Source organism: Rhizobium vallis, assembly GCF_003985155.1.
Classification (GTDB): domain Bacteria; phylum Pseudomonadota; class Alphaproteobacteria; order Rhizobiales; family Rhizobiaceae; genus Rhizobium; species Rhizobium vallis.
In genome coordinates this window covers 501,275-612,444 of the sequence record NZ_ML133688.1, presented here as the reverse complement: position 1 = coordinate 612,444, position 111,170 = coordinate 501,275, and the positions used below count along the sequence as shown (strand labels likewise).

Below are 111,170 nucleotides of genomic sequence, written 5' to 3'. Positions count from 1 at the left end.
ATATATATCGCATCCGATTAAATCGCAAGCTTTAGACGTCGATTTCTGCGTGAAGGAAGGTGCGGCGTGTCCAATCGGACGCGCGACGCTTCACCGAATTTTTGCGCCACCCACGAGCGGATAGAGTAAGCCGCAGCCGATCCAATCCAGCCGACTGATGGGCCTCCCAGAAGCGCCGGCGGCCGCCAATTGCTACTTTTGAATGCAGCAGAAAAGATGACACTTTTGAAGCTCATTTCCGACACTTTCCCGATCAAAGCTCCGCCTCATCGAGAGCTTGGGAGGTGTGATGTCGGGCATTCTTATCGCTACCTTGTTGGCAACGGTTTCAGCAAAGGTTCCCGCCGGATTTTCGAGTGGTGACCTGCTATATTCTGATTGCAGCGGCTCCCGGCAATTGGTTGTCGGCTACGTTGCCGGTTGGTTGGATAAATGGAACCGGGACGACTATCTTGCCCGGCGTATTTTCAACGAAGCGGTGCCCAGGCCGAAGGCGATGGTGAACTCGGCTTATTTTGGCAATTCCATCGGCGTAAACCTGTGCGTCCCGATTGGAACCACCGCGGCGGCGATCGGCAATACGCTGTGTACATTCCTGGAAGAAAATCCCGGCATACGCGACGCCAGCGGCGACGATCTGATGACCACTTTGATCGCCTATAAATACCGTTGCCCCGTGCCGTAAGGAGCCGCAAACTCGCGCCGGAGATGGGCGGTTCCGAGATGATGTCATCGATCAAGCCGATTTTCCCGGGCCCATGCTTTCGACCTCTCAATAGTCTCTCAACACGTGAGGAAACCAGATCATGATGATGAACAGACGGGCTTTCTCGGCCGCCCTCGTTGCCGGCGCGGCCGCCACTCTTCTCTCCAGCCGCGGCATGGCCGCGACATCAGCACCCGTTAAGGCACGCAATATCGTGCTGGCGCACGGGCTGTTTGCCGACGGCTCCTGCTGGAGCGAGGTGATCACGCGTCTGCAGGCGGCAGGGCTCAACGCGACTGCAGTGCAGAACCCGCTGACGACGCTGCCGGAGGCCGTTGCTGCCGTTACGCGCGTGCTTGACCGTCAGGACGGACCGACCGTGCTGGTCGGGCATTCCTTTTCCGGAATGCTCGTCACCGAGGCCGGCGTGCATCCTAATGTTTCGGCGCTCGTCTATGTCGCGGCGCGGGCGCCGGATGCGGGCGAGGATTATACCGCGCTCGCCAAGACTTATCCCACACCGCCGGCCTCTGCCGGCATCGTCTTCGACGGCGATGAGGGACGCTTGAGCGAAGCCGCTTTCCTCAGAGATTTCGCCGGCGACCTGCCGGAAGCCAAAGCCAAGGTGCTCTACGCCGTCCAGCAGCCGTTCCAGAAGGCGCTGCTATCAGGCAAGACGACGCAGGCCGCCTGGCGCTCCAAGCCGAGCTGGTATGCCGTTTCGACCGAAGATCGGACGATCGATCCCGATCTCGAACGCTTCATGGCCAAGCGCATGGGCGCAAAAACCATCGAGGTGAAGGCCAGCCACCTCTCGCTGATCTCCCATCCCGACGAGATCACCCGGCTGATCCTGGAGGCGGCGGGGCAGAATACGGACTGACCCCGGGGGACGGCGACGCGGCGATGAACTTCGCCGGCTTGCTTTCATGACGGACTGCCGACCATGGCCGCGTGGATGCTCGGGTCGAGCCCGAGCAGGACAGAGGGTGGGGTGGCTGGTGCGGCAGGATGAGCTGCTGAAGGCACGGTCTCGCCGCCGACGCAGGCAGAACCTTGCGTCGCGGGCGTTTTCACGGGACAAGCTTTGGATGAGCATTCCCAAGACACATCCTTTCAACTTCGACCCGACCTACGGCATGCGGCTCGAAGAGCTTCTGGCGATCGAACCGCCGGAAGAGCCGGCGGGCTTCGATGCGTTCTGGGAGGCGCGGTATCTGAAGGCGCTGGCGGTTGATCCGCGGCCGGTGATCTCGCTCAGCAAACTCAACCATCCCGACTGGCATGTGCTCGACCTCGTCTATCTCTCGACCGGTGCGTTCAAGATCGGGGGCTGGCTGCTGCTGCCGCGCGAGGGGCAAGTGAAGCGAGGGCTCGTCGTCGGGCATGGGTATGGCGGGCGGGATCAGCCTGACTTCAATCTGCCAGTCGAGGAAACGGCAGTGCTTTTTCCGTGCTGCCGGGGGCTATCGCTGAGCAGACATCCGCCGATCTCAGAGAATCCGTCCTGGCATGTGCTGCACGATATCGACAAGCCCGGCTCCTATATCATCGGCGGCTGCGTCGAGGATATCTGGCTCGCCGTTTCGACGCTTGTCGCGCTCTATCCCTGGCTCTCAGGCCATATCGGCTATAGCGGCATCAGCTTCGGCGGCGGCGTCGGGGCGATGGCGATCGCTTACGACCCGCGCATCGATCGCGGCCATCTGGCGCTGCCGAGCTTCGGCCACCAGCCGCTCAGGCTGAAGTTGCCGACCGTCGGCAGCGCGCAAGCCGTGCAGGAATATCAGGCGAAACATGGAAACGTGCTGGAGACGCTGCGCTTCTACGATGCGGCGACCGCGGCGACGCGGATCGATGTGCCGATGCTGACGGCGGTTGCGCTGTTCGATCCTTCGGTGGCGCCGCCCTGCCAGTTCGCTGTCGCAAATGCGATACGGAAATATAATGAAATCTTCATCCTGGATGCCGGTCATTTCGATTACCCTGGAAGTGCTGAGCAAGAGGCGGTTCTCCGCGACAAGATCGGACAGTTCTTCAGGGTGTCATGAACCGCGAATATCTGAGCTGGTATAGCCAGCGGCTGCATCGAGACATGGAGTTGCTGGTGTTCGGCCATGCCGGCGCCAAGGTTCTGGTCTTTCCGACGCGGGAAGGGCGCTTTTTCGAATATGAACAGCTCGGCCTGGTCGCGAGCCTTAGCGACAAACTGCAGGCCGGTCACATCCAGCTCTATTGCATCGAAGGCCTGGCCGCCGACAGTTTCTACGGTTTCCACCATCATCCTGCCGAGCGCATCCGCCGGCATGCGGCCCTCGAGGATTATATCCTCCACGAAGTGCTGCCTTTGATGGCGGCGAAGAACCCGCATGATTGCACCATGGTGCATGGCTGCAGCCTCGGCGCCTTCCAGGCGGCAAGCCTGTTCTTTCGCCATCCGCATCTCTTCCGCAAGCTCGTCGCCTTTTCCGGCCGCTACGACCTGACGATGAAGGTGGAATCCTTCGGCGACCTGTTTGACGGCTATTACGACGACAGCGTCTATTTCCACACGCCGACGCATTTCCTGCCCGGTCTCGGCTCCGACTGGCGTGTCGACAGCCTGCGCGAGCGCGAGATCGTCCTGACCATCGGTGATGCCGACCCTTTCCTCGACAACAACCGCTATCTCAGCCGGCTGCTCGGCGAAAAGAATATTCGCCACCAGCTGCATGTCTGGGACGGCCGCGCCCACCGCCCCGGCGCCTGGCGCAAGATGGCGCCGCTCTATATTTGATGTGAGAAGGCGGTCACGGCCAGCGCAAAGCGGCCGTCGCTACCGGCGCGTCCCAGAGCGTGATCTCCTCGTCGGTCAGCAAGGCGAGGGTGATGGACAGTCCCTGCATGTCGAGCGAGGTGACATAGGTTCCGACAAGAGAGCGCTCGATCGGGATGGCTTTCCCCTCGATGAAACGGCGGGCGCCGCTATATGCGAGGTAGAGTTCGGCGGGCGGCGTGCCGCCGAGGCCGTTGACGAAGAGCAGCGCCCGGGCGCCCGGCGTCACTGCGATGTCGGCGATGATGGTCTCGCAGAGACGCATGATGATGGCGTCGGCAGCGGCGAAGGGCTGCCTGGCATGACCGGGCTCGCCATGGATTCCGACGCCCATTTCCATCTCGTCGGGTCCGAGCGCAAACGTCGTGCGCTCGGTCTGCGGCACCGTCACGCCGTTCAGCGCGACCCCCATCGAGCGGATGCGGGTGTTCAGCCCCTCGCCAAGCTGCTTCAATTCGGCGAGCGGCATGCCGCGTTCGGCCGCGGCACCCAGGATCTTTTCGATGATCAGTGTTCCAGCGACACCGCGCCGGCCGCGGCCTTCGCCTGTTCTCGACGTCTCGATATCGTCGCTGACGACGATCATGTCGAGGCTGTGGCGGTCACCGGCCATCTCGATCGCCATTTCGAAATTCATCAGGTCGCCATCATAATTCTTGACCACGAGCAGGCAGCCGGCGCCGGTATCGGCCTCCTCGATGGCGGCCATGATCTGGCTCGGCGTCGGCGAGGTGAAGATATGGCCGACGCAGGCGGCATCGAGCATGCCCTGTCCGACGAAGCCGATATGCATCGGCTCGTGGCCGGCGCCGCCGCCTGATATCAGCGCCACCTTGCCTGATGTCAGATGGCGGCGGCGGATGCATTTGCGCTCGGCCCCGAACACCACGAAGGCCTCATGGGCGCGCACAAAGCCTTCGACGCTTTCGGCGACCATGGTTTCCGCGGTGTTCATGAACTTCTTCATCAAGCCCCTCCCAAGGCCAAAAACATTACGTTACGTCAGCCCGCTCACTCTTCACTGCTCGCTTGCCCCTGATATCGCGACGATCTTCTGCACCAGATCGGAGATCGCCTCTTCCAGGAGGCGGTTTTTCCGGTCGTCGCCGAAGTCGGGCACCATCAGCGACAGGTGCCGCAATTTCTCGGAATGGCCGAGATCCGGCAGCTTGCCGGGATGGGCGGCCTGATAGGCTTCGAGAAAGCGTTCCTCCTCAGTGGCGCTAAAATGGCAGACGCGCACGATCGTCGCTAGATGGCGCGCCGGCAGCGGCGTCGCATAGGTCGGACTGGTGATCTGGGTGACGAAGCTGCGGTGCTTGCCGAGCGCCGTCGCCAGACGCTGGCGCGTGCCGGACGGCCTATTGTCGATGATCTGCGCCAGAATGGACTTGTAGGCGATTATGGCGTCTTCGGTGTCTTCGCGCGCCATCCTACTCTCCGGCTGCCCTTGTGCCATCGGCGTTGAGGCCGACCATCGCCGATCTTATCGCGGGACGGCGGGCCGGCGCCACGGAAAAATGCCGGAGGCCGGCGGCAAGCAGCCCCGGGAGATAGCGGGGATCGCCGGCCATGTCGCCGCAGATGCTGACCGGTTTGCCGCCGGCAAGTTTTACCGCCTGCTCAATCAGCCGGAGCACGGCGGGTGCTGCCTTGCCGGCATCGGCCTCGTTGCCGTCACGGGTGGAGGCGGCAAGATATTGCGTGAGGTCGTTGGTGCCGAAGGAGAAGAAGGCCGCCGATCCGAAGGTATCGAGCATCAATGCGGCAGATGGCACTTCCACCATCATGCCGATCGGCGGCATGCGGTGCTGCAAGGCGCGGCGGCCGAGCTTTTCGGCCTCTTCGCGGAACAGTTCGCGCATCCTGTCGACCTCGTCGGGAAAGGTCACCATCGGCAGCATCACCGAGAGCTTGCCGAAAACGGCGGCGCGCAACAGGGCGCGGGCCTGAACGCGGGCGATTTCCGGCCGGGCAAGCAGCAGCCGGATGCCGCGCAGGCCAGGTTCGAGGGCCGGCAGGTCTTCGAGGCCGGCGAGCGGCTTGTCGCCGCCGATATCCAGCATTCTTATGATCACCGGCTTATCGCCCGCCTGCTCCAGCACGCGGCGATAGATCGCCAGCTGCCGTTCCTCATTGGCGGCGTCGGCGATCGAGGTGACTGAAAATTCCGAGCGCATCAGGCCGACGCCCGCCGTTGCCGGATCGAGCTCATCGATCTCGGCGGCATCGTTGATGTTGATGGAGATCAGGATCGGTACGCCGTCCGCCGTGCGCAACTCGCCGCTTTCAGTCTTGATGTCGCCAGCTGGTGCTGGCGGCGGGATCAGCATGCCACCCGCCTTGAGGATGACGGCGCCGGCGTCGCCGTCGACGCCGACGGGATCGCCGTCAGTGGCTGAAAAACGGCCTGTGGCGACCACCATCGGCACGGATTTCGCCCGGGCGAGCAGAGCGACGTGGCCGGCGGTGCTGCCCGCAAACAGCGCGATACCGCCGCCCTTCGACCAGTCATGAGCGAGGAAGCGGCTCGGCTCCATGTCCTTGCCGACGAAGACCGAGCCGGGCGGGAAATCGGCGACCGGGGTGCCGGCGAGCGCGCCGAGCACGCGGTTCTTGATGTCGAGAATGTCGATGGCTCGCGCCCGCATCTGTTCCTCGTCGGCCGCTTCGAGTTCGTCGACATAGGCGTCGAGCGTGGCGACCCAAGCGAAGACGACATTCTCGTCGGCTTGCATGCGCGCGCCTGTTGCTTCCGCGATCGTCGGATCGCGGAGCACCTCGATCTGGAAGTCGATGATATCGCGGCTTTCGGCATCGGCGCCCTCGGCGAGGCGCTCGAGTTCGCCGATCGAGATATCGATCGCCTTCTCAAGCGCGCCGTAGCCGCCGGCGGTTCCGGGCGCGGAAGCAGCCTTCGGCTCCTCCGCGAGGAAGGCCGGGCCGGATGCGATGCCCGGGGATGCGCTCTTTGCTTTCAGCCTAAGCGGTTCTGCCATGTTTCTTTTCCTCATCGAAGTTGCGCTCGATGAGTTCCTTGAGGGCGCGGATCGCCTCTTCGGCGAGAATGCCGTCTGCCCGTATTCTGAGGATCGACCCTTTGCGGATTCTGGCGCCCATGATCTTGATGATGCTCTTGCCGTTCAGCCAGACGTCGCTGCCGTTGACGGCGACCTCGATCGAACAGGGGAAAGACTTGGCAAGCCGCGTGAAGGTGACGGAGGGGCGGGCATGCAGCCCGACGCCGTGCTTGACTTCCACCTCCGTCTGGCAATTCACGTGCAAAGGATCAGGCTCCTGTTTTTCAATACGCAATCTGCTCGTCATCAGGGGGATAGTTCCTCGGCTGTGGCGACGACCTTGGCCAATGATGCGCCCCCCGACGCTTCGGCGGCGGCGATGACAGCGCCTTCGACGAGCGGGGCGTTGCAGATGGAGACGAGGGCCGACCGGGGAAGGCCCAGCATTTCGATCGCCATCTCGCTGTTGGTCTCGGCGCCACCGAGATCGACGAAGACGGCGACGCCGGCATCGGACCAGGCGGCCTCGATCGCCTTCAGGATACCGCCGGCATCGGTGCCGAGCTCGCCATGGACGTTGCCGCCCGACCAGGCGAGCGGCACGCAATCGCCGACCATCTGCCGCACCATGTCGGCGATGCCCCTTGCCACCAGTGGCGAGTGGGAGACGATCACGATACCCACGTTTGCGGTCTTTCCATTCATGCCGGTCCTTTCATTCATTGGGGGCGGCGCTCCCCGAGATAGCGGCAGATCGCCGTTGTCAGCAGCGCGCAGCTCGACGCGCCGGGATCGACATGGCCGATCGAGCGGTCGCCGAGATAGGCGGCGCGCCCGCGCATCGCCTTCATCGCGGCGGTCCTGTCAGCCGAACGTTCGGCCTTGCGGGCGACGTCGCCGAGCGGAGACCGCTTCGCCAGCGCGGCATGGACGGGATAGAGCACGTCGAGCAGCGTCTTGTCGCCGGCGTGCGACCGCCCGCGTTTTGCCACTGCGTCGATCGCCTGTTTCAGCACGAGGGAAAAATCGGCCTTCTCCTCGCTTTTGCGAAGCTCGCGGCCGATCTCGATCAGCAGCGTGCCGTAGAGCGGGCCAGCCGCGCCCCCGACATTCATCACCAGCGTCAGGCCGATCTTTTCCACGGCGTCGGGGAAGGGCAGGCTGGACAGGCTCTCGCCCTCGGCGCTCACCGCCTCGCAGCCGCGCCGCATATTGGTTCCGTGATCGCCATCGCCGATGGCGCGATCGAGTGCGCAGAGGTGATCGGCGTTTTCCGCGATCGTCGCGCGGCACACCTCGATCAATCCCGCCACAAGCACCGGTTCCGCCTGCACTGCCATCCTCCCTGTCGCCCGTCTCCCGCGGGCTTTCGAACTTTACTCGGTCAGGCGAGGCTTGCCGCCACGCCGAACGCGCCGGCAACCGCGACCGCGCCGGGATCGGCGACACCCACTAGGTCCCTTTCGCCGACATAGGAAGCGCGTCCGGCTCTCGCCTTCGTCATCGTCTTCGTCGACTCCGCACCTGATGCCGCTGCCCTTGCCGCGGCAGCGATATCGCCTGACGCGAGCGCCTGCAGGGCAGGCGACAGCGCATCGACCATCGTCCGGTCGCCGACTCCTGCTCCTCCATAGAACGTCATCCTGTCGAGCCCGGCAAGGAGAGCCGCTGATATATCGGCTTTATCGGCCATCGCCTTGGCTGCGGCGGTGAAGAAGATCGATAGCAGCACGCCGCTCGATCCGCCCATGCTGGTGCCGAGGATATCGCCGAGCGAGGCAAGCGTTGCCGCCGGCTTATCGAGCGGCAGCATGTCCAAGCGGGCAAGCACGCTGCGGGCGCCTGTGGCCACCGTCGAGCCGGTATCGCCATCGCCGACGCGGCCGTCCAGCCGGTTGAGTTCGTTTTCTTGCGAGATCAGATGCTCGCAGAGCGCCGTGATGAGGCGACGGTTGCGGCTGTTCTCACCCGCCACGGCTGAACCGTTCAAGCCGGCTGATGTTCTCGGTGCCGCGACGATGCTGATCTCGTGGCGTTCGGCGGCCGGCATCCAGGCATGCGGTTCGACCGCTGCTGTCAGCGCCGCCTCGCGCGCGCCATCCAACCGGATCAGCGACAGCGAGAAGCCGTTCATGTTGAGCGCGGTCATCATCGGCGCCGGGCCGACGATCAGCCTGACGTGGCGGCCAAGCGGCGAGGACAGCACTGTCTTGGCGATGACGGTCATTTCGAGCGGCGGCACGGCGCCGAGATTGTTGATGAGGAGGGCGTGGCTTGCGCCTTCGCGCAAGGCCGGGGTCAGGCGCGCCGCCATGGTGGCGACGATATCGGCGACCGGCTGCAGTGCGATGCGCTCGGCGCCGGGTTCGCCATGGATGCCGAGGCCGAGTTCGCCTTCATCAGCGCCGAGGCGATCCTCATGCGCCTGTCCGGGCACGCTGCAGGTGGAGAGCGACATGCCGAGCGAGACGATATCGCCGGCCGCCGCCGCGGCATGAGCCGCGACCGTCTTCAGGTCCTCGCCCCTTTCGGCGTGATAGCCCGCGATCTTGTGGACGAATAGGGTGCCGGCGACGCCGCGCGGCTGGTTGATGCCCGGGATGGCGATGTCATCGGCGACGATGACCATTTCGACGTCGAAACCCTCGGCGCGTGCCTTTTCGGCGGCGAGGCCGAAATTCAGGCGATCGCCGGTATAATTCTTGACGATGAGCAGGGCGCCCTTCGGACCGGTGACGGCGCGGATCGCCGTCAGCACCGCATCGACGCTCGGCGACGCGAAGATCTCGCCGGAGACGGCTGCCGTCAGCATGCCCTTACCGACGAAGCCGGCATGGGACGGTTCATGGCCGGCACCGCCGCCCGAGATGATCGCCACCTCAGACTTGTCCCAGTCCGCGCGCAGGATCACCTTGATGTCGGGAAAGCTGTCGAGACGGGCAAGACGGCCGCTGCTCGTCGTCAGAAGCAGGCCGTCCAGAGCTTCGGTGACGATGGTTTCCCTGCGGTTGAAGAAGTGTTTCATCGATTGAGACCCGTCCGTTTGTTTTTCATGCCATCATCATTTTGTTTGCCGGTCACGACAGGCGCTGTCCAGCCGCATCGAAATAAAGCGGATCGCGCAGCGTCAGGCTGATCCGGTCGCCCGGCGCGATCGCAAGATATGGATCCGCGAGTGTGACGAGCTTGTGATTGCCCGCCCTGATATGCAGATGGTTCTGGTCGCCGAGATGCTCGATCCAGTCGACCTCGGCATTGGCATCCTTGCCGACGACGATATCGAGATGTTCGGTGCGCGCGCCGACTGTTTTGGTCCCCGAAGGCGGACGGCCGCCCGGTAGCAGGTCCGCCGGCAGGAGGTTGATGTGCGGCTGGCCGAGGCGGGCGGCGACATGCAGGTTGGCGGGATTGCCGTAGATTTCTCGCGGCGTTCCCACCTGCATCAGCCGGCCCTCGGCGACGATGCCGATGCGATCTGCCATGGTCATGGCTTCCACCTGGTCGTGGGTGACGTAGAGCAGCGTCGAGCCGAGTTCCTTCTGGATGCGCTTCAGCTCAAGGCGCAGTTCGGCGCGCAGCTTGGCGTCGAGCGAGGACAGCGGTTCGTCCATCAGATAGATCGCTGGCCGGCGCACCAGCGCCCGACCGATGGCGACACGCTGCATCTCACCGCCGGAAAGCCTGGTCGAGCGGTTTTCCAACTTGTGCTCGATGCGGACCATGCGCGCGACTTCGTGCACGCGCCGGTCGATCTCTTCCGCGCTCAGCTTGCGCACCGGCGCCTTCAGCGGGAAGGCGAGGTTCTCGTAAACAGTCATGTGCGGATAGAGCGAATATTGCTGGAAGACGAAGGCGACGTCACGCCCGGCCGGCGCTTCGGCCGCGACATTGCGGCCGCCGATCTCGATGCGGCCGTTGTCGGGCCTCTCCAGCCCGGCGATCAGCCTGAGCGTCGTGGTCTTGCCGGCACCTGTGGGACCGAGCAGCACGACGAACTCGCCATCGCGGATAAAAAGATCGAGCTCATCAAGAGCCTGGGTGTCGCCGAAGCGCTTGCTGAGATTTCTGAGGACGACATCAGCCATGCCGGGTCTCCTGATAGAGCTGGGATGGCACCGCGCGGCCCGACGTGCAGTCGAAGAGCGCGAGTTTCGCCGGGTTGAATTCGAGGCCGACCTTTTCGCCGATCCGGAAGCTGCGATTGGCGGGAACGCGGGCCTTGATCAGGCCGCCCGGGGTTTCCACAGCGACGACCTGGTTGGTGCCGAGATATTCGCTGCCGTAGACCGCGCCACGAAGGGGCGAGGCGTCACTGAAGCGGATATGCTCGGGCCTGACACCAAGCGCCAGTTCGCTTTCGGCCATGTCCTGATGGATCTCGGGAACGGCGACATCGATGCCGTCGAGCAGGATGGATGTGTCGCCACACTTCAGGCCCGAGGTGAAGCGCATGAAGTTCATCGGCGGCGAGCCGATGAAATCGGCGACATACATGGTCGCCGGCTTGGCATAGATCTCCTGCGGCGTGCCGAACTGCTCGATGACGCCGTGGTTCATGACGGCGATCTTGTCGGCCATCGCCATCGCCTCATGCTGGTCGTGGGTGACGTAGACGGTGGTGGCATGGATGCGATTGTGCAGTTCGCGCAGCTCATGGACCATGATTTCGCGGAACTCGGCGTCGAGCGTGCCGAGCGGCTCGTCCATCAGGAAGCATTTCGGGCGGCGGACGATGGCGCGGCCGAGCGCCACGCGCTGACGGTCGCCGCCGGCAAGGCCGGAGACCGAGCGGTTGAGAATATGATCGATCTGCAGCAGGCGGGCGGTCTCTTCGACGCGCTGACGGATCTCGGCCTTGGGCATGCCCTGCGACAGCAGCGGGAAGCCGATGTTCTTGCGCACATTCATATGCGGGTAGAGCGCAAAGAGCTGGAAGACAAAGGCAATGTCGCGGGCGCTGGCGCGGTTGAAGGTGACGTCCTCGCCGTCGAGATAGATCTTGCCGCTCGACGGCAGTTCGAGGCCGGCGATCATGCGAAGCGTCGTCGTCTTGCCGCAGCCAGAGGGCCCGAGCAGCGCCAGGAACTCGCCGTCATGGACGGTGAAGCTCGAATCCTGAACGGCGACGAAGCTGCCGAATTCCTTGCAGAGATTTTCGATCCGGATGTCCGCCATGGTTCACTCCGGGAATTTCGAAACGATGATGAACATGACGGTGCCCATGAGCAGGGTGACCAGCGAATAGGTGTAGAGCACCAGCAGGAAGGGCTGGAACAGCATCAGGAAGCCGAGCCCGATCAGCACGGTGGCGATATTCTCCATCGGGCCGCGGCGCAGGAAGAACGGCCGTTTCGGGCGGGCAGGGGTGCGGGTGCGTGTTTCGATCAGGTGGCTCATTTGCGGACGGCTCCGAAGGTGATGCCGCGCAGCAGCTGCTTGCGCAGGAGAATGGTGAAGACGAGGATCGGGATCAGGAAGATCGTTGTGCCTGCGGCAACTGCCGGCCAGTCCTGGCCGCCTTCGCCGATGATCGTCGGGATGAAGGGCGGGGCAGTCTGGGCCTCGCCCGAGGTCAGAAGGGCGGCGAAGGCATATTCGTTCCAGGCGAAGATCAGGCAGAAGATCGCGGTCGCGGCAATGCCGGTGGTCGCCTGCGGCAGTACGACCTTGCGGAAGGCCTGCAGCCTCGTATAGCCGTCGATCATCGCCGCTTCCTCGTATTCGCGCGGGATCTCGTCGATGAAGCCCTTGAGCAGCCAGACGGCGAGCGAGACGTTGACGGCGGTATAGAGCAGGATCATGCCGAGCGCCGTGTCCGACAGGCCGAGCTCGCGATACATCAGGTAGATCGGGATGGCGACGGCGATCGGCGGCATCATGCGCGTCGACAGGATGAAGAACAGCAGGTCGTCGGCGAGCGGCACCTTGAAGCGGGAGAAGCCGTAGGCGGCGAGCGTGCCGAGGAAGACCGCTAGGAAGGTGGAGCCGAAGGCGATGACCAGCGAATTGACGAAGCGAGGCACGAAGTTCGACGGGCCTGCGATCACCATGTTGCGCTTGCGGGTCACCTCATCGCAGGTGCCGACCGGCGCCGGCAGCGAGGCGATATAATCGGGTGTCTGCCGGGTGCGCGTGGTGAAGAGATTGCAATAGCCTTCGAGCGACGGGGTGAAGACGATCTTCGGGGGATAGCTGATCGAATCCGGCGGCGATTTGATGCTGGTCAGGAAGATCCAGACGAGCGGGATGAGCGTGATCAGCGCGTAGAGGACGACGATCGTGCCGGCGATGCGCTTGCTGTTGAGGCTCGGCTCGACGACCGAATGGGCTGTATTGGCGGCGCTCATCGTTGCTTCACCTTGTTCAATGCCTTGACGTAGATGTTGGCGAGGCCGAACACCGCGACGAAGAGGACGATGGCGAAAGCCGAGGCCCGGCCGGTCGCCCAGCTTTCGAAGGCGGCGCGCTTCAGCGTGATCGAGGCGACCTCGGTGACCGAGCCCGGTCCGCCGCCGGTCAGCAGCGTCACCATGTCGAACATCTTGAAATTCTCGATGCCGCGGAAAAGCACGGCGAGCATGATGAAGGGCAGGGCCATCGGCACGGTGATCGACCAGAACTGCCGCCAGGGCGATGCACGATCGACCTCGGCCGCCTCGTAGATATAGTCGGGGATCGAGCGCAGGCCGGCGAGGCAGATCAGCATCACATACGGCGTCCACATCCAGGTATCGACGATGATGATCGCCCAGGGCGCCAGCGAAACATTGCCGAGCATCTGGATATCCGATGTCGGAATGCCCGAGACCAGCGACACGGCATAGGCGAAGAGGCCGATCTGCGGCTCGTAGAGAAAGCGCCAGAAGTTGCCGACCACGGCGGGCGACAGCATCATCGGGATCAGGATGATCGTCGTCCAGAAGGCATGGCCGCGAAACTTGCGGTCGATCAGGTAGGCCAGCGTGAAGCCGATCACCGTCTGCAGCAGGATCGTCCAGAAGACGAAATGTGCGGTGGTCTGCATCGCCTGCCAGATATCGGGATCGTTGAGAACACGCTCGTAATTTCCAAGGCCGACGCCCTGGACCGGCGCATTCGGCCGGTTGGCACGGTAATTGGTGAAGGAGAGATAGACCGCCCAGATGAGCGGGAAGATGTTGATCGCCAGGAGCAGAGTGATGGCAGGCGCGATGAACAGCCAGGCGATCGCCCTGTCGGAGAGGCCGCGGACGTGCCGGGCGAACGATGCCGGTGTCGCCCTTGCTGTCGCGTCGGCCGCTTTCTCGACGATGGAGGAATGGGAAATGGTCAAGTTTTCACCCGGTCTTTTAGGATATGAAAGATCCGGCGGCCCGGCTCGTCTGCCGATCCGGGCCGCCATCCCAGCGAGGATGGCGCGCAGAGGGATGCCGCCAGCCCCTTTAGGCATTAGATTTTGCCGTCGTCCTTGAAGACCTCGCTCCAGTCTTTCACCAGGCCGTCGAGCGCTTCCTTGGCGGTGCCGTTGCCGGCGACGACGTAGTTATGGACGCGCTTCTGCATGGCCTGCAGCAGCGAGGCGTAACTTGGCTCCGCCCAGAAGTCCTTGACGATCGCCATGGAGTCCAGGAAGGCCTGGGCATAGGGCTGGCTCTTGGCGAAATCCGGCGCGTTGACGACCGAATTCAGGCAGGAGAAGCCGCCGAGTTCCCACCACTTGGCCTGCACGTCGGGCTGTGCGAACCATTTGATGTATTGCAGGGCGGCGTCGCGCTTGTCGGAGTAGGAGACCACCGAGATGCCCTGGCCGCCGAGCTGGGCGAAATGCGCCTTTTCAGCAGGATTGGGGAAGAAGCCGATCCTGTCGCCGCCGACCTTCTCGTCCTTGTAGAGGCCGGGCCAGGTGAAGGCGAAGTTCATCTGCATGGCGACCTGGCCGGATTTGAAGGCGTCGGCAGATTCGACCATGTAGACGTTGGAGCTGCCGGGCGGTGTGCAGCAATCGTAGAGCGACTTGTAGAATTCGAGACCCTTGACTGCGTCGGCCGAGTTGACGAAGCCTTCCATGTCGTAAGGCTTCTTCGGGTTCTCGTACTGGAAGCCCCAGTCGTAGAGCACGTTGGTCACGCCCATCGTGATGCCTTCGGAGCCGCGCTCGGTATAGATCGAGGCGCCATAGACGGTCTTGCCGTCGATCTCACGCTTCTGGAAGAACTCGGCGATCTGCTTCAGCTCGTCATAAGTCTTCGGGGCTGCGAGATCATGGCCGTATTTTGCCTTGAATTCCTTCTGGAGTTCCGGCTTTTCGAACCAGTCCTTGCGATAAGTCCAGCCGACGACGTCGCCCATGGCAGGCAGCGCCCAATAGTTCGGCGTGTTCTTCGGCCATTCCGAGTAGCCGACGACCGTCGCCGGCACGAAGTCATCCATCTTGATGCCTTCCTTGTCGAAGAAGTCGTTCAGCTTGACGTAGTGGCCGTTCTCGGCCGAGCCGCCGATCCACTGGCTGTCGCCGATGATGAGATCGCAAAGCTTGCCATGCGAATTCAGCTCGTTGAGGAAGCGGTCGGCATAACTCGTCCAGGGAACGAACTCGAACTTCATCTGCGTGCCTGTCTTGGCCGTGAAATCCTTCGACAGCTCGACAAGCGCATTCGCAGGGTCCCATGCGGCCCAGCACAGCGTAAGTTCATCGGCTTTGGCGAGATTGGGCAATGCCGACGACATGACGAACGCCGCGGCCAGCCCCAAAAGGGCTTTCGATGTTTTCTGCATAAGTTCCTCCCAGAACCAATGCCGGCTCCCCGCCGGCGTCGCATGTTCACCCGTTTCAGAGAATGCTCACATGAACTCCTCAATCATCATGTTTAGCAATATGTTTAGTGATAGTCTTTTTTATAAACATTTCAAGCCGCAATCGTTGCTGCAGTGCACAGCGCTGCGCCGATCGGCGGTAGCGGGTCCGGCCCAATCTTTTTTGGCAAATCCGGGAAATTTCTGCCGCAGGCGTACCAATGGGACGAAATCTGGCCTCGCTGCGGGAGGGCTCGCAGGATATGGACCTCGACGCCGCTCCTGTTTTCCCGGGAGGGTTCAAACTTGGCCTCGCTTCGGCGGGGCTTTTTCTTTTGGCCGACCGCCGGCCGCATCGGGAATCTTTCGTCCGACTGCAAGATTTAGCCTTTCCGGCCTGATGCAACGGGCGTATTCAGCCAATGCGCGTCGTTCGCGCGCTTCCCGCGGCAGATCCTCCGATCGGCTCCTTCCCGTTTCCCTGCCGCGCCGACAATTCGCATTGTGAGATCGATGACCACGGCAGAGACGAGCGAGAACGGGCAAGAGGCGGCGAGCGGCCGCCAGGCGAAGATCGTCGCGCTGGTCGTTGCCGTCTCCTTCTTCATGCAGATCCTCGACGGCACGATCGTCGCCACCTCGCTGCCGCAGATGGCGGCGAGCTTCAACGTGCAGCCGGTATCGATGAGCATCGGCATCACCGTCTACATGCTGACGATGGCCGCCTTCATTCCGCTGTCGGGCTGGCTCGGCGACCGGTTCGGAGCGCGGCGCGTCTTCCTGACGTCGATCGGCGTCTTCACGATCGCCTCGCTGTTCTGCGGTCTGTCAGGCAGCCTCACGGAATTCGTGCTGTGGCGTGCGCTGCAGGGGGCGGGCAGCGCGCTGATGACGCCGGTCGGGCGCATCATCGTGCTGAAGAATGCCCGCAAGTCCGAACTCGTCCAGGCGATCGCGCTGATCACATGGCCGGCGCTGACGGCGCCCGTGATCGGCCCGGTGCTCGGCGGCTTCATCACCACCTATGCCAGCTGGCACTGGAACTTCCTGATCAACATCCCGATCGGCATCCTCGGCATGGGACTGGTGCTGCGCTTCGTGCCCGAGCAGCGCGAGTCCGATCCCGGCCGGCTGGATATTCTCGGTTTCATCCTGAGTGCGGCAGGGCTGACCGTCCTGCTTGCTGCCCTGGAACTTTCGGTCAAATGGGATGGCGGACTTCTTCCCGTCATGGCGATGCTGGCGGCGGGCATCGTGCTCTCCTTCCTGGCGACGCGGCATTTCCTTGCCGTCGACAATCCGCTGCTCGATCTCTCCGCCTTCCGCGTCCAGACCTTCTCGATGTCGACGCTCTCGGCGGGCACCGCCTGCCGGACGGCGATCAATGCGACGCCGTTCCTGCTGCCTCTGCTGTTCCAGCTCGGCTTCGGGCTGAGCTCGATTGCCGCCGGCACCTATCTGCTTGTCTATTTCCTCGGCAATCTCGGCATGAAGACGGTGACGACGCCGCTCTTGCGCTTCTTCGGCTTCCGCACGGTGCTGGTGCTGAACGGGCTGATCGCCGCATTTTCGATCGTCGCCTGCGGTTTCCTTTCGTCCGACACACCGCAGTTTTTCATCCATGCGCTGCTTTTTCTCGCCGGCCTGTCGCGGTCGATGGAATTCACGGCGCTGAATACGCTCGCCTTCGCCGATATCGGCCCGGCGCAGCGAAGCTCTGCCTCGACGCTGTCGAGCATGCTCCAGCAGGTGTCGATGCTGCTCGGCGTCGCGGTGGCGGCGGCCGTGCTCAATATCTCCTCGGCGATGAGGGGCGCCGACAATCCCGTTCTCGCGGATTTCCGCTGGGCCTTCGTCGTGGTCGGCGCAATCGGCGTCGCCTCGTCTTTGCGCTTCCTGCAATTGCCGGCGGAAGCGGGTGCTGAAGTCTCCGGCCACGGGAAGTTCCGCCGGAATTAGTTCGGCCCGGCGAACCAATCGGGCGCTTCGCCTGCGGCCTGCGATGAGGGGGAGAAGCGCTGTTTACGTCAGGCGGCCAATGCAATACCACATTGCCATGCGGACGACTCGGACGCTTGCGGGCGGTCGTCAAGAGAACGCCGGGAGAGGGAATGAGCGATTCTAACGTCGATGCGGACGGCCTGATCCACATCCTCTATATCGACGACGACGAGGGGCTGGCCCTGCTGATGCAGAGGAACCTCGGCCGGCGCGGCTTTTCGGTGGAGTGGGCTGAGAATGGCGCTGCCGGGCTTGCGCGGCTCGCCGAAGGCGGCATCGACGCCGTCGTGCTCGATCATCTGCTCACCGGCGAGACCGGCCTCGATATCCTGCCCTGCATCATTGATATGCCGGACCATCCGCCTGTCATCTACGCCACCGGCTCGGACGATACCGGCATTGCGGTCGCGGCGCTCAAGGCCGGGGCCGACGACTACATGCTCAAAGGGATCTCGGCCGACTATTTCGACCTGCTTGCCGCCGCCCTCGAACAGGCGCTGGAGCGGGCGCGTTTCCGCCGCGAGACGGCGCAGGCGCAAGAGGTGATCCGCCAGCAGCGCGACCTCGCCGAAATGCTGCTTGCTGAAGTCAATCACCGCATCGCCAACAGCCTCGGCCTCGTCGGCGCGCTGATCCGCATGCAGTCGTCGATGACCAAGGATCAGGTGGCGATCGACGCCCTGCATGAGACCCAGATGCGCATCAACGCCATCGCCAGCGTCCACCGCCGCCTCTACACCAACCGGCAGGTCGGCTCGGTGCAGGTCGACGAATACCTCGACAGCCTGCTCACCGAACTCGAAGCCTCGATGCGCGACGACAAGCGGCCTCACCGCATCGTGTTGACCGCCAAGCCGGTCAATCTGGCTACCGACAAGGTGATCACGCTCGGGCTTATCGTCAGCGAACTCGTCACCAACGCTTTCAAATATGCCTATCCCGAAGGGGTTCCGGGCGAGATCCGTGTCTTCGTCGACCAGACGGACGAGGCCCTGCGCGTCATTGTCGAAGATGACGGCGCCGGTTTCGACGAATCGAGCCCTGTCAGGGGAACCGGGCTCGGAACGCGTATTTTGACGGCGATGGCTGCAAGCCTGAAATCGGATTTCGCTTACGATCCCGGCCATGACGGGACGAGGGCGACGCTGGTGTTTTCGTTGCACGAGGGGAAGTAGTGTGAACGGGGAGTGATGAGGGGTATGCCGAGCGGCCCCCTCATCCGCCCTACGGGCACCTTCTCCCCGAGGGGAGAAGGGGGAATCGAGACGTCGCGGCGAATCTCTTCTCCCCAGCGGGGAGAAGGTGCCGGCAGGCGGATGAGGGGGCTTCGGTCACGGTGTTATCCTTTTTACTACAATAATTTACTGCAGTCGCATCATCAAACCTGACGCCAGGGAAGGAAAACATGACCACGATCCGCACACCTCGTGAAGTCTATGATTTCTGGTTCGTCCGATGCGGCCGGGAGCTGTGGTTTCGGCCGCCGCCGGAACTCGATGTCGAGATCCGCGAGGGCTTTCGCGACACGCATCTGGCGCTTGCCGCAGGTGTCGGCGACGAATGGCGGGCTGATCCCGTGTGCCGGCTGGCGGCGGTCATCGTGCTCGATCAGTTCCCGCGCAATATCTACCGCGGCACGGCGCTTGCCGTTGCGACCGACGGGCTGGCGCTTCGGGAAGCCAAGCTGGCTCTTGCATCGGGCGCGGACCAAGCAGTTGAGCCGGCATGCCGCACCTTCTTCTATCTGCCTTTCGAACATGCCGAGAACCTCGGCGAGCAGGACCGTTCGGTTGAATTGTTCACGGCCCTCGGCGACGAGGAATATCTCGATTATGCGTTCCGCCATCGCGAGGTGATTGCCGCCTACGGCCGGTTTCCGCATCGCAACGCCATGCTCGGACGCGAGTCGACGGCGGCGGAGCGCGACTATCTCTCCAGGCCCGGCGCCGGTTTCTGAGGGCTTCCCATGCATCTCGATCGAAAGCGTGCCGTGGTTTTGAGAGACATGGAACAAGTGCGATGCGAGTGCGATGCGAGGCGCTTTAAGGACTTTCCGCCTTTGTGTCGCCTTTCTTTGCTACGAAAAGCTGGCATTCTAACCACACGACAACCTTTCCGGAGGCGCTTTTGCGGCTGAGGTCCATCCTGCTTCGCACCATTCTGCTCGTGACGCTGGCGCTCGGGGCCACGCCCTACGAGAGTGCCTTCGCGCAGGAACAGCAAACGCAGGCGGCAGCGCCGGCGCCCGTTGCCGAAACACCTTTCGATCAGGCCGCGAAGGAGATCGACAAGGCGAAGGGCCAGCTGACTGCGCTTCAAGACAGCGTCAAGGGGAATGCCGACAATGACGATGCGCTGGTCGGGCTTGCGACCAAGGCGGACGAGCTCAGCCGCGCGGTCATCACCATATCGGTCAATCTGAGGCCACGTTTCGACCAGATCAAGAATCGGCTTGCGGAAATCGGCGATGCGCCGAAGGAGGGGCAGCCGCCCGAGGCGAAGATCGTCACGGACGAGCGCAATGCTCTGGCTGCCGAGCGCGCGCAGATCAACGCGGTGACCGGCGACGCCGAAAACCTGTCGATCGCGGTGACGAAGCTCCTCAACGAGATTATCGAGATGCGGCGGCAGCTTTTTGCCGACACGCTTTTCAAGCGTACCGAGATTTCCGTCTCGGTGCTTGACGATGCCGCCAGCGCCTTCGTGCACGAGGCCGGCGAATTCTCGCAGGCTTTGTCGGGCTGGGCCTCTTTCGTTTGGAAGTTCAAGCGGTTCCCGCTGTTTGCCGCGATCTTCCTGTCGCTTGCCTCGGCGCTCATCCTGCTGTCGGGCAGCTACCGGCTGTTCGGCTCCTATCTGCGCCGGGACGAGGCGATCGAGAACCCGTCCTATATCGGCAGGCTGTCGATCGCCTTCTGGTCGACGCTGATCCGCACGCTGGCACTTTCGGTCCTGCTCGTCACGTCCTTCTTCTTCCTCAACAGTTTCAATGTGCTGAGGCCCGACATCGCGCCCGTCATCGGTGCGCTGTTCGCAACGATCGGGCTCGTCTATTTCGTCGGACGCTTCGTCAACGCCATCTTCGCGCCGCGCGAACCGCGCTGGCGGCTGGTGCACCTTTCCAATATCGGCGCGCGCTCGATCGGCTATTGTCTGCTGGCGATGGCCGTCATCAACGGGCTCGATTATTTCTTCGGCTCGATCGGCGAAGCGATGGGCTCGCCGCTGGTGTTGACGGTGGTCAGAAGCCTGATCGCCGCGCTGATTATCGGCATGATCCTGATTGTGGCTTCCTTCGGCAAGCCGATGCTGGCGAAGAACGGCGATCCCGATGCGCCGGGCCGGCATTGGCCGCGCGGCATGGCGATCATCCTGCGCGTCGTCGGCGCCGGCCTCATCGTCTCGGCGCTCGCGGGATATGTGGGGCTGGCGCGCTTCGTCGCCACGCAGCTGATCATCACAGGCGCAGTCGTCGCCACCATGTATGTCGGCCTGCTCTCCGGCAAGGCGATATCGCGGCAGGAAAGCTTCGGCGATACCTTCTTCGCGCGCTTCCTGACGCGCCGCTTCAATCTGGGGCCGGTGGCAATCGACCAGGCGGGCCTGCTCGTCGGCCTCGCCATCTATGCGGTGGCGCTTCTCGTCGGCATCCCGCTGATCCTGCTGCTCTGGGGCTTCCATGTGCAGGACCTGCAGCTCATCGCCTACCGGCTGTTCACCGAGGTCAGGCTCGGCGGCATCAGCATCTCGCTGCTCGGCATCTGCACCGGCATCCTGCTGTTTGCCGGCGTCTACCTCTTGACGCGCTGGCTGCAGCGCTGGCTCGACGGCAATGTGATGGCGCGAAGCCATGTCGATCTCGGCGTGCGCAATTCGGTCAAGACGGGTATCGGCTATCTCGGCGTCGGCATCGCGGCGATTATCGGCGTTTCGGCCGCCGGCATCGACCTGTCGAGCTTCGCGCTCGTCGCCTCGGCACTGTCGGTCGGCATCGGTTTCGGCCTGCAGAACATCGTTTCCAACTTCGTCTCCGGCCTGATCCTGCTCGTCGAGCGGCCGTTCAAGGTCGGCGACCACGTCGTCTCGGGCACGGCCGAAGGCATCGTCAAGCGCATCTCGGTGCGCGCCACCGAGATCGAGACCTTCCGCAAACAGTCGATCATCGTGCCGAATTCGGAGCTGATCAACGGCCTCGTCGGCAACTGGACGCACCGCAACAGGATCGGTCGTTCGGAAATCCCGGTTTCGGTTGCCTACAACGCCGATCCGCAGCAGGTGATGGACATCCTGCTGGAATTGACGGCGAAGATTCCGCTCGTCATGCGCAACCCGGAGCCGCATGTCGAATTCCTGCGCTTCGGCCCTTATTCGCTGGATTTCGAACTGCGCTTCTTCCTCGCCGACATGGGCGATGGCATGACGGTGCGCAACAATCTGAGGATCGAGATCCTCAAACGCTTCAAGGCCGAGGGCATCGAGATCCCGCTGCCACAGACCGATCTTACCATCCATCGGGACGCACGTCCGGCGCTTGCCGATGCGGGCAGGGATCGTCCGGACGGCCACGAAATTCCAGGGGATAAGCCCATGGAGGAGGAAGAGCGGCCGGTGCGGCAATTGCGCGGGCGGACGGCGGACGGCAATCTGAAGAGCTGAACGGGTCATTCAGCCATCATTCACGGGTGTGCGTGCATGATCCCTTCCATCGGGATCGCTGCCGGGGGGCAGCACCGACCGTTCGAGGGGAGGGCGCGCCAGCGCCGCCGCACATGATGGCAAGATTTGCCGCCGTTCTGCTTGTCCCGCTGCTTGCCGCGCCCGCGGCCCAGGCGGCATCCGTCACCAACACCGATCCGGCAGCCGTCGTGCTCGTCATCACCGAGAGCGGTCAGCGCGTCGAGGTCGTGGTCGATGCCGGCGCTTCGGAAAGCCTCTGCCCTTCCGGCTGCTTCATGACGACGCCCGACGGCGACCGCATCGGGCTTGATGGCGGCGAGACGATCGACATCGTCAAGGGCTCGGCCGTCGTCAAGTAACGCTTGCTGCGATGACCGCGCTCAGGCTTCTCCTGCGTTGGCAATAATTTCCGGCCGGCCGACCGGGCGCGTCAGCCGCATAATGGCGAGGAAGGCGGCAACGGCTGCGGTGCCGAGCAGGGCTGCGACACCTAGCGACCACGACACGCCGATCGTTCCCATCATGAAGGCGAGCGCAAAAGGCGCCGTCGACGAGACGACGAGGCGGATCGACAGCACCTGTCCCTGCCGCCGGCCATAACCTTCGCTGCCGAAGAGCGCCAGGGGCAAGGTGCCTTGCACGATGCTGCTGAGGCCCGAACCGAGGCCGAAGACGACGGCAAAGACCAGTGCGCCCGGCACCGAGGGTGCGGTTACGACGAGCAAGACGAGAGCCACCGGCAACAGCACGGCGGAAATCAGGGCGAGCGTCAGCTGCGGCAGGCGGCCGCCGAAGACCATGTTGATGAAGCGGCTCAGCACCTGCGACGGGCCGAAGAGCGTGCCGACCATCACCGCCATGGCGCCGAGGCCGAGGGCCGACATGACGGGCACCATATGGACCAGAAGCGCGGCGTTGACGAAGCTTTCCAGCGCAAAGCCCGCGACCATCAAGATGAAGGCGGGCGTTCGGATCGACGCGGGGATGCTCGGCTCGATGCGCCTTGCCGCGCCGCTCGCTTCGCGCTTGCCGATATCGCCGGTGCCGCGCGCCAGCCAGGCATGAATGGGAAGGCAGACCGCAAGGTTGAGGGCGGCGAAGACGAGATAGACGTTCTGCCAGGAGAGCTGCGCATGCAGCGCCGTTGTGATCGGCCAGAAAATGGTCGAGGCGAAGCCGGCGATCAGGGTCAGGTAGGTGATGCTGCGCTGGGCGACCCTTGGCCTGATCTGGACGAGCAAGGCGAAGGCGGCGGCATATTGCACGAGGTTCGAGGCCGTCTCGATGGCGATCAGCGCCGTGACGAAAGCGATTTTTCCCGGCGCGAAGGCGCAAGCGGCAAGGGCAGCGGCGGCAATTGCCGAACCGCATGTCATGACGCGGCCGGCGCCGAACCGATCGATCCATCGGCCCATCAAAGGCGCCGCTAGGCCGCCGATCAGAAGCGCGGCCGAGAGCGTGCTGAAGATCCACTCCGTCGACCAGTCGAAGCTCCTGGCCATATCAGGCGCCAGAATACTGAAGCTGTAATAGAGCGTCCCATAGCCGATGATCTGTGTGAGACCGAGCGCGGCGATGGCCGCTACCGGTGGCCTTTCGGCGCTGTTCGTCGTCATAGGGATTTGAGGCTCACGCGCTGTTCGAGCTTTTCGGCTTCTTCTTTCCGTTCGCTATAGCGGTCGGTCAGGTAGTTCGAGGCGTCGCGGGTCAGTAGCGTGAACTTCACCAGCTCCTCGCAGACGTCGACCACGCGATCGTAGTAAGAGGAGGGCTTCATCCGGCCATTCGCGTCGAATTCCTGAAACGCTTTGGCGACGGAGGACTGATTGGGGATGGTGATCATTCGCATCCAGCGGCCAAGGATACGGAGCTGGCTCACGGCATTGAAAGACTGGGAGCCGCCAGAGACCTGCATCACCGCCAGTGTCTTGCCCTGCGTCGGCCTGATCGAGCCGACCGACAACGGAATCCAGTCAATCTGCGCTTTCAAGATACCGCTCATCGCGCCATGACGTTCAGGGCTGACCCACACCTGGCCTTCCGACCAAGCCGACAAATCACGCAGTTCCTGAACCTTTGGGTGGCTCGCTGGTTCAGCGTCTGGCAGCGGCAGACCTTCCGGATTGAAGATCCGCACCTCGCAGCCCAGATATTCGAGCAGCCGCCCGGCCTCCTGCGCGAGCAGGCGGCTGTAGGACACCACTCGCAAAGAGCCGTAAAGGATCAGGATGCGTGGCTTGTGCGCGGAGAATGCCGGCCTGAGTGCATCCATATCCGGTTGCGGCAGAAGTATCGGGGATGCTGCGGGCAGATCAGACAATGCGCTTGCCCTCGGCATCGAGCACTTTCTCGCCATCTTCCTTGGTGAAGGCGCCCTTATGGGTTTCCGGCAGGATATCGAGCACGACTTCGGAAGGCCGAGCAAGGCGCGTGCCGATCGGCGTGATGACGAACGGGCGATTGATCAGGATCGGGTCTTTCAACATTGCATCGAGCAGTTTCTCGTCAGTAAGATCGGGGTTGTCGAGGCCGAGCTCCGCATAGGGGGTGCCCTTTTCGCGGATCGCCTCGCGAACGCTTAAGCCCGCATCCGCAATCATCTTGATGAGCTGTTGGCGCGACGGCGGGTTTTTCAGATATTCGATCACGTTGGGCTCAATACCGGTGTTCTGGATCATCGCCAGCGTGTTGCGCGAGGTGCCGCATTCCGGGTTGTGATAGATCGTAACAGCTGTTGTCATGAGGCGGATTCCGTTTTGGTGAGGGTTTCAGGATTGCGGGATTCCATCAGCAACCATCCGGTGAGCATCAGTGCCAGCAACGCGCCAAGGACTTCAGCAACGATAAAACCGGGTAGGTCGATCGGGCGAATGCCGGAAAACGTGTGCGTCAGCGATCGGGCAATTGCGACCGCCGGATTGGCAAACGACGTTGAAGCGGTGAACCAGTAGGCGGCGGTAATATAAAGGCCGACCAGCCATGCCACGGCATCGGCGCGAAACCTGATGCCGGCTAAGATGACGAAGACGAGGCCGAAGGTTGCCGTCACTTCGGAGAGCCATTGCGCGCCGCCGGTGCGCACGGTTTCCGAGGCCTGCAGCAAGGGAAGGGCGAACATGGCATGGGCGAGCATCGTTCCGGCAATGCCGCCGACGATCTGCGCGGCGGTATAGGCTGGAACGGCCGAGGCCGGCAATTCGCGCCGAAGCGCAAAAACCAGCGACACCACCGGATTGAAATGCGCGCCTGAAATCGGCCCCAAGATGGTGATGAGGACGACAAGCATCGCACCCGTTGCCAGCGTGTTGCCGAGCAGCGCAACCGCCGTATCACTCGTCAGGTTATCCGCCATGATTCCCGATCCGACGACGGTTGCCACCAGCAACAGCGTGCCCAGAGCTTCGGCGGCAAGTCGTCGAGACAGCGGAAACACTGGCGCGCTCATGCCGGCAGGCTCCGGACCATCAAGGCGGCGGACGCCGGACACAGGCTTGCGGCCTGGCGCGTCGTCAGGATGGCGGTGGGCGCTTCATCGCGGGCGATCGGAAGAAAACCGAGCGATTGGAAGAAGGGCGCGGCCGTTTCCGTCAGCACATAGGCAGCAGTCGCACCTTTCCTATGGGCCTGATCGAGCAAGCCAAGGGTGATCGCGCGGCCGAAGCCAAGGCCTTGCTGATCGGGCAGCACGACAATGGAACGCAGGAGCGCGACCTCGCCATGGAGTTCCAGCCCGCCGAAGCCGATCGTCCGGCTGTCACGCGAAAACCGGTAGAAGCTTCGGCCGGCGTCTGTGAGGTCATCCACCGGAAGCCCGGCGCCTGCGAGCGCGCCGCGAAGACTGTCGTCGCGCCCCTCCAAGACCTGCTGGTTCAAATCGAAACCCATCAGCCGGCCGCCGTCGGTTTTGCGGTCGTGCCTTCCATGGCGCCGATCTGGTGGAGGTGCTGTTCCAGCGCCAGCTTGTCGATCGACGACAGCGGCAGGCTGAGGAAGGCCACGATCCGGTTCTTGAGGAAGCGTGCGGCCTGCGCGAAGGCGCGGCCCTTCTCGACTTCGCTGCCTTCGACTGCGGCCGGATCCTCGACGCCCCAATGGGCAGTCATCGGATGGCCGATCCAGACCGGGCAGGCTTCGCCATGGGCGGTGTCGCAGACGGTGAAGATGAAGTCCATCTCCGGTGCCCCAGCTACGACGAATTCGTCCCAGCTCTTCGAGCGGAAGCCGGTGGTGGGATAACCCAGGGCCGCAAGCTCTTTCAGCGCCAGAGGATTGACCTCGCCCCTCGGCTGGCTGCCGGCCGAATAGGCCTTGAACCGGCCCTTGCCTTCGGTCTCCAGGATGGATTCCGCCAGGATCGAACGGGAAGAATTGGCGGTGCAAAGAAAGAGCACATTGTAAACGCGGTTTGTGGTCATTGCAGTTCCCCCTTGGTTGCAGGTGTACAGCATGCGGCAACGGCGGCAGCCGGAGCGCAGATCTCCGGATTTCCGCCGCAGCAATCCTCCATCAGAAAACGGATCAGGCCGCCGAGGGCCTCGTAATTGGCGGTGTAGATGATCGAGCGGGACTCCCGCTGCTGGGCAATCAGACCAGAGCGCTCGAGTTCCTTCAGGTGGAAGGAGACATTGGACGGCGAGACCTCTGCCTTTTCAGCGATGGCGCCCGCCGCCATTCCATCTGGCCCCGATACGACAAGCATGCGGATGATGTGCAGACGCGTTTCCTGCGAAAGCGCGCTGAAGGCGGCGAGGGCTTGACGTTGATCCATATTTCAATAATCCTTGAATCATTGAAACGAGGATTAGCTGATATGAACGTCATCGACAACAGCAAAATTCAGGAAACCGACATTGATCTCGGCCTGCTGCTCAGCGTGCTTGCCGGCGCCAAGGATTCTCCCCTGATTTTCTATTATGACGGCCAGCCGGTGAAGCCGGGCTATCATATCACCGAGGTCAAGGCGGGCCAATTCTCAGCCCTCGATTGCGGTGCCAATCCGGAAGACTGGACGGAGATCTTCATCCAGCTCTGGGATATCGAGGAGGGCGACCGCACCCATATGCCGTCGGGCAAGTTTTACTCCATCATCCGCAAGGTGACGGAGCATTTGCAACTCGACGGCTCGGCCAAGCTTACCTTCGAAGTCAGCGACGGCGTCCGGCCGATGCAGCTCTATTGTGCCGCGACGCCGGTTCTCAGTGCCGGCGCCGTGCATGTCGAGCTGTCGCCGCGGCCGGCAAGCTGCAAGCCGCGCGATCGCTGGCTGGCCGAGGAAAACAAGAAGGCCGCGGCTTGCTGCGGACCGGCTGTGGCGGGAAGTCGCTGCTGCGCCTAGAAAGCCTGGCCTCATGCAAGCCGAGGCGTTGCCCATTGAGTCAGGCAGGCATCGGTGCTCGGGCGTCCCACCATTTGAGCACCCGCATCGCCTTGAGCGTGATCCACCGTGATGGCTTGCCCGGCCCGTCGTCGATTTCGAACCACACCCGGCCTTCGGTGCTCCAATCGAGCGGCCAGGTGCCGTCCGCCGAGCGTCGGGAACGGAGATAATCGATCGCCTCGCCAAGGCGCGGGTCGGGATCGGCGCCAGTCAGAATAGCGCTCGCGCGGAAATAATCGAGCGCGCGCAGGATGTCGTAGCGCCAGCGGTTGGGGTGGAGGAAGCGCAGGAATTGTTCGTCGGCCGGCTCGCCGGTGCCGAGGCGGCGGAAGAGGTTGCGCTCCAGCAGGAATTCCTCGCCCGTGGCGCGCGCCTGCCGTGATGCGGGCGTGCCGCCGATCGCCTTCTCGTATTCCAGCAGCCCTTCCAGCACATTGATGGTGCTGGCGAAGGAGGAGCGGACGGAGCCATTGATCCGCTCGCAGTTCCAGCCGCCGTCCTCGAGGCGCTCGCCGATCAGCCGGTCGACGATTGCGGAGACGTCGATGCCGAAATAGGCGCCGTCGGCGACGGTGCGGCCATTGATGCATTCCTCGATTTCGCCTTGCCAGTAGGGCTGGCCGCCTTCTTCCCAGCGCGAATTGACGCCGATCAGTTCGACAGTACGCTTTGCTCGCGCGCATGACGGGTCGAGACCGAACTCACGGAGTTGCGAAAGGCAGAAGGTCGTGGCCGTCCATGGCTGGCCGTGCTCGTGCCACTCCTCGGGGCCGAAGCCGGCCGGCAGAAAGGCGCCGCCCGCCCATTGCCCATCCCGGTCCTGAAAGGAGAGCAGTTTCGCGCCCCAGCCCTCGGTCTCCACCCTGGCCCGCTCGGCCAACCATAGCGACTGCGGCGCGTCGGTCAGGTCGCGCATCGCCTGCCAGCGGATCGCGGGATCGGAATCGAGGAGCCATTCGATCACCGGATCGGATTGGGTCATTGGAGGACCTGTCGGCTGGTCGGGAGCGATGCTCGTTTATAATCGCTTCGGGTGAGCCCTGCCAGCCGGTGAGACTGTGGAAGCCTATCGCGCTTCGCGCCCGATTTCTTAATCATATCTGCAAGAAATCGGAGGCGGCCCCATCGGGCAGCTTCTTCGTTTCATATCCAGGGGCGCTGATTAATAATTATTCAAATCAATTGATGTACCGATTTGATCCGGGGACAGATTTACATCGAAGGTTTGCTTATGGCGTTTCTAGGTATTTCAGGGATGCAATATTCCGGGGAAATGTTTGCCGGCGCGCGCATTATTGTCGCGGAAGATTCCAACGTATTCACGTCGATGATCAGCAAACGCCTCAAGGAGCTGTTCGACATCGACGTCGAGATCTGCCGCAGCTTCGAGGAACTGCAGCTTTCCTACGACAAGTCTTCCGATCCGATCACGCTGGCGATCTCGAACATCAACCTGCCCGGCGCCGAAAACGGCGAAGCGCTCGAATATCTGGTCGATCTCTCGATACCCACCATTGTCTTCACCGGCACCTTCCATGAAGGCATGCGCGACAAGCTGATGGCCAAGGATATCGTCGATTATATCCTCAAGGACAATATCTTCGCCGTCGATCTTCTGGCGGAATCGATCTGCCGGTTCCTGACCAATCATCGCCATCACGTGCTGATCGTCGACGACAGCGCCACAGCGCGCGCGCTGCTGTCGAGCCGGCTGAAACGCTATAATTTCCGCGTCAGCACCGCCGAGAATGGCGCCAAGGCGCTGGAGATCCTGAAGGCCAACCGTGATATCGGCCTGATGATCACCGACTACAACATGCCCGATATTGACGGCTTCGAGCTGACGCGGCGCATCCGCTCCAATATCGGCTCGCACGAGCTGCGCATCATCGGCGTTTCCTCCTCCTCGAACCGGCTGCTTTCGGCGCGGTTCCTGAAGGCCGGCGGCAATGATTTCATGCTGCGCCCCTTCATCGACGAGGAATTCTACTGCCGCGTCAACCAGAACCTCGACACGCTCCTGCAGATCCAATCGATGCGCAAGGAGCGGGCGGTTGCCTGACGGCGGCTCCAGTATCCGGAACAAGAGAGGCCCCGACGTGACGGTCGGGGGCCGACGTCAGATTTCTGCAATTACAAGTGTTGACGCCATTTGTCCCCTTCACGCGCGCAAGTGTCTCGGTTATCGTCCGCCCCGCCGGGTAAGGGGCCGAGTCGAGCCCCGCGCGCGCATGGGGGAGTAGCGTCGTGGCTTTTCAAGCGGATTTTCACCGGGATGGTATCGGGCTGCGCTCTGGCGGGCTCAAGATACTTCTGGTTGAAGATTCCCGCATGTTTTCCGCCGTGCTCTGTCACCGGTTCCAGACTGAGCTTGGTCTTGCCGTCAAATCCTGCTCCTCATTGAAGGCCCTGCGCAAGGAACTCGCCGATGACGGTCACGGCTACACCATGGCCGTCGTCGATCTCAATCTGCCGGATTCGCCCTATGGCGAGGCGCTCGACTGCACGATCGAGCACGATATCCCGGCAATCGTCTTCACCGCGACATTCGATCTCAACACGCGCAACAGGATCATGGAGCGCAATGTCATCGATTACGTGCTGAAGGACAACGAATTCGCGCTCGACAATCTGGTCGCGACCGTCCGCCGCGCGATCTCCAACCGCAAGACGCGGGTGCTCGTCGTCGATGACGTCGTCTCGGCCCGCCAGGTTCTCGTCGATCTCCTGAAGGCGCAGCAATATCTCGTCGTCGAGGCGAATTCCGGGCTCGAGGCCCTGGCGGCGCTCGAAGCCTACAGCGATATCGAGCTCGTCGTCACCGACCATCATATGCCCGACATGAGCGGCTACGAGCTGACCCGGCGCATTCGCCATCGCTTCGGTTCGGACAGGCTGCGCGTCATCGGCGTTTCCTCTTCCAACGACCGCATGCTTTCCGCGAGCTTCCTCAAGGCCGGTGCCAGCGATTTCGTCTATCGGCCGTTCGTCGCCGAGGAGCTGCAATGCCGCATCGCCAACAATGCCGAGACGCTGGCGCAGATGCGCCAGCTCAGGGCGGCTGCGGCCTGCGATTACCTCACAGGCCTCTACAACCGCCGCTATTTCTACGACAACGGCCCGAAGCTGGTGAACGAGTGCCTGCGGCTGAAAACACCGAGTTCGGTGGCCATTCTCGATATCGATCATTTCAAGCGGCTGAACGATACCTTTGGCCACGAGATCGGCGACAAGGTGCTGAAAGCTGTCGCAAACAGGCTGTTCACGATCTTCGACGGCAGCGACAATCTTCTGTCGCGCCTTGGCGGTGAGGAATTCGCCATCCTCTTCCCGCAGATGGATTCAGCTGCCGCCACCAAGCTTTGCGACGAGATCCGCTCGGATATTTCACGGCTGAAGGTGACGGCCGACGACGAGGAACTCGGCGTCACGATCTCGATCGGCATCGCCGAGATCGGCGGCTACGAAACCTTCGAGAACTATCTCAACGCCGCCGACCAGTTCCTCTACATGGCCAAGCACCGCGGCCGCAACCAGGTCTATTCCGACGCCAGAATGACGGAGGAGGCGGCGCAGTAAGTGCGTTTCGCCTTGCTTATGCCTACAGCCGCCATTGTCTGGCGTCATCCTCGGCCTTGTGTCGAGGATCTGCTGCGTATCAACAGACGAAACGGCAGTAGATGCTCGGGACAGGCCCGAGCATGACGGAGGAGAGGTCATCAGACCTCAAAAGGCGGCCGGGCGAACCGCCTCTCTCATTTTCTTCAGCCGTCGTTATCTCAAGCAGCCACGGCCTGCTGCCTTGCCGTCGCCATGGTCATCTTGCGCTCGGCGCGTTCCTGCTGCGGCGAGCGGTGGTAGAGTTCGCGATAACACTTGGAGAAATGCGAGGCCGAGACGAAACCGCAGGCGACGGCGACTTCGACGACGGGCATGGAGGACTGCACCAGCAGGTGGCGGGCGCGGTCGAGGCGGATTTCCAGATAGTAGCGGGCCGGCGAGCGGCCCATCTCCTGCCGGAACAGCCGCTCGATCTGGCGACGGGAGAGGCCGGCGCCGTCGGCGATCTCGATCAGCGACAGCGGCTCGGCGAGATTGCCTTCCATCAGCTCGATGATCGACAGCACCTTGGCGTTCTGCACGCCGAGGCGGGCGCGCAACGGCAGGCGCTGGCGGTCGTGCGGGTTGCGCACGCGGTCGGTCAGGTGCTGCTCGCAGATGCGGTTGACCAGGCTTTCGCCGAAATCCTCGCCGATCAGGTTCAGCATCATGTCGAGCGAAGCGGTGCCGCCGGCGCAGGTATAGAGATTGCCGTCGACCTCATAGAGATCGGCATAGACTTCGGCCTGCGGAAAGGCTTCGGAAAAGCCCGGCAGGTTCTCCCAATGGATGGCGCAGCGCTTGCCGTTCAGCAGACCGGCCTGGGCCAGGACATGTGCGCCCGTACAGAGGCTGCCGACGGCAACGCCGCGATTGTAGCATTCACGCAGCCAGGCATTGACCGACTTGTTGTTGAACTCTTCGATATCGATGCCGGAACAGACGAGCACCATGCCCGGCCGGTTTTCGCCGCCGAGATGGCGGCGCTCCTCGGCGAGCGAGGAATTCGCCTCGATGCCGATGCCGCAGGAAGAATAGACCTTGTCCCCGTCGACGGAGGCGAGCCGCCAGGTATAGGCCTGGTAGCCGAGCATGCGGTTGGCGATGCGCAAGGTGTCCACGGCCGCCGAAAAGGGCAGCATGGTGAATTGCGGTACCATAAAGAAGACCAGTGAACGCTTCTTGATCTGCATCCTGTTCATAGCGAAATCCATGCTCGAGGGACGATGACATATTCGTCGCGCGGAATGCGTCGCGCGGATGTCCTAAAAGCGACACTGGCATGGATAAATGCGGCCGGGAAGAGCAAATATGCGACATTGACCGCGATTTGACTGGTCAAGCGGTCGTCAAGCCGGGGGCGGGGAAGAGAACAGGCTTACAGGCAGGCTCAAAAACGGCGTGGAAGCCGACATTCCGGGGACGAAAAAGGGCGGCGTACACGAGGCAGGCGCCGCCCTCATCTTAAGAGGAATGTCGCATTCATTATATGGTTCGGCATTACATGGTCTGGTGTTTGCTGTCGTCCGTGCTCGGCCAGCCGATGTCCTTGCGGATGTCGAAGGGCATAGCTTCGATTTCGCGGGCAGTGCGCCAGCGCGTCCAGGCGAGCACGAGCTTGTGGGCATAATCTGCCAGATCGAAGCGGCCTCTGCCGGAGGTGAAGGTCTTGCCGGCACCCCGATAAATAAGCGTGGTCATTTTCCGGTTCCTTTCCTAGGGTCCAGGGACATGGTGTTCGATGGGAGGTTCGTCCATGTCCATGATGCTAATATGGGCTTGAGGAACTCATCATTCAAACGAATAGAGTTTATGGATAACATCAATAGGATTGAATGATCGCGGGAGGGCGACCGATGGACCGACTTGATGCGATGCGGGTCTTGCTTGCCGTGGTCGATGCGGGCAGCATTTCTGCCGGCAGCCGAAAGCTCAATGCGCCATTGCCTAGCGTCAGCCGCAAGGTAGCAGATCTCGAGCGCCATCTCGGCGCGAGCCTGATCGTGCGAACGAGCCGGAACCTGCAGCTGACCGATGCCGGTCGCGAATATGTCGACGCCGCCAGGAGGATCATTTCTGATATAGAGGAGGCCGAACGGCGGGTTTCCGGAGAGTATCAGACACCGCGAGGCCTCCTCACCATCACCATGCCGGTGGAATACGGCAACCGTCATGTCCTGCCGATCGCGCTCGGCTTCATGGAGAAGTATCCGGAGGTGTCGCTGAACCTTCTGTCGTCGGACCGTTCGGTCCATCTCCTCAGCGAACAGGTCGATATTGCGATCCGTCTCGGGGATCTGGCCGACAGCTCCCTTTATGCCGTCAAGGCCGGAGAGTTCCGGCTTCTCACCTGCGCCAGTCCCGCCTACCTTGAACAGCATGGAGTGCCGAAACATCCACGCGATCTGCCCAAGCACGACGGCATCATTTTCAACAGCAGGACGTTCTTTTGGACTTTCGACATGGATGGGCAGCGGGTCGAAGTCCTTCCCAGGACGAGGCTGGAGGTCAACACCGCAGCGAACTGTGTTGCAGCGGCGCTGAGCGGGGCTGGAATCGCCCGGCTGTTCGATTATCAGATTCAGGAGCACCTTGCGTCCGGGCAACTCGTTCCGGTTCTGGAAGAGTATGAAGGCGCCTCGCGTCCGATCCACATGGTCTATTCCAGGCAGGGGCCGCTCGCCCTGAAAGTGAGATCCTTCATCGATTGGGCATTGCCGCGGCTTCGGGAGAGCAGCGGCAACTCGTTTCCGATCGGCGACCAGGTTTCGCCTTCATCTCGCTGATGCAAGGACCTCTTCGATGGTTCGTTCCGGATATTGCAGATGCGGATAGTGGCCCGCGCCGGCGACGACATCGAGCGTCACGTCCAAGCGCTCGGCAAGTTCGGCGCCCATTTTCTTGTCGATATAGAGGTCCTTCTCGCCCCAGGCGACCTTGACCGGCGTCTTGAGCCTGCCGAGGTTGGCCTCGAAGAAATCCTGGTCCCGGGTAAAGCTGGAATAATAGTGGTAGAAGGCGTCGGCCGAGGTCAACTCGCCGTGACCCCAGCTCTGGTTCATGTCTTCCTGCACGTCAGCGGGAAGATCGAACTGCTCCTCGTTCGACAGTCCGCGCCTGTAGGTATTTGCAAGGATTTCGCTGCTGGTCTTGTTCATGTAGGCGCGGGTCTGGGAAGCTGACGGCTCGCTCTTCAGGGCCTGCAGGCTCTCATACATGTAGTTCGGCCGGTTGAAGGGTGCGAAGTCGCCAACGACGATATTCCTGGCGATATCAGGCTCGTCGATGGCCGCGAGCAGTGCGGGAAGAGAGCCGATATCGGTGGCATAGATCGTCAGCTTCGAGCGATCGATGCTCGCCTCGGCGATATAGGCCTTCAGCACCCTGGCATAGTCTGCCGGCGCATAGCCGAACTTTTCGACCGAGGGGCGCGATGACTGTCCGTAGCCCGGCCAGTCGAAGGCGTGGACGTCGTAGTCGCCGGCGAGGCTCCTGGCGATATTTTTCCAGACGAACAGCGTTTCCGGAAAGCCGTGGAGGAAGAGCACGGTTCCCTTCGGGTCCTCAGCGTGAAGGACCATCCTTCTCAGGGTGACATCCTTGTCGATCGTGACGAATCCGATGTCCGCGTCCTTGTTCTTCTGCGCCGGCGCGGCATGGCCGAGCGTCGCCGATGTGCCGAACACGGCGGTTGCCAGAAGACTTGCGATTGATCCTTTCAGCATGGGATGCTCCTTTGGTCGAGTTCTCGCGACTTGGCGTCGTTGGCTGTGAAGATCGGGTAAAGCCGTGTGGTCCGGTAGCTCGAGAAAGTGAGAGGTAGCCTCTCGGATCAGGTCGGGCATCGCGCGCCGAAATGAGAGGATGACTCTCAGTTTCGCCAAGTATCGATGAAGCCGGCCAGGGGCTAGGTTCTCCACGCTCACGACAATGGCGAGATCGCGGAACTGGTGAGCTATCTTGCGGAGAGGATGCAGTCATGACCAAGCAGCAATCCAGGGAAGCAATGCAGTTGTCGCGTCGATCACTGCTGTTTGGCAGCGCCGGAGTAGCCTTGTCGGCCGCCGCCCTCCCGAATGTCGCCCTCGCAGCGGAGGTCGCTACCCCGGCGCTTGGCGCTGACGTGCGGCCGTTCAAGACCGAGGTGCCGCAGGCCGCGCTTGACGATCTTCGCCGCCGGCTCATTGCGACCCGATGGCCGGAAGGTCAGACGGTCGCGGACAGATCTCAGGGGGTGCAGCCCGAGAAGCTGCGCGCGCTGGTCGACTATTGGCAGACCGCCTACGACTGGCGCCGGGCCGAAGCAAAGCTCAATGCCTATCCGCAATTCCTGACGGAGATCGACGGCCTCGACATTCACTTCATCCACATCAGATCGACGAACGAACGCGCGTTGCCCCTGATCATGACCCACGGGTGGCCGGGCTCCGTTTTCGAACTTCTGGATGTCATCGGGCCGCTCACCGATCCCGTCGCGCATGGCGGCAAGGCGGAGGATGCGTTTCATCTGGTCATTCCCTCGATCCCCGGCTTCGGCTTTTCGGGAAAACCGACGGAGAAAGGATGGGATCCGCAGCGTATAGCGGCAGCCTGGGACACGCTGATGAAACGTCTCGGCTATCTCAGCTACGTGTCCCAGGGCGGGGATTGGGGAGCGATCATCAGCGATGCGCTCGGACGGCAGGCGCCAGAGGGTCTGCTCGGCATTCACGTCAACCGGGTCGAACGCGCCACGACCTTTCCACCTGATGCAGCCAAGGCGCTGATGAGCGGTGACGCCGCTCCGGAAACCCTGTCGGTGGACGAGAAGGTCATATTCAACGAGGCTCGCGACTTTCTGAACAACGGGTTCGGTTATGCAGCGATCATGAGCACGCGGCCGGAGACGGTGGGATATGGCCTGGCGGATTCCCCGGTCGGTCTCGGGGCCTGGCTCTACGACAAGATCGCCGACTGGGTGTTCACGCGCGGCGACCCGGAGAGCGCCCTCGGCCGGGACGCGCTTCTAGACAACATCACGTTCTACTGGCTGACCAACACAGGCCCTTCCAGCGGAAAGATCTATTGGGAAAATGCCGCGGGAATGGCGAAGCTTTCTCCCGTCAGGGTGCCGGTCGCCGTCACCGTCTTTCCCGGCGAAGTCTATAAGCCTCCGAAGAAGTGGCTGGCAAAAGCCTATCCTGACCTCGTCTACTACAATCAGGTAGAGAAGGGCGGGCACTTTGCGGCCTGGGAGGAGCCGGAACTCTTCAGTCAGGAAGTGAGGGCGGCGTTCAGAGGGCTCAGGAGCTGATCGTCTCGCGCGAGCGGATTTCGCCGGAACAATTTTGTCTGTGACAAACGGCTTGGAACCAACTTCGCTCCCCGTCGTTGCGGCCTGGTAACTGCCAGTGATGCAAAGGAGGAAACGATGATTTCCGTAGACCAGATTCGCGAACATATGGAAGTCCTGACCGCCGACGGCACCCATGTCGGGACCGTCGACCATCTCGACGGCCCTACCCGTATCAAGCTGACCAAGACCGATTCCGAGGACGGCAAGCATCACCTGATCCCGCTCGACTGGGTCGATCACGTCGACGCTCACGTTCATCTGACGAAGAACGCCAGGGATGTCCGCAGCCAGTGGGCCACCATCAACTGACGAGCGCGCGGCTGCGGCTTCAGCCGCAGCCTCTCGCCGTATGGTGTCCAGGGTAGGGGGATCAGGAAGTAGGAGAGGTGAAAGCATCCTCGTTCCGGTCAGAAGGAGACCGATATGCCAGCCAAATCCAAGGCCCAGCAGAAGGCGGCAGGAGCCGCACTTTCAGCCAAGCGCGGCGAGACGCCCAAGAAGGAACTCAAGGGCGCCTCGAAGCAGATGGTCGAATCCATGAGCGAAAAGCAGCTCGAGGAATTTGCGTCGACGAAAAGAAAAGGCAAGCCCGAGCACGTCTCGAAATAGGTGCTGTCCGGTTCAGTTCGTCGTCGAATGCATTGAGAAATGGGCGATCTCGTGCGCCTCGCAAACGGCGGTCAGGATGGCGCGGGCGGATGCGTCCGGATCCTTTGCCAGCCAGCGCAATTCGAATGTCGCGCCGATGCGGCCGTCTTCGGTCGGTCCCAGCGAGACCAGCAGTGCGCTGCATTCAAGAGGTCCCAGCACATCCGACAGATCGGGAATATCGGAACTCGAGCCGTAGACGACGAGCGTCGCCTTCCGTTCGCAGCGCAGCCATGTATCCAGATGCTTCATCGGCTTCAGGACGATGAAGGCAACCACCGTCGCCACCGTCCCCGTCACGATCTGCCCGCCGCCGAAGCAGAGGCCGACGACCGTCATGAACCAGAGGGTCGCTGCTGTGGTGACGCCGGTCATCATGTCGCCGCGCCTCAGGAGCGCGCCGCCGCCGATGAAGCCGACGCCCGTGAGAACGCCGAGCGGAAAGCGCAGCACGTCCATCTGCGAGAAGAAGCCGGGTGTCTTTCCGTAGACCGACAGAAGGAGGTTTGCCTGGATCATCGCCAGGCAGGCAGCAAGCGCCACCAGGATCGTGGTGCGGAAGCCTGCCGAGTGGCCGCCGCGCTCGCGGTCGAGGCCGATCAGGCCGCCGGCGACCACCGTCAGCGCGATCCGCAGGGCGATCTCCCACCAGCTCGGCTCCAGCGGCATGGCATCCGTCAGGAGCGAAGACATGTTTCAATCCTGATGGTGTTGCCTTTCCCTAGCTGCTGGCCGGGCATTCGGTCCTCCTGCGCTACGGTGCCTCTGGAGGAGATAAACGCCATGTGCGACAGGACGTTCCAGGCAGCCTGCAGCCATGGGGCCGTGACCGCTCAGAGCCGTCGCCCACACCGCAAATTGGCGGTTCGTCCGCAGCCGGTGTATGGATGGTTCCAAACTTGGGCACTCGCCCGTTAGAAATAAGCGCATGGCGCCTGAAATGGAGTTCTGAGATTGGCTGTCGCCTTCACCAAGGAAGAGAGTTTCGAAACTGCTTCGGAAACGCTGCTGCCGGACCGGCCGGTCTCGCCGCATCCGAACCTCGTCACGGAGGCCGGGTTGAAGGCCCTGGAGCTGCAGTTCCGCGAGGCGCGCGAGGCCCATGATGCCACGAACGGCATCGAAGACGTGAACGAACGGCGCCGGCAGGCGGCCACTCCCTTGCGCGACCTGCGCTACCTCCAGGCAAGACTGGGCACCGCCCAGCTGATGCCTGACCCGGCGTCGGCGGATGTCGTGGCCTTCGGCAACACGGTGACCTTCCGCCGCGACGACGGGCGTGTTCAGACCTATCGCATCGTCGGGGAGGACGAAGCCGATCCCAAGGCCGGATCGATTTCCTACGTTTCCCCGGTGGCGCGGCTGCTGATGGGCAAGGCCGTCGGCGACGTGGTGGAGACGGGCGGCCAGGAGCTGGAGATCACGGCTATTGCGTAGGATACGATAGAGGCGTCAAGCGCATGGTTTCGGCACAAAATGATGATGGTTGGAATTGGTACTGGCGCGGCTGCCCCGGGTAAGGATATGCAGAAGTTCCAATATCAACGAGAACTTGCATGCTCTCCAAGACATCCGATGCGCCCGGGAAGACGGATTACCCGCCGGGAACCCATGTTCTGCTCGATTTCTGGGGTGCGCGAGGATTGGATGACGCGGGTTTCATCGAGGCGGCGATGCGCGGCGCTGCCGAGGCCTGCGGTGCTACGGTCCTGGAAACGCGGCTGCACCAGTTCGGCGCCGGCGGCGGTATTACCGGCGTCGCCCTGCTGGCCGAATCGCATATCAGCATCCACACATGGCCCGAGACGGATTATGCCGCACTGGATATCTTTCTCTGTGGCGCTTGCCGGGCGGAAGACGCGATCGAACCGCTGAAGACCAGCTTCATGCCGTCTGACGCAACGGTCACGAGGGTGGAGCGCGGTCGTCGATACTGATTTTTACATGTGGAAGTTGCGCTTTTACTATTGAAGCCATGTCGCGGAAACAATACAGGTCTTCATCTCTCCTTTATTAACTCCCGCAGGACGCTGACATGGATTTTCGAGGACTTGCGGTGGACGATATTGTCCGGGCGCCAGCCTTCATTCTCCTCTACCTCATCCTCATCCTGGTCGCCAAATGGTGCAAGGGTTTGGCAGTCTCCTACAGACTCAACGAGGAGCTGGCAGAAAACGACAATCTCGCCGTCGGGCTTTCCATGTCGGGCTATTATCTGGCGACGGCGGCCATCTATGTCGCGGCTCTCTACGGACCGACCAGGGGCCTCGTTCACGATCTTATCACCGTCGGCGGCTATTCGCTGCTCGGCATCGGCCTGCTTAATCTGGCGCGCTGGTTCAGCGATCGGGCGGTGCTGCGCAAGTTCGACGACACCCAGCAGCTGGTAAACGAGAAGAATGTCGGCGTCGGGGCGGTGCATTGCGGCGCCTATATTGCAACCGGCCTGGTGATAGCAGGCTCGATTGCGGGCGAGGGCGGCGGCCTGCTGTCGGTCATCGTCTTCTTCGTGCTCGGCCAATTGTCGCTGTTGTTATTCGCGCTCATCTACGAGCGGCTCCTGCCTTATGACATTCACGAAGCGCTGCTCGGCAGGAACGTCGCGAGCGGCGTTGCTTTCGCCGGTCATCTCGTGGCGCTCGCGATCATCATCATGAACGCGTCTGCCGGAAACTTCGTCGACTGGGGAAAAGACCTGACCGAATTCCTCATCGCCGACATCGTCGCCTTCATCTTCCTGCCGATCCTGCGGCTGGTGATGGACCGGATGACCATTCCCGGCAAATCGCTCGGCCGCGAGATCCAGTTGGACGCCAATGTCGGGGCAGCCCTGCTGGAAGCGACGACGGCCATATGCTTTGCCGTCATCCTTGCTTTCCTGATTTGAAGGCGGCGTCGTGCGGACGAATTTTTCACGCAAATACCAACCAGAATTTCGGTTGCTGCCTGCTGAGGACGATGAGATTCATCTCGGTTATCTCGCAGCGGTTTTCATCTTCTTCGGCGTGCTCAGCCTGATTACCGCCTGGAAGCTAAGTGAACCCGTGGCAACGCTTCATAACGGCGCAGTGTCGTTTCGTCCTCAGCCCATTGCCGAAGAAGTGGAGCCGCTCGAAGCCGGAGAGGAATATGCCGCCAAGAACTACGCCCTGATCGGACCCTTCACGATCGACAGGCCCGGTCAGGTTCTCAAAGTGGAGATGAGCATCGCCCAGCCTGCTCTCAACGCGTGGTGCTTTGTCGAGGGCGAGTTGCTGGATGAGGAACAGGATTACCTGCTTTCATTCGGCCAGGAGCTCTGGCACGAGAAAGGAAGGGACGACGAGGGCCTCTGGGATGAGACAGAGAAGAGCTCAGAGATGAAGCTCACAATTCCTCAGCGCGGCAAATACTACTTCAATATCAAAACCCAAGGTAATTTTCGGCCTGACCAGATTTTCGTGACACTCACTCTGCCCTATGCGAGCAGCATACCTCACACGATCTTCGGCATCTTGACCTTGCTGATCGGCGTCGCTTTGGAAAAAATCAGGCGCATGAGGAAAAGTTCATGAATGCGAGAACTCGAAATGCGCTCTGCATCGTGACTGCTGCGCTGGCATTCCTCTATGTCATGCTCTTCTACATGGCGCTTCACGGCTACGGCTATGCCGGTCACGGCGGTTTTCATGTGCCGGCCTCGTCCTGGTATTCCAGCCAGGTCGAAGTCTACCAGGAGCGCAGCAACCGCTCAGGCAGCCCCGGCGGCTCGAACCTGCTCGGCGGCGGCCCGGAAAGCGGCAAGTGAAGGCGATGTCCGAAGAGGCGATCCAACAGCCCGCAAACGGCAACCGCAGACAGGTCGCGGCGCTCATCTTTTCAGCCTTCGTCTCTGGTCTGTGCTCGATCATTTACGAGCTTCTGATCGCGACCACCGCCTCGTATTTCCTGGGCGACAGCGTCAAGTTCTTCTCGCTGACCATCGGGATTTACATGGCGTCGATGGGGGTCGGGACCTATCTCTCGAAATTCATCGACCGGGAAATCCTGGCGCGCTTCGTCGCGATCGAGCTGGCGCTGGCGGCGCTTGGCGGCCTCAGCATCCCGATCCTCTATTTCGCCTATGCCTGGACGGGCTTGTTCATCCACGCCTACCTGTTCCTGACCATCGGCATCGGCATGCTGATCGGCCTTGAGATCCCGTTCCTGACGCGGCTGATGGATCGCTACAACCCGCTCAAGGTCAATATCGCCAACATCCTGTCGTTCGATTATTTCGGGGCGCTGGTGGCAACCATCGCCTTTCCGTTCCTCCTGCTTCCCGTCTTCGGGGTCTATCAGTCGTCTCTGCTGTTCGGCTTCGCCAATATGTCGATCGGTTTTGTGATGCTGCGCGTCTTCGGGGTGGAAATCGGAGGCAGCGTGGGCAGGCTGATGCGGCTGACGATCGTGCTTACCGGCTTGCTCGCCGCGATGATCCTGTTGTCGCATTATTTTCTCAAGCATTGGGATCAGGCGCTCTACGAGGACAGGATCGTCCATGCGGAGCAGACGCGGTTCCAGCGGATCGTGCTGACGCGTGATCGGGACGACCTTCGCCTGTATCTCGACGGCAATCTGCAATTCTCCTCGGTCGATGAATATCGCTACCATGAGGCGCTGGTGCACGTGCCGGTCTCGTTGAACCATGCCGTGCCTCAGCGGGTGCTTCTGCTCGGCGCCGGTGATGGCATGGCCGCCCGCGAGCTGCTGAAATATCCCGATCTCAAGGAGATCGTACTGGTCGATCTCGACCCGCGCATGATCGCGCTCGCCGAAAACAATCCCTATGTGAGCGCCCTCAACGGCAACAGCCTCCGCGCGTCGAAAGTGAAGATCGTCCTTGCCGACGCTTTCGGCTTTCTGCAGGAGAATACCGAGCCTTTCGACATGGTGATCGCCGACCTGCCGGATCCCAACAACAATGCTCTCGCAAGGCTTTATTCGAAGCAGTTCTATCAGCTGGTGCGGCGTAACCTTACGGGAGGCGGCTTGTTCGTCACGCAGGCGACCAGCCCATATTATGCGCCGCGTGCCTTCTGGAGCATCGCGGAGACGGTGAGGGCGGGAGGCTTTGCCAATATCTACCCCTACCACGTCAACGTGCCGTCCTTCGGGGAGTGGGGATTCGTGCTCGCAAGCGACGCCAAGCTGAACATGGCAAAGCCCGAACTCGCCGTGGAAACGCGTTTCCTGCAGGCCGACAGCCTGATCAAACATTTCCAGTTCGACAAGGACATCGCCGCCGAGAATGTCAGCGTCAGCACGCTCGATCGGCCCGTAATCCTCGATTATTATCTTGCCGGCTGGGAGCACTACCGCTGACGAGATTTCACTTCGTCGGCTTTTCGCTCATCCGGATCACACTGCATTCTTGCATGAGGCGTCAGAGACGGTGCTTGGCCACCGTGACGACTTCGCGTGTCAGGTCCGCCAGGCGGTCGGCGGCGAGGCGGTTTATCTGCCAGTAGAGGGGCACGTCGAGCGGCGTGTCCGGCACCAGCTCGACCAGCCGTCCGGAGGCGAGATGCTCGCGGGTCAGCTGGATCGGGTTCATTCCCCAGCACATGCCCGAAAGGCTCGCCTCGACGAAACTTTGCGGCGACGGCAGCCAGTGGGTGGGATAATCGAGATCCCGTCCGAACGTCCGGCGTATCCAGTCGCTCTGCAGCCTGTCCTTCTGATTGAAGGTCAGGGCCGGGGCGTTGCGGATCGCCTCTGCTGTCGCGCCCTCAGGAAAGTGGCGCGCGATGAATTCGGGGGTTGCGGTGGCGTGGTAGCGCAAGGTGCCGAGCGCAAAGCGCCGGCATCCGCGGATCGGCTTTTCCAGGCTGGTGACGGCGGCGATCACGCGTCCGCGCTGCAGCCATTCGGCGGTATGGTCCTGGTCGTCGACGGCGACGTTCAGGAGATAGGAGGAGTTCTTTGCGAAATTCGACATGGCCTCGACGAACCATGTCCCGAGGCTGTCGGCGTTGGTCGCGATCTGGAGCGTCACCCTTTGGCGTGGCTCATCGGGATCGATGAGAGCCGGCAGCTGCCCGAAGAGTTCGGCTTCGAGCATGCCGACATTCTCCATATGCCGGCAGAGCCAGTCTCCCTTTTCGGTTGGTGTGCAGGGGCTGCCTCTGACGATGAGAACAACGCCGAGGCGCTCTTCGAGCTGCTTGACGCGCTGTGAAACGGCGGAGGGTGTCACATTCAGAACGGTCGCAGCGCGTTCGAAGCTCCCCGTCTGGACGACAGTCGCAACGGCGCGCAGGGCAGGGTAGTCGAGCATGATTAGTTTCGCTTAATTCGCATAAGTCAGATTAACTAGTCTAATTCAAGCGGCGGCGATATGGCAATCACTCCAGAAGTGAGAGGCGGTCGCCGAAGAGATGAGTTTTTCGATTTACATCACAGGCCTGATGATGGGACTCAGCCTGATTGTCGCGATCGGCGCACAGAACGCCTTCATTCTTCGCCAGGGCCTGCGCAACGAACATGTCTTTGCCGTCTGCCTCGCCTGCGCGCTCTCCGACGCGGCGCTGATCCTGCTCGGCGTGACCAGCCTCCAGCAGATCGCCAGGCTGCTGCCCTGGCTCGATCCCGTCATGCGCTATGGAGGCGCGGTGTTTCTGGCCTGGTACGGGGCCAAGAGCCTCTATTCCGCCTTGCGGTCGTCCGCTACGCTGACGGCTGCGGAAGCCAAAACGACAAGCTTTCGGCAGACGCTTGCGACCTGCCTTGCACTCACCTGGCTCAATCCGCATGTCTATCTTGATACGGTCGTGCTGCTCGGCACGATTTCGACGCGCTATCCCGGACAGCAGGCCTCCTTTGCGGCGGGAGCGATGACCGGTTCCTTCCTGTTCTTCTTTTCTCTCGGCTACGGCGCAACGCGGCTACGGCCGATCTTCTCGAGGCCTTCAGCCTGGCGGATGCTGGAAACGCTGGTGGCTTTGACCATGTGGATCATCGCGTTCAAGCTCGTGGGTGGAATGTGAGCGACGGAGAAGTGCTGTCGCGTCGATAAGGGTGTTTCCCAATCTGCCGCGCCGGGCGCGCGGCATATGTTCTTCGAGCTCGCATCGCCCGCATTATGTCACGCTGACATCAGCCAGCAGATGCGGGGGAAAGCGCTTTATTTGCCGCAGCGCCTCTTCGTAATTGGCATGCCGGCGCCGGCGCGACTTGAATGCGGAAAGCGCTTGTATGATATTCCGGATGGTTGCTTGGGACATATCGGGCCTCCTTTGCTTGCATCAGCTTCCGATACCGAAAAGATGGGCCCGGATTGACATTCAATCAAACAAAATGATATGCGGTTATAAATCAGAAAAATTGAAAGATGCGACGATGAGCCTACCCTTTCGCCGTCCCATTCCTTTGCTTGACAACGATGTGCTGCGCACCTTCGTCGCCATCGCCGAGACAGGCAATTTTTCCACTGCCGCCGAAGCGGTCTTCCGCACGCCGTCGGCGGTTTCCATGCAGATCAAGAAGCTCGAGGAGCAACTCGGCGCGACGCTGTTTTTGCGCGACGCGCGCTCGGTGTCGCTGACGCGCCATGGCGAGATGCTGCTCTCCTATGCCCGCAATATCCTGGCCCTGTCGAATGAGGCGGTGTCGCGCTTCATCATGCCGGAACTAACAGGCGTCGTGCGGCTCGGCGCGCCGGAAGATATCGGCGAGCGGCTGCTGCCGAGAATTCTGAAGAGTTTTGCCGAAAGCTATCCCGGCATCATGGTCGACGTGACGATCGATATGAGCGTCGGCTTGAAGAAGCGCATGGAGGAGCAGCGGCTCGACCTGGCGCTGATCAACTGTGCGACGCGGCCGTTCCCGACGGGCGGCGAGGTGGTGTTCCGCGAGCGGCTGGTCTGGGCCGGCGCCCGGTGCGGATCGGCGCATCGCCGCGATCCCCTGCCGATCTCGATCTGGGAGGACGGCTGCATCTGGCGCCAGGAGGCGCTCGCGCAGCTCGAGCGCAACAAGCGGCCTTATCGCGTCGCCTATCTCAGCGGCCACACGATGGCGCAGCGCGCCGCCGTGCTCTCCGACCTCGCCATCGCGCCGCTGCCGCTCTCCTATGTCAGCGAGGACATGACGATCCTCGGCCTGCAGGAAGGGCTGCCCGAACTCGGTGCTTTCGACATCCGCCTGCTGACCGCCTCGCAAATGTCGGGGCCGATCGAGACGGTGGCCGACAGCATCCGCGGCGCCTTTGCCGAGCGAGCGAAGGCGGTCGCTGCCTGAGGCGCCGACACCGAAACAGCGTCGCTTGGCCAGTGAACTTTTTGGCTCGTTGTGCGTTATTGGCGCGGACGGCAATTATCGCCGTTCGGGGTTGATTTCAAACAAGGATATTCGAAATGACGACAACGGCCAAAATTGCCGCAGCCTTCATGGTTCTTCTTGCTCTTTCCTCCTGCGGCAACACGATCCGCGGCGTGGGAAAGGATACGGCGAATGCCGTCAACGCCACCCAGGATGCCGGCCGCTCCGTGAGCCACGCCGCTAAGAAGTGAGCGGGCGCCAGGCTTGCCGGGCTGAGCTGGATCTTGATTGGCCGGACTACCCTGTCGGGTAGCCGGGCCGGACCACCTATCGGGTGGCTGGGGGATATGCTTTTTCGAGGCCGCCGGATCGGCTGAGGCCAGTCCGGAAGGCTTGGTATGCGGGATGCTGGCCGGAACGCGCGGTTTCCATCAGCCGGATCTGCAGCCGGTCAGGCGCCTCGGTCCCGAGCCACATTCCGAGATTTTCCAGCTTCAGCGAATTCAGGAAACGCGATTGCGCGGCAAGATCGAGATGGCGGCGCAGGCCGTCGAGCAGATTGTCGTCCTGGGCGGCGTTCTCCATGAGCAGCGCCAGATAGGACTTGTCGGCATCGGTAAGCGCGGCAAGCTTTTCCGCAACGGTATCGCGGTCGGGAAAGGGAACGTTGCCAGTCATCTCGAATCGTCCGGTCGTTGATCGTGTTCCTGCGGTTATAAGCTCGCTTTCACCTTTTCGGCTACATCGGCCGGCACCCATTTCGTCCACAGGCTCTCGTAGTTGCGCAGGAAATAGATCGCGGCATCCTCGTTGCTTTCGCGGTTTTCGTCCTGCCAGGCGAGCACCTGGTTGATCGTCCCGTTGTCCCATTTGCGGGTCTTGAGATAGGCGGTGACAGGGCCGTCGCGGCTGGCGAAGGACCTCGTCATCAGCGTGAAGGCGCGCGAAACCGGGTACGAATTGACCGCAGGCCGGGGGCAATCGGCAACCGAGGTGCAGCGGTCCCATTCGGCCTTGTCGTGGCCGACGCCGAAGCTCAGCCGCGTCATGTCGTATTTGCCGAGGATGGCGGTCGGCGCCCAGTAATAGCCGAGCCAGCCGACCTTGCTGTCGAAGGCGCGGGCGATCGACGCGTCGAGCCCTTTCGCGCTGCCGGTGTCGACCAGTTCGAAGCCGTTTCTTTTGCCCCCGAGCGCCTTGAACAGGTTGGTGGTGGAAATCCGGCAGCTCCAGTCGGGCGGGCAATTGTAGACGGCGCCCTTCGACGGATCGTCTTCGGCGGGGAAGAGTTCGGGATGTCGCAGCGCATCCTCGACGGAGCGAATGTCGGGATTGGCATCGGCGATGAATTTCGGGATCCACCAGCCCTCGATGGCGCCGTCGGCAAGGATCTCGGCGCCCTGTTCCAACCGGCCGGCTTTGACGGCCTGATCGAGCAGCGCCCTGACGGAATTGATCCAGTATTCCGAGGCGATGTCGGGGGTGCCTTTCTCGTTCATCGAGGCGAATGTCGGAAGCGTGTCGCCGTCGACGATGGTGACGGAACAGCCATAGCCGTTTTCCAGGATGATCTTGTCGAAGTTCGCCGCGATGCCGGCCGACGCCCATTTCATCTCGGCGATCGAAATCTCGCCGCACTCGGCGGCCCCGGCCGGCGCGGTTACGGTCAAAAGAGCCGCGGCAAAGACGGCTGAAATCAGAAGCGTCTTCATCGTCATTCCCCGAATTTTTTTGTCTTAGGTCAGTCGTGCAGCCGGGTCTCGAAATCCGTTATTCCCTGCGGTTCCGGCGGTTCGTCGCAGGCCATGTTCAGCAATGGCGTATTTTGCGAAGAGCCTACCCGTTCGGCCGCAGAAATCAACTGTCTTCTGCTCATGGTTGCGTCTCTAAATTATTGAATTCGAATAATTTATGTCGGCGTGACTGATGTCACGGCAGCGGGCAGGAATACCCGTTGCTCGCGATATCAGGCGGGCCTTCGGCAGAAATTTCGCCGGGAATATCAAAAAAAGCCGAAATTAACATTTGCGTAAGCCTTCAATAACGATCCGGTAAGAATGTGCCGTTATCAGTGGGTTCGCAGCGGGAACGACCGTTGCTTCTCCGGTTCAGGTAGTGCGTACCGGAGAAAGCGAGCTTCGCCGTGTAGAGGGTGAAGACGCCAGAGTTTTCGGCAAACCGCGCAGAGCCAAGGCCATGCGCGGTTTTCGCGTTTTCAGCCGGTGCCTGAGATGAACCAAGCCTTGACCCGGGCCAAGTCTTGACCCGGTATTGCCGCCCATTGTAGGCCTCGCCCAAGGAAAGGCGGCTGCCAATGGCAAGAGCGATCATGCTGCAGGGAACCGGCTCGGATGTCGGCAAGACGGTGCTGGTGGCCGGCCTCTGCCGGCTGGCGGCCAATCGGGGGCTCACCGTTCGGCCGTTCAAGCCGCAGAACATGTCCAACAATGCGGCGGTCGCCGATGACGGCGGCGAGATCGGCCGGGCGCAGTGGCTGCAGTCGCTGGCGGCACGCACGCCATCCTCGGTGCACATGAATCCGGTGCTCTTGAAGCCGCAATCGGAAAACGGCAGCCAGATCATCGTGCAGGGCAGGGTGTTCGGCCAGGCCAAGGGGCGGGATTACCAGCGGCTGAAGCCGCAACTGCTCGGCGCCGTGCTCGAGAGCTTCGAAAAAGTGGCCGACGGCGCCGATCTCGTTATCGTCGAGGGCGCGGGATCGCCGGCCGAGATCAATCTGAGAGCCGGCGATATCGCCAACATGGGCTTTGCGACCCGGGCCGGCGTGCCCGTCGTGCTCGTCGGCGATATCGACCGGGGTGGCGTCATCGCTTCGCTGGTCGGTACTCATGCGATCCTCGGCGAGGACGACCGGGCAATGATTACCGGCTATATCATCAACAAGTTCCGCGGCGACGTCTCGCTGTTTGACGACGGCATCCGCGCCATTGAAGGCTTCACCGGCTGGCCGTGCTTCGGCGTCGTGCCGTGGCTATCAGGGGCCGCGCGCCTGCCGGCCGAAGATTCGGTCGTGCTCGAACGGCTGGCGAAGGGCGGGGCCGGCGCGCTGAAGATCGCCGTGCCGGTGCTGTCGCGCATCGCCAATTTCGACGATCTCGATCCGCTGCGGGCCGAGCCGGATGTCGAGCTCACCTTCGTGCGATCGGGAGAGCGATTGCCTGCCGATGCGGGCCTCGTGATTCTTCCCGGCTCGAAATCGACGATATCGGATCTTGCCGATTTCAGGGCCGCAGGCTGGGACCGCGATCTTCAAATGCATGTCAGGCGTGGCGGTCGGGTGATCGGCATTTGCGGCGGCTATCAGATGCTCGGCCGCAAGGTGCATGACCCGCTCGGCATCGAGGGCGGCACCACCGAAACACCGGGGCTCGGGCTTCTCGACATCGAAACCGAGATGGCGCCCGAGAAGACCGTCCGCAACAGCGAGGCCCGCTCGACCGAATTCGACGTGGCGCTTGCCGGCTACCAGATCCATCTCGGCATCACCCGCGGCCCCGATTGCACCAGGCCTTCGGCAACCATCGACGGCGCGCCCGACGGGGCGCTGTCGGCGGACGGCCGGATCATGGGCACCTACCTGCACGGGCTTTTCGGCAGCGACGCCTATCGCGCCCGGCTGCTTCAAAGCTTTGGCCTGTCGGGCGAGCAGAGGAATTACCGCGATAGCGTCGAACAGGCCCTCGATGAGGTTGCCGGTGAACTGGAGCGTCATCTCGATCCGCGCTGGCTGGCGGGGTTGCTTGGCTAAGCCGCCTGTGTCGAGGGCAGGGCTGCCAGATGCCTAACCCCTCGTTCATCAGGTCAGTTCAATCGCAGACGGTATTGCTTGGCTTAGCTGGTGGTTGAGATTCCTGTACGGCTACCTATGCCATGAGTGGATTCTTCCGCCCGGCTCGCCCTCCGTCATGCTCGGGCTTGACCCGAGCATCTACATCGGTTCCATCGGTAGCGGCGGCGTGGATCCTCGGGTCAAGCCCGAGGATGACGGAGAGTGGGGTTGGCTTCTTGCCAGTTCGTCCAGCCTACGAGACGCCTTATCCACGTGAAAATCCGCGTTCGTCCTCTCCACTCTTGCTAAATTAGTTGACTGAGTCCATTAATTTCGCGGACGATCGACTTGGCTGGAGCGATAAAACAATGGGTGTGCTCGATAGATTTTCACTGGACGGTCAGGTGGCGCTGGTGACCGGCGGCGGCCGTGGTCTCGGCTTCGAGATGGCACGCGCCCTGGCCGAAGCCGGCGCGCATGTCATAGTCACCGGACGCACGGCGGCGACGTTGGAAGGCGCCGTAAGAACCATCCGTGCTGCGGGCGGCACGGCGGAGGCGGTCGCGTTCGACATCGCCGATCGCGAAGCCCAGCGTGCCGTGATGGCCGACATCGACAAGATCCACGGCCGTCTCGATATCCTGATCAACAATGTCGGCGTCCGCGACAGGCGGCCTCTGGCGGAATTCGACGATGACGCCATCATCGAGCTGCTGCGCACCGATCTGGCCGCGGCGATGACGCTTTCGCGGGATGCGGCCGTGCTGATGAAACGGCGCAGTCACGGCCGCCTGATCGCGGTGACTTCGATCAGCGGCCATGTCGCGATGCCCGGCGACTGCGTCTATCCGGCAGCCAAGCAGGGCTTGACCGGCCTGATGCGCGGCATGGCGGTCGAATTCGGTCCGTATGGCATCACCAGTAACGCGATTGCGCCTGGCTGGTTCGCCACCGAGACCAACGCTGCGATGGCTGAGAACGAGGAGTTGATGCCCTTCGTGCGCCAGCGCATTCCGGTCCAACGCTGGGGGCGCCCTGATGAGATCGCCGGCGCGGCGCTGTTTCTGGCAAGTCCTGCCGCCTCCTTCGTCAACGGCCACGTGCTGACCGTCGACGGCGGAATGATGGTCAGGATGTGAGCGACTGGTGATCGCAGGCGGAAGGACATTTCGCTAAGCGCTGCGGAGACTGAGGCAATTTGTCATCCGTGATCCCGGCGCTGTTTGCCCTCGAATTCGCATCTCACCTTTTTCCGCCTTTGCGTCATCCGGACGCTCCGTTCCGCGTTCGCTAGTTCCTCAAATGTTTCTCTATGAGGAGAAACCGGAGATGGCACAGCCGACGACGGTCCCAGGTTCTGTCACGTGGTCAATCGATATGCGCACCGACGCCAGCGGACACTCGGATCCTGTTATCCAAGCGCACATTGCGGTGCCGAAGCGCCACCTCACTGCAGTGCTGACACTGGAACGGAATGCAGATACCTCCGCTTCCGCAAGCCACCTCATTGAATTGTCGTTTAAGATCGCGCCAGGATTTAAGGGAGGTGGAATTTACAGTCTCCAGTCCATGTCAATGAAGGCGACGGAAAGCGATCGTGGTGACATCTTGATAGCCGTACCCGCCAAGGTCACGGACAATCTTTACATGCTGGCGCTCAATGATCTGCCTGAGGCTCGTGCCAGGAACCTCGAACTGCTTGAACGCCAATGGATCGATTTGCCGATTTTCTATCAGGACGGCAAACGGGCACTGCTGACGCTTGAGAAGGGCGCCGCTGGTGAACGTGTGTTCAATCAGGCCATCCATACTTGGGCGGCAAATGATCTTGCCGGGACTGCACAATAAGAAGATGTCGGTGTCAATCTGGTCTACGAACTGCTGCCGGCCTTGGCCTGACATGCAATCATTGAACAATGGGATGAAAAGCCATGCTGATTGTCTTTGGCGGCTTGCCGGGTAGCGGAAAAACGACTGTTGCCCGCGCGCTCGCGAGGCGGCTGGGAGCGGTGTATGTGAGGGTCGACACGATCGAGCAGGCGATCAGGGTGTCGAACGATTCCTCAGAGGACGTTGGCCCCGCGGGCTATGTCGTCGCATATGGGGTTGCGGAAGATAATCTCACTCTCGGCAGGCTGGTGATCGCAGACTCGGTCAATCCCTTGACGATAACCCGCGATGCCTGGCTGGCGGTCGCGGCACGCTCAAAGGTGCGTGTGGCCGAGGTAGAGGTGATCTGTTCCAACAAGATCGAACATCGCCGCCGCGTCGAGACGCGGAAAACCGATGTCGAGGGCCTCGTCAAACCGACGTGGCAAGAAGTCGTCGAGCGAGCCTATGACGATTGGGGGCAGAGGCCTGTTATCGTCGATACGGCTGCAAAGGATGTGCAGGAAATCGTCGACGCGCTGATTGTAGAGCTGAGGATCGATCGGCCGCATCCGGTTTAAGTCGGTTCCTTTATGAAAAGGCAATATCGGCGGCGGGACGGACAGCCACGGTTGCCTTGCCAGCGTCGAAACCATCGAGCGTTTCATTGTGGTGGGCGATGATTTCGGAGAAGGTCAGGTTCGCCGTATCGCCAGTCATGTGGCCATCGGCAATCAGTGTCACATCATAGCCGAGCGAAACGGCACGTCTGACCGTCGTGTCGACGCAGAATTGCGACATGCAGCCACCGATGACGAGGTGATTGACCGAGCGTTCGGAGAGCCCTTGGCCCAGGTCGGTCTCGAAGAAGGAGTCGGCGCTTTTCTTGCGTATGACGACCTCGCCCTCTTTCGGCGCAATCTCCTTTCGTAGCGCCCATCCCGGCGTACCGACGGCCAATCGGTGGCCGCTATCGCCGTCATGCTGCACCAGCACGACAGGCACGCCTGCCTGTCTTGCGCTTTCCTGCAGCGATGCAAGCCGAGCGACGGTCTCGTCGAGCGCGGAATCGACCTGCGGCTGGCGATTTTGGGTGGCCTTCCCAGAGAGAATTGCATTCTGCACGTCGATGATGAGAAGAGCCTTGGTCATTTCCGACACCGTAAGATTGAGGTGGTTCTCGGTTCCACGTGCTCGGCGAACGAAAGCCGCTCGCCTTGTGAGGGAGCGGCTTGAAATTCGTTAGTCCAACTCGTCAACCAGCTCGATGGTTGCAAGCAGGCTCAGCTGAGCCTGCCTGCTGCATGGGCGAGCATGGTGTAGACCTTGCCCGTATCCGAAGTGAGGTAGGACTGCGTCACCGTCCGGTTCGGGTCGGTGCGGGCGACGTCGGCGAGCAGCTTTTCGAAATCACCGATATAGCGGTCGACGGCGGTGCGGAACTCCGGCTCGCGGTCGTATTTGCGCTTGATCTCGTCGAAGGTCTGCTGGCCCTTCAGCGTGTAGAGGCGACGGGTGAAGACGTCGCGCTCGCCGCGCTGGTAACGCCGCCAGAGGTCGACCGAGGCATCGTGATCGATGGCGCGAGCAATATCGACCGAGAGCGAGTTCAGCGATTCCACGACGTGGCGCGGATTGCGGGCGTCGCTGCTGCGTGCGGCGGGCGCCGCCGTTTCAGCCGGCCGGGCCGGAGCACGGGCGGGCGCCTCCTCTGAGGCCTCCTCACGCGATGCGCCGCGCAAGAGATCGCTGATCCAGCCACCGCTTTCCGGATGGGCCGGCTCCTGGCGGCTTGCCTCCTGGCGAGCGGGCGCAGGCTGCGGGGCGGGGCGCGGGGGAGCGGCAGCCGGTGCTGACGGCGCGATCGTTCCGCGCAGGCCCGTTGCTTCGATCGGCGGGCGGGCGGGCTGCTGTGGCTGGGCTGCGACCGGCTGGGCGGGACGCGGGGCCGGCTGGGCCTGGGCGAGCGAGCGTGCTGCGGGTTCGGAGATCTCGAGCTGTTGGCTGGTGCGGCCGACGAGCTGGGAGATATCCTGCAGCGCCTTGATCTGCTCGGCGACCGCCCGGCGCATGGCCGAGGCGCTTTCCTTGGCTTCCTCGGGAAGGTCGAAGGCGCCGCGTTTCAGTTCGGCGCGGGTGGCGTCGAGTTCGTTGCGGATATCGGCGGCGGAGCGGCGGATGTCCTCGGTGGCGCCCGAGAAGCGGCCGACGGCATCCTCAACCGCCTCGCGCAGCGCTTCGCGCATGTGCTGGGCGGCGCCGTCCGAGGCACGGCCGGCTTCACCAAGCATGCGCTCGACGTCCGACAGCGAAGCGGTGAGGCCGCCGCGGATGCGGGTGGAGAGATCGCCGGAGCGGCGTTCGACATTGGCGAAGGTTCCGTCGATCGTCGTATTGGCTTCGTCACCGGCGCGGGTGATCGCCTCGCGCATCGTCTCTGCCGCTTCCTGGGCGCGCTTCTCCGTTTCGGTGAGAATGCGGCCGATATCGGCGAAGGAGGACTGCACGCCCTGGCGCAGATTGCCGGTGACCTGGTTGGAGCGTTGCTCCGCCCGCTCGAATACCGTCTCGATCATGCTGCCAAGGCCCTGCATGGTCCTTTCGATCTCGGCGGAGCGCTGGACGAGGCCGACCGAAAGCGTCTGCAGCGCGCTCTCGCGCTCCTCGAGCGTCGAGGCGAGATTGGACTGGGCGGCGCCGAGAAGCTGCGAGGCCTGGGTCAGCACCTTGGAGTGTTCGTCGAAGCGGCCGATGATACCGCCGACCTGGGACAGCGTCTGGCCCGAAATGTCGGAGAGGCGGTCGACCTTGCCTTCGAGAAGTCTTGTTGAGGCCGAGACCATTTCGGCGGCCTTGGTGGCGGAGTCGGCAAAGCGCGTGGTGGTGTCGCCGAGGCGGCCATCGACGCTTGCCAGCTGCTCGGCGGCGCGATTCATCATCATCGCCATCGCCGCACTGCTTTCCGACATACGCTCGACGAGGCCGTTGACGTTGGCAACCAGGCTGTTTTCGATGGCGCTGACGGCGTTGGCGACATTTTCGGTGCGGGCGGCAACGGCGCTGGCAAGCGCTTCGTTTTCGGCACGCAGACGGTCGGCGCTGAGGTTGGCGGCTGCGGTGATGCGGGCAGCAGCCTGTTCGCCGGCATCGGTGTAGCGGTCGATGATCGGGCGGGCGGTCTCGTCGAGGATGCGCGTCAGTTCGACAGAGCGGCCCGACAGCATCGAGTTGAGGTCGCGGGTGCGCTCTTCGAGGGTCGAGCGGATCGAATTGCCGCGCGCTTCGAGCGCCCGGTCGATCTCGGAGAAGGTCGTATCGATCTCGCGGGCACGCTCTTCGAGATTGGAGCGGATAGCGCTGCTGCGGGCTTCGAGCGCCCTGTCGACATCAGCCATGGTGGCGGAAATCTCGCTACCAGCGCCCGACAGCGTCGAGCGGATGGCGTTGCCCCGCGTTTCCAGCGACTGGCCGGCATCCGACAGTGCCTTGGAGATGGCATTGACTTGGGTGCCGACGATGGTTTCGGCCTCGGCGACCTTGTTGACGATGGCGTTGCCGGCTTCGGAGAAGGTCTGCGCGACGGCAGCGGCTTGGCTTGCCAGGCGGTTCTGCGCTTCGGCCACCCGGGTGACGATCTGCGAGGAGCGCTCATCCATGGTGCGGGTGAACTCGTCGCTTTTCGTATTGAGATCCTCGGCGAATTGCTGGCCGGTCTTGCCAAGCAGTTCGGTGGTCCTCGTCGCTTCGCCTTCCATTCCCTGGGCGGCTTCGGCGACCGCGCTGCGCAGTGTCGAGGCGAGACCGGCGGCCTTGCCTTCGATGGTGCGGTTGACGGCATCGAGGCCGACGGTCAAGGCACGGTCCATGGTGGAGAGACGTTCCTCGATGCGGGCATTGCCGCGATCGAGGGTTTCGCCGAGATTTGCCGTGCGGTCTTCGATGGCGCCCGTCAGCGTGGTGGAGCGGCTGTCCAGCGTTTCGGCCAGATTGGCGGTGCGGCTGTCGATCGCCTGGGTGAGGGTCGCCGAACTGCCTTCGAGCGTGGCCGAGATGCGCCGGGTGGCGTCGTCGCTGAGCGCGCCGAGACGCGAGATGCCGTCGGAAAGCACGCCGGAGATCTGACCTCCCACCGCTTCGACCTTTTCGGCAACGCCGCCGACGCCGTCGCGGATGCGGTTCTCGATCGCCGCAAGGCCGGATTCCACCCTCGACCCTGTCTCTTCAAAACGGCCGGTCAGGCTTTCCACAGATTGGTCGAGATGGGCGGAGAAGTTCTGGGCGGAGGTCGAGATCGCACTTGCCGCCTCCTGGAAGCGGCCGGCGATCTGGCCGGCGCCCGCATGCATGCGGTCTTCCAAAGTCTGCGCGCCGGCATCGATGGCCTGGCGAATCGCTGCCTCGCGTTCCTCCAGCGACATCTCGAGCATGCTGACGCTGGTCGCTACCGAGGTGCCGATGCTGGTCGCCTGCTCGGAGAGCGTATCGCTGATCAGCGCATGGGCCTGGTTCAACGACAGGTCGATGGCGTTGGTACGCTCCTCAAGCGTCGTGAGGATGCGCTCATGGGCGGAGGCAAGCCCGCCCTCGATGCGTGTCGCGGCCTCGTCGGCAAGGCCTCCGAGCCGCGCATGGGCATCGGTCAGGCGGCCTTCGATGCGGCCGGTCAAGCCGCCAACGATATCCTCGAAGCGGGCGCTGCCGGCATCGAGAGCGCCGGCGAGAGATGCGCTGTGTTCGGAGAGCGCATTTTCGAGCCGCTGCTGGTTGTCGGTATAGGCGTTGCGGATCGCGTCAGTCTTGTCGGCGAAGGCGCCGGCGACGCGCGTCTCAGCGTTGGCGACGGCTTCCATCATGGCGTTGCTACGGGCTTCCAAAGCGCTGTCAAAGCGGCTCTGGTTGTCGTCGAGCGAAATGGCGAGCGCCATCGTCTTCTCGTCGAGCGCATCGGTGAGGCGGTCGTGGCTTGCCGCAACGGCGCCGACGATCGCGGCGGTGCGGTGTCCCAGCGCTTCTTCGAGGCGGGTCTGGCCTTCGTTCAGCGACGCGGCGAGCGCGTTCGCCTTCTGGTCAAGCACGCCGTTCAGGCGTTCATGTGTGCCGGAGACGGCGTTGGTGATCGCATCGGCGCCTGTTGTCAGCGTCTCCTCGAGACGGCTCTGGCTTTCGTTCAGCGAAATGGCAAGCGCCATCGCCCGATCGTCGAGTGTTTCGGACAGGCGGTCATGGGTGGCTGAGACGGCGCTGAGGAAGGACTCCGAGCGGGTCTCCAGCGTGTCCTGGAGCCGGGTCTGACCCTCATTCAGCGAGGCGGCGAGCGCCGACGCCTTCGTGTCCAGCGTTTCCGAGAGGCGGTCGTGCGTGCCGGAGACGGCCTTAAGGAAGGCTTCGGAGCGGGATTCCAGCGTGTCTTCGATCCGCGACTGGCTCTCATTAAGCGAGATGGCAAGCGCCATCGCCTTCTCGTCCAGCGTCTCGGATAGGCGTTCGTGTGTGCCGGAGACCGCATTCAGCAGGGCGGCGGAACGGGTTTCCAGCGTATCTTCGAGGCGCGCCTGGCTCTCGCTCAGGGAATTGGCGATCGCCATCGCCTTTTCGTCGAGCGTTTCGGCAAGACGGTCGCGCGTGCCGGAGACGGTGTTCAGCAGCGCTTCGGCGCGTGTTCCGAGCGCGTCCTCGATGCGGGCGTGACGTTCGTTGAGCGAGCTCGTAAGGGCGGCAGCCTTGCTGTCCAGCGTTTCCGACAGACGTTCATGGGTGCTGGAGACGGCGTTGAGGAAGGCCGCGGAGCGGGTCTCGAGCGTATCCTCGATGCGGCTCTGATTTTCGTTCAAGGAGATGGCGAGCGCCATCGCCTTCTCGTCCAGCGTCTCGGAGAGCTGGTCATGCGTGCCGGAGACGGCGCTCAGCAGCGCCGCGGATCGGCTTTCCAGCGTATCCTCGATGCGGGCCTGGCTCTCGGTGAGCGAAATGGCAAGCGCCATCGCCTTTTCATCAAGCGTTTCGGCAAGACGGTCATGGGTACCCGACACAGCATTGATGATGGCGTCGGAGCGGGTTGCCAGCGCTTCCTCGAAGCGGCCGTGATGGGTGGTCAGCGCATCAATGAGCGCGCCGCCGCGCTCTGCCATCACGCTGTCGATGCGGTTATGCGCAGTGCCGACTGCCTCGGTGATTTCGGCTGCACGTGCTGCAAGGACGCTGCTCAAGTCCTCGGCGCGGCCGCCGAATGCCGACGTAACCTGCTCGGTCCCGGCGGCAACGGCGCTCGTCAGATCGGTCGTGGTGGTGCGCAGTGTGTCGCGGAACTCGGCCGAGCGAGCCTGAAGATTGTTCTGCAGCTCGGAGCTGCCCGAGGCTAGCGCCAACGAGATGTCGGATGTGGCGCTTTGCAGCGCCGAGGTCAGTTCGCCGGTGCGGCTGGTGAGGGCGGTGGTGATTTCTTCCGACCGGACACTGAGCGTGCTTTCCAACACTTCGTGGCTGGTGGCAAGCGCGGTCGCCAGCGTCAGCGAGTGGTCGGTCATCGACGAGCCGAGACGGTCGATGCCGGAGCTCAGAATGCCGTCGATCGAATCCGAGCCGCCGGTCAGCGTCTCGTTGATGCGGGCCAGGCTTTCCATCAGCTTGGTATCGAGCGAGCCGGTGCGCTTGTCGAAGGCGCTGGTGAATTCGGCGACGCGTTCGTCGAAGGTGGTCGACAGCTGGGCGACGGTCGTCTGCAGCCGTTCCTCGAAGAAGCCGGAGCGGACGTCGAGATCCATGACGGCGTCATCGGCGGTGGTCTGCAGGCTCTGGCTGAAGCTTGCGCCCTTTTCGTCGAGCGCGCTGTTGAGCTTCGAGAGCACGTCGTCGAGCGTCCCGCTGATCGTGCGCCCGCCCGATGTCAGGCTCTCGTTGATCTCGCGGGTGCGGGCGATCAGGATCTCATTGAGCTGATGCGTGCGCTCGTTCAGCGCCGCGTTCAGCTTCTCGGTGCTGGTGTCCATGGTCGAGGCGCGCGTCTCGAACTGGCTGAGCAGCCTTTCGCCATGTTCGTTGAGGTTGACCGAGAGCGCTTCGAGGCGGTTGTCAAATTCGGTGGCAAGCGCAAAACCGGATGCGTTCAGCGTCTGCAGCAGGCTGTCGGTCTTTGCCGCGAGCAGGCTGCCCATGGACTGCAGGGCGCTGTCCGATTTTTCCAGGATCGTCGCCGCGCGGGTGTCTATCAGCGAGGCGAAGGCTTCGCCTGATGTCGCGAGCCGCACCGCGATCTCTTCGGTCGCAAGCGACAGCTCTTCCTTCAACTGGTCGTGGACGCTGCCGATCGAGGTGCGGATGCGGTCGGCATGATTGACGATCGCCTCGCGCTCGGAGCCAAGTTCGTGGACGAGGCCGCGTACGCGCAGCTCGTTGTCGGCATAAGAGCGTTCAAGCGCGTTGACCTCGGAATGGACGAGCGTTTCCAGCTCGGAGGCGCGTGCGATGGTACGCTCGATGCCTTCGTTCATCGCCGAGACTTCGCGGCGTACGGCCTGGCCAACGGTCATGATGCGCTCGGAAGCGATGGTTTCCGGCTCCGCCAGGCGCAATGCCACCTCCGCCATGGAGCGGGCGGCGTTGCGCATGTCCTGGGCACGGGAGATCATGATGGCGAAGGCGTAGAACATCATTACGGGAATGATGATGCCGACGAGGCCGGCGATGACGCCGGGCAGGGCGACGAGATCGGCGACCGATCGGATCTGCCAGATCTGCGGTGAATAAAGCAGCGACATCAGGCCGAGACCGGCCATGACCCACAGGACGGAGAACAAGGTGGCGGTGCGCATCGCCGAGCGGCTGGAGCCGCCGTCGAAGGATTTCAGGATAGAGGCGGGCGTATTGCGGCTGGCATCGTTGGCCGGCGCGAAGGCCGGAGCCCTGGAAGCCTGCTCGCCGGAGGCATTGCGGCGGTTGCGGCGCTGCGCTTCTTCCTGGGCCTGCTGATTACGCGCATTCGATGGGTCAGACACATTAGCCTCCGGGGCCTCAGGCGCGCTGCCGCGGCGAGACGGCGCGTTTTCCTTGCCGAAGTCGATCTGGAGCGCTTCGTCCAATGCCTTGAACGCCTTGTCCTCGATCGACTCATTATATTTGTTGTTCGCCATTCGTATGCCTCGTTACTGTCAGCCAGTCGAGCAACGCACCCAGGGGCTTTCGCCTCACCCGGGACAACTTTGCCGTTCCAGCCCTCCATCCCAACGACGGACGGATAAGCATGTCATTTCAGAGTAGATAGCCGCTTTTTCAAACGGAAGGTATCAAAACACTACCATTATCCACTCGCTCGGCAAAGGCGCGTACCATAAACCCGCTCCACCAGTATCGTAGTGACACATCTGGGCTCTTCACACAATTAATGAAGGCTTGAGATTCACGGCTCGTTAACGTGTTGTTAACATCTTTAAATCCGAGGAGCTGCTTAAAAACCAATAATTTAGGGATATTTAACGGATGTTAACCATATGGCGAGATTTCCAGCCCCGGTGTGCCGGAATTTAACGTGATGGCCACCCTGTCGTCGCAGAACTGTTGCAAGTGCGGACGACAAGCGACGGGAGAATTGGCACATGGCAGCATTGAGCATCGTATTCGAGGCGCCGGATAATACAAAGGGACCGTGTCCCTCCAAGGTTCGGCCGATCGATCTCGTCCACCTCGCGAAGCAGACGATGGGCGACAAGACGCTGGAAATCGAAGTCCTCCAGATGTTTGCGCGCCAGGCGCGCGCGTGCCTCCAGGACATTGCGAGTGGTGAAACCACCCGTGCCGGCGCGGCCGCACACCGGCTGAAGGGGGCGGCAAGCTCGGTCGGCGCGTTTCGCGTGTCGCAGACGGCGGAAGCCATCGAGGAAAACGGCACCGATGCCGGGACGATGGCGGCGCTCGGTGCTGCCGTCATCGACGCCGAGAATTTCATCCTCAAGCTCTGCCGCGGCTGAGCCGCTTCCAAACACCGTTTAACGAGGCCCGTTGTTTCATTGCGAAACCACGGGTCTTTTTGCGACGTCCGATATGACGCTTTGAAGACGGCGGGCAAAGACCCGATCTGCGAGGCTATAGCCGATTTCCCGATGTTGACTGACGCGTCGAATTATCGGAAGAAAATCCGCCCACCCATTTGAAGACCGGAATAGTCCTGATGCCCAAACTTACCATCGTCGCCTTCGACGGCACGCGCTTCGACCTCGACGTCGACCAAGGCTCCACCGTGATGGAAAACGCCGTGCGCAATTCGGTGCCCGGTATCGAAGCCGAATGCGGCGGCGCCTGCGCCTGCGCGACCTGTCACGTCTATGTCGACGAAGAATGGACGGAGAAGGTCGGCCAGCCGGAAGCGATGGAAGAGGACATGCTCGACTTCGCGTTCGACGTGCGCCCGACCTCGCGGCTGTCCTGTCAGATCCGGATGAAGGCCGTCTATGACGGGCTCGTGGTGCACGTGCCGGAACGACAGGCCTGACGCGCGGCGATCGCTGCGCAAAATCCCAACAGCACAAAAAAGACGCCTCGCGCGCTGGTGCGAGCGAGGCGAGGCGGGCGCATTACCTACGGATGAGGGAGGAACATCCGCGGCTTCGGAACGCGCCAGGAGAACCCAACGATGAAAGTGCAGCTGCCGTACCTGAACTTTCGAATGTGTTCATATTAACGCGTTCCGGTTGAGTCTGCCAGAATGAAAAATGACCATTTATTCGCTGGGGAGGACGCAAGTTTCGCACAGGTTTCATTGTGCAGCTAAGCTTCTCCGCTCGCAGTCCGCTTGAAAAAGCCTTACTTTGCGCTGGCCCGTCCGTTGATTCGGTTGCTCAGCAATCTCAGCATACGCTTTTGGAAATTGACCGCCTCGACCCGGTCGAATCGCGCCTGCAACTGGTCGTGCTCGTCTATACCGCGAGCTGATTCGTTGGAAACGAGTTCCTGCATGGCCTCGCAGCTGCGCTGCGGCGGCAGGGCGCGGATAGCGCGCTCCATGGCGCGGGCCTGATTGCGGGCGATCTCGGCATGGCGCTCCTCGTGGCGCTTGATATCGCTCGACAGCGCATCCCAGATCATCGACAGCTCCTTGGTCGCGCCCTTGCGGCTGTTCCAGCGCGGCAGGATGATCTGGGTGTGGACTGTGACCTTGACGTTGCCGACGCGGCAGCGCCCGTCATCCTGGATATAAGTGGCTTCGCCGCCGAAGCGGATCTTGGTGGCGCCGGGATGGCGCGCCGAGGAACCGCTTGCGGTCGGACCGCGCCGGCTGAGTTCGCGGTCCAGCTCATCCGCGGTTTTGCCGCGAATGTCGAAATAGGAATAGCTTTTCGATGCGATCACTTCGGCTGCGGCCGAACCGCAGAGGGAAAGACCAATGGAAAAGACCATGGGAAGGACCATATAACGCACTGCAAGCGGCATTCTGAACGCAACCCGTGTTGAAATCGACGGGAGCTTGGGGCATAGCCACCGCAAGCGCAATATCGGATGACGGTTTTTTCGTCATCAATAGGATAAGTCTGGTGACAGGGCTCGAAGGCATTTTATGGCGCGTCGCCCATGGCCGTGAGATCGAACTCGGCCGTCGTTCGACGATCATGGCGATCATCAACGTGACGCCGGACTCCTTTTCGGACGGTGGCCGCTTCGAAACCGTCGATGCGGTCGTCGAGCATGCGCTGCAGGCGGTAAGCGAAGGTGCTGCGATTATCGACATCGGCGGCGAATCAACCCGGCCGGGCGCTGCATCCGTCAGCCCTTCCGAGGAACAGGCGCGTGTGCTGCCCGTCATCGAGGCGCTGCGTGGGCGCACCGAGGCGCTGATCTCCATCGATACCTATCGCGCCGAGACGGCGCGGCTTGCGGTCAGCGCCGGCGCCCATATCGTCAACGACGTGTTCGGGCTGCAGAAGGAGCCCGAAATCGCCAATATCGCCGCGGCGACCGGGGCGGGGCTCTGCATCATGCATACCGGCCGCGACCGGGCGAAACTTCCCGACGTGATCGCCGACCAGCTACACTTTCTCAAGAAATCGCTTGCGATCGCAGCGGCATCAGGCGTCAACGGCGACCGTATCGTGCTCGATCCGGGCTTCGGCTTTGCCAAGGAGACGGCGGAGGAAAACCTGGAGCTGATGGCGCGGTTTTCCGAACTTTCCCGCTTCGGCCTGCCGCTGCTCGCCGGCACGTCGCGCAAGCGCTTCCTCGGCACGGTGACGGGGCGCGAGGCGCCGGACCGGGACGCGGCGACGGCTGCATCAAGCGCGCTCCTCAGACTTCAGGGAGCTGCAGTTTTCCGCGTGCACAATGTCGCAATCAACAGGGATGCACTCGACGTCGCCGATGCTATGCTGAACGCGCGCCAGGAATTCGAGAGGAAGCGGCCGACATGACTACCTACACGATCACGCTGCAGAACTGCGCCTTCTTCGCGCGCCACGGCGTGCATGACGAGGAGGAGTTTCTCGGTCAGCGCTTCTTTGTCGATGCCGAACTCGATGTGGTCGCAGGCGAGGCGCTGGAAAGCGATTCGATCAACGATACCGTCAATTACGGCATCGCCTTTACCGTGATCGAGGAAATCGTCACGGGCAAACGGCGCTACCTGATCGAGGCCTTAGCGCTCGATATCGCCAAAGGCCTCTGCCAGACATTCCCGCAGGTCCGGAGGGCGAAGATCACGGTGCGCAAGCCGAATGCGCCCGTGCCCGGCGTGCTTGATTTCGTGCAGGTGAGCGTTGAGCATTTTGCCTGAGACCGCATTGCAATCGGCCACCCTTGGCCTCGGCGGCAATATCGGTGATCCCGTGCGAGCGATGGCGGCTGCGCTGCAAAGGCTGGACGCGCGGAATGACTGCCATGTCGCGGCCGTCTCACGGCTCTATCGCACGCCGCCCTGGGGCAAGACGGACCAGTCGTTCTTCTTCAACGCCTGCGCTGCCGTCGAGACCAAGCTCGATCCGGAAGCATTGCTCGATGTCTGCCTGTCTATCGAGCGCGAGATGAAACGCGAGCGCATCGAGCGCTGGGGTCCGCGCACGCTCGATATCGACGTTCTCACCTATGGCGATCTCGTTCAGGACGCGCCGCGGCTGGAATTGCCGCATCCCCGCATGACCGATCGCGGCTTCGTGCTGATGCCGCTTGCCGATATCGCAGCCGGTCTTGTCGTCAGGGGCAGGACGGTCGGCGACTGGCTTGATAATGCCGACGTGACTGGTATCGAAGTCGCTGACGAAAACCGCGACTGGTGGCAGAAGTCCTGAAACGGAAAACGGCGGGAAACCCGCCGCTTCAGGAAAATCCATCTGTATCGGTTACTATTCTATGGAGCCGACGGCCATCTCGTCGACCTGGCGGCTCAGCGTGAGGCCGATGACCGGGATCATCTGGCTTTCGACCTTGACCGAGACGGTGATGTTCATCGTCTTGTCGTCGCGCACGCGGGCGATCATTGCACCGTTCAGCTTGGCGCGGTTGATGCCGACGACGACGGTATCTTCGGTGACGGCGCCGGAGACGATGTCGAGGCCCTTGCCGGCGGCGCCATCGAGGAACTTGCCCTTGTAGGTGGAGCCGGACTGCGAGATGACCGCGGTCATCGGCTGCTTGAAGACGCCGACGCGGCAGGTGCCGTCGAGCTTGATGCCGGCGCTATTGTCGTCTGTGGGCTCACCGATCAGGTTGCAGGTGAATTTCGTGCCCTTGTATTTGCCGGCGACGATCTCGCCCGGGCCTTTCCAGGAGCCGGTGACGGATTCGAAGAAGGCCTTGTCGCGGGTCGCAGCCGTGGCTGCCGGAGCGACATCTGCGACGGGAGACAATGCCGCGGCGGCCAGGCCGCATACGAAGAGAAACTTGCGCGAATACATGGATTTTCCTTGGCAAACACCACTCACGAACTGGCTGCAAGTTTTGCCGAATAATGGTTAATCCTTCCTTTCGATCGTGCCAGAACACGAGGCGACACACGGCTTCCCAGCGGCGCAGATTTCAACAAGATACCACTATAGTATTGAATTTACTCAATATTTCATCGCTTCTCGCTAGGGAAGGCGAAAACAGCGGAATCCCTCCATTGCTTAGGGATTGTTGCTGCGCGGTGACATGGAGGGGGTGAGATCGCCGATGAAATCGCCGATTCCCGGCCGTTTCAAGGCGCGGAAGGCGAGCGGACGGCAGAGATCCATGGCCGCGATTCCGATGCGGGCAGTCATCAGGCCGTTGATGACGCCTTCGCCGAGTCGGGCCGAGAGCTTCGAGGCCAGCCCGTGGCCGAGCACCTGCTGGACCAGGCTGTCGCCGACGGCGATCGAGCCGGTGACCGCGAGATGGGCCAGCACATCGCGCAGCAAGCGGAACATGCCGAGCGTGCCGGGACGGCCGCCGTAGAGCTCGGCCATGGCGCGGATGAGGCGCACGGCCTCATAGAGTACATAGAGCAGGTCGACGACCGCGCGCGGGCTGACGGCGGTGACGATCGAGACGCGCTTGGAGGCGTTGACGATGAGCGCCCGGGCCTTGCGGTCGAGAGGCGCGAGCAGCTCACGTTCGGCCAGCGCGATCAAATGCGGGGGATCGATGACTTCGCCCTCGGTCGCCTTCAGCGTGGCGCGGCCTTTCGATGTTTCGGGATTTGCCGAGAGCAGCGCGGTGAGCTCAGCGACAACGGCGCGCGCCTTGACTGGGCGGGTTTCGAGGATCGCCGCCTCCGCTTCGGCCTTGATCTTCTGGACGGCGGCAAGGCGCATCATGCCGAAGGTTTCGCGGATGACGAGGGCAAGCACGGCGAGGATACCGACCGCCAGCACGGCAAGGGCGGCATAACCCAGCCAATCGGCGCGGGTGAAGAGATCGCGGATCAGGCTGTCGGTCCAAAGGCCGACGGCGAGTGACAGAAGGATGCCGAAGGCGCCGGCGGCGATCTTGCCGAAGGAGGTCCGCCGCCGGCGCGGCGTTGCGACCGGCACGGCGCTTAGATCCTTGTCGGGATTGAGGAAGGGATCATCCTCGTCAGGTGTGACGACGATATGTTCGGAGAAGCTTTCCGGTTTGCGCCGCATCTGCTGGTCTCCGCTGCTGTCGCGCGGCGCGGCAGCCTCGTGCTCATAGGTGAAGGCGGCGGGCGGGCGGCGCGGCGGACCGGATGGGGGCTTGCTCATGCGAGACGGTCTCCGAACAGGAACTGCATGGCGCGGTCGAGGCGGATATGCGGCACCGACAGCTTGATGCCACCGCCGGTTTCCTCCAGAAGCGGCGGACGGAACCTGACGACATTGACGTCGGGCAGGGGCTCTCCGGTCTCGCCCGAGGCGATGCGGGCAAACAGGCTTTCCGGATCCTCCGGCAGATCGCCGGGGAAGATCGCGGTTTTTCTCTGGCCGTCGAAGCGCTCGCCCCCAATGGTTTCACCCTCCATCGGCGTGCCGACGATGACCGGCAGCTCATGGCCGTTGCGCTTGACCGATGCCTCGCGGGTGGCGCGCACCGAGGCGAGCGCCATGACGTCGATGCCGGCCCCGGCCATGCCGATGCGGGCGATGGCGCGATCGACGAGGCGGCGGGTCAGTGCGTCGAGCCGGTCGTGGCTTTCATGGTGGAGATGATCCGCTTTGGTGGCGGCGACCAGCACGCGGTCGATTCGGCGGCCCAGCATGGAGGAAAGCAGCGAATTGGTGCCGGGGCGGAAACAGGCGAGCACATCGGTCAGCGCCCGCTCCAGATCCTGCACGGCTTCGGGGCCGCGATTCATCGCCTGCAGCGCGTCGACCAGCACGATCTGCCTGTCGAGCCGGGCGAAATGCTCGCGGAAGAAAGGTTTGACGACGACCGTTTTATAGGCCTCGTAGCGCCGCTCCATCATCGCCCAGAGCGAGCCGCGGCCGGAATACCCCTCCGGCGGCAAAGCCAAGGGCGCGAAGGTCAGCGCCGGCGAACCGTCGAGATCGCCGGGCAGCAGCAGCCGGCCGGGCGGCAGCGTGGAGAGCGAACGTTCGTCGGCCTTGCAGGCCTTGAGATAATTGGCAAAACCGGTGGCGAGGTCGCGAGCGACCATCTCGTCCGCGCCGGCATGAATATCGGCGGTGCGGGTGAGCGCCAGCCACTCGCGCGACAATTCGGAGCGGATGCCGGTTTCGGCAAGCGCGATCGTCTGCTCGCTGAAGGTGCGGAAGTCCTTGCCAAGGAGCGGTAGGTCGAGCAGCCATTCGCCGGGATAATCGACGATATCGATCGACAGCCGGCCGGGGGAAAACAGGCGGTTCCAGCCGCTGGCGCTCTGATAATCCAGCGTGATGCGCAGTTCGGAGATGGCGCGGGTCGAATCCGGCCAGATCCGGTCCTTCACCAGCGCGCGGATATGATCCTCGTACTGGAAGCGCGGGACGGCATCATCCGGCTGCGGCTCCAGCCGCACCGCCGAGACGCGGCCCGACTGCACCGGCTCGAACAGCGGCAGGCGGCCGCCATGCAGCAGATTATGGACCAGTGAGGAGATGAAGACTGTCTTGCCGGAGCGGGAGAGGCCGGTGACGCCGAGCCGGATGGTCGGATTGACGAGGCCGCTCGCGCGGTCGGCGAGATTATCCAACGCGATGCGGGCGTCGTCAGCAAGAGATGTCAGGCGTGGCGGCAAGGCGCGATTCCGGTTGGTGACTGCCGGCAATATAGGAAGGGGGCGCCGCCCGAAAAAGAAGCGGCGCGCTTTTGCTTGAATAACCGGATTCAGACGACCACGAAATCGGTGAGACGCCAGGTGGTGGTGGAAGCGTCGAAATCGATGACGGCAAGGCCAGCCGTCGGGAAGCCGCCGGGAAGGGCGCTCACCATGGCCTCATGGCCGATCAGTGCCTCCAGCGCCTGCTCTATGGTGGGGTTGTGGCCGACCAGCATGACGGCGGCCTCGTCCTGCGCATCGATGATCTCGAGATAATTATCAACAGTGGCGTTGTAGAGCGCGTCGACATAACGAACCTCGAGCGTCAGGCCCATCGCCCGGTACACGGCATCGGCGGTGTCGCGGCAGCGCAGCGCCGTGGAGCTGATCAGAAGATCGGGGCGGTAGCCCTTGTCGGCGGCTTTGTCGGCGATGATCTCGGCATCGCCGTAGCCCTTTTCGTTGAGCGGCCGGTCGAAATCGCGCTGTCCGGGGTCGGCCAAGGCCGCCTTGGCATGACGCAGGAGATAGATGCGATTGGGCGGAGGCAGGGGTACGGTCATGGGCAAGATCCAGGATCGGGCGGGGTCTTTTCAGTATCGGTTGCAATTCGCCGCCGTCAACCGCCAGCCGTGCCGCGATCGCCCAAAAGGTGGCCGACAACACGGCGTTTTGAAGGCGAAGCAAAAGACGGTAGCCGGAATAACGATGGGAAAATAGACCGTTAGGTGAAAACTGTGACAGATTTAAAAATCTGGTTACCTGTCGTATTTGGCTTGAACCGCGGCTAGCGCTTGGGATATACAGCCGCCCAGATGAGATGTTCTTCAGGAGAATCGCGTTGAGTGAGAAGATCGATCTTAGCAATTACGTTCCCTCGGAAGAGGAAGAGTTCATGAACGTAAACCAGCGTGCCTACTTCAGGACAAAGCTGGTCGCATGGAGAAACGATATCCTTAGAGAAGCGCGCGAGACACTCGACCATCTGGCCGAGGAAAGCGCAAACCATCCCGATCTCGCCGACCGGGCGTCATCGGAAACAGACCGGGCGATCGAACTTCGCGCCCGCGACCGGCAAAGAAAGCTGATTTCCAAGATCGACGCCGCGCTGCAGCGCATCGAAGACGGCACCTACGGTTATTGCGAGGAAACCGGCGAACCGATCGGCCTGAAGCGTCTCGACGCCCGCCCGATCGCGACGCTGTCGATCGAGGCGCAGGAGCGCCACGAACGCCGCGAAAAAGTCTATCGCGACGAATGACGGTTTTCATGCAGGCATGAGATAGATGAGGCGCCGCGATCCAGTCGCGGCGCCTTTTCGTTTACGCGGGGTCTCCTGTCGCCAGAGGTTTCCACGATTGTTGACGGTCGGCTTCCTTGGCGAGGTCAACCACAACAAGAATCCCATGCTTGATCCGTCGCCGCATGATGTCCGCGCGGCTCGAGTCGATTCGAATCATGCCGTCGTCATGGAGGCCCTGCAGCCTGGAGCGGGAAAGCTTCAGCTCGGACGCCAGCAGGCGGTCGAGGCGTGTATTGATCGGAAACGGAACCACCAGTTCGATTTCCAAACGCGTCCAGTCGGCCGTTTCGCGCTCGATCTGTTTTGCGATCTCAAAGTCCGCAAACTCGTCCACGCGCTGCGACTTGCGTCGAAGGGCCTCCAGATTGAAGGTTTCCACCCTGATCCATTCCCGATCGTTGGACTGCAGCGCGTCAAGGATCACGGGATCGATGTCGCGAACGTTCCGCCGTTCCAGGATCGGCCGGTTCCATGTCTTTTCGCAGGTCAGGCATTTGTAGATAAGCCAGGCATCCAGCTTGCGACCGTTGGCGTTGAGCCGGATCTTGTCGCTGGACTGGAAGGCTCTGAGGCCACCGCATCCGCCGCATGCAATCCAGGGCTGGGGAGGCGTCTTGGCAATAATGGTCCATCGGACCCGAAGCGTCTTGCACATATCGTCTTGGTCTTCCGTTCGGAAGTCCACCAAGATGGTGCATGAGAAAACCCTTGCGGGCGCGGTGTGGCGATGTCTTGGGCGGCTGAAGAGCTGAGGCAGCGGAGCTGCGCATGGCACAATTGAACAATGCCAAACCGGTCTCTCGCCACCACCCGATGAACATGGTCATACGCCGCCAGCACGTGGCTATGCGGCAGTACGGGTGAAACTGGAGTGAGACCGGTATTTACTTAGGCAAAGTGAACCTCAGTGCGCCAACGCTCTTCAACTCAAGGGATAGCAAACGAACGGCGCGAGAGGGAGTCCCTGATATATCCAGGGACGGAAAGCCGCGTCCCTGCGGCTTTTATGCAACTTGCGGGTGGAGGTCAGAGCGTAGCGACGAGCTAGCGCGCGCGCTCCCTTACTTGTCGCGGTTGACGCTCATTTCGCCGAAGATACGGGCGACTTCCTTTTGCAGCTCGGTATCGGCGCCGGTGATCGGCGCAAGGTCCGGATCGCGGCGCGGCAGGTTGCCGGGCTGCCCCGGCTGCGGTGTTGCTTGCCGGGGCGCCTGATTGGCCGGGGCCGCCTGCGTGGCAGTCGGGGGCACGATGCGTTCAGCTGTCAGATTGTTCGACATTTCCTGTTCCAGTACCTGCTGGAAATCAGGTCGGATCGCCGCCGATTGCGCTGCCGCATCGTCCGCGGTCGCGGCTGTGCGCATAGCCGCCGGCATGTCCTGGACGGGCGGGGCGGAGACCTCGGGCTCGATGCGCCGCTGCGGCAGCACGCGCTGGCGGGCGGCATCGAGGATTTCGGCCGCACTGGCAGCATCCCGGTACGGCGCGGGCTGCACGACTGGAGGAGCGGCGGGACGCTCCGGCGGGCGCGGCTGTGGCGGGGCGGCACGCAGCGGAATGTCGCGTTCGGCCGAAAGCGAAGCCGCCACTGGAGGTATCACGGGTTCCGCAGGAAGGGGGCTCGTCGCCACGGGCGGTGCGACGACCGGCTGGGCCAGCGGTTCAGGACGCGGGCGCGGTTCCTGCGCGGCTGGCGCGGAGAAGGAAGGTTCTGCGGCCGGCTCGACGCGGGCTGCAACCGGCGGGCGAGGCAGAGAGGCGAGCGGCGTATCCAGTCGCGCGGCGGGTGTCGAGAGCTGCTCTGGTGCTTGCGGGCGAAAGGCGCTTTCCGGCTGTTCGGCCGCCGCAGGCAGGATGCGGCTTTCGATGACGATATCCGTGGGGCCACCGATCATGACCAGGTGTTCGACGTCGTCGCGGCGCACCAGCACCAGCCGGCGGCGGGTATCGACAGCCGCCGCGTCCAGCACCTGCAGGCGGGGCTGCCGGTTGCGGCCGCCGCGCACGAAGGGCGATGGCGCGCGGTTGCGGATCACCCAGAGAACGAGGATGAGCAGGAGAAGCGCCAGGCCGACGCCACCGGCCGCAAGCAGGAAACGACCGCCGTAAGCTCCGACAACATCATCCAACATAGTCACTCACTCCATTTCACATCAGGCACATATTGACGACTTTTCCGTTCCTTAGGCAAGGGCCGCCGGTTCTGTCCAGTCACGTGTGGACGCGATTTCGTGTTGTGCCGGGCCGCGCCTGCCGGCCTTGCGCTTTTACCGGCAAATAAGGCGGACTTCAGGGCGAGATGGCGCTCTTGCCTGTGAATTCAAGCAGTCTTGCCGGCTACCGCTGTTTTTGCCGGCGTGGCAAATTGCTAAGAAGGAAGAGTGCCTGATTCCTGCTTCGTCCTCGTGTTAGGGACGAAGACGGAAGGGTTTATGTGAGGAATACATGACTAAACCGCGTCAGGCCGACGACTATAACGCCCCGCTTGTGGATCGTGGAGGGCGTTCCGGCACGGTTTTGCGCATTCTTCTGCTGGCGCTCGTGCTGATCGCGGCCGCTGGCGGCTTCGTTATCTTCAAGCGATCGCTTGATAACGAGATCGTGCTCGGCGGCCTCGGCGTTCTCGCCATGGTCGGCATCTTCTTCCTGGTGTCCTCTGTCATCGGCTTCATCGAGGTGATGCCGCAGCACCAGTCCGATAGCCTGGCGCGCGCTTTTCTCAACAGTCACCCCGACGGCACGCTGATCACCGACGAAAAGGGCCGGATCATCTATGCCAATGCCGCCTATGGCGCGCTGACCGGCGCACGCAAGGCGACCGAGGTGCAGACGCTGGAAACGCTGCTGTCTCGCCACCGCGAATCCAACGAGGCGCTCTACAGGCTGGTCAACGGCCTGCGCGAGGGCAAGGAAGGCCGCGAGGAGTTCCGTCTGCTGCGCGCCGTCGGGCCGGGCAGCAACAGCTCCGGCGCGCATTGGTACCGGCTGAAGGCACGGCTGCTGCAACAGGAAGACAATGGCGGCAAGCCGCTGCAGATCTGGCAGATCACCGACATCACCGCCGAACGCGACGATCAGGAGCGCTTTTTCAAGGAGCTGCAGAACGCGATCGACTATCTCGACCATGCGCCGGCCGGCTTCTTCTCGGCCGGCAGGAAGGGCGAAATCTTCTACCTGAATGCGACGCTTGCCGAGTGGCTCGGCCTCGACCTCACCAAATTCGTGCCGGGCTCGATGACGATCGGCGACGTCGTGGCAGGCGAAGGGCTGGCGCTGATCCAATCGGTGCAGGCCGAACCCGGCCTGAAAAAGACCGTGACGCTCGATCTCGACCTGCGCAAGACCAACGGTCAGAGCCTGCCGGTGCAGATCGTTCACAGCGTTACCTCGATGCGCGACGGCGCACCCGGCGAAAGCCGGACGATCGTGCTAGCGCGCGAAAAGAGCGACGAAAGCGACCACTCCGCGTCGGCCGCTGCGATGCGCTTCACCCGCTTCTTCAACAACACGCCGATGGCGATCGCCTCGGTCGACGGCGACGGACGCATCCTGCGCACCAATGCGCCGTTCCTGAAGCTGTTTTCGGGCGTCGTCTCGCGTGACGATCTGGAAAAGCGGCCAAGTCTTGAAACCATCGTGCAGGAGAGCGACCGGCCGCAGCTGGCCGAGGCACTGGCGGCGGCGAAAGACCGGCAGGGCGACATCGCGCCGCTCGACACCCGCACGCCCACCGACGAGGCGCGTTATTTCCGCTTCTACGTCAACGCCGTCATCGACCAGAGCGACGAGGCGCCCGAGGAAGCCGCGATCGTCTATGCCGTCGAGGTGACCGAGCAGAAGGCGCTGGAAGCGCAGATGGCGCAGACGCAGAAGATGAATGCTGTGGGAACGCTTGCCGGTGGCATCGCGCACGACTTCAACAATGTGCTGACGGCAATCCTACTTTCCTCCGACCATCTGCTGCTGCAGGCGCGCCCCTCGGATGCGAGCTTCGCCGATCTGATGGAGATCAAGCGCAACGCCAACCGCGCCGCGGTGCTGGTGCGCCAGCTGCTCGCCTTCTCGCGCAAGCAGACGATGCGGCCTTCGGTGCTGAATCTTACCGATGTCGTCGGCGACCTGCGCATGCTGGTCGACCGGCTGCTCTCCGGCACCAACGTCAAGCTCGATGTGCAATATGGCCGCGACCTGTGGCCCGTCAAAACGGACCTTTCGCAATTCGAGCAGGTGCTGATCAATCTCTGCGTCAATGCGCGCGATGCGATGCCCGACGGCGGCACACTGACGCTGCGCACCCGCAATCTGACCGCCGCCGACGTCGCCGCCTTCAACTATTCCTACATGCCGGCCGAGGACATGGTGCTGGTTGAGGTCGCCGATAACGGCACGGGCATTGCGCCCGAGATCATGGACAAGATCTTCGAGCCCTTCTTCACCACCAAGGACGTCGGCAAGGGCACCGGCCTCGGCCTTGCCATGGTTTATGGCATCGTCAAGCAGTCGGGCGGTTACATCCAGCCGGAATCTGAAGTCGGCAAGGGCACGACCTTCCGCGTCTTCCTGCCGCGCCACATTCCGGAGCCGGCGGTTGCCGCCGAGGCGGGTGCGATCGACAACGCCATTGCCGTGCAGCCCGAGGCGCCGGCGGCGCAGCAGCCGGAGGACCTGACGGGATCGGCCGTCATCCTTCTCGTCGAGGATGAGGAAGCGGTGCGCCGCGGCGGCAAGCGCATGCTGGAAACGCGCGGCTATACTGTGCACGAAGCGGGCTCGGGCGTTGAGGCGCTCGCTATTATGGAAGAGCTTGACGGCAAGGTCGACATCGTCGTTTCCGACGTCGTCATGCCCGAAATGGACGGCCCGACGCTGTTGGGCGAGCTGCGCAAGACCTATCCCGACCTGAAATTCATCTTCGTGTCGGGCTATGCCGAAGATGCCTTTGCCCGCAACCTGCCGCCGGAATCGAAATTCGGATTTTTGCCGAAGCCGTTCTCGCTGAAACAGCTGGCCGTTGTCGTCAAGGAAACGCTGGACGGGTGAGTGGATGCCTGACAGAGGGGGCTGCACGGCATAACCGGCAGCCCGTAATCCTCACTCGCCCAGGGCCACCGCGATCTCAGCCGCAAGCCGGGCATTATTCTCGACCAGCGCGATATTGGTCTTGAGGCTCTGGCCGTCCGTCAGATCGAAGATGGTCGAAAGCAGATAAGGTGTCACAGCCTTGCCGGTGATTTCGTCGCGTTCGGCGCTATCAAGCGCCCGTTCGATATAGATCTCCATCTCCTCGCGCGCGATTTCGTCGGCCTCGGGCACCGGGTTGGCGACGAGCATGCCGCCGTCTATGCCGAGCTGATCGCGTACGGTCTGGAAATTGGCGATGGCGGCCGGGCTGTTCAGCGACAGCGGGCTTGGGATGCCCGAGGAACGCGACCAGAAAGCGGGGAATTCCTCGCTCTCATAGGTGACAACAGGCACGCCGCGGGTTTCCAGCACCTCCAGCGTCTTCGGAATGTCGAGGATGGCCTTGGCGCCGGCGCAGACGACGATGACGCCGGTGCGCGCCAGTTCCTCCAGGTCGGCGGAAATGTCGAAGCTTTCCTCGGCGCCGCGATGCACACCGCCGATGCCGCCCGTTGCAAAGACGCGGATGCCGGCGCGTGCTGCTGCAATCATCGTCGCCGCGACCGTGGTGGCGCCGGTGCGGCGCTCGGCAATCGAGAAGGCGAGATCGGCGCGCGATACTTTCATCACCTCGGTCGCCTTGGCGAGCTGTTCCAGCTCGCTCGCTTCAAGACCGATATGCAGCGTGCCGTGGATGACGGCGACGGTTGCCGGCACCGCGCCCTGTTCGCGGATGATCGCCTCAACGCTGCGGGCCATTTCGATATTGCCCGGATAGGGCATGCCGTGGGTGATGATGGTCGATTCCAGCGCAACCAGCGGCGCGCCGCGCTGCTTGGCGCTCGCGACTTCCTTCGAATAGGCGATCGGCAGAAGAGGGGAGATGGGCTTGTTCATGGTCTTGTCCTGTGATCGACGGAGCATGATGCCGAAAAGTGTCAGTGGTTTTCCGACGACATCATGCTCAACTTTTTAATTGGTCGCTTCAATGCAGAATTCTGACCGCGGGAACAAGGGCAAGCGCCTCATTCAAGAGATCCGGCGTCAGATTTTCGTTGACGGCGTGCCGCGACTGCACGGTGAGGCTCGCGGCGGCGGTGCCGTGGCGGACGGCCTCCTCGAGGGGCAGGCCTGATAACAAGGCCGCAAGCGTGCCGGCGGCAAGGGAATCGCCGGCGCCGGTGACGTCGGCGACGGTATCGGCGATCGGCGGCTGCAGCGTCACCGCACGACCGTCACAAATCGCAACCAGTTCGCGCCGGCCGCGAGTGACGACGGCGTTTCTGATGCCGATCTCAGCCAGAAGCGGCGGCCAGTCGCCCGCATCCTCGGGCTGTCCACCTGTGAGAGCGGCGGCTTCGGCCTCGTTCAGGAACAGGTAGTCGATATCCCCGATGCAGGGTTTCAGCTTGACGACCTTGGCCGGCGAGATGGCGATTGCCGCGACGGGCTTTTGGAGCGAATTTGCCTTTGCGACGATCGCCGAGATCGTCTCTTCAGGCAGGTTGGCATCGAAAAGAATGAAATCATGGGCGGCGAAGGCTTCCCGCACCCAGCGGATGGAGAGACGGCGCGGCACGAAAAAACGATAAAGCTCCATGTCGGCAAGGGCGATGACCAGATTGCCGTCCTTCTCGATGATAGCCGTGTAGCTCGGCGTCTTGCGGTCGAGGAAGACAAAAGGCCGGTCGTCGATGCCGGCGAAATCGGCAGCTTCGCCGACCATCTCGCCAAAGGGATCACCGCCGCGTGGCGAGATCATCGTCACTTGAAAGCCGAGGCGTGCGAGGTTTCGGGCGGCATTGAAGCCGCCGCCGCCGGGCTCCTCGAACCATGTGCCGGGATTGCTGGCGCCCGGCGCCGTCTCGCCGGAGATGCGGCCGCGCCGGTCGATATGAGCGCCGCCGAGAACGAGAATCTTTCTTTTCATATCAGCCTCGCTCGCGATGCAGGAGGCGCGAATCGATAGCGCGCAGGCTTTTGCGTCAAAGCCGGAAAGCCCGGCCTAAGCCATTGCTTTGCATCGATAAAACAAATATAGAACACGGACCGTTTTACCTTTTTCTTTCAATTGTTTGAGCGCCTATTGCGGGTCTGGAACAAATAGGGTACAAACTCGACATTGCTTGAGCGGCTTCAATAACCTAAAGGTGGATCGGATGTCTCAGAATTCATTGCGGCTGGTAGAGGACAAATCGGTGGACAAAAGCAAGGCGCTTGAAGCGGCACTCTCACAGATAGAGCGGTCGTTCGGCAAGGGCTCGATCATGAAACTCGGCTCCAACGAGAACGTTGTCGAGATCGAGACGGTTTCGACGGGCTCGCTTGGCCTCGATATCGCGCTGGGCATCGGCGGCCTGCCGAAGGGGCGTATCGTCGAAATTTACGGGCCGGAAAGCTCTGGCAAGACGACGCTTGCGCTGCAGACCATTGCAGAAGCGCAGAAGAAGGGTGGCATCTGCGCCTTCGTCGACGCCGAACACGCTCTCGATCCGGTCTATGCCCGCAAGCTTGGCGTCGATCTGCAGAACCTTCTGATCTCCCAGCCCGATACCGGCGAACAGGCGCTCGAAATCACCGATACGCTGGTGCGCTCCGGCGCCGTCGATGTTCTGGTCGTCGACTCGGTCGCAGCACTGACGCCGCGTGCCGAAATCGAAGGCGAGATGGGCGACAGCCTTCCCGGCCTGCAGGCGCGCCTGATGAGCCAGGCGCTGCGCAAGCTCACCGCCTCGATCTCCAAGTCGAACTGCATGGTGATCTTCATCAACCAGATCCGCATGAAGATCGGCGTGATGTTCGGTTCACCGGAAACCACGACGGGCGGCAATGCGCTGAAATTCTATGCCTCCGTGCGCCTCGATATCCGCCGCATCGGCGCGGTCAAGGAGCGCGAAGAGGTGATCGGCAACCAGACCCGCGTCAAGGTTGTCAAGAACAAGATGGCGCCTCCCTTCAAGCAGGTCGAGTTCGACATCATGTATGGCGAGGGCGTATCGAAGACCGGCGAGCTCGTCGATCTCGGCGTCAAAGCCGGCATCGTCGAGAAATCGGGCGCCTGGTTCTCCTATAACAGCCAGCGTCTCGGCCAGGGCCGCGAAAACGCCAAGACCTTCCTGCGCGACAATCCGGATCTTGCCCGCGAGATCGAGCTGTCACTGCGCCAGAATGCCGGCCTCATCGCCGACCGCTTCCTGCAGAACGGCGGACCGGATGCCAATGACGGCGATGACGCGGCCGACATGTAATTTTCGCGCTTGGTTCGTCTGCCAGTCCATTTGAAAGCCAGGCCGGCTGCATTCTTTGATCAGAATGCGGCCGGTTTTGTTTGTCGGCTGGACAGTGGCGGAGGTGAACGATAAAAGCCGATGGATTTAGATTTACCTGCCTCGAGCAGCATTGAAGGGCATAGAATGAGCGGCGTGAACGATATCCGGTCGACCTTCCTCGACTATTTCAAGAAGAACGGCCACGAGATCGTTTCCTCGAGCCCGCTGGTGCCGCGCAACGACCCGACGCTGATGTTCACCAATGCCGGCATGGTGCAGTTCAAGAACGTCTTCACCGGCCTGGAAAAGCGTCCATATTCCACGGCGACAACCTCGCAGAAGTGCGTGCGCGCCGGCGGCAAGCATAACGACCTCGACAATGTCGGCTATACCGCGCGTCACCTGACCTTCTTCGAGATGCTCGGCAACTTCTCCTTTGGCGACTATTTCAAGGAGAATGCGATCGAGCTTGCCTGGAAGCTCGTGACCGAAGGTTTCGACCTGCCGAAACATCGCCTGCTGGTGACCGTCTATTCCGAAGACGAGGAAGCGGCGACCCTGTGGAAGAAGATCGCCGGTTTTTCCGACGACAAGATCATCCGCATCCCGACCTCCGACAATTTCTGGCAGATGGGCGATACCGGCCCCTGCGGCCCATGTTCTGAAATCTTCATCGACCAGGGCGAGAATGTCTGGGGCGGCCCTCCCGGCTCGCCGGAAGAGGATGGCGACCGCTTCCTGGAATTCTGGAACCTCGTTTTCATGCAGTTCGAGCAGATCGAACCTGGCGTGCGCAACCCGCTGCCGCGACCGTCGATCGATACCGGCATGGGCCTGGAGCGCATTTCCTGCATTCTGCAGGGCGTCCAGAGCGTGTTCGACACGGACCTGTTCCGCACGCTGACCGGCACGATTGAAGATGCCGTCGGCGTCAAGGCCGAGGGCAGTGCCAGCCACCGCGTCATCGCCGACCATCTGCGTTCCTCTGCCTTTTTGATCGCCGACGGCGTCCTGCCGTCGAATGAAGGGCGCGGCTACGTGCTGCGCCGCATTATGCGCCGCGCCATGCGTCACGCCCAGCTTCTCGGCGCCAAGGAGCCGCTGATGTACAAGCTGCTGCCGACGCTGGTGCAGGAGATGGGCCGCGCCTATCCGGAGCTGGTGCGCGCCGAAGCGCTGATCTCCGAAACGCTGAAGCTCGAAGAAAACCGCTTCCGCAAGACGCTGGAACGCGGCCTGTCGCTTCTGTCGGACGCGACCGCCGATCTTTCCAAGGGCGACATGCTGGATGGCGAGACGGCCTTCAAGCTTTACGACACCTACGGCTTCCCGCTCGACCTGACGCAGGATGCGCTGCGCGCCCGCGAAATCGGCGTCGATATCTCCGGCTTCACCGATGCGATGCAGCGCCAGAAGGCTGAGGCCCGTTCGCACTGGGCCGGCTCCGGCGAAAAGGCGACCGAAACCGTCTGGTTCGAGCTCAAGGAGAAGCACGGCGCGACCGAATTCCTGGGTTACGACACGGAGACGGCCGAAGGCGTCGTCCAGGCGATCGTCAGGGATGGTGCGGTCGCGGCCGAGGCTAACGCCGGCGAGAAGGTACAGATCGTGGTCAACCAGACGCCGTTCTACGGCGAGTCCGGCGGCCAGATGGGCGATACCGGCGTGATCTCCTCCGACCACGGCAAGATCGAGATTACGGATACGCAGAAGAAGGGCGAAGGTCTCTTCGTGCATTCCGGAACTGTGGTCGAAGGCGTGATCAAGGCCGGCGATGCCGTCGCGTTGACGGTCGATCATGCCCGCCGTTCGCGCCTGCGCGCCAACCACTCGGCGACCCATCTGCTGCATGAGGCGCTGCGCGAAGTGCTCGGAACCCATGTTGCCCAGAAGGGGTCGCTGGTCGCGCCGGAGCGCCTGCGTTTCGACGTTTCGCATCCGAAGCCGATGTCGGCCGAGGAACTGAAGATTGTCGAGGACATGGCCAACGAGATCGTGCTGCAGAACGCGCCTGTCACGACCCGCCTAATGAGCGTCGACGATGCGATCGCCGAAGGCGCGATGGCGCTCTTCGGTGAGAAGTATGGCGACGAAGTGCGTGTCGTCTCCATGGGCACCGGTCTGCATGGAGCCAAGAGCGGCAAGCCTTACTCGACTGAACTCTGCGGCGGCACGCACGTGTCGGCAACCGGCCAGATCGGGCTCGTGCGTATTCTCGGTGACAGTGCCGTCGGTGCGGGCGTTCGCCGTATCGAAGCGGTGACCGGTGAGTCCGCCCGGGAATATCTGGCCGAGCAGGATGAGCGCGTGAAGACGCTTGCCGCTTCGCTGAAGGTTCAGCCGTCGGAGGTTCTGTCGCGCGTCGAAGCGCTGATGGACGAGCGCCGCAAACTCGAAAAGGAACTTGCCGACGCCAAGCGCAAGCTCGCCATGGGCGGCGGGCAGGGCGGTTCGGGCGATGCCGTGCGCGAAGTCGCCGGCGTCAAATTCCTCGGCAAGTCGATATCAGGCGTCGATCCCAAGGATCTGAAGGGGCTTGCCGATGACGGCAAGACCAGTATCGGCTCTGGCGTCGTGACGCTGATCGGCGTTTCCGAGGATGGCAAGGCCAGTGCCGTCGTCGCCGTGACGCCCGACCTCGTCGATCGTTTCAGCGCTGTCGATCTGGTGCGCGTGGCTTCCGCCGCGCTTGGCGGCAAGGGCGGCGGCGGCCGTCCCGACATGGCGCAGGCCGGCGGCCCGGATGGCGCCAAGGCAGACGAGGCGATTGAGGCGGTTGCCGTGGCGCTCGCCGGTTGATCTGCCGATTCACGGGAAGAAATTGAAAGGCGGAGGCTCGGCTTCCGCCTTTTTCGTTTTCCAATTCTGGCCCGGGCCAAATCAGCAGGATTTGTCAAATCGGCTTATGGTTCTCTTTGGCCGATCGATTTGCACGAGGTTTGACATGAATGGCGAAACGGCATGGGCACTTTATGAAAACCGTCTGCGACGGGTTTCTGCCTATATTCACGAGCACCTCGATGAGGAACTGGATATGGAGCGCCTCGCCGAGATCGCCTGCATGTCGAGCTATCACTGGCACAGGATCTACCGGGCAATTTACGGTGAGACGCTGGCGGCGACCGTCAAGCGGCTCAGGCTGCATCACGCGGCGGGTGAGATCGTCCGCACGGATCTTGCCGTCGGTGAAATTGCGAAGCGATCAGGCTATCCCAATCTCCAATCCTTCAACCGCATCTTTAAGTCGGTCTACGGCATGCCACCGGCCCGCTACCGGAAAGAGGGAAGCCACACAGCCTTCGAACCCTCACCTAACGGAAAGATTAAAGCCATGTTGGACGTTACCATACGCGAGATCGGTCCGATCGAGCTGATCGGCGTTGCCCATACCGGTTCCTATATGCACATCGACAAGGCATTCGAGACGCTGTTCGGCACGCTTTATGCCCGCGGCCTCGCCAGGCCTGACATGCGGATGATCGGCATCTATCTCGATGATCCTGACATCGTGCCGGAGGAAAAGCTGCGCTCGATCGCCTGCGTCACGGGCGCTGCCGAAGTGCCGGCCGAGGCGCCGTTCGAGCGGCGCGTGATCGACGGCGGTGATTATGCCGTGCTGCGTCACAAGGGACCCTATGCGAACATGTCGAGGTCCTATCAGTGGCTCTTTGCCGAATGGCTGCCGAAATCCGGCCGGCAGCTGAAGGACAGGGTCATGTTCGAGGAATATCTCAACAATCCGCGCGAGGTGTCGCCGACCGAGCTTCTGACGGATATTCACATGCCGCTCGTCTGAGGCGTCGATCGGGGGCGCGGCGGATTTGCCGCGCACCCAGGACACTTACGACTACGCTTAGGCGGCCTGCATCGCCTTGCCGGCCTCGTCGTCCAGCGCCTTGGCGCGCTTGCAGGCCTCACGCTCGCTGATGCGGCCGAAATAATCGATGAAGGCCTGGCGCTTCTCGATGCTGCCGAAGCTCAGGCCCCAGCCGATGTGGGCGCCGACATAGACGTCGGCGGCAGTGAAGCGCTCGCCGGCGACATAGGTCGAGCCGGAGACGGCCATTTCAAGCGTGTTCATAACGTCGCTGAAGCTGCCGCAGCCAGCCATGCGCAGGCGTTCGGCGGGAATTTCGAAGCCGAGAGCTTTCATCGTCACCGCCGATTCAAGGGGGCCGGCGGCAAAAAACATCCAGCGGTAATAGGCGGCGCGTTCCTCCGGCCTCGGCGACAGGCCCCTTTCGGGAAAAGTGTCGGCAAGATAAGCGCAGATCGCCGCGCATTCGGTGACGACGGTGTCTCCGTGGCGGATTGCCGGCACTTTGCCCATCGGATTGACCCGGAGATATTCCGGCGCTTTCATGGTGTCGCCGAAGGTCAGGAGTTCGGTGCGGTAGGGCTGGCCGATCTCCTCCAGCATCCAGCGCGCGATGCGGCTGCGTGACATCGGGTTCGTATAGAATACCAGTTCTTCGGTCATGGCGTCCTCGTATTCCCTTGTTTTCTGTGTTGCTGTCGCCCCGGAATCAATAGTGCGGCGAGATCTTTGTGCAAGCCCGGGCCTAAAGCGCTTTTCGGTACTGAATGAAACCCGAGCGCTCCGCGATCCTGTCATAGAGGCGCTGCGCGGCGGCATTGCTTTCGTGCGTCATCCAGTAAAGTCTGCCGGCGCCGTTTTGCCGCGCCAGTCCAGCGATAGCCTCGATCAGTGCGGCGCCGGTACCGAGCCCGCGTTGATCGTTCAACATAAAGATCCTGCAGATAGCAGGTCCATTGCGGCAGCCAGCAGGAGCGATGGAAGATCGCATGCACGGTTCCGACGAGGCGACCGTCTTCGTCAAAGGCGCCGAGCGCATGCATCATTTCATCGGGATCGTGGAAGCGAGCCCAGGTAAGATCGGTCGTCTCGGCGGGGATGACCACCCCGTAGAAACGCTGGTAGGCCGCCCATAAGGGCTCCCAGGCGGCACGGTCAGAAGGTTCGAGCGGGCGCACGATCGCCGTCATTTTCCATTCTCCCAAAATGAAAACGGCGGGGAAATCCCCGCCGCGTCAATGCTACATCGAAAGGACAGGCTTACGCCATGGCCTTCTGCAAGTTCTGGTCGATCTTGTCGAGGAAGGCGGTGGTGGAAAGCCACGGCTGATCGGGGCCGATCAGCAGCGCCAGGTCCTTGGTCATGAAGCCGGATTCGACGGTGTCGACGCAGACCTTTTCGAGCGTCGAGGCGAAGCGGGCGAGCTCGGCATTGTCATCGAGCTTGGCGCGGTGCGCGAGACCGCGGGTCCAGGCGAAGATCGAGGCGATCGAGTTCGTCGAGGTTTCCTGGCCCTTCTGATGCTGGCGGTAGTGACGCGTCACCGTGCCGTGGGCGGCTTCGGCTTCGACCGTCTTGCCGTCAGGCGTCAAGAGAACCGAGGTCATCAGGCCGAGCGAGCCGAAGCCCTGGGCAACCGTGTCGGACTGGACGTCGCCGTCATAGTTCTTGCAGGCCCAGACGTAGCCGCCGGACCACTTGAGCGCGGAGGCGACCATGTCGTCGATCAGGCGGTGTTCGTAGGTGATACCGGCTTCCTTGAACTGATCCTTGAATTCGGTCTCGAAGACTTCCTCGAAGATGTCCTTGAAGCGTCCGTCATAGGCCTTGAGGATGGTGTTCTTGGTCGAGAGATAAACCGGCCACTTGCGCATCAGGCCGTACATCATCGAAGCGCGGGCGAATTCGCGGATCGATTCGTCGAGGTTGTACATGGCCATCGCAACGCCGGCGCCCGGCGCGTTGAAGACTTCCTTCTCGATGACGGTGCCGTCTTCGCCGACGAACTTGATCGTCAGCTTGCCCTTGCCCGGGAATTTGAAATCGGTGGCGCGGTACTGGTCGCCGAAGGCATGGCGGCCGACGACGATCGGCTGCGTCCAGCCGGGAACGAGGCGCGGCACGTTGCGGCAGATGATCGGCTCGCGGAAGATGACGCCGCCGAGGATGTTGCGGATCGTGCCGTTCGGGCTCTTCCACATTTCCTTGAGGTTGAATTCCTTGACGCGGGCTTCATCCGGCGTGATCGTCGCGCACTTGATGCCGACCCCGTACTTCTTGATGGCGTTGGCGGCGTCGACGGTGACCTTGTCATTGGTGGCGTCGCGGTTTTCGACCGAGAGGTCGTAATAGTCGATATCGAGGTCGAGATACGGATGGATCAGCTTATCCTTGATGAGCTGCCAAATGATGCGAGTCATTTCATCGCCGTCGAGATCGGCGACGGGATTGGCGACCTTGATCTTGTTCATGTATCTGCCTCGTTCGAGCTTGAATGGGGACGGGGTCCCGGGTGGGTGACGTGATGAGGAGCGCTATAGCATTGTGAACTGGGAACGCAAAGCTGCAACGGGTTGGACAATGCGTTTTTGCCGCCATTGCCAAGCGCAGAAATCTGACTAGTGTCCGGCCTGATTTGCCCCCGCCCGGAACATTCGACCATGAAGACAATTGCCCTCGTCATCACCAGCCTTATCGCCTTTTCGGGCATCAGCCACGCCGCCGACGCCACCGCTCCGGTCAAGGAGATTATGGAGGCGACCAAGAACAATTGGGCCGATAATAACAGCGACTGGACCGATATCTTCGATGCGAGCCGGCTCGACCATCTCTACAGCAAGGATTTCGTGGCAAGCTACCAGGCGGCCGCGCAGTTTCCCGCCGTCGACGACGACGGCATATCGCCGTTCGACTACGACGTCATCGTCAACGGCCAGGACGCGTGCCCGCTGCAGGATCTGACAGTGGCGGCGGCTCCGCCGGTCAACGGGACGACCGAAGTGACTGTGCGCTTCCAAAAATCCGCCTGCTCGGACGCGCCCGACGCCAAGGACTATACGACCGTTCGCTTCGAGGTGGTCGAAGAGGGCGGCAATCCTGTGATCGACGATATCGTCACCGAGAATATCGAGACGCAGGCCCGTGATTCCCTGAAAGCGACGATGGCGCTGATTGCCAAGGGGCAGTAAGCGCGCGACATTCGATCAGCATCGGAGTGGATGGTCTCCAGCGGTTTGATTTTCGCTCCGGCGGCGGTATCTATCGGTGCTTCATGGCATGAGGGGCTCATGCATCTGTTTTCCGGTTTTCAGTTCCGCGACTGGTTGCTTGCCAACGATCCGGCGCTTTCGCGCCTGCGCATGGGCTTGCGGGTGACGCTGACGATCGTTCTTTCATTCCTGATCCTGCTTGCCATCAAGGACCTCATCCTGCCGTTGCCGACCGCGGCCTTCGGCCTCGGTATCGTATTGTCGATCGAGGGCGGCGTGGCGGTGCGCGACAAGGGCAATTCGCGCCAGTTGGTGACGCGGCTCTTCGGCTGTGTCGCAAGCGTTGGTGTCGTCGCCATCGCCGCGGGGCTCGAGGATCGCCGCGTTCTCTCCGATCTCGTCTTCCTGGCGGTGATTGCGCTCGCATCGGCCGGGCGGGTGTTCGGTCCACGCGGCTTTGCCATCGGCATGTTCGCCTTCACCTCCTATTTCATGGGCGCCTATTTCAAACCGTCGCTTGCCCAACTGCCTGAAGTGGCTTTCGGCCCCGTCATCGCGGTTCTCGTCGGCCATGTGGTGAGAGCGGTGCTCCTACCCGACGACTGGCGGCGCGACCTGCTGCGTTCGCTTGAGAGTGTCAGGGGCCGCATCAACCAGATCCTCTTCAAACTCGCCGCCCTTGCCGGCAGTACCGAGATCGGGGAAGCCGATCGGCAGGAGTTGCGGCAGCTGGAAGACCGGCTGAAGGAAGTGGTGTTGATGGCCGAAACCTTCCTTCCGCGCCCGCCGGCCGGTGTGTTCGATGGTGCCGCCGACCCCGCCGCCGAGCTGGCGATCCGGCTTTTCGATGCGCATCTTGCTGCCGAGAGCGCAATCGTGCTGAGTTTCCAGAGCCCGCCGTCCTTTGCGCTCGTCCATGCGGTGATCGAGGCGGATTCGGCGGAGCTCGCAAGATATGAGAGCACGACCGAAACCATCGTGGATCGGCCGCAGGGTGAAACCGTGCGGGCGCTGCTCTGGCTCGGCGAGGCGCGGCAGCAATTGACGCAGGCGATCGACAAGGGACAGGCATCCGGTTTCTCCGGCATCGATTCCGTCGAGGATACGGCGCCGCACCAGCCGATCGACTTTTCGTTTGCCAATCCGCTGCTGCGCTCGGCGCTGCAGATCACGCTCGCATCAGCGATCGCCATGAGCGTCGGCCTGCTCTTGTCGCGCGAACGCTGGTTCTGGGCGGTGCTTTCTTCCTTCCTCGTGTTCACCAACACCAATTCGCGCGGCGACACGGCGATGAAGGCGCTGTCGCGCTCGCTCGGCACGGTGTTCGGCATCGCCATCGGCCTGGTGCTTGCGACGCTGATTTCGGGTGAGCCCGCGGTTGCCATTCCGGTCGCGGTCGTCTGCATCTTCCTCGCCTTCTATTTCCTGCAGGTTTCCTATGCGACGATGACCTTCTTCATCTCGATCGTGCTTTGCCTGGTCTACGGCATGACCGGTGTGCTGACGCTCGATCTCCTGAAGCTGCGCATCGGGGAGACCATGATCGGAGCTGCGGCCGGAACGGCAGTCGCCTTCGTCGTCTTCCCCTCGCGCACACGCGGCGCACTCGATGCGGCGCTCGCCCGCTGGTTCCAGGCGTTGCGCGATCTGCTTGTCGCGATCGGCGAGGGTAAGAGCGGTTTCGAACTGATCGCGCTGTCGCAGAAGATCGACGCCTGCTATCGCGACATCACGGTGGCGGCGAAGCCGCTCGGATCCTCGTGGTCGGTGGTGACGCGGCCGGGCCAGATCCGTCAGACGCTGGCGGTCTTCCTTTCCTGCACTTATTGGTCGCGCATCCTGGCAAAGAGCCATGGAGCACCCGCTGTCGGCGAAGACGAAGCGAGGCTGATTGCAGCGGATCTGGCGCTGATCGACGATGCGGCTCCGCGCGGCTCGAGCTGTTTCTTCATCGCCCGCAGGGCATCGCGGACGACGGGACGGCACCTGCCGCTGTCAGGCGAGGGCGCCAGGCTGGGGCTCGAAATGATCGGTTCGGCGCTGGAAAGGCTCTATCCGCGGGCCGACGTCTTGCCGTTTGCGCCGGGCGAGGCTATTGCGCGCTCGAAACAGGGATAGGACCATGGCAGGCACGAACAGCGAGCGTCAACTTCTGGCCGAAGGGCCGGCCATCATTCTGGTCGAGCCGCAGATGGGCGAGAATATCGGCATGGTGGCGCGCGCTATGGCGAATTTCGGCCTTGCCGAACTGCGTCTCGTCAATCCGCGCGACGGCTGGCCGAACGAGAAAGCTCTGGCGACAGCCTCCAAGGCCGATCACGTGATCGAGGCGACGAAGGTCTATGACACGCTGGAACAGGCAGTCGCCGATCTCAATTTCATCTATGCGACGACGGCGCGTGAGCGCGACGGTTTCAAGCCGGTGCGCTCGCCTGTTATCGCCGCCGAGACGCTGCGGGGGAAATTCCGCGCAGGTGAGGGCACGGGCATCCTCTTCGGGCGCGAGCGCTGGGGGCTGACCAATGAGGAAGTGGCGCTTGCAGACGAGATCGTCACCTTTCCTGTCAACCCGGCGTTCGCTTCATTGAATATCGCCCAGGCGGTGCTGCTGATGTCCTATGAATGGATGAAATCAGGCATGGCGGATCTCGGCGACGTACCCTTCCAGGCGATGGGGCAGACAGCTTCGACCAAGGAGCAGCTCTTCGGCCTGTTCGACCAGCTGGAAGAGGCGCTCGATGCGCGCGGATATTTCCATCCTGCCGGGAAAAAGCCGAAAATGGTCGACAATCTCCGCGCTGTTCTATCCCGCCGGGCTTTCACGGAGCAGGAAATCAGCGTGTTGCGCGGCGTCATCTCCTCCCTCGACCGCTTCTCGCGCAAAAACCCGCGCGGCGGCAGGTTCCCGACATCGGCCAAGGAAACACCGCCAGATGACAGCACCGACGCATGAGCTGAAACCCGTCCTCGTCTTCGATTCCGGTATCGGCGGGCTGACCGTGCTGCGCGAGGCGCGCGTGCTGATGCCCGAGCGCGGCTTCATCTATGTTGCCGACGATGCCGGCTTTCCCTATGGCGGCTGGGAGGAACAGGCGCTGAAGGAACGAGTGATCGGACTCTTCGGCAGACTGCTTCAGGAGCACGACCCCGAAGTCTGCATCATCGCCTGCAACACCGCCTTCACGTTGGTTGGCGCAGACCTGCGCGCCGCCTTTCCGCAGATGACCTTCGTCGGAACCGTGCCGGCGATCAAGCCGGCGGCGGAGCGCACACGCTCGGGCCTGGTTTCGGTGCTGGCGACGCCGGGCACAGTGAGGCGCGCTTATACCCGCGATCTCATCCAGTCCTTCGCGCAGCAATGCCATGTCCGGCTCGTCGGCTCGGAAAACCTGGCGCGCATGGCGGAGGCCTATATTCGCGGCGACGCCGTCTCCGATGACGCCGTGCTTGAGGAAATCGACCAGTGTTTCGTCGAGAAGGACGGCCGCAAGACCGACATCGTCGTGCTCGCCTGCACGCATTACCCCTTCATGGCAAATCTCTTCCGCCGGCTTGCGCCGTGGCCTGTGGACTGGCTCGATCCCGCCGAGGCGATCGCCCGGCGGGCGCGTACGCTGGTGCCGCTGGTTGCCGATGCGGTCCATCCCGACAATTTCGACTTCGCGGTCTTTACGTCCGGTCAGCAGGATTTCGCCACCCGGCGGCTGATGCAGGGTTTCGGTCTGAGGGCGTGACGGAATTGTCCTGTGGGTTGGCGAAATCCGGTCCTGAAAGACGCTGCATTCTTTGATAGACGGGGCGCTGCCGTTTCGGAAGAATGGCGTTTCGTTCATGTGAGTCTCTTCGCCGCGAGGATCAGCATTGCAGGTTGGCATCGATATGGGATTGGCGTCCGGCAGCCCGGCGACGCTCGATATCGAGGAGCTGCTGGCGACCCGTCTTCTCGTGCAGGGCAATTCCGGATCGGGCAAGTCGCATCTTTTGCGCCGCCTGCTCGAGCAATCGGCGCAATGGGTGCAGCAGGTCATCATCGATCCCGAGGGTGATTTCGTCACCCTCAGCGACAGGTTCGGCCATGTCGTCGTCGACGGCGAACGCACCGAGGCGGAGCTGGCCGGTATTGCCAACCGCATTCGCCAGCATCGCGTTTCCTGTGTGCTGACGCTCGAAGGGCTCGATATCGAGCAGCAGATGCGGGCTGCCGCCGCCTTCCTCAACGGCATGTTCGATGCCGATCGCGAATATTGGTATCCGGTTCTCGTCGTGGTCGACGAGGCGCAGATGTTTGCGCCGTCGGTCGGCGGCGACGTCTCGGAAGATGCGCGCAAGATGTCGCTCGGCGCGATGACCAACCTGATGTGCCGCGGCCGTAAGCGCGGGCTTGCCGGGGTGATCGCGACGCAGCGGCTTGCCAAGCTCGCCAAGAACGTCGCGGCCGAGGCTTCGAACTTCCTGATGGGCCGTACCTTCCTCGATATCGACATGGCGCGCGCCGCTGACCTGCTGGGCATGGATCGCCGCCAGGCGGAAATGTTCCGCGACCTGAAGCGCGGCAATTTCGTCGCGCTCGGACCGGCCTTGTCGCGCCGGCCGCTGCCGATCCAGATCGGCGCGGTCGAGACTTCGGCGCGCTCCTCCAGCCCGAAGCTTATGCCGCTGCCGGATGCGCCACAGGATGTCGAGGACCTGATTTTCACGCCGGATCCGGAAGAATTCCAGCGCCCGTTGGTGCGTCGCGCGCCGCCGGCGCCGCGGCCGACGACCGACATTCTTGCCGAACTCTCGCGCTCGACGCCGGCGACCTCAGTAGCACCAGCCGAGGCGCGGGCGAGCCAGGTGGAAGTCTCCGCCGAGGAACGGGAGGAGCGCCTCGCCGGCGTGCTCGCCGAGATACTCGACGATCCCACCTCGGGCTTCCGCACCGATTCGGTGCTCTACCAGGATTTTCTCGTGCGATTGCGCATGCGCCGAGTGCCGGGACCGCCGATCGCGCTGCCGGATTTCCGCCGGCGCGTGGCGATCTCACGCTCGGGCGTGGATGCGGAAACGGCCGGAACGGAAGCCTGGACAACGGCGCTGTCTTTGTCATCTGGTGTCACCGACGATCTGCAGGGCGTCTTCCTGATGCTCGCCAGGGCGGCCGTCTGCGGTGAGGCGTGCCCGTCGGACGCTCGGATCGCCCGCGCCTACGGCACCCATTCCGCTCGCCGTGCGCGGCGCCTGCTTGGCTATTTCGAAGAGCAGGGGATCGTCGTCGTGCACACGGATTTTGCCGGCAAGCGCATTGTTGCTTTCCCCGACATGAATTGCCAGACGGCGCCGGGCGACGCTAATGCGCCCGATACGGGTGATCAGCCGCTGGCGGCGGAATAGTGGCGCTGTTGGGCTTTGGCGCTGTTGACATTTTCATGACGGACCTCTAAAGACCGCGCCAAGCGCCGGGCAGCAATGTCCGGTGTTTCATTTGACATGTCCCGTGGATCGTTCCTGTTCGCTAACCGGAACATCCTGTCAGATCTCGGCAGAGATCAGAGGAGGGCGTGTTTCCTTCGTGCGGTTTGGCAACAGACCGTCATAAACCTTTGAAAGGAAATGCGATGAGCAAGCGCGAATCGTCCAAGTACAAAATTGACCGCCGTATGGGCGAGAACATCTGGGGCCGTCCGAAGTCCCCAGTGAACCGCCGCGAATACGGCCCGGGCCAGCACGGCCAGCGCCGCAAGGGCAAGCTTTCGGATTTCGGTGTGCAGCTGCGCGCCAAGCAGAAACTCAAGGGTTACTACGGTGACCTGCGCGAAAAGCAGTTCCGCGCGATCTTCGCCGAAGCTGACCGCCGCAAGGGCGACACGTCTGAAAACCTGATCGGCCTGCTGGAATCGCGCCTCGACGCGATCGTCTATCGCGCCAAGTTCGTTCCGACAGTCTTTGCTGCCCGTCAGTTCGTCAACCATGGCCACGTCACCGTCAACGGTGTGCGCGTCAACATCGGTTCCTACCGTTGCAAGGCCGGCGACGTCATCGAAGTTCGCGAAAAGTCGAAGCAGCTGGTCACCGTTCTGGAAGCCGTCAGCCTCGCCGAGCGTGACGTTCCCGACTATATCGAAGTCGATCACAACAAGATGGTCGCCACCTTCGGCCGCGTTCCCACGCTCAGCGACGTTCCGTTCCCGGTCGTCATGGAACCGCATCTGGTCGTCGAATTCTATTCGCGATAAGAAGCACCAGGCGTTTTCGCATATGGAAAAGCCGCTCTTTCGGGCGGCTTTTTTGTTATCTGGAGAGAAGCGATGGCGGATTTGCAGGCGACCCTCGATAGCATCTACAGCGATATCCTGCCGCGTGTGGGCGAGGGCAAGGTCGCCGACTATATTCCCGAGCTCGCCAAGGTCGATCCGCGGCAGTTCGGCATGGCGATCGTCACTGTCGACGGCAAGATCTACCGCGTCGGCGATGCCGACATCGCCTTTTCGATCCAGAGCATATCGAAAGTCTTCATGCTGACGCTGGCGCTCGGCAAGGTCGGCGAGAGCTTGTGGAAGCGCGTCGGGCGCGAACCGTCCGGATCGGCTTTCAACTCGATCGTCCAGCTGGAGCATGAGAGCGGAATCCCGCGTAACCCCTTCATCAATGCCGGCGCGATCGCCGTCAGCGACGTCGTCATGGCCGGCCATGCGCCGCGCGAGGCGATCGGCGAGCTGCTGCGCTTCGTGCGTTATCTCGCCGATGACGAATCGATCACCATCGACGACAAGGTGGCGCGCTCGGAAACGCAGACGGGATACCGCAACGTCGCGCTTGCCAATTTCATGCGCGCCTACCGCAATCTCGACCATCCCGTCGACCATGTGCTCGGCGTCTACTTCCATCAATGCGCTCTGGCGATGAGCTGCGAGCAGTTGGCGCGTGCCGGACTGTTTCTGGCGGCGCGCGGCAGCAATCCGATGACCGGTCATTCCGTGGTCTCGCCGAAGCGGGCGCGGCGCATCAACGCGCTGATGCTGACCTGCGGCCATTACGACGGCTCCGGCGATTTCGCCTATCATGTCGGCCTGCCCGGCAAGAGCGGCGTCGGCGGCGGCATCTTTGCGGTGGCGCCCGGCATCGCCTCGATCGCGGTATGGTCGCCGGGCTTGAACAAGGTCGGTAATTCGCAGCTTGGCGCGGTGGCGCTGGAAATGCTTGCAGCGCGCACCGGCTGGTCGGTTTTCGGCGATTGAGACTGTGTTGGCGAAGGGCTTTCTGCTAAGGCAAGCATGAATCTTCGATAGGACGAAGCAATGAATATCGCAGCCGACATCGCCGATGATCTGGAAGCCGGCGAAACCGATGGCGGCATCGGCCATGCGCTGTTTTCTGATGCACCACGTTCGGTCTCCTTCAACAAGCTGCGCAAACGGCTCCTGCGGCAGGTGCGCCAGGCCTTCGACGATTTCGACATGCTGAAGGGGCAGAAGCGCTGGCTGGTCGGCCTTTCCGGCGGCAAGGATTCCTATGGACTGCTCGCGCTGCTGCTGGATCTGCAATGGCGCGGCCTGCTGCCGGTCGAGCTGATCGCCTGCAACCTCGACCAGGGGCAGCCGAACTTTCCGAAGCACGTACTGCCGGATTATCTGACGAAGATCGGCGTGCGGCACCGGATCGAATATCGGGATACCTATTCGATCGTGAAGGAAAAAGTGCCGGAGGGTGCGACCTATTGTTCGCTCTGTTCACGGCTGCGGCGCGGCAATCTCTACCGTGTCGCACGAGAAGAGGGCTGTGACGCGCTGGTGCTCGGCCACCACCGTGAGGACATTCTCGAAACCTTCTTCATGAACTTCTTCCACGGCGGACGGCTTGCCTCGATGCCGGCGAAGCTTCTGAACGACGAGGGCGATCTGATGGTGCTGAGGCCGCTCGCCTATGCCGCCGAGGATGACCTCGCGAAATTCGCCGCCGCCATGGAGTTTCCAATCATCCCCTGCGATCTCTGCGGCTCTCAGGACGGGCTGCAGCGCAATGCGATGAAGGACATGCTTGCCGATATCGAGCGGCGCATGCCCGGCCGCAAGGACACGATGCTGCGGGCGCTTTCGCATGTGAACCCGTCGCACCTGCTCGATCCCAAACTCTTCGACTTTTCCAGCCTTGGCGTCACCGATCCTTCATGAAGGGCCGGCTATGCGGGCTCCTCATTGCATGAAGGACAGATTTCGCATGACTATTTCCGATACGGATATTCTTTTCCTAGGCGAGTGCGTCAGGCAAGCGGCGCAAGCCGAGATCATGCCGCGCTTCCGCAATCTCGGCGCCACCGATGTCTCGGAAAAGACCTCGGCCACCGATCTGGTGACGCAAGCCGATCTGCTTGCCGAACACAGGATCACAGCCGCTCTGAAGGAGCGCTTTCCCGCAGCGCTCATCGTCGGAGAGGAGGCCTATGACGCTGACAAGTCTGTAGTGCCCGCACTTGCCGATGCCGAACTTGCCTTCGTCATCGATCCTGTCGACGGCACGTTCAATTTCGCCGCCGGGCTTCCTGTCTTTGGAACAATACTCGCGGTCACCGTCAGGGGCGAGACCGTCGCCGGCATCATTCACGATCCGGTTCTCGGTGACACGGTGACGGCGATCAAAGGGGCGGGGACCTTCCTAACACGGCAGGACGGACAGTCGAGCAAGCTGAAGGTGGCGGAGCCTGCGGCGCTGGACCAGATGGTCGGCGGCATGTCATGGGGCCATATGGACGAGCCGGACCGTTCACGCATCTGCGCCAACATGGCGAAGGCTCGGATGACCTTCGCTTTCAATTGCTCGGCCCACGAATACTGGATGGTCGCTTCCGGTAAGCTGCATTTCATCGGGCATTCGAAGCTGATGCCCTGGGATCATCTGGCCGGCGTGCTCGCGCATCAGGAGGCCGGCGGCCATACGGCGAAATTCGACGGAACGCCCTATCGACCCGGCGAAACCACGGGCGGCATCATCTCCGCGCCCGACAGGGAAAGCTGGCAGCTGATCCGCCGCGAGATCGTCGGCATCTGATTTGAGGCCTTTCTCGAAAGGCCGGACCCAAAAGGATTTGACATGACAGCGACTGTCGACGTGACCGTTCTTGCCGACCTGCTGCGCCGCGCGGCGAAGGCGGAGATCCTCCCGCGCTTCCGCCGGCTTGGCCAGGATGATGTGCGGGCAAAGAGCGAGGCAACGGACCTCGTCACCGAGGCCGACGAGCAGGCCGAGCGGATGATCAAGGCGGAAGCGGCAAAGCTCTGGCCGGAAGCCCTGTTCCTCGGCGAAGAATCGGTCGCTGCCGATCCGGCACTGCTTGGCGGGCTCGAACATGCCGATCTCGCCATCGTCGTCGATCCAGTCGACGGCACGTTCAATTTTGCTTCCGGCATTCCGGCTTTCGGCGTCATGGCGTCCGTCGTTTCCAAGGGCGAGACCGTCGCCGGCATCATCTACGATCCGATGGGTGACGACTGGGTGATGGCAGAAAAGGGCGGCGGTGCGTGGCTGCGGCGGCCGGATGGTGAGGCGCAGCGGCTGCACGCAGCCGAGCCGGTTGCGCTCGACCAGATGGTCGGCATGGCCTCCACCGGCTACCTGCCTCAGGAAAAGCGCGCAGAGATCCTCGGCAATCTCGCCAAGGTGCGCTTCCTGACCAACTACCGCTGCGCGGCCCATGAATACCGTACCTTCGCCGGCGGGCACGTGCATTACCTCATGTACAACAAGCTGATGCCCTGGGATCATCTTGCCGGCACTTTGATCTCGCAGGAAGCGGGCGCCTATGCCGCGCGCTTCGACGGCTCACCCTACCTGCCGCATCATCTCGACGGCGGGCTGCTGATTGCGCCCGACAAGGCGTCATGGGATGTGCTGCGGCGTGAGGTATTTACCGTCTGAAGACATGAAGGCTGGCCGCAAAGTTCGGATTTTGCGGCCGGTCCCTTCACGGGTAGGACACCGGCCTGTTCCCGCTACCGCGGATCAGCCGTAGAGCTTTTCCATGAGGAAATTTTCCAGGCTTTGCCCACGCTTCTCGACGATTTGCTTCGTTATCACGCGAAACCCTTTGCGCTCGAAAAACGGGCGGGCGGTTCGGCTGGCTTCCGCATAAATTCGCCTGAATCCCAGCTTCTGGGCTTCCTCCTCGACCCGGCTCAATAGGCGGCTTGCAATTCCGAGCCCCTGGAATTCAGGGTGCACGAACATCATGTCCAGGCACCCGTCGCTGGTCAGATCAGAAAAGCCGACGGGCTTTCCGTCAATTTCCGCGATCCAGGCAGGTCTGCTTATCCTGCGCTCCGCCCACAGGCCGCGATCCTCCACCTGCGCCCAAGCTTCTATCTGAGCCGGCAAATAGTCTTTCGAGGAAACCTGGCGAATGGCGCACAGGAAAATTTCGATCGTCGCGTCCGCGTCGCCCGGTCCATAAGGCCTGATCAGAATTCGCTCATTCATCTGGATGCCCCTTGAACCGGACCGACAGGCTTTGGTCAGAAATGCGCAGCACCCGGATCGAGCTGCGGGCTGTCGCCGGGATGGGTGAAGAGCTTGCCGTTCTCAGCCCAGAGGGTGGCTGCGATCGTTACCAGGCCGAAGAGCGCGAAGCCGCCGAAGAGGGGCTGCACCGTGCCGTTGAACATCTGGCCGACCAGGCCGCCGAGGATGGCGCCGAAGGTTGTCGAGACGAAACCGGTGATGGCGGTCGCCGTGCCGGCGAGATTGCCCATCGGCTCGAGGCTGATGGCGGTGAAATTGGTGGCGATCACGGCAAACATCATCAGCACGATCGAGAAGATGCCGTAGGCGACGGCGAAATCCGGCTTGGCCGCCAGCGAGAGGAAAAAGCCGGCAGCCGACAGCGCTGTGAAGATCAGCAAGGCTGCATGCGAGATGCGGCGCATGCCGAATTTACGCACGAAGAAGCCGTTGGCGAAGTTGGCGACGGCGATGCCGCCGGCGGTGGCGGCAAAGGCGATCGGCAGCCAGTCGCCAAGGCCGTAGACTTCGCCGAAGACCTGCTGCACCGAGATCACATAGGCGCTGATGACGCCGGTGAACATGGTGAGGCCGATCATGTAGCCGCAGGTGATGCGGTTGGTGAGAACGGTCCTGAAACCATCCACGACAGAGCTGACCGAAAGCGGCAGGCGCTCTTCCGGCGGCAACGATTCCTTCAGCCTGAGAAGAGCCCAGACGAACAGGATCGAGGCGACGATGCCGAGCAGGATGAAGATCCAGTGCCAGTTGCCATAAATGATGATCAGCTGGCCGACGGACGGAGCGACGATCGGCACGATCATGAAAACGATCATAACATAGGACATGACGCGGGCCATTTCGCGGCCGCCGAAACAGTCGCGGACGATGGCCATCGTGGTGATGCGCACGGCCGCGCCGCCCACGCCCTGAACGAAGCGCATGATCAGCAGCATTTCGAAGCTGCCGGTTGCCGCGGCGGCAAACATGCCGAGGACATAGCAGGCGAGGCCGCCGAGCAAGATGTTGCGGCGGCCGAACGTATCCGAAAGGCTGCCGAAAAATATCTGCGAGAATCCGAAGCCCAGGAAGAAGACGCCGATGATAAGCTGCGCGTCGTTGGTGTTGGTGACGCCGAGGGAGTGGCCGATATTGGGCAGTGCCGGCAGCATGCTGTCGATCGCCATGGCGATGCTGGCGGTCATGATGGCGATGGTCACGACGAATTCGCCGAAACCCATGCCGATGCGGCGGGAGCCCTGATTTTCCTGGTGCTGTTTATGCGGCGGCGTCATGTGGTGAAATCCCGTATGCGAAAGTGGCCGGTCGTTCAGACGGCCGGATTATGCTGTTGGAAGAGCCGGCCCTTCTCGGCGATCAGAACGAAGATCAGCCCGACGATCGAGACGGTGAAGTAACCGGCGACCATCGGCAGCGCGGTGCCGTCGAAGGCCTGGCCGATGCCGGCGCCGATGATGGCGCCGCCGACCGTGCTCATGAAGCCGAGGACGGAAGAGGCGGTGCCGGCAACGTGGCCGAGCGGCTCCATGGCAAGCGAGTTGAAGTTCGAGCCGATCCAGCCGAACTGGAACATGGCAAGGCCGAAGAATGAGATGAAAAGGGCGAAGGGCATCGGCTCCGTGCTCATCATCTGCACGATCAGCCAGATGGTGTTGATGGTGATGAAGCCGAGGAGCGAACCGTGCGACAGGCGGCGCATGCCGAGCTTGCCGACGAAGCGCGAATTGAAGAAGGACGACAGCGACATGAAGATCGCGACGCCGGCGAAGGCGAAGGGGAAATAGACCCCGAGGCCATAGATGCCGACATAGACCTGCTGCGCGGAGTTGATGAAGCCGAACAGCGCACCGAAGATGAAGGTGCTGGCAATGGTGTAGCAGAGCGCGATGCGATTGGTCAGAACCAGCTTGAAGGCGCCAAAGATCGAGCGAGCGGTGAAGGGCCTGACATTGGCGGGATGCAGGGTTTCCGGCAGTCGCAGGTAGGCCCAGACGGCGATACCGGTCGCCATGGTGGCGATGAAGAGGAAGATCAGGTGCCAGTTGCCGAAGAACATGACGACCTGGCCGGTGCCGGGGGCAATCACCGGGACGATCATGAAGACCATCATGATGAGCGACATGACTTCGGCCATCTGCCGGCCGCCATAAATATCGCGGACGATAGAAATGGTGATGACGCGGGTGGCGGCCGAACCGATGCCCTGGATGAAGCGCAGGACCAGCAAGCCGGCGAAGGACGGAACGAAAACGATTCCGATGGCGGAAACGATATAGATGACAATGCCGATCAACAACGGCGTGCGGCGGCCGAAGCGATCGGAAAGCGGTCCGTAGAAAAGCTGGGCGCAGCCGAAGCCGAGCAGGTAGGAGGAAACGACGAACTGGCGGTGATTCTCGCTTTCGACGCCGAGGCTGGCGCCGATCTGCTGCAGGGCCGGGAGCATGATGTCGATCGCGAGCGAATTGATGGCCATCAGGAAGGCGGCAAGCGCGATGAATTCACGCTTGCCCATGGGCAGGCGGCCCGCGGACACGGCTTGTGATGAATCTGTCACAATGAAATTCCCATAAACAGGCCAAGGCGCTGCTTACCGCAGCGCCTCGGACTCGAGAAACAGATTTGGAAACCGGGCGGTCGCCCGGTGACCGATCAGGCGGCGCCGCGCACGGTGATGCCGTTTTCCTGGAGATGCTGCTGGAGTTCACCGGCCTGGAACATTTCCCGGACGATGTCGCAACCGCCGACGAATTCGCCTTTGATGTAAAGCTGCGGGATCGTCGGCCAGTTGGAATAATCCTTGATGCCCTGGCGGATTTCCGAATCGGCGAGCACGTTGATGCCCTTGTAGTCGACACCGATGTAATCGAGAATCTGCACGACCTGCCCGGAGAAACCGCACTGCGGAAACTGCGGCGTGCCCTTCATGAAGAGGACGACGTCGTTGCTCTTGATTTCGTTGTCGATGAATTCGTTAATGCCGCTCATGGGACCTGATCCTTTCAACAGGCGGGTTCAAGGCCCGCCGTTTCAATCGTTGCCTTTAGATAGCATGCGACAGCAGGAATTCCAGCCGCCCGAACCAAAAAAAGACCAATCCGGTCCGCCGCCGCCGGGATTGTTGCCATCGCGTTACGGTTGCCGGGCGAGATAGGCTTGAATCTGGTCTATCTCGATATCGGTGAAGTGGTTGAAATCCCATTGCGAAACCTGCGTCATAACCCCGAGATCGCGCCCGCCGACACCCTTGCCGGTGCGCAGCAGCGCCTTGAAATCGGCAGGCGAATAGGATTGCGCCAGTGGCCGCAGCGCCGGCGCCACGAAGACTTCCGACCGCTTCTCGGTGTCGAGATTGTGACAGTGGCTGCAATCGGTCCGGAAGGCATAATCGCCGATATCGGCGGGACGCGCAGCGGCGGGTGTGATGGAGGCGGGGACGAGATCGGCTTCAAAGGGGACCTTGCCGAGCGCGAGGCCGATCCGACCGAGCGGCCCCCATTGCGTCGTTCCATCCACCGCGTCGGGGAGCTGTTTGAGACTGCGTAGCCAGGCGACAACCGCCGCCATATCATCATCGGTAATATTCGCGAAGTTGCTTGCCGGCATGATGAAGACGCCGGTGCCATCCTTCTTGATGCCATGGCGGATGAGGCGCACGAGCTCTGCGTCGCTGTACATGGGCACGAAGCGGGTCAAGTTTGGCGCGACGATACGACCGACGCCCGGCTCGTCGACCAGCACGTTGCCGGCATCGCGATGGCAGCCGCCGCACATCAACGTGCGGCCACGCCGTTCTGCTTCCTCGGGAGACAGCGTCGTCTTGACCGTGAAGTCAGTCGCCGCAACGTCGTACTTCCTGGCAAGGCGCCTCTCCGATAAGGCGTAGACGCCGGCCACGGCAATGAGACAGATCGCGATGATAGCCGCGAGAGTGATCTTCAGAATGCGTTTCACGGTTCAGGCCCCTGGTGACGTTGCGGAGGCGCATAGGCGGGATGCCGGCTCTTTCGTTGGCCGACGATCCGCAACGCGCTCTATTTTGATTTCATGATGCCTCAACTGCGGCGCTGACGGCTGCGGCCGGCGGCGGTGCGGCGCTTGCTGACCTGTTTGCGGGCAGGTTTGCGCTTGGCGGAGGTCGTCTTGCTTGAGGCCGTTGTCGTTGCCGTGGGGCGCGTCTTGCGCCTGCCACGCTTCGTCGTGACGCGACCGGTGGTTTTCTTCAGGATTTCCTTCAGCACGCTGTCGACGACGCCTGATATCAATTCTTTGACGAGATCGGCCACAAAACCCCTCCGTTCGTGGTGGAAACGACATGGCTGCTATTGAAATCCGGAAGAGTTCGGTTAGCAAGACGGCTTCGAGACTATGGTTGTTTTTTCGGCGTTATCAGCTGCGAAACAGCAGGATCGCAGCAGCAACATGGCGGCCATTGAACCGGCCGGAAGAGTGGAATGAAACTGATCGAGAAGCGGGTCGTCCTGCATTTCACGGGCTTCGAGCCGCTCGACGGCGTGGCCCACCGGGCGCGCTACGAGCGTTCGGCCAGACAGAGTGCTGCCGTCTGGGGCTATTCGGTCGAGACCGGCACTCCGGAGGCGGGAAGCGATCCCCTCAGTTTCGAGGTCACGACGGGCCAGGGAGCCGGAACGGATTCAGCCGGCTGGCGGACGAAGAGCCGGATCCACATGGTCGATCATGACGTGTTCGTACGCAGGCTGCGCAGCGGTAACACGCTGAGCCAGATCATTGCCGGTTTCCGCAGCTTCACACAGATCGTGCTCGAAGGCGGGATGCTGGGATATTTCCGCCATGCGTGGCGTTTCGGCCTGTTCTTCCTTTTTCCGTTCCTGTTGACGGCGCTGGCGATATTGCTGGCGGCGCAAATCGCTCTCTTGCCTTATAGTCTCGGCTTTTCGCCGTGGCACGTGCTCTGGAGCGGGCCGCTGGGGCTCTGTTTCTTCATCTTCGCCTTCCTGCCGTTTTCCGAACGTTTCCATACGCTGCATCTCTTTGCCGACTGGGAAATGGCGGTGGCGCTCGGCCGGATGGACCGCGCGGATTTCAACGAATGGCTGGAAGACAGGGCCGATACCGTGCGCAAGGCGCTTGACGAAGCGGCGGACGAATACGTGATCTCCTCGCACAGCATGGGATCGAATGTGGCCGCCCATGTCATCGGCATATTGCTCGAAAGGGAGCCGGATCTCTTCAAGGGCAAGCGCGTGGTGTTCGCCACGCTCGGCAGCGCCATCCTGCAATGCGCGCTGCTGTCGTCGGCAACGCAGCTTCGGGCCCGCGTCGGACTGATCGCCCGGTGTCCGGATATTTCCTGGCTCGACGTGCAGTGCCTGACGGATTCGATCAATTTCTACAAGGTGCCGGTCGTTGCCGTCTGCGGCCATGAGGATGCGCCTCCGGCAAAGATGATCCAGATCCGGGTCAGGCAGATGCTGACCAGCGAACACTATCGCAAGATCCGTAAGGACCAGCTTCGTGTGCACCGCCAATACGTGCTTGGGCCCGATCTGCAGGCGCCCTTCGATTTCACGCTGATGACATCGGGACCGATGACGGCGTCGGTTTTTTCCAGCCCGGACGAAAAGAGAATACCTAGCTGAGTGCAGCCTTTTCGATGAAGGCATTCCACGCAGAACCCGATACGTCAGCTTGTTCTTGACGCGATGCGGCGAGCTGGCGTAACTGGGCGCGACGGTTCCCCGAGGATGACTCCAAGGGGATTAATAGGGAACACGGTGAGGACGACCCAATAGGGATCAAGACCGTGGCTGCCCCCGCAACTGTAAGCGGCTTGTCGATCATTCCTAGGGATGATTGGCCTGCCGATCATCCCGAATTGAGCCTGCGGCTCATCTCTTGGGGCTTCTGGCCATGCCACTGCGAAGGTTTTCGCGGGAAGGCAGATGATCGGCGATATCCGCAAGCCAGGAGACCTGCCGTCAATCACGATCCAATCAACCGGGCGGGGATGCCTGGAAAGGAACAGACATGATTGACCTGAGCCTTCGCCGAACTCCGGCACATAGCCGTCTCGATTGGGTTTTTCACCGCTAGCGTCAGTTCGACCGTGCCTTCTTCCGCGCAGCCGCGCGCGACACGGCGAGGCTAGACTTTTTCCTCCTTATCGAGATTTTCCATGCGCCAGTTTCTCATGAGCATGACGTTTGCCTTCGGGCTGACCGGCCTTGCAGCGCCGAGCCTTGCTGCCACCCAATATCCATTGACCATCACCAATTGCGGCCAGCAGGTGACCTTCGAAAAGGCCCCGGCAAAGATCGTTTCGATCGGCCAGGGCATGAGCGAAGTGCTGCTTTCCCTCGGACTGGCGGACAAGATCACCGGCACCGCGGTCTGGGTCGGGCCGGTTCTACCGCAATATGCCGAGGCAAACAGCAGGATCAAACGCCTTGCCGACAACGACCCGAGCTTCGAATCCGTCGTCGGCGCGGAGCCCGATCTGGTGGCGGCCGAATTCGAGTGGCATGTCGGCGCGCAGGGGTCTGTCGGCAAGCGCGAACAATTCTCCGGGCTCGGGATCAACACCTATGTCGCGCCCGCCGACTGCGTCGCCAAGATCAATACCGATGGCGGCGACGGCGTGCGCAAAGAGCTGTTCACGATGGACCTGATCTATCAGGAAATCGCCGAACTCTCCGAAATCTTCGATATCAAGGACCGCGGCGACGCCCTGATCGCCGATCTCAAGAAGCGCGAGGCCGATGCCGTCGCCTCGATATCGGGCGCATCGGCAAAGAACCTGCCCGTCGTCTTCTGGTTCTCCAGCAAGGAGATGAACGGCGATGCCTTCATCGCCGGGAAGAACAGCGCGCCTGCCTATATTCTGAAGACTCTGGGTGCTGCGAATGTTGTGACGACGGAAGAGGAATGGCCGCTGGTCGGCTGGGAGACGATTGTTCAGGCCAATCCTGCGGTCATCGTCATCGCGACCATGGATCGCCGGCGCTATGCGGCTGATGATCCGAAGGTGAAGCTCGACTTTCTGGAGAACGACCCGGTTACCCGCGAGCTCGATGCCGTCAAGAACAAGCGTTTCGTGATGATGGACGCGCAATCGATGAACCCGACGATCCGTACGATCGACGGCATCGAGATACTGGCAAAGGGCATCAAGTCGTCGGGTCTCTCCCAGTGAACATGACGCTTCTGAAACGGGATGGATGGTGGGCGCTTGTCGCGCTCACCATTGTCGCCTTCGTCCTCCTGGGACTGATGATCAGCCTGGCCGTCTCGATCGGCGAAATATCGATCCCGCTTCAGACGACTGCCAAGGCCGTCTCGAACCGGCTTTTCGGTACCGGTTTCGAACTCAGCCGCATTCATCAGGGCATCGTCTGGGACTATCGCCTCAGCCGCGCGCTGGTGGCGGCGAGCGCCGGCGCGTCGCTGGCGCTCTGTGGCACCATCCTGCAGGCCCTGCTGCGCAATCCGCTGGCCGAGCCTTACGTTCTCGGCATTTCGGCAGGCGCCTCAACGGGTGCGGTCTGCGTGATGATCCTCGGTTTCGGTTATGGCGTGCTCAGCCTTTCGAGCGGCGCATTCATCGGCGCGGTCGTGGCATTTCTGCTGGTCGGCGTACTTGCAGCCGGCGCCGGCGGGACCGGCGAGCGCATCATTCTGTGCGGAATTGCCGGATCGCAGCTCTTCAACGCGCTGACCTCCTATATCGTCACGACATCGGCCAACGCGGAACAGGCGCGCGGTGTCATGTTTTGGCTGCTCGGTTCTCTCAGCGGCGTTCGCTGGCCGGATGTCTATCTCGTAGTGCCGGTTACCCTGATCGGCTTCCTCGTCTGCCTTGCCCATGTGCGAGCCCTCGACGCTTTCGCCTTCGGTACCGATGCTGCTGCATCGCTCGGCATTGCAGTGCGGCGCGTCCAGATCGTGCTGCTCGGCGCGACCGCCGTGATGACGGCAGCTGTCGTCAGCATGGTCGGCTCGATCGGCTTTGTCGGTCTTGTCATTCCGCATGCCGCACGTTTCCTGGTCGGGCCTGCCCATAGCCGGCTGCTGCCGACTACAGCGCTCGGCGGCGCTCTCTTCATGGTCGCTGCCGACATCGTCTCGCGGATCATCGTCCCGCAACAGATTCTGCCGATCGGCGTCGTCACCGCACTGTGCGGCGCTCCGGCCTTCGCGGTCATTCTCTATAGCGCCAGGAGAACCGCATGAGCATTACAGTCGACGAGATCAGTTTCGTCGCCGGCGATACGCTTATCGTCAATGGCATCAGCCTCGCGGTCGAGAAAGGCAAGGTGCTGGGCCTACTGGGGCCGAACGGCTCGGGAAAATCGAGCCTGTTGCGGCTGATCTGCCGGCTGCGAAAAGCCCGCAGCGGCGTTATCCGGCTCGGTGAGGACGATATTTCGGCAATATCGAGAGCCGAGCTTGCCCGTCGTGTCGCCTTCGTCGAGCAGCAATCGACGACCGAGACGCAACTGACCGTCAGGGATGTCGTGCGTCTCGGCAGGACGCCGCATCGCGGATTGCTGAATTCCTGGGCTGCGGACGACGATCTCCGCGTCGACGAGGCGCTTTCCCGCGTCGACATGAGAGATCGGGCCATGCAGCTCTGGCAGACGCTCTCAGGCGGCGAGCGGCAGCGCGTCCACATTGCACGAGCGCTTGCGCAATCGCCGAGCGAACTCCTGCTCGACGAGCCGACCAATCACCTCGATATCCAGCACCAGCTGGATATTCTTTCCCTTGTCTCGAAGCTCGGCATTACCTGCATCATCGCCCTGCACGACCTCAATCTAGCGGCGATGTTCTGCGATAGCCTGGCCGTGCTCGATAAGGGAAAGCTCGTTGCCGCGGGAGCGGCCGATACCGTGCTCACCGAGGGACTAATCGGCCGCGTCTTTGGTGTCCGGGCGCATGTCGAAAGATCTTCGATCCATGGCCGCGTCCATATCCAATACAGGATGAGCTAAACCAGAATCGCTCCGTTCGGAGCTTTTCGGACCCTATTCCGGGGCCGAAGTCTGCAGGGCCAGGGCGTGCAACACGCCGCCCATATTGCCCTTCAGCGCCTCGTAGACCATCTGGTGCTGCTGCACGCGGCTCTTGCCGCGGAAGGCTTCGGCGACGACTTCGGCGGCGTAGTGATCGCCGTCGCCCGCCAGATCGCGGATCGTCACCTTGGCTCCGGGAATCCCAGCCTTGATCATGTCTTCGATATCGCCGGGTTTCATGGCCATGATCGTTACTCCTTGCGCATTATTCCGCAGCCAATTCGCCGCGGCCTTCCATGAAATCAGGGAACCACGATTCATGGGCATCGTGCAATTGCTGAATCGGCAGCGAGATCAGATCGCCGACGACGAGCGCCGTTCCCCCGACGGTGCCCAGACGGCGGAAGGGAACGCCGGCGCCTTCCGCATTGGCGCAGAGGAAATCGGCAACATCGGCGGGGACCGTCAGCACGTAACGAGCCTGGTCCTCACCAAAGAGCAGCGCATGCGGCGCGCCTCTGCTTTCACCTAGATCGATCGTCAGGCCCTTGTCCGAAGCCATGGCCATTTCGGCAAGGGCAACGGCAAGGCCGCCCGAAGAAATGTCGTGGCAGGCTGTCGCCTGGCCGTTGCGAATGACCGAGCGGACGAAATCGCCGTTGCGGCGCTCGGCGAAGAGATCGACCTCCGGCGCCGGACCTTCACGGCTGGCAAGCACGTCTCTGAGATAGACGGACTGGCCGAGATGGCTGCCGTCGACGCCGATCATGATCACCTTGTCGCCGTCATTGGCGCTGCCGATGCGCACCATCTTGCGCCAGTCCGGCAGCAGGCCGACGCCCGCGATCGTCGGCGTCGGCAGGATAGCGACGCCGTTGGTCTCGTTGTAGAGCGAAACGTTGCCTGACACGATCGGGAAGTCGAGCGCGCGGCAGGCTTCGCCGATGCCCTTCACCGCCTGAACGAACTGGCCCATGATCTCAGGCTTTTCGGGATTACCGAAATTGAGATTGTCGGTGGCGGCGAGCGGTTCGGCGCCTGTCGCGGTGATGTTGCGCCAGCATTCGGCAACCGCCTGCTTGCCACCTTCGAAGGGGTCTGCCTCGACATAACGCGGGGTCACGTCGGAGGAGAAGGCAAGAGCTTTGCTCTGATGGCCGTCGACGCGCACGACGCCGGCATCGCCGCCCGGAAGCTGCAGCGAATTGCCCTGGATCAGCGTATCGTACTGCTCATAGACCCAGCGGCGACTCGACTGGTTGGCGGAGCCGACGAGTTGCAGCAGCGCCTGGCCGTAATCCTGAGGCGCGGTGACGAGGTTGGCGGGCAGGGGAGCCTGCTTGCCCGATTCGCGCCAGGGGCGGTCGTATTCCGGCGCCTGATCGCCGAGATCCTTGATCGGCAGATTGGCGACTTCCTCGCCCTGATGCACGACGCGGAAACGCAGGTCGTCGGTCGTCTTGCCGACGATGGCGAAATCGAGGCCCCACTTGACGAAGATCGCCTTGGCTTCCTCTTCCTTCTCCGGCTGCAGCACCATGAGCATGCGCTCCTGGCTTTCCGACAGCATCATTTCGTAGGCAGTCATCCGCTCTTCGCGCACCGGCACCTTGTCGAGTTCGAGCAGGATGCCGAGATCGCCCTTGGCGCCCATTTCGACAGCCGAGCAGGTGAGGCCGGCCGCACCCATGTCCTGGATGGCGATGACGGCGCCGGTCTTCATCAGTTCGAGGCAGGCTTCGAGCAGGCACTTTTCGGTGAAGGGGTCGCCGACCTGAACCGTCGGGCGCTTCTCCTCGATCGATTCGTCGAATTCGGCCGAGGCCATCGTCGCGCCGCCGACACCATCACGGCCGGTCTTGGCGCCGAGATAAACCACCGGCAGGCCGACGCCCTTGGCCTCGGAGAGGAAGATGGCATTGGATTTTGCGATACCGGCGGCAAAGGCGTTGACCAGGATGTTGCCGTTGTAGCGGGCGTCGAACTCGACTTCACCGCCGACGGTCGGCACGCCGAAGGAATTGCCGTAGCCGCCGACGCCGGAAACGACGCCGGAGACCAGGTGGCGGGTCTTCGGGTGATCGGGTTCGCCGAAGCGCAGTGCGTTCATCGCGGCGATCGGGCGCGCGCCCATGGTGAAAACGTCGCGCAGAATGCCGCCGACGCCGGTCGCAGCCCCCTGGTACGGCTCGATATAGGAGGGATGGTTGTGGCTTTCCATCTTGAAGACGACGCAATCGCCGTCATCGATATCGACCACGCCGGCATTCTCGCCCGGACCCTGGATGACGCGCGCGCCCTTGGTCGGCAGCGTGCGGAGCCATTTCTTCGAGGATTTGTAGGAGCAGTGCTCGTTCCACATGGCCGAGAAGATGCCGAGCTCGGTGAAAGTCGGTTCGCGGCCGATCAGGTCCAGAATGCGCTGATACTCGTCCGGCTTCAGGCCATGGCTTGCAATGAGTTCCGGCGTGATCGCAATGGTGTTTGGAATGGTCATGAGCGGAAAGTCCCTGGCGCGTTTTGCGCTGTCTTTAGCTTATGTAGCGGCGACGCGCGACAGGAAAATGCCCGCCGTCAACAGAGGGCGGGCAGACTTTCCGCACAAAGCGGCAACCGCTTAGAACTTGTAGCCGATCTGCAGGCCGGCGCGCGTCATTCCATCGTTCGGTCCGTCGCAGAGATTGGCATGCGAGGAGTGGCCGATCTGGGCGATTACGTTCCAATTGCGGGTGAAACGGTAGCCGGCGCCGACATATTCGTGAAACAGGACGCGGCAGCCGAGTTCCGGACCGTCATCATCGCCCTCGAGATCGCCGGTATGGATGACGCCGCCGAAGCCTGCTTCGGCAAAGAGCTTCTCGTTGATATCCACCGTCCAGGTGAAGCCGGTGAAGAACTGGGTGGCTTCGCCAGCAGTGCCGATCGAGGTGCCGAGATGGACACGGGGGTGCAGCAATTGCTGCTGCCAGCCGGCGGCCTGATCGTAGCCGAAGGGATCGAAGAGGGCGGTAATTTCCGGAAAGACACCGTTTTCACGGGAATGGCCCGATTGTACCGAGGCCGAGGCGCCGAAGCGCAATTCATCGAATATCTGTGCACCTGCACTTGCGGAGCCGGTCATGGCCAAAAAGCCGGTCACCGCTGCCGCTGACGCAATACCGAAGAAGCGCAGAACGACCCTGTTGAAGTCGATCTTCATCTGCTGTCCTTTGATTCCCTCACCCGGGGAATGGGAGAGAGGTATCATGGAGAGCCGATCGAAAAAGCATAGCCGTTCAGCGCCGGCATCTTTTCCGAACTATGCGGTGTATCTGCAACAGATCATATTTCGCCATCGTAGGCGGAGCCGCCATTTTCCAGGAGCCGGCGCAGGATCATCAGGCCGGCGATCAGCTCTTGCCCGGTCTTCGGCGAGGAGAAGCCGACGCGAACACGATAATAGGTTTTCTCGCCGCGTGCCGTCTTGAACTCGTCCTCGTCATCGACGAGCACGCCGTCACGGTAGGCGGCGTTCTTGAAGGTGCCCGACATCCAGGGCTCCGGAAGTTTCAGCCAGAGGAACGGCGCATGCTGGTGTGATTCGAAATCGAAGCCCGCCAGTTGTTCGCGGGCGAGCCGGACGCGCCGGGAGAGTTCCTTGACGCTTTCCTTGCGGATTTCGTGGGCCCTGCCGCTTTCGACGAGCCGTGCGCAGGTTTCCGCCAGGATGAAGGGAAGACCGCCGGTGACCATCCTGTGGGTCACCTTGATGCGCTGAGCAAAATGCGGCGGGCAGGCGACCCAGCCGCCGCGCACGCCGGCGGCGACAGATTTCGAAAGGCCGTTGACGAGGAAGGTGCGATCAGGCGCGATGGAGGCGAGCAGCGGCGTGTCATCGTCGGCCATGCCGCCGTAAAGATCGTCCTCGATCAGCCAGACGCCATGTTTCCTGGCGATTGCAGCGATTGCGGCGCGCCGCTCATAGGGCATGATCGTCAGCGTCGGATTGTGGACGGTCGGCATCAGGAAGGCGAGCTTCGGATGCTGCTGCTGGCAGAGCCGCTCGAAATCATCGGGGATCATACCGAATTCGTCGGAATCGACCGTCAATGTGCGACGGCCGAGAAGACGGGCGCTGCGGCTGATCTGCGTGTAGCTGAGATTCTCGAAGACGATCTTGTCGCCCGGCGCCGAAACGGCGGCGATGACGGCGGTTGCCGCGGCATGTGCACCGAGCGTCGGGACGATGTTTTCAGCCTCCGGCGTCCAGCCGCTGCGGGCGAGCCAAAGACGGCCGGCTTCGAACCAGTTGCGCGGGAAGCTCCTGGAATAGGAGGAGATCTCGGCGAGATGTTGCTCGCCGATCTCGGCAAGGATGCCCGCTATGATCTGGCCCTGACCGAGGTCAGGGGCGGCAGTCGTATCGAAACGGATCTTGTTGGCCGGCGCATCCTGAAAACGGGTCCCGCCAAGCGAGATGGCCAATGGATCCATCTGCTCGCCGGGCGGCGTCTCGGAACGGTTCAGCACGTAGGTGCCGCGACCGACTTCACCTGCCACCAGGCCGCGCTCGTGCACCAGCGCATAGGCGCGGCCGATCGTGCCGATCGTCACGCCGATATCGTAGGCCAGGTTGCGTTGCGGCGGCAATTTGCTGCCGGCGGGCAGGGCGCCGCTCGCAATGGCGGTTTCAATGCTGTCGGCGAGCCGGAGATAGACCGGCCCGGAGCCGCGGGAAAGATCAGGTAGCCAATTTGTCATGGTGACAATTGCTTATATTGTCACATTGTACCTGTCAAGATTATGAGTCAATTCCAACGGATCGCCGAAAGGATTCCTGGAATGTCTGCTTTGCCCGAAATCAAAATGCCGATTGTATCAATTGCCTCCTACGAGGACAGAAGAATGGTTGCCGTACCGGCCGCACCCGCCGAGACGACGACGCGCCTCGGCCGACTCTGGGTGGCCGTTCTTCTCTGGCATCAGAAGCGGGAAGGCCGGCGTGCGCTGAGAAACCTGACGGCGAGCGAGCTCAAGGATATCGGCGTATCGCAATCCGAAGCGGCGCGCGAAATCGGCAAGTCGTTTTTCTGGGATTGATCGCAGCGATCAGTTGCAGGCCTTGCCGCCCGCCGACCAACGATTGACGTCAGCGGTGACACGACCGGCGACCGGCTCCTGCATCATCGGGCCGAAGGCCTGAAGATGCGCCGGGCTGCCCTCGGCCTGGACGACGAGCAGCGGCCGGCTTTCCGGGCTGCCCTTGTGGACAAGCAGGATGCGCGGCCGGCCGGAGAAGGAATTGAGTTCCGGCGCGAGCTTATAGGCAGCAAAGGCCGGGTCGCCTGACTTGAACCAGCAGGCATTGGCGCCGAGCGCCACGCGTTCCATCGTCGGCAGCGCACCGCGGCTCGGTCCAGCTGTCGGCGCCGGCGACTGGCAGGCTGCCAGCATGGCTGCGAGAACAGTCGATACGGCGGCGTTGGCGACGGAGAGGCGAGGGCGCATTGGTCTTGCTCCAGGGATGAAGGGCGTGCATGTCGTTCCCCGGCATGTTTGCCGGCGACGTGCATCAGGCGCGAGGCTCAGGCAGCGATGACGTCGAGCGCCGAGGCGAAGAGACCGCGGCCGTCCGAACCGCCATGGGCGGCTTCGATCAGGTTCTCGGGATGCGGCATCATGCCGAGCACATTGCCCTTTTCGTTCATCACGCCGGCAATATCGTTGATCGAGCCGTTGGGATTGGTGCCTTCGGCATAACGGAACACGACCTGGCCATTGCCCTCGATCTTCGCCAGCGTCGCTTCGTCGGCGAAATAATTGCCGTCGTGATGGGCGACCGGGCTGCGGATGATCTGACCTTGCGCATAGGCGCGGGTGAAATCCGTATCGGCATTGACGACTTCGAGCTTGATCTCGCGGCAGACGAATTTCAGCGAGGCATTGCGCATCAGCGCGCCGGGCAGCAGGCCGGCCTCGAGGAGAATCTGGAAGCCGTTGCAGACGCCGAGCACCTTCACGCCTTTTGCAGCCTTGTCGATGATCGCCTGCATGACCGGCATGCGGGCGGCGATCGCGCCGCAGCGCAGATAATCGCCATAGGAGAAGCCGCCGGGGATGACGATCAGGTCGACATCGGGGATCTCGGTTTCCGTCTGCCAGATCGCCACCGGCGGCCTACCGGAGATCTTGGTCAAAGCGGCGATCATGTCGCGGTCGCGGTTGAGGCCCGGAAGTTGAACGACGGCTGATTTCATGGGGTCCCTGCGTTTCGCGAAAGATATTGAACTGGAACGCTTTCGGTGAGCCATACTCCATTGTCGGAGACAAAGAAAGAATGGCCCTCTGAAAACATGCGGGCCGCATCCACCTGCAGGATGACATATTCACCCTTGCGGCGCATTGCGACGATTTGCGCCGTTTCGACATCCGCCGACAGATGGACGTGATGCCGCTGCATCTTCTTCAGGCCCTCGCGCTCGATCGAGGACCAGTTCGCCAGGGATGTGCCGTGAAAAAGAACGGCTGGCGGCTCGACCTGCTTCAAGGCGAGGTCGACCTCGATGCTGTGACCTTGATTTGCGCGAATTCTGTTATCGGCGAGCGTGAAGCGTTTCTTGGGATTGTTTTCGACGATTTCGATAATATCGGCGCGGGAGACGTCATATCTAGACGTCAACGCGATTTCGAGCTCATCGAAAGACACCCAGCCCTCGCCATCAAGCGTCAGACCCGCGGCTTCGGGCGCATGACGCAAAACATAGCTCATATATTTCGAGACTTCCGTCTCCAGCTTTGCTTTCATCATGACGCCAAATCTTCAAAGTCCGCCGGACAGCCGGGCCGTGATCATCAGTCAATTGCGATTGCGTAGTTCTCGATCACCGTATTGGCGAGCAGTTTTTCGCACATGGCCTTGAGGTCAGTCTCGGCCTTGGCCTTGTCGGCGCCTTCCAGCTCAAGGTCGAAAACCTTGCCCTGTCTTACATGGCCGACGCCAGAGAAGCCGAGGGCGCCGAGCGCGCCTTCGATGGCCTTGCCCTGCGGATCGAGAACGCCGTTTTTCAGCGTGACGGTGACACGAGCCTTGATCACTTTGTCTTTCCTGCCTTACTTGACGAGAACCGGGCCGGTGCCGCGCACAGGCTCGTTTTCATTGATGATGCCGAGACGGCGCGCGACTTCGGAATAGGCTTCCAGCAACCCGCCGAGATCACGACGGAAGCGATCCTTGTCCATCTTCTCGCGGGTTTCGATATCCCAGAGCCGGCAGCTGTCCGGCGAGATTTCGTCGGCGAGGATGATGCGCATCAGATCGCCTTCGAACAGGCGGCCGCATTCGATCTTGAAATCGACGAGCTGGATGCCGACACCGAGGAAGAGGCCGGTCATGAAGTCGTTGACGCGGATGGCGAGCGCCATGATGTCGTCGAGCTCAGCAGGATTGGCCCAGCCGAAGGCGGTGATGTGCTCTTCGGAGACCATCGGGTCGTCCAGCGCGTCGGACTTGTAATAGAATTCGATGATCGAGCGCGGCAGGACGACGCCTTCCTCGATGCCGAGGCGCTTGGCGAGAGAACCGGCGGCGACGTTGCGCACGACGATCTCCAGCGGGATCATCTCCACTTCCTTGATCAGCTGCTCGCGCATGTTCAGCCGGCGGATGAAATGGGTGGGAATGCCGATCTTGTTCAGATGGCTGAAGATATATTCGGAAATGCGGTTGTTGAGGACGCCCTTGCCATCGATGACTTCATGTTTCTTCTTGTTGAAGGCAGTGGCATCATCTTTGAAGAACTGGATCAAAGTGCCCGGCTCCGGGCCCTCATACAGAATCTTTGCCTTGCCCTCGTAGATACGGCGGCGACGGTTCATCGTGGTTATTCTCTGTTGTTGGCGCTCTTGGGATAGCGCGAGTGGATCGATCTCGTGGCGTCCCCTTAAAGGAAAAGAGAGTGTTTCACAATCCGCCTGTGGCTCCTTCCCCGGTTTCCGGATTTTACGGAATACCGCCAAGAGAATCGAATGAATTCGCCAGACGACTTTAGCGCCTTTTCCTTTACGGTGAAATGAAGGCGAAATGGCGGGCCGCTTATGCAGGCTTTTATTTGCCGGCTCTGCCGCGAAGCGCCCGGCGAAGCTGCGTCTGCAGGGCGCGGGCGGCAGTTTGCCCATGGCGCCAGCTTCCGGCGCGGATAAACGAAGGGATCTGCATGGCCGGCATCGGCCGGGCAAGCGCATAACCCTGCAGCATATCGCAGTCGAGTTCTTCGAGAATGCGGATATGATCCACGGTCTCCACACCTTCGGCGATGACGAGGATATCAAGCGAACGGCCGATATCGATGATCGAGCCGACGAGTTTGCGCTGCTCGGCCGATTGCGGCAGCATGCGGATCAGCTCCCGGTCGATCTTCAATGTCTTTGGGCTCAAGCGCAGCAGGC

At 62.1% G+C, this 111,170-nt stretch carries 113 protein-coding genes, 1 pseudogene and 1 riboswitch (1 of these 115 cut by a window edge); of the genes and pseudogenes, 54 read left to right on the top strand and 60 right to left on the bottom strand.

What is annotated here, in order from left to right; genetic code table 11:
* The first annotated feature begins 289 nt into the window (after positions 1-289).
* The 4 genes from EFQ99_RS12960 (at position 290) to EFQ99_RS12945 (ending at position 3,482) form a co-directional block, all read left to right on the top strand.
* Positions 290-685 (top strand): hypothetical protein, encoded by a 396-nt coding sequence (locus EFQ99_RS12960; protein WP_126921419.1) that lies wholly within the window; start codon positions 290-292, stop codon positions 683-685.
* Between the two features lie 121 nt (positions 686-806).
* Positions 807-1,589: an alpha/beta fold hydrolase gene (locus EFQ99_RS12955; RefSeq protein WP_126921418.1), complete on the top strand. Its 783-nt coding sequence runs from the start codon at positions 807-809 to the stop codon at positions 1,587-1,589.
* A 208-nt stretch (positions 1,590-1,797) separates the two neighbouring features.
* Positions 1,798-2,757 carry an acetylxylan esterase gene (locus EFQ99_RS12950; protein ID WP_126921417.1) on the top strand — a complete coding sequence of 320 codons (960 nt, stop codon included), beginning with the start codon at positions 1,798-1,800 and terminating at the stop codon, positions 2,755-2,757.
* The gene (locus EFQ99_RS12945) at positions 2,754-3,482 is read left to right on the top strand and encodes an esterase family protein (RefSeq protein ID WP_126921416.1); all 729 of its coding nucleotides are present in this window, start codon (positions 2,754-2,756) and stop codon (positions 3,480-3,482) included. The genes EFQ99_RS12950 and EFQ99_RS12945 overlap by 4 nt, the downstream gene beginning before the upstream one ends.
* Positions 3,483-3,495: 13 nt before the next feature.
* Here EFQ99_RS12945 and EFQ99_RS12940 read toward each other — a convergent pair whose 3' ends face one another.
* The 13 genes from EFQ99_RS12940 to EFQ99_RS12880 form a co-directional block, all read right to left on the bottom strand.
* Positions 3,496-4,488, bottom strand: coding sequence for a dihydroxyacetone kinase subunit DhaK (locus EFQ99_RS12940; protein ID WP_126921415.1), 993 nt, complete (start codon positions 4,486-4,488; stop codon positions 3,496-3,498).
* Positions 4,489-4,539: 51 nt separating this feature from the next.
* On the bottom strand, positions 4,540-4,953 hold the full coding sequence (locus tag EFQ99_RS12935; protein WP_097600013.1) for a hypothetical protein: 414 nt from the start codon (positions 4,951-4,953) through the stop codon (positions 4,540-4,542).
* A gap of 1 nt (position 4,954) precedes the next feature.
* Positions 4,955-6,520: a putative PEP-binding protein gene (locus EFQ99_RS12930; RefSeq protein ID WP_126921414.1), complete on the bottom strand. Its 1,566-nt coding sequence runs from the start codon at positions 6,518-6,520 to the stop codon at positions 4,955-4,957.
* On the bottom strand, positions 6,504-6,848 hold the full coding sequence (locus tag EFQ99_RS12925; protein WP_097600011.1) for an HPr family phosphocarrier protein: 345 nt from the start codon (positions 6,846-6,848) through the stop codon (positions 6,504-6,506). Before EFQ99_RS12925 ends, EFQ99_RS12930 begins: the two co-directional genes overlap by 17 nt.
* Positions 6,848-7,246, bottom strand: coding sequence for a dihydroxyacetone kinase phosphoryl donor subunit DhaM (dhaM, locus tag EFQ99_RS12920; RefSeq protein WP_037175071.1), 399 nt, complete (start codon positions 7,244-7,246; stop codon positions 6,848-6,850). The genes EFQ99_RS12925 and dhaM overlap by 1 nt, the downstream gene beginning before the upstream one ends.
* Before the next feature lie 14 nt (positions 7,247-7,260).
* A complete protein-coding gene (gene dhaL / locus EFQ99_RS12915; protein ID WP_126921413.1) occupies positions 7,261-7,881 on the bottom strand; it encodes a dihydroxyacetone kinase subunit DhaL in 621 nt (206 codons plus the stop codon).
* A gap of 44 nt (positions 7,882-7,925) precedes the next feature.
* Positions 7,926-9,566: a dihydroxyacetone kinase subunit DhaK gene (locus EFQ99_RS12910; protein ID WP_126921412.1), complete on the bottom strand. Its 1,641-nt coding sequence runs from the start codon at positions 9,564-9,566 to the stop codon at positions 7,926-7,928.
* Between the two features lie 52 nt (positions 9,567-9,618).
* Complete coding sequence (locus tag EFQ99_RS12905) at positions 9,619-10,626, bottom strand: ABC transporter ATP-binding protein (protein WP_126921411.1); 1,008 nt, start codon at positions 10,624-10,626, stop codon at positions 9,619-9,621.
* On the bottom strand, positions 10,619-11,716 hold the full coding sequence (locus EFQ99_RS12900; protein ID WP_126921410.1) for an ABC transporter ATP-binding protein: 1,098 nt from the start codon (positions 11,714-11,716) through the stop codon (positions 10,619-10,621). Before EFQ99_RS12900 ends, EFQ99_RS12905 begins: the two co-directional genes overlap by 8 nt.
* Before the next feature lie 3 nt (positions 11,717-11,719).
* Positions 11,720-11,938 (bottom strand): hypothetical protein, encoded by a 219-nt coding sequence (locus EFQ99_RS12895; RefSeq protein ID WP_126921409.1) that lies wholly within the window; start codon positions 11,936-11,938, stop codon positions 11,720-11,722.
* Positions 11,935-12,888, bottom strand: coding sequence for a carbohydrate ABC transporter permease (locus tag EFQ99_RS12890; protein ID WP_126921408.1), 954 nt, complete (start codon positions 12,886-12,888; stop codon positions 11,935-11,937). Before EFQ99_RS12890 ends, EFQ99_RS12895 begins: the two co-directional genes overlap by 4 nt.
* Positions 12,885-13,853, bottom strand: a complete 969-nt coding sequence (locus EFQ99_RS12885; RefSeq protein WP_126921407.1) for a carbohydrate ABC transporter permease — start codon at positions 13,851-13,853, stop codon at positions 12,885-12,887. The genes EFQ99_RS12890 and EFQ99_RS12885 overlap by 4 nt, the downstream gene beginning before the upstream one ends.
* Before the next feature lie 116 nt (positions 13,854-13,969).
* Complete coding sequence (locus EFQ99_RS12880; RefSeq protein ID WP_126921406.1) at positions 13,970-15,295, bottom strand: ABC transporter substrate-binding protein; 1,326 nt, start codon at positions 15,293-15,295, stop codon at positions 13,970-13,972.
* Positions 15,296-15,826: 531 nt separating this feature from the next.
* Here EFQ99_RS12880 and EFQ99_RS12870 point away from each other — a divergent pair.
* The 5 genes from EFQ99_RS12870 (at position 15,827) to EFQ99_RS12850 (ending at position 22,350) form a co-directional block, all read left to right on the top strand.
* Positions 15,827-17,272 (top strand): MFS transporter, encoded by a 1,446-nt coding sequence (locus EFQ99_RS12870; protein WP_126921404.1) that lies wholly within the window; start codon positions 15,827-15,829, stop codon positions 17,270-17,272.
* A 152-nt stretch (positions 17,273-17,424) separates the two neighbouring features.
* On the top strand, positions 17,425-18,489 hold the full coding sequence (locus tag EFQ99_RS12865) for a sensor histidine kinase (protein WP_126921403.1): 1,065 nt from the start codon (positions 17,425-17,427) through the stop codon (positions 18,487-18,489).
* 230 nt (positions 18,490-18,719) lie between these two features.
* On the top strand, positions 18,720-19,271 hold the full coding sequence (locus EFQ99_RS12860; RefSeq protein ID WP_126921402.1) for a DUF924 family protein: 552 nt from the start codon (positions 18,720-18,722) through the stop codon (positions 19,269-19,271).
* A 170-nt stretch (positions 19,272-19,441) separates the two neighbouring features.
* A complete protein-coding gene (locus tag EFQ99_RS12855; protein ID WP_126921401.1) occupies positions 19,442-21,970 on the top strand; it encodes a mechanosensitive ion channel family protein in 2,529 nt (842 codons plus the stop codon).
* A 113-nt stretch (positions 21,971-22,083) separates the two neighbouring features.
* On the top strand, positions 22,084-22,350 hold the full coding sequence (locus EFQ99_RS12850) for a hypothetical protein (RefSeq protein ID WP_126921400.1): 267 nt from the start codon (positions 22,084-22,086) through the stop codon (positions 22,348-22,350).
* A 21-nt stretch (positions 22,351-22,371) separates the two neighbouring features.
* On the opposite strand, the gene arsK is transcribed toward EFQ99_RS12850, so the two are convergent.
* The 7 genes from arsK to EFQ99_RS12815 are packed head-to-tail and all read right to left on the bottom strand — an operon-like array spanning position 22,372 to position 26,759.
* Positions 22,372-23,607 carry an arsenite efflux MFS transporter ArsK gene (gene arsK / locus EFQ99_RS12845; RefSeq protein ID WP_126921399.1) on the bottom strand — a complete coding sequence of 412 codons (1,236 nt, stop codon included), beginning with the start codon at positions 23,605-23,607 and terminating at the stop codon, positions 22,372-22,374.
* On the bottom strand, positions 23,604-24,329 hold the full coding sequence (gene arsH, locus EFQ99_RS12840) for an arsenical resistance protein ArsH (RefSeq protein WP_164736370.1): 726 nt from the start codon (positions 24,327-24,329) through the stop codon (positions 23,604-23,606). Before arsH ends, arsK begins: the two co-directional genes overlap by 4 nt.
* Positions 24,304-24,732: an arsenate reductase (glutaredoxin) gene (arsC, locus tag EFQ99_RS12835; RefSeq protein ID WP_126921397.1), complete on the bottom strand. Its 429-nt coding sequence runs from the start codon at positions 24,730-24,732 to the stop codon at positions 24,304-24,306. Before arsC ends, arsH begins: the two co-directional genes overlap by 26 nt.
* Positions 24,729-25,436: an aquaporin gene (locus EFQ99_RS12830; RefSeq protein ID WP_126921396.1), complete on the bottom strand. Its 708-nt coding sequence runs from the start codon at positions 25,434-25,436 to the stop codon at positions 24,729-24,731. The genes arsC and EFQ99_RS12830 overlap by 4 nt, the downstream gene beginning before the upstream one ends.
* Positions 25,433-25,876 (bottom strand): arsenic resistance N-acetyltransferase ArsN2, encoded by a 444-nt coding sequence (arsN2, locus tag EFQ99_RS12825; protein WP_126921395.1) that lies wholly within the window; start codon positions 25,874-25,876, stop codon positions 25,433-25,435. The genes EFQ99_RS12830 and arsN2 overlap by 4 nt, the downstream gene beginning before the upstream one ends.
* A complete protein-coding gene (locus EFQ99_RS12820) occupies positions 25,876-26,406 on the bottom strand; it encodes an arsenate reductase ArsC (RefSeq protein ID WP_126921394.1) in 531 nt (176 codons plus the stop codon). The genes arsN2 and EFQ99_RS12820 overlap by 1 nt, the downstream gene beginning before the upstream one ends.
* Positions 26,403-26,759, bottom strand: a complete 357-nt coding sequence (locus tag EFQ99_RS12815) for an ArsR/SmtB family transcription factor (RefSeq protein ID WP_126921393.1) — start codon at positions 26,757-26,759, stop codon at positions 26,403-26,405. Before EFQ99_RS12815 ends, EFQ99_RS12820 begins: the two co-directional genes overlap by 4 nt.
* A 42-nt stretch (positions 26,760-26,801) precedes the next feature.
* On the opposite strand from EFQ99_RS12815, the gene EFQ99_RS12810 reads away from it, so the two are divergent.
* Positions 26,802-27,326, top strand: coding sequence for a DUF6428 family protein (locus EFQ99_RS12810; protein WP_126921392.1), 525 nt, complete (start codon positions 26,802-26,804; stop codon positions 27,324-27,326).
* 40 nt (positions 27,327-27,366) lie between these two features.
* Here EFQ99_RS12810 and EFQ99_RS12805 read toward each other — a convergent pair whose 3' ends face one another.
* Positions 27,367-28,350: a squalene cyclase gene (locus EFQ99_RS12805; RefSeq protein ID WP_126921391.1), complete on the bottom strand. Its 984-nt coding sequence runs from the start codon at positions 28,348-28,350 to the stop codon at positions 27,367-27,369.
* 249 nt (positions 28,351-28,599) lie between these two features.
* Between EFQ99_RS12805 and EFQ99_RS12800 the strand changes: the two genes are divergently transcribed.
* Positions 28,600-29,430: a response regulator gene (locus tag EFQ99_RS12800; RefSeq protein ID WP_126921390.1), complete on the top strand. Its 831-nt coding sequence runs from the start codon at positions 28,600-28,602 to the stop codon at positions 29,428-29,430.
* 185 nt (positions 29,431-29,615) lie between these two features.
* Positions 29,616-30,947: a diguanylate cyclase gene (locus EFQ99_RS12795; RefSeq protein WP_126921389.1), complete on the top strand. Its 1,332-nt coding sequence runs from the start codon at positions 29,616-29,618 to the stop codon at positions 30,945-30,947.
* Between the two features lie 200 nt (positions 30,948-31,147).
* On the opposite strand, the gene EFQ99_RS12790 is transcribed toward EFQ99_RS12795, so the two are convergent.
* Entirely contained in the window at positions 31,148-32,170 is a 1,023-nt protein-coding gene (locus tag EFQ99_RS12790; protein ID WP_126921388.1) for a GlxA family transcriptional regulator, read from the bottom strand.
* A gap of 298 nt (positions 32,171-32,468) precedes the next feature.
* Complete coding sequence (locus EFQ99_RS12780; protein ID WP_126921386.1) at positions 32,469-32,669, bottom strand: hypothetical protein; 201 nt, start codon at positions 32,667-32,669, stop codon at positions 32,469-32,471.
* Between the two features lie 155 nt (positions 32,670-32,824).
* Here EFQ99_RS12780 and EFQ99_RS12775 point away from each other — a divergent pair, with 155 nt between their 5' ends.
* Complete coding sequence (locus tag EFQ99_RS12775) at positions 32,825-33,754, top strand: LysR family transcriptional regulator (protein WP_126921385.1); 930 nt, start codon at positions 32,825-32,827, stop codon at positions 33,752-33,754.
* Here EFQ99_RS12775 and EFQ99_RS12770 read toward each other — a convergent pair.
* Positions 33,743-34,693 (bottom strand): alpha/beta fold hydrolase, encoded by a 951-nt coding sequence (locus EFQ99_RS12770; protein ID WP_126921384.1) that lies wholly within the window; start codon positions 34,691-34,693, stop codon positions 33,743-33,745. The two genes, EFQ99_RS12775 and EFQ99_RS12770, sit on opposite strands and share 12 nt — an antisense overlap.
* 254 nt (positions 34,694-34,947) lie before the next feature.
* On the opposite strand from EFQ99_RS12770, the gene EFQ99_RS12765 reads away from it, so the two are divergent.
* From EFQ99_RS12765 to EFQ99_RS12755, 3 genes are all read left to right on the top strand, one after another.
* Entirely contained in the window at positions 34,948-36,261 is a 1,314-nt protein-coding gene (locus EFQ99_RS12765) for an epoxide hydrolase family protein (protein WP_126921383.1), read from the top strand.
* A 117-nt stretch (positions 36,262-36,378) separates the two neighbouring features.
* Positions 36,379-36,612, top strand: coding sequence for a DUF2171 domain-containing protein (locus EFQ99_RS12760; RefSeq protein ID WP_126921382.1), 234 nt, complete (start codon positions 36,379-36,381; stop codon positions 36,610-36,612).
* A gap of 114 nt (positions 36,613-36,726) precedes the next feature.
* A complete protein-coding gene (locus EFQ99_RS12755; RefSeq protein ID WP_038689520.1) occupies positions 36,727-36,912 on the top strand; it encodes a DUF3008 family protein in 186 nt (61 codons plus the stop codon).
* Positions 36,913-36,924: 12 nt separating this feature from the next.
* Here the strand turns inward: EFQ99_RS12755 and EFQ99_RS12750 are convergent, their stop codons facing one another.
* A complete protein-coding gene (locus tag EFQ99_RS12750) occupies positions 36,925-37,644 on the bottom strand; it encodes an MgtC/SapB family protein (protein WP_126921381.1) in 720 nt (239 codons plus the stop codon).
* A gap of 261 nt (positions 37,645-37,905) precedes the next feature.
* On the opposite strand from EFQ99_RS12750, the gene greA reads away from it, so the two are divergent.
* From greA to EFQ99_RS12720, 6 genes are all read left to right on the top strand, one after another.
* On the top strand, positions 37,906-38,388 hold the full coding sequence (gene greA / locus EFQ99_RS12745) for a transcription elongation factor GreA (RefSeq protein WP_126921380.1): 483 nt from the start codon (positions 37,906-37,908) through the stop codon (positions 38,386-38,388).
* A gap of 119 nt (positions 38,389-38,507) precedes the next feature.
* Positions 38,508-38,888, top strand: a complete 381-nt coding sequence (gene speD / locus EFQ99_RS12740) for an adenosylmethionine decarboxylase (RefSeq protein ID WP_126921379.1) — start codon at positions 38,508-38,510, stop codon at positions 38,886-38,888.
* 98 nt (positions 38,889-38,986) lie between these two features.
* A complete protein-coding gene (locus tag EFQ99_RS12735; RefSeq protein ID WP_126921378.1) occupies positions 38,987-39,838 on the top strand; it encodes a DUF350 domain-containing protein in 852 nt (283 codons plus the stop codon).
* A gap of 10 nt (positions 39,839-39,848) precedes the next feature.
* A complete protein-coding gene (locus tag EFQ99_RS12730) occupies positions 39,849-40,505 on the top strand; it encodes a hypothetical protein (RefSeq protein ID WP_126921377.1) in 657 nt (218 codons plus the stop codon).
* On the top strand, positions 40,502-40,738 hold the full coding sequence (locus tag EFQ99_RS12725) for a hypothetical protein (protein WP_126921376.1): 237 nt from the start codon (positions 40,502-40,504) through the stop codon (positions 40,736-40,738). The genes EFQ99_RS12730 and EFQ99_RS12725 overlap by 4 nt, the downstream gene beginning before the upstream one ends.
* 5 nt (positions 40,739-40,743) lie before the next feature.
* On the top strand, positions 40,744-42,294 hold the full coding sequence (locus EFQ99_RS12720) for a polyamine aminopropyltransferase (RefSeq protein WP_126921475.1): 1,551 nt from the start codon (positions 40,744-40,746) through the stop codon (positions 42,292-42,294).
* A gap of 61 nt (positions 42,295-42,355) precedes the next feature.
* Here the strand turns inward: EFQ99_RS12720 and EFQ99_RS12715 are convergent, their stop codons facing one another.
* On the bottom strand, positions 42,356-43,249 hold the full coding sequence (locus tag EFQ99_RS12715) for a LysR family transcriptional regulator ArgP (protein WP_126921375.1): 894 nt from the start codon (positions 43,247-43,249) through the stop codon (positions 42,356-42,358).
* Between the two features lie 100 nt (positions 43,250-43,349).
* Here EFQ99_RS12715 and EFQ99_RS12710 point away from each other — a divergent pair, with 100 nt between their 5' ends.
* Positions 43,350-43,958, top strand: a complete 609-nt coding sequence (locus EFQ99_RS12710) for a LysE/ArgO family amino acid transporter (protein WP_126921374.1) — start codon at positions 43,350-43,352, stop codon at positions 43,956-43,958.
* A gap of 93 nt (positions 43,959-44,051) precedes the next feature.
* On the opposite strand, the gene EFQ99_RS35015 is transcribed toward EFQ99_RS12710, so the two are convergent.
* Entirely contained in the window at positions 44,052-44,195 is a 144-nt protein-coding gene (locus EFQ99_RS35015; RefSeq protein ID WP_164736369.1) for a hypothetical protein, read from the bottom strand.
* Between the two features lie 73 nt (positions 44,196-44,268).
* Here EFQ99_RS35015 and EFQ99_RS12705 point away from each other — a divergent pair, with 73 nt between their 5' ends.
* Positions 44,269-45,210 carry a LysR family transcriptional regulator gene (locus EFQ99_RS12705; RefSeq protein WP_208722748.1) on the top strand — a complete coding sequence of 314 codons (942 nt, stop codon included), beginning with the start codon at positions 44,269-44,271 and terminating at the stop codon, positions 45,208-45,210.
* Positions 45,211-45,326: 116 nt separating this feature from the next.
* A complete protein-coding gene (locus EFQ99_RS12700; RefSeq protein WP_126921372.1) occupies positions 45,327-45,482 on the top strand; it encodes an entericidin domain-containing protein in 156 nt (51 codons plus the stop codon).
* A gap of 76 nt (positions 45,483-45,558) precedes the next feature.
* Here EFQ99_RS12700 and EFQ99_RS12695 read toward each other — a convergent pair whose 3' ends face one another.
* The 3 genes from EFQ99_RS12695 to EFQ99_RS35995 are packed head-to-tail and all read right to left on the bottom strand — an operon-like array spanning position 45,559 to position 47,107.
* Entirely contained in the window at positions 45,559-45,909 is a 351-nt protein-coding gene (locus tag EFQ99_RS12695; RefSeq protein ID WP_126921371.1) for a hypothetical protein, read from the bottom strand.
* Positions 45,910-45,944: 35 nt separating this feature from the next.
* A complete protein-coding gene (locus EFQ99_RS12690) occupies positions 45,945-46,949 on the bottom strand; it encodes a glycine betaine ABC transporter substrate-binding protein (protein WP_208722747.1) in 1,005 nt (334 codons plus the stop codon).
* 23 nt (positions 46,950-46,972) lie between these two features.
* Positions 46,973-47,107 carry a hypothetical protein gene (locus tag EFQ99_RS35995; protein ID WP_281024227.1) on the bottom strand — a complete coding sequence of 45 codons (135 nt, stop codon included), beginning with the start codon at positions 47,105-47,107 and terminating at the stop codon, positions 46,973-46,975.
* 438 nt (positions 47,108-47,545) lie between these two features.
* On the opposite strand from EFQ99_RS35995, the gene EFQ99_RS12685 reads away from it, so the two are divergent.
* From EFQ99_RS12685 to EFQ99_RS12670, 4 genes are all read left to right on the top strand, one after another.
* A complete protein-coding gene (locus tag EFQ99_RS12685) occupies positions 47,546-49,000 on the top strand; it encodes a cobyric acid synthase (RefSeq protein ID WP_126921369.1) in 1,455 nt (484 codons plus the stop codon).
* Between the two features lie 389 nt (positions 49,001-49,389).
* Entirely contained in the window at positions 49,390-50,160 is a 771-nt protein-coding gene (locus EFQ99_RS12680) for an SDR family oxidoreductase (RefSeq protein WP_126921368.1), read from the top strand.
* 190 nt (positions 50,161-50,350) lie between these two features.
* Complete coding sequence (locus tag EFQ99_RS12675; RefSeq protein ID WP_126921367.1) at positions 50,351-50,869, top strand: hypothetical protein; 519 nt, start codon at positions 50,351-50,353, stop codon at positions 50,867-50,869.
* Positions 50,870-50,952: 83 nt separating this feature from the next.
* The gene (locus EFQ99_RS12670; RefSeq protein WP_126921366.1) at positions 50,953-51,471 is read left to right on the top strand and encodes a P-loop nucleotide/nucleoside kinase family protein; all 519 of its coding nucleotides are present in this window, start codon (positions 50,953-50,955) and stop codon (positions 51,469-51,471) included.
* Positions 51,472-51,481: 10 nt separating this feature from the next.
* On the opposite strand, the gene EFQ99_RS12665 is transcribed toward EFQ99_RS12670, so the two are convergent.
* Together EFQ99_RS12665 and EFQ99_RS12660 are read right to left on the bottom strand one after the other, a co-directional pair.
* Complete coding sequence (locus EFQ99_RS12665) at positions 51,482-52,042, bottom strand: cysteine hydrolase family protein (protein ID WP_126921365.1); 561 nt, start codon at positions 52,040-52,042, stop codon at positions 51,482-51,484.
* 131 nt (positions 52,043-52,173) lie between these two features.
* Positions 52,174-59,016: an apolipoprotein A-IV repeat region-like domain-containing protein gene (locus EFQ99_RS12660; protein ID WP_126921364.1), complete on the bottom strand. Its 6,843-nt coding sequence runs from the start codon at positions 59,014-59,016 to the stop codon at positions 52,174-52,176.
* Between the two features lie 462 nt (positions 59,017-59,478).
* Here EFQ99_RS12660 and EFQ99_RS12655 point away from each other — a divergent pair, with 462 nt between their 5' ends.
* Positions 59,479-59,850 (top strand): Hpt domain-containing protein, encoded by a 372-nt coding sequence (locus tag EFQ99_RS12655; RefSeq protein ID WP_126921363.1) that lies wholly within the window; start codon positions 59,479-59,481, stop codon positions 59,848-59,850.
* A 200-nt stretch (positions 59,851-60,050) separates the two neighbouring features.
* Complete coding sequence (locus tag EFQ99_RS12650; RefSeq protein ID WP_003540151.1) at positions 60,051-60,371, top strand: 2Fe-2S iron-sulfur cluster-binding protein; 321 nt, start codon at positions 60,051-60,053, stop codon at positions 60,369-60,371.
* A gap of 311 nt (positions 60,372-60,682) precedes the next feature.
* On the opposite strand, the gene EFQ99_RS12645 is transcribed toward EFQ99_RS12650, so the two are convergent.
* Positions 60,683-61,309, bottom strand: a complete 627-nt coding sequence (locus EFQ99_RS12645; protein WP_126921362.1) for a DUF922 domain-containing Zn-dependent protease — start codon at positions 61,307-61,309, stop codon at positions 60,683-60,685.
* Positions 61,310-61,410: 101 nt separating this feature from the next.
* Between EFQ99_RS12645 and folP the strand changes: the two genes are divergently transcribed.
* The 3 genes from folP to folK are packed head-to-tail and all read left to right on the top strand — an operon-like array spanning position 61,411 to position 63,153.
* Positions 61,411-62,280 (top strand): dihydropteroate synthase, encoded by an 870-nt coding sequence (gene folP, locus EFQ99_RS12640; protein ID WP_126921361.1) that lies wholly within the window; start codon positions 61,411-61,413, stop codon positions 62,278-62,280.
* Positions 62,277-62,642: a dihydroneopterin aldolase gene (gene folB / locus EFQ99_RS12635; protein WP_008525873.1), complete on the top strand. Its 366-nt coding sequence runs from the start codon at positions 62,277-62,279 to the stop codon at positions 62,640-62,642. The genes folP and folB overlap by 4 nt, the downstream gene beginning before the upstream one ends.
* Positions 62,635-63,153 carry a 2-amino-4-hydroxy-6-hydroxymethyldihydropteridine diphosphokinase gene (gene folK / locus EFQ99_RS12630; RefSeq protein ID WP_126921474.1) on the top strand — a complete coding sequence of 173 codons (519 nt, stop codon included), beginning with the start codon at positions 62,635-62,637 and terminating at the stop codon, positions 63,151-63,153. The genes folB and folK overlap by 8 nt, the downstream gene beginning before the upstream one ends.
* Positions 63,154-63,207: 54 nt before the next feature.
* Here folK and EFQ99_RS12625 read toward each other — a convergent pair whose 3' ends face one another.
* The 4 genes from EFQ99_RS12625 to EFQ99_RS12610 form a co-directional block, all read right to left on the bottom strand.
* A complete protein-coding gene (locus EFQ99_RS12625; RefSeq protein ID WP_126921360.1) occupies positions 63,208-63,759 on the bottom strand; it encodes a hypothetical protein in 552 nt (183 codons plus the stop codon).
* Between the two features lie 210 nt (positions 63,760-63,969).
* Entirely contained in the window at positions 63,970-65,049 is a 1,080-nt protein-coding gene (locus EFQ99_RS12620) for a YcjF family protein (protein WP_126921359.1), read from the bottom strand.
* Complete coding sequence (locus tag EFQ99_RS12615; RefSeq protein ID WP_126921358.1) at positions 65,046-66,521, bottom strand: YcjX family GTP-binding protein; 1,476 nt, start codon at positions 66,519-66,521, stop codon at positions 65,046-65,048. Before EFQ99_RS12615 ends, EFQ99_RS12620 begins: the two co-directional genes overlap by 4 nt.
* Positions 66,522-66,610: 89 nt before the next feature.
* Entirely contained in the window at positions 66,611-67,105 is a 495-nt protein-coding gene (locus EFQ99_RS12610; RefSeq protein ID WP_126921357.1) for a SixA phosphatase family protein, read from the bottom strand.
* A gap of 278 nt (positions 67,106-67,383) precedes the next feature.
* Here EFQ99_RS12610 and dksA point away from each other — a divergent pair, with 278 nt between their 5' ends.
* Positions 67,384-67,803, top strand: coding sequence for an RNA polymerase-binding protein DksA (gene dksA, locus EFQ99_RS12605; protein ID WP_003569003.1), 420 nt, complete (start codon positions 67,384-67,386; stop codon positions 67,801-67,803).
* Between the two features lie 61 nt (positions 67,804-67,864).
* Here dksA and EFQ99_RS12600 read toward each other — a convergent pair whose 3' ends face one another.
* On the bottom strand, positions 67,865-68,500 hold the full coding sequence (locus EFQ99_RS12600; protein ID WP_126921356.1) for a DUF1062 domain-containing protein: 636 nt from the start codon (positions 68,498-68,500) through the stop codon (positions 67,865-67,867).
* 406 nt (positions 68,501-68,906) lie between these two features.
* Complete coding sequence (locus EFQ99_RS12595) at positions 68,907-69,983, bottom strand: flagellar biosynthetic protein FliO (protein WP_126921355.1); 1,077 nt, start codon at positions 69,981-69,983, stop codon at positions 68,907-68,909.
* Positions 69,984-70,290: 307 nt separating this feature from the next.
* On the opposite strand from EFQ99_RS12595, the gene cckA reads away from it, so the two are divergent.
* Positions 70,291-72,885, top strand: a complete 2,595-nt coding sequence (gene cckA, locus EFQ99_RS12590; RefSeq protein WP_126921354.1) for a cell cycle histidine kinase CckA — start codon at positions 70,291-70,293, stop codon at positions 72,883-72,885.
* A 51-nt stretch (positions 72,886-72,936) separates the two neighbouring features.
* Here cckA and EFQ99_RS12585 read toward each other — a convergent pair whose 3' ends face one another.
* Both EFQ99_RS12585 and EFQ99_RS12580 read right to left on the bottom strand, forming a co-directional pair.
* Positions 72,937-73,863: a pseudouridine-5'-phosphate glycosidase gene (locus tag EFQ99_RS12585; protein WP_126921353.1), complete on the bottom strand. Its 927-nt coding sequence runs from the start codon at positions 73,861-73,863 to the stop codon at positions 72,937-72,939.
* 88 nt (positions 73,864-73,951) lie between these two features.
* Positions 73,952-74,896, bottom strand: a complete 945-nt coding sequence (locus EFQ99_RS12580) for a carbohydrate kinase family protein (protein ID WP_126921352.1) — start codon at positions 74,894-74,896, stop codon at positions 73,952-73,954.
* A 229-nt stretch (positions 74,897-75,125) separates the two neighbouring features.
* On the opposite strand from EFQ99_RS12580, the gene recA reads away from it, so the two are divergent.
* The 3 genes from recA (at position 75,126) to EFQ99_RS12565 (ending at position 80,031) form a co-directional block, all read left to right on the top strand.
* Positions 75,126-76,214, top strand: a complete 1,089-nt coding sequence (gene recA, locus EFQ99_RS12575) for a recombinase RecA (protein WP_126921351.1) — start codon at positions 75,126-75,128, stop codon at positions 76,212-76,214.
* Positions 76,215-76,379: 165 nt separating this feature from the next.
* On the top strand, positions 76,380-79,034 hold the full coding sequence (gene alaS / locus EFQ99_RS12570; RefSeq protein WP_126921350.1) for an alanine--tRNA ligase: 2,655 nt from the start codon (positions 76,380-76,382) through the stop codon (positions 79,032-79,034).
* A 145-nt stretch (positions 79,035-79,179) separates the two neighbouring features.
* Positions 79,180-80,031 (top strand): AraC family transcriptional regulator, encoded by an 852-nt coding sequence (locus EFQ99_RS12565; RefSeq protein ID WP_126921349.1) that lies wholly within the window; start codon positions 79,180-79,182, stop codon positions 80,029-80,031.
* 57 nt (positions 80,032-80,088) lie between these two features.
* On the opposite strand, the gene EFQ99_RS12560 is transcribed toward EFQ99_RS12565, so the two are convergent.
* The 3 genes and pseudogenes from EFQ99_RS12560 to EFQ99_RS12550 all read right to left on the bottom strand — a co-directional run bounded on the left by EFQ99_RS12560 (position 80,089) and on the right by EFQ99_RS12550 (position 82,524).
* On the bottom strand, positions 80,089-80,715 hold the full coding sequence (locus tag EFQ99_RS12560) for a glutathione S-transferase family protein (protein WP_126921348.1): 627 nt from the start codon (positions 80,713-80,715) through the stop codon (positions 80,089-80,091).
* A gap of 82 nt (positions 80,716-80,797) precedes the next feature.
* Positions 80,798-81,242: pseudogene (locus EFQ99_RS12555) on the bottom strand (N-acetyltransferase family protein).
* A gap of 70 nt (positions 81,243-81,312) precedes the next feature.
* Positions 81,313-82,524 (bottom strand): NADP-dependent isocitrate dehydrogenase, encoded by a 1,212-nt coding sequence (locus EFQ99_RS12550; RefSeq protein WP_125845763.1) that lies wholly within the window; start codon positions 82,522-82,524, stop codon positions 81,313-81,315.
* Positions 82,525-82,713: 189 nt separating this feature from the next.
* Between EFQ99_RS12550 and EFQ99_RS12545 the strand changes: the two genes are divergently transcribed.
* From EFQ99_RS12545 to EFQ99_RS12500, 10 genes are all read left to right on the top strand, one after another.
* Positions 82,714-83,241 carry a hypothetical protein gene (locus EFQ99_RS12545; protein WP_126921347.1) on the top strand — a complete coding sequence of 176 codons (528 nt, stop codon included), beginning with the start codon at positions 82,714-82,716 and terminating at the stop codon, positions 83,239-83,241.
* Positions 83,242-83,340: 99 nt separating this feature from the next.
* Positions 83,341-85,380 carry an FUSC family protein gene (locus tag EFQ99_RS12540; protein WP_126921346.1) on the top strand — a complete coding sequence of 680 codons (2,040 nt, stop codon included), beginning with the start codon at positions 83,341-83,343 and terminating at the stop codon, positions 85,378-85,380.
* Between the two features lie 4 nt (positions 85,381-85,384).
* Positions 85,385-86,215 carry an RNA methyltransferase gene (locus EFQ99_RS12535; RefSeq protein ID WP_126921345.1) on the top strand — a complete coding sequence of 277 codons (831 nt, stop codon included), beginning with the start codon at positions 85,385-85,387 and terminating at the stop codon, positions 86,213-86,215.
* The gene (gene murI / locus EFQ99_RS12530; RefSeq protein ID WP_126921344.1) at positions 86,196-86,996 is read left to right on the top strand and encodes a glutamate racemase; all 801 of its coding nucleotides are present in this window, start codon (positions 86,196-86,198) and stop codon (positions 86,994-86,996) included. The genes EFQ99_RS12535 and murI overlap by 20 nt, the downstream gene beginning before the upstream one ends.
* 127 nt (positions 86,997-87,123) lie before the next feature.
* A complete protein-coding gene (locus tag EFQ99_RS12525) occupies positions 87,124-88,635 on the top strand; it encodes a helicase HerA domain-containing protein (RefSeq protein WP_126921343.1) in 1,512 nt (503 codons plus the stop codon).
* 224 nt (positions 88,636-88,859) lie between these two features.
* Complete coding sequence (gene rpsD, locus EFQ99_RS12520) at positions 88,860-89,477, top strand: 30S ribosomal protein S4 (protein ID WP_004676212.1); 618 nt, start codon at positions 88,860-88,862, stop codon at positions 89,475-89,477.
* A 72-nt stretch (positions 89,478-89,549) separates the two neighbouring features.
* Positions 89,550-90,479, top strand: coding sequence for a glutaminase (locus EFQ99_RS12515; RefSeq protein WP_126921342.1), 930 nt, complete (start codon positions 89,550-89,552; stop codon positions 90,477-90,479).
* A 60-nt stretch (positions 90,480-90,539) separates the two neighbouring features.
* Positions 90,540-91,412 carry a tRNA 2-thiocytidine(32) synthetase TtcA gene (gene ttcA, locus EFQ99_RS12510; RefSeq protein WP_126921341.1) on the top strand — a complete coding sequence of 291 codons (873 nt, stop codon included), beginning with the start codon at positions 90,540-90,542 and terminating at the stop codon, positions 91,410-91,412.
* Positions 91,413-91,458: 46 nt separating this feature from the next.
* The gene (locus EFQ99_RS12505) at positions 91,459-92,286 is read left to right on the top strand and encodes an inositol monophosphatase family protein (RefSeq protein ID WP_126921340.1); all 828 of its coding nucleotides are present in this window, start codon (positions 91,459-91,461) and stop codon (positions 92,284-92,286) included.
* 42 nt (positions 92,287-92,328) lie between these two features.
* Positions 92,329-93,153, top strand: a complete 825-nt coding sequence (locus EFQ99_RS12500) for an inositol monophosphatase family protein (protein ID WP_126921339.1) — start codon at positions 92,329-92,331, stop codon at positions 93,151-93,153.
* 84 nt (positions 93,154-93,237) lie between these two features.
* Here EFQ99_RS12500 and EFQ99_RS12495 read toward each other — a convergent pair whose 3' ends face one another.
* From EFQ99_RS12495 to EFQ99_RS12470, 6 genes are all read right to left on the bottom strand, one after another.
* A complete protein-coding gene (locus EFQ99_RS12495; protein WP_126921338.1) occupies positions 93,238-93,711 on the bottom strand; it encodes a GNAT family N-acetyltransferase in 474 nt (157 codons plus the stop codon).
* A 35-nt stretch (positions 93,712-93,746) separates the two neighbouring features.
* Positions 93,747-95,027: a multidrug effflux MFS transporter gene (locus EFQ99_RS12490; RefSeq protein WP_126921337.1), complete on the bottom strand. Its 1,281-nt coding sequence runs from the start codon at positions 95,025-95,027 to the stop codon at positions 93,747-93,749.
* A gap of 35 nt (positions 95,028-95,062) precedes the next feature.
* Entirely contained in the window at positions 95,063-96,268 is a 1,206-nt protein-coding gene (locus tag EFQ99_RS12485; RefSeq protein ID WP_126921473.1) for a multidrug effflux MFS transporter, read from the bottom strand.
* A gap of 137 nt (positions 96,269-96,405) precedes the next feature.
* Complete coding sequence (gene grxD, locus EFQ99_RS12480) at positions 96,406-96,741, bottom strand: Grx4 family monothiol glutaredoxin (RefSeq protein WP_126921336.1); 336 nt, start codon at positions 96,739-96,741, stop codon at positions 96,406-96,408.
* Between the two features lie 144 nt (positions 96,742-96,885).
* Positions 96,886-97,707, bottom strand: a complete 822-nt coding sequence (locus EFQ99_RS12475; protein ID WP_126921335.1) for a c-type cytochrome — start codon at positions 97,705-97,707, stop codon at positions 96,886-96,888.
* A gap of 101 nt (positions 97,708-97,808) precedes the next feature.
* Positions 97,809-98,039, bottom strand: coding sequence for a hypothetical protein (locus tag EFQ99_RS12470; protein ID WP_126921334.1), 231 nt, complete (start codon positions 98,037-98,039; stop codon positions 97,809-97,811).
* 168 nt (positions 98,040-98,207) lie between these two features.
* Between EFQ99_RS12470 and EFQ99_RS12465 the strand changes: the two genes are divergently transcribed.
* The 4 genes from EFQ99_RS12465 (at position 98,208) to EFQ99_RS12450 (ending at position 102,725) form a co-directional block, all read left to right on the top strand.
* Positions 98,208-99,374: a hypothetical protein gene (locus EFQ99_RS12465; RefSeq protein WP_126921333.1), complete on the top strand. Its 1,167-nt coding sequence runs from the start codon at positions 98,208-98,210 to the stop codon at positions 99,372-99,374.
* 75 nt (positions 99,375-99,449) lie between these two features.
* Positions 99,450-99,729: riboswitch (cobalamin riboswitch) on the top strand.
* 181 nt (positions 99,730-99,910) lie between these two features.
* Positions 99,911-100,927, top strand: coding sequence for an ABC transporter substrate-binding protein (locus EFQ99_RS12460; protein ID WP_126921332.1), 1,017 nt, complete (start codon positions 99,911-99,913; stop codon positions 100,925-100,927).
* Positions 100,928-100,929: 2 nt separating this feature from the next.
* On the top strand, positions 100,930-101,964 hold the full coding sequence (locus EFQ99_RS12455; protein ID WP_126921472.1) for a FecCD family ABC transporter permease: 1,035 nt from the start codon (positions 100,930-100,932) through the stop codon (positions 101,962-101,964).
* Positions 101,961-102,725 (top strand): ABC transporter ATP-binding protein, encoded by a 765-nt coding sequence (locus tag EFQ99_RS12450; protein WP_126921331.1) that lies wholly within the window; start codon positions 101,961-101,963, stop codon positions 102,723-102,725. Before EFQ99_RS12455 ends, EFQ99_RS12450 begins: the two co-directional genes overlap by 4 nt.
* A 33-nt stretch (positions 102,726-102,758) precedes the next feature.
* Here EFQ99_RS12450 and EFQ99_RS12445 read toward each other — a convergent pair whose 3' ends face one another.
* The 4 genes from EFQ99_RS12445 to EFQ99_RS12430 form a co-directional block, all read right to left on the bottom strand.
* Complete coding sequence (locus EFQ99_RS12445; protein WP_003540079.1) at positions 102,759-102,992, bottom strand: BolA/IbaG family iron-sulfur metabolism protein; 234 nt, start codon at positions 102,990-102,992, stop codon at positions 102,759-102,761.
* 19 nt (positions 102,993-103,011) lie between these two features.
* Positions 103,012-105,243 carry a phosphoribosylformylglycinamidine synthase subunit PurL gene (purL, locus tag EFQ99_RS12440; protein WP_126921330.1) on the bottom strand — a complete coding sequence of 744 codons (2,232 nt, stop codon included), beginning with the start codon at positions 105,241-105,243 and terminating at the stop codon, positions 103,012-103,014.
* A 120-nt stretch (positions 105,244-105,363) separates the two neighbouring features.
* Positions 105,364-105,945 (bottom strand): acyloxyacyl hydrolase, encoded by a 582-nt coding sequence (locus EFQ99_RS12435; protein WP_126921329.1) that lies wholly within the window; start codon positions 105,943-105,945, stop codon positions 105,364-105,366.
* 122 nt (positions 105,946-106,067) lie between these two features.
* Positions 106,068-107,486, bottom strand: a complete 1,419-nt coding sequence (locus EFQ99_RS12430; RefSeq protein WP_126921328.1) for an aminotransferase-like domain-containing protein — start codon at positions 107,484-107,486, stop codon at positions 106,068-106,070.
* An 81-nt stretch (positions 107,487-107,567) separates the two neighbouring features.
* Between EFQ99_RS12430 and EFQ99_RS12425 the strand changes: the two genes are divergently transcribed.
* Positions 107,568-107,825, top strand: a complete 258-nt coding sequence (locus tag EFQ99_RS12425) for a DUF1127 domain-containing protein (protein WP_126921327.1) — start codon at positions 107,568-107,570, stop codon at positions 107,823-107,825.
* 9 nt (positions 107,826-107,834) lie between these two features.
* Here EFQ99_RS12425 and EFQ99_RS12420 read toward each other — a convergent pair whose 3' ends face one another.
* From EFQ99_RS12420 to EFQ99_RS12395, 6 genes are all read right to left on the bottom strand, one after another.
* On the bottom strand, positions 107,835-108,233 hold the full coding sequence (locus EFQ99_RS12420; protein ID WP_126921326.1) for a hypothetical protein: 399 nt from the start codon (positions 108,231-108,233) through the stop codon (positions 107,835-107,837).
* A 77-nt stretch (positions 108,234-108,310) separates the two neighbouring features.
* Positions 108,311-108,982 (bottom strand): phosphoribosylformylglycinamidine synthase subunit PurQ, encoded by a 672-nt coding sequence (purQ, locus tag EFQ99_RS12415; protein ID WP_126921325.1) that lies wholly within the window; start codon positions 108,980-108,982, stop codon positions 108,311-108,313.
* On the bottom strand, positions 108,979-109,533 hold the full coding sequence (locus EFQ99_RS12410; protein WP_126921324.1) for an RNA 2'-phosphotransferase: 555 nt from the start codon (positions 109,531-109,533) through the stop codon (positions 108,979-108,981). Before EFQ99_RS12410 ends, purQ begins: the two co-directional genes overlap by 4 nt.
* A 44-nt stretch (positions 109,534-109,577) precedes the next feature.
* Positions 109,578-109,820 (bottom strand): phosphoribosylformylglycinamidine synthase subunit PurS, encoded by a 243-nt coding sequence (gene purS, locus EFQ99_RS12405; protein WP_126921323.1) that lies wholly within the window; start codon positions 109,818-109,820, stop codon positions 109,578-109,580.
* Between the two features lie 15 nt (positions 109,821-109,835).
* Positions 109,836-110,600, bottom strand: a complete 765-nt coding sequence (gene purC, locus EFQ99_RS12400) for a phosphoribosylaminoimidazolesuccinocarboxamide synthase (RefSeq protein ID WP_008526002.1) — start codon at positions 110,598-110,600, stop codon at positions 109,836-109,838.
* Positions 110,601-110,829: 229 nt separating this feature from the next.
* A protein-coding gene (locus tag EFQ99_RS12395) for a putative bifunctional diguanylate cyclase/phosphodiesterase (RefSeq protein ID WP_126921322.1) crosses the window boundary here: on the bottom strand, positions 110,830-111,170 show its 3' portion. Its footprint extends 1,930 nt past the window's final position; the window shows 341 of its 2,271 coding nt (coding positions 1,931-2,271); its start codon lies beyond the right edge, outside the window — the gene reads right to left on this strand; its stop codon occupies positions 110,830-110,832.

Excerpts from the sequence above, each read along its gene's own strand:
- EFQ99_RS12810 (WP_126921392.1), top strand. The coding sequence starts at position 26,802 with ATGAACGTCATCGACAACAGCAAAATTCAGGAAACCGACATTGATCTC.
- EFQ99_RS12505 (WP_126921340.1), top strand. The coding sequence starts at position 91,459 with ATGACTATTTCCGATACGGATATTCTTTTCCTAGGCGAGTGCGTCAGG.
- EFQ99_RS12540 (WP_126921346.1), top strand. The coding sequence starts at position 83,341 with ATGCATCTGTTTTCCGGTTTTCAGTTCCGCGACTGGTTGCTTGCCAAC.
- EFQ99_RS12895 (WP_126921409.1), bottom strand. The coding sequence starts at position 11,938 with ATGAGCCACCTGATCGAAACACGCACCCGCACCCCTGCCCGCCCGAAA.
- rpsD (WP_004676212.1), top strand. The coding sequence starts at position 88,860 with ATGAGCAAGCGCGAATCGTCCAAGTACAAAATTGACCGCCGTATGGGC.
- EFQ99_RS12460 (WP_126921332.1), top strand. The coding sequence starts at position 99,911 with ATGCGCCAGTTTCTCATGAGCATGACGTTTGCCTTCGGGCTGACCGGC.
- EFQ99_RS12930 (WP_126921414.1), bottom strand. The coding sequence starts at position 6,520 with ATGGCAGAACCGCTTAGGCTGAAAGCAAAGAGCGCATCCCCGGGCATC.
- EFQ99_RS12870 (WP_126921404.1), top strand. The coding sequence starts at position 15,827 with ATGACCACGGCAGAGACGAGCGAGAACGGGCAAGAGGCGGCGAGCGGC.
- EFQ99_RS12935 (WP_097600013.1), bottom strand. The coding sequence starts at position 4,953 with ATGGCGCGCGAAGACACCGAAGACGCCATAATCGCCTACAAGTCCATT.
- cckA (WP_126921354.1), top strand. The coding sequence starts at position 70,291 with ATGACTAAACCGCGTCAGGCCGACGACTATAACGCCCCGCTTGTGGAT.
- EFQ99_RS12690 (WP_208722747.1), bottom strand. The coding sequence starts at position 46,949 with ATGACGATGAAGACGCTTCTGATTTCAGCCGTCTTTGCCGCGGCTCTT.
- EFQ99_RS12790 (WP_126921388.1), bottom strand. The coding sequence starts at position 32,170 with ATGAACAGGATGCAGATCAAGAAGCGTTCACTGGTCTTCTTTATGGTA.
- EFQ99_RS12665 (WP_126921365.1), bottom strand. The coding sequence starts at position 52,042 with ATGACCAAGGCTCTTCTCATCATCGACGTGCAGAATGCAATTCTCTCT.
- arsH (WP_164736370.1), bottom strand. The coding sequence starts at position 24,329 with ATGCCGAGGGCAAGCGCATTGTCTGATCTGCCCGCAGCATCCCCGATA.
- EFQ99_RS12760 (WP_126921382.1), top strand. The coding sequence starts at position 36,379 with ATGATTTCCGTAGACCAGATTCGCGAACATATGGAAGTCCTGACCGCC.
- EFQ99_RS12625 (WP_126921360.1), bottom strand. The coding sequence starts at position 63,759 with ATGTATTCGCGCAAGTTTCTCTTCGTATGCGGCCTGGCCGCCGCGGCA.
- EFQ99_RS12750 (WP_126921381.1), bottom strand. The coding sequence starts at position 37,644 with ATGTCTTCGCTCCTGACGGATGCCATGCCGCTGGAGCCGAGCTGGTGG.
- EFQ99_RS12585 (WP_126921353.1), bottom strand. The coding sequence starts at position 73,863 with ATGAACAAGCCCATCTCCCCTCTTCTGCCGATCGCCTATTCGAAGGAA.
- EFQ99_RS12940 (WP_126921415.1), bottom strand. The coding sequence starts at position 4,488 with ATGAAGAAGTTCATGAACACCGCGGAAACCATGGTCGCCGAAAGCGTC.
- EFQ99_RS12800 (WP_126921390.1), top strand. The coding sequence starts at position 28,600 with ATGGCGTTTCTAGGTATTTCAGGGATGCAATATTCCGGGGAAATGTTT.
- EFQ99_RS12450 (WP_126921331.1), top strand. The coding sequence starts at position 101,961 with ATGAGCATTACAGTCGACGAGATCAGTTTCGTCGCCGGCGATACGCTT.
- arsK (WP_126921399.1), bottom strand. The coding sequence starts at position 23,607 with ATGACGACGAACAGCGCCGAAAGGCCACCGGTAGCGGCCATCGCCGCG.
- EFQ99_RS12610 (WP_126921357.1), bottom strand. The coding sequence starts at position 67,105 with ATGACCGTACCCCTGCCTCCGCCCAATCGCATCTATCTCCTGCGTCAT.
- EFQ99_RS12770 (WP_126921384.1), bottom strand. The coding sequence starts at position 34,693 with ATGCTGAAAGGATCAATCGCAAGTCTTCTGGCAACCGCCGTGTTCGGC.
- EFQ99_RS12955 (WP_126921418.1), top strand. The coding sequence starts at position 807 with ATGATGATGAACAGACGGGCTTTCTCGGCCGCCCTCGTTGCCGGCGCG.
- EFQ99_RS12715 (WP_126921375.1), bottom strand. The coding sequence starts at position 43,249 with ATGCTCGACTACCCTGCCCTGCGCGCCGTTGCGACTGTCGTCCAGACG.
- EFQ99_RS12945 (WP_126921416.1), top strand. The coding sequence starts at position 2,754 with ATGAACCGCGAATATCTGAGCTGGTATAGCCAGCGGCTGCATCGAGAC.
- EFQ99_RS35995 (WP_281024227.1), bottom strand. The coding sequence starts at position 47,107 with ATGAGCAGAAGACAGTTGATTTCTGCGGCCGAACGGGTAGGCTCTTCG.
- EFQ99_RS12425 (WP_126921327.1), top strand. The coding sequence starts at position 107,568 with ATGTCTGCTTTGCCCGAAATCAAAATGCCGATTGTATCAATTGCCTCC.
- EFQ99_RS12900 (WP_126921410.1), bottom strand. The coding sequence starts at position 11,716 with ATGGCGGACATCCGGATCGAAAATCTCTGCAAGGAATTCGGCAGCTTC.
- EFQ99_RS12430 (WP_126921328.1), bottom strand. The coding sequence starts at position 107,486 with ATGACAAATTGGCTACCTGATCTTTCCCGCGGCTCCGGGCCGGTCTAT.
- EFQ99_RS12580 (WP_126921352.1), bottom strand. The coding sequence starts at position 74,896 with ATGAAAAGAAAGATTCTCGTTCTCGGCGGCGCTCATATCGACCGGCGC.
- EFQ99_RS12865 (WP_126921403.1), top strand. The coding sequence starts at position 17,425 with ATGAGCGATTCTAACGTCGATGCGGACGGCCTGATCCACATCCTCTAT.
- EFQ99_RS12950 (WP_126921417.1), top strand. The coding sequence starts at position 1,798 with ATGAGCATTCCCAAGACACATCCTTTCAACTTCGACCCGACCTACGGC.
- EFQ99_RS12725 (WP_126921376.1), top strand. The coding sequence starts at position 40,502 with ATGAATGCGAGAACTCGAAATGCGCTCTGCATCGTGACTGCTGCGCTG.
- EFQ99_RS12925 (WP_097600011.1), bottom strand. The coding sequence starts at position 6,848 with ATGACGAGCAGATTGCGTATTGAAAAACAGGAGCCTGATCCTTTGCAC.
- EFQ99_RS12815 (WP_126921393.1), bottom strand. The coding sequence starts at position 26,759 with ATGGATCAACGTCAAGCCCTCGCCGCCTTCAGCGCGCTTTCGCAGGAA.
- EFQ99_RS12705 (WP_208722748.1), top strand. The coding sequence starts at position 44,269 with ATGATATGCGGTTATAAATCAGAAAAATTGAAAGATGCGACGATGAGC.
- purQ (WP_126921325.1), bottom strand. The coding sequence starts at position 108,982 with ATGAAATCAGCCGTCGTTCAACTTCCGGGCCTCAACCGCGACCGCGAC.
- EFQ99_RS12535 (WP_126921345.1), top strand. The coding sequence starts at position 85,385 with ATGGCAGGCACGAACAGCGAGCGTCAACTTCTGGCCGAAGGGCCGGCC.
- grxD (WP_126921336.1), bottom strand. The coding sequence starts at position 96,741 with ATGAGCGGCATTAACGAATTCATCGACAACGAAATCAAGAGCAACGAC.
- EFQ99_RS12860 (WP_126921402.1), top strand. The coding sequence starts at position 18,720 with ATGACCACGATCCGCACACCTCGTGAAGTCTATGATTTCTGGTTCGTC.
- EFQ99_RS12410 (WP_126921324.1), bottom strand. The coding sequence starts at position 109,533 with ATGATGAAAGCAAAGCTGGAGACGGAAGTCTCGAAATATATGAGCTAT.
- EFQ99_RS12960 (WP_126921419.1), top strand. The coding sequence starts at position 290 with ATGTCGGGCATTCTTATCGCTACCTTGTTGGCAACGGTTTCAGCAAAG.
- EFQ99_RS12680 (WP_126921368.1), top strand. The coding sequence starts at position 49,390 with ATGGGTGTGCTCGATAGATTTTCACTGGACGGTCAGGTGGCGCTGGTG.
- EFQ99_RS12700 (WP_126921372.1), top strand. The coding sequence starts at position 45,327 with ATGACGACAACGGCCAAAATTGCCGCAGCCTTCATGGTTCTTCTTGCT.
- EFQ99_RS12420 (WP_126921326.1), bottom strand. The coding sequence starts at position 108,233 with ATGCGCCCTCGCCTCTCCGTCGCCAACGCCGCCGTATCGACTGTTCTC.
- EFQ99_RS12495 (WP_126921338.1), bottom strand. The coding sequence starts at position 93,711 with ATGAATGAGCGAATTCTGATCAGGCCTTATGGACCGGGCGACGCGGAC.
- EFQ99_RS12710 (WP_126921374.1), top strand. The coding sequence starts at position 43,350 with ATGAGTTTTTCGATTTACATCACAGGCCTGATGATGGGACTCAGCCTG.
- EFQ99_RS12620 (WP_126921359.1), bottom strand. The coding sequence starts at position 65,049 with ATGAGCAAGCCCCCATCCGGTCCGCCGCGCCGCCCGCCCGCCGCCTTC.
- EFQ99_RS12755 (WP_038689520.1), top strand. The coding sequence starts at position 36,727 with ATGCCAGCCAAATCCAAGGCCCAGCAGAAGGCGGCAGGAGCCGCACTT.
- EFQ99_RS12515 (WP_126921342.1), top strand. The coding sequence starts at position 89,550 with ATGGCGGATTTGCAGGCGACCCTCGATAGCATCTACAGCGATATCCTG.
- EFQ99_RS12600 (WP_126921356.1), bottom strand. The coding sequence starts at position 68,500 with ATGTGCAAGACGCTTCGGGTCCGATGGACCATTATTGCCAAGACGCCT.
- EFQ99_RS12695 (WP_126921371.1), bottom strand. The coding sequence starts at position 45,909 with ATGACTGGCAACGTTCCCTTTCCCGACCGCGATACCGTTGCGGAAAAG.
- EFQ99_RS12490 (WP_126921337.1), bottom strand. The coding sequence starts at position 95,027 with ATGACGCCGCCGCATAAACAGCACCAGGAAAATCAGGGCTCCCGCCGC.
- EFQ99_RS12650 (WP_003540151.1), top strand. The coding sequence starts at position 60,051 with ATGCCCAAACTTACCATCGTCGCCTTCGACGGCACGCGCTTCGACCTC.
- arsC (WP_126921397.1), bottom strand. The coding sequence starts at position 24,732 with ATGACAACAGCTGTTACGATCTATCACAACCCGGAATGCGGCACCTCG.
- EFQ99_RS12820 (WP_126921394.1), bottom strand. The coding sequence starts at position 26,406 with ATGACCACAAACCGCGTTTACAATGTGCTCTTTCTTTGCACCGCCAAT.
- EFQ99_RS12500 (WP_126921339.1), top strand. The coding sequence starts at position 92,329 with ATGACAGCGACTGTCGACGTGACCGTTCTTGCCGACCTGCTGCGCCGC.
- EFQ99_RS12645 (WP_126921362.1), bottom strand. The coding sequence starts at position 61,309 with ATGCCGCTTGCAGTGCGTTATATGGTCCTTCCCATGGTCTTTTCCATT.
- purC (WP_008526002.1), bottom strand. The coding sequence starts at position 110,600 with ATGAACCGTCGCCGCCGTATCTACGAGGGCAAGGCAAAGATTCTGTAT.
- dhaM (WP_037175071.1), bottom strand. The coding sequence starts at position 7,246 with ATGAATGGAAAGACCGCAAACGTGGGTATCGTGATCGTCTCCCACTCG.
- EFQ99_RS12660 (WP_126921364.1), bottom strand. The coding sequence starts at position 59,016 with ATGGCGAACAACAAATATAATGAGTCGATCGAGGACAAGGCGTTCAAG.
- ttcA (WP_126921341.1), top strand. The coding sequence starts at position 90,540 with ATGAATATCGCAGCCGACATCGCCGATGATCTGGAAGCCGGCGAAACC.
- EFQ99_RS12880 (WP_126921406.1), bottom strand. The coding sequence starts at position 15,295 with ATGCAGAAAACATCGAAAGCCCTTTTGGGGCTGGCCGCGGCGTTCGTC.
- alaS (WP_126921350.1), top strand. The coding sequence starts at position 76,380 with ATGAGCGGCGTGAACGATATCCGGTCGACCTTCCTCGACTATTTCAAG.
- EFQ99_RS12720 (WP_126921475.1), top strand. The coding sequence starts at position 40,744 with ATGTCCGAAGAGGCGATCCAACAGCCCGCAAACGGCAACCGCAGACAG.
- EFQ99_RS12805 (WP_126921391.1), bottom strand. The coding sequence starts at position 28,350 with ATGACCCAATCCGATCCGGTGATCGAATGGCTCCTCGATTCCGATCCC.
- murI (WP_126921344.1), top strand. The coding sequence starts at position 86,196 with ATGACAGCACCGACGCATGAGCTGAAACCCGTCCTCGTCTTCGATTCC.
- purL (WP_126921330.1), bottom strand. The coding sequence starts at position 105,243 with ATGACCATTCCAAACACCATTGCGATCACGCCGGAACTCATTGCAAGC.
- EFQ99_RS12455 (WP_126921472.1), top strand. The coding sequence starts at position 100,930 with ATGACGCTTCTGAAACGGGATGGATGGTGGGCGCTTGTCGCGCTCACC.
- EFQ99_RS35015 (WP_164736369.1), bottom strand. The coding sequence starts at position 44,195 with ATGTCCCAAGCAACCATCCGGAATATCATACAAGCGCTTTCCGCATTC.
- EFQ99_RS12545 (WP_126921347.1), top strand. The coding sequence starts at position 82,714 with ATGAAGACAATTGCCCTCGTCATCACCAGCCTTATCGCCTTTTCGGGC.
- EFQ99_RS12780 (WP_126921386.1), bottom strand. The coding sequence starts at position 32,669 with ATGACCACGCTTATTTATCGGGGTGCCGGCAAGACCTTCACCTCCGGC.
- EFQ99_RS12850 (WP_126921400.1), top strand. The coding sequence starts at position 22,084 with ATGATGGCAAGATTTGCCGCCGTTCTGCTTGTCCCGCTGCTTGCCGCG.
- EFQ99_RS12830 (WP_126921396.1), bottom strand. The coding sequence starts at position 25,436 with ATGAGCGCGCCAGTGTTTCCGCTGTCTCGACGACTTGCCGCCGAAGCT.
- recA (WP_126921351.1), top strand. The coding sequence starts at position 75,126 with ATGTCTCAGAATTCATTGCGGCTGGTAGAGGACAAATCGGTGGACAAA.
- folB (WP_008525873.1), top strand. The coding sequence starts at position 62,277 with ATGACTACCTACACGATCACGCTGCAGAACTGCGCCTTCTTCGCGCGC.
- EFQ99_RS12910 (WP_126921412.1), bottom strand. The coding sequence starts at position 9,566 with ATGAAACACTTCTTCAACCGCAGGGAAACCATCGTCACCGAAGCTCTG.
- EFQ99_RS12905 (WP_126921411.1), bottom strand. The coding sequence starts at position 10,626 with ATGGCTGATGTCGTCCTCAGAAATCTCAGCAAGCGCTTCGGCGACACC.
- speD (WP_126921379.1), top strand. The coding sequence starts at position 38,508 with ATGCTCTCCAAGACATCCGATGCGCCCGGGAAGACGGATTACCCGCCG.
- EFQ99_RS12670 (WP_126921366.1), top strand. The coding sequence starts at position 50,953 with ATGCTGATTGTCTTTGGCGGCTTGCCGGGTAGCGGAAAAACGACTGTT.
- EFQ99_RS12890 (WP_126921408.1), bottom strand. The coding sequence starts at position 12,888 with ATGAGCGCCGCCAATACAGCCCATTCGGTCGTCGAGCCGAGCCTCAAC.
- EFQ99_RS12485 (WP_126921473.1), bottom strand. The coding sequence starts at position 96,268 with ATGGGCAAGCGTGAATTCATCGCGCTTGCCGCCTTCCTGATGGCCATC.
- EFQ99_RS12675 (WP_126921367.1), top strand. The coding sequence starts at position 50,351 with ATGGCACAGCCGACGACGGTCCCAGGTTCTGTCACGTGGTCAATCGAT.
- EFQ99_RS12465 (WP_126921333.1), top strand. The coding sequence starts at position 98,208 with ATGAAACTGATCGAGAAGCGGGTCGTCCTGCATTTCACGGGCTTCGAG.
- EFQ99_RS12765 (WP_126921383.1), top strand. The coding sequence starts at position 34,948 with ATGACCAAGCAGCAATCCAGGGAAGCAATGCAGTTGTCGCGTCGATCA.
- EFQ99_RS12445 (WP_003540079.1), bottom strand. The coding sequence starts at position 102,992 with ATGGCCATGAAACCCGGCGATATCGAAGACATGATCAAGGCTGGGATT.
- EFQ99_RS12735 (WP_126921378.1), top strand. The coding sequence starts at position 38,987 with ATGGATTTTCGAGGACTTGCGGTGGACGATATTGTCCGGGCGCCAGCC.
- EFQ99_RS12775 (WP_126921385.1), top strand. The coding sequence starts at position 32,825 with ATGGACCGACTTGATGCGATGCGGGTCTTGCTTGCCGTGGTCGATGCG.
- EFQ99_RS12655 (WP_126921363.1), top strand. The coding sequence starts at position 59,479 with ATGGCAGCATTGAGCATCGTATTCGAGGCGCCGGATAATACAAAGGGA.
- EFQ99_RS12565 (WP_126921349.1), top strand. The coding sequence starts at position 79,180 with ATGAATGGCGAAACGGCATGGGCACTTTATGAAAACCGTCTGCGACGG.
- EFQ99_RS12550 (WP_125845763.1), bottom strand. The coding sequence starts at position 82,524 with ATGAACAAGATCAAGGTCGCCAATCCCGTCGCCGATCTCGACGGCGAT.
- EFQ99_RS12685 (WP_126921369.1), top strand. The coding sequence starts at position 47,546 with ATGGCAAGAGCGATCATGCTGCAGGGAACCGGCTCGGATGTCGGCAAG.
- EFQ99_RS12560 (WP_126921348.1), bottom strand. The coding sequence starts at position 80,715 with ATGACCGAAGAACTGGTATTCTATACGAACCCGATGTCACGCAGCCGC.
- EFQ99_RS12435 (WP_126921329.1), bottom strand. The coding sequence starts at position 105,945 with ATGAAGATCGACTTCAACAGGGTCGTTCTGCGCTTCTTCGGTATTGCG.
- arsN2 (WP_126921395.1), bottom strand. The coding sequence starts at position 25,876 with ATGGGTTTCGATTTGAACCAGCAGGTCTTGGAGGGGCGCGACGACAGT.
- dhaL (WP_126921413.1), bottom strand. The coding sequence starts at position 7,881 with ATGGCAGTGCAGGCGGAACCGGTGCTTGTGGCGGGATTGATCGAGGTG.